Here is an 83,680-nt window from a genome sequence, read left to right on the forward strand (position 1 = left end):
CCGGATCGCGGATCACGATGACAACGGGCAAAGACCCCATCCTGAGACGATCACACGATCCGGTGCGGGGCCCCGGGTGGCCACCCGGGGCCCCGCAACCCGGCATCTCCACAATGCCACAAATCAAACAGACAATCCTGAGGGAGCCCCCGCGACCATCGTTCCGATGGTCGCGCTCCTTTGCGGCGACGCGAAGCGTCGCCGGGGGCGACCGAAGGACCTCGAGAGGTGGGTTCGACCCCATCCGTGTCACAGAACGGTCATCCGGGTTCGGAGCCCTGGGCGGGCGCGGTCGATTGTTGCGAACCCGACAACCGACGCGTAGGCTCGGGGCCCGTTCCCCGCGCACCGCGAGATCGCCCATGCCCCCGTCAGACGACGCCCCGACCGCCGCCATCGGCCGCACGGAAACCACCGAGGACCGCGTCACGGCGGTCCCCGTCAAGGCGCTTCAGGCCACCCTGAACGACGCCCGCGTCCGCCCGGCCGAGGGCGACCCGATGCCGCCCCTATGGCACTGGCTGTTCTTCCTGCCCGACGCGCCCATGTCCGAGGTCGGCGCCGACGGTCACCCGAAGCGCGGCGGCTTCCTGCCCGCCGTGGCGCTGGAACGGCGCATGTGGGCCGGCGGCCGCCTGACCTTCACCGAGGACACCCCCCGCATCGGCGAGGTGATCCGGCGCGAGTCCGAGATCCTGGACGTGCAGGAAAAAAGCGGCAACGCCGGCGACATGGTGTTCGTGACCGTGCGCCACCGCATCCACACGCCGCGCGGCCTCGCCGTCGAGGAAGAGCAGGACATCGTCTACATCGCGATGCCGACGGCGTTCCGCCCACCGGCCCCCAAGCCCGCGCCGCCGGACCCGACGTGGGTCGATCCCCTGCCCGTGGATCCGGTGCTGCTGTTCCGGTACTCGGCGCTGACCTTCAACGGCCACCGCATCCACTACGACCGCCCCTATGCCATGGAAACCGAGAAGTATCCCGGGCTGGTGGTCCACGGCCCGCTGCAGGCCATGGCCCTGATGGAGTCCGCGCGCCGGCATGTGCCCGACCGGCACCCGGCCACGTTCTCGTTCCGGGGCATGCGGCCGCTGTTCGATTTCGATACCGTCGCCCGCCACGGCTACACGCGGGAGGACGGCGGCCATGACCTGATGACCGTCAACGGCGAGGGCGCCATCGGCATGACCGCGCGGGTCTCCTGGCACGCCTGACTCACGGGCCCCGGACTCCTGGTCCCCCTGACAAGTGGACCCCGCCCCCCCATATCCTGGACTTTGAAGAGGGAGAGAACCTTGGCGAACCTGTTGGAGGGATTGAGGGTGGTCGAAGGGACCTCCTTCGTGGCCGCACCACTGGCCGGCATGACGCTGGCCCAGTTGGGGGCAGAGGTGATTCGGTTCGACCGCCTTCGCGGCGGCCTCGACCATTACCGCTGGCCGGTGACGGAGGACAATCGGTCCATGTTCTGGGCCGGTCTGAACAAGGGCAAGCGGTCCATCGCCGTGGACATGACCACGCCCGAGGGCCGCGAGATCATCACCAACCTGATCTGCGCGCCGGGGCCCGGCAACGGCATCTTCCTGACCAACCTGCGGGTCCGGGGCTGGATGGACTACGACTCCCTCAAGCAGCACCGCGAAGACCTCATCATGATGTCCATCCTGGGCACGCGCGACGGCGGGCCGCAGGTGGACTACACGGTCAATCCGGCCGTCGGCTTCCCGTCGGCCACCGGCCCGGAGGGCTCGACCGAGCCCGTCGCCCACGTGCTGCCCGCGTGGGACTGCATCACCGGGCAGAAGGCGGCCCTCGGCCTGCTGGCGGCGGAGCGTCACCGGCGCATGACCGGCGAGGGCCAGCTCGTGGAACTGGCGCTCAAGGACGTGGCCCTCGCCATGCTCGGCAACCTGGGCATCCTGGGCGAGGTCATGGTCAACGGCGTGGACCGGCCCAAGTACGGCAACGCGCTGTACGGGGCCTATGGTCAGGACTTCCTGACCGCCGACGGCCAGCGCATCATGCTGGTGGCGCTGACGGACCGCCAGTGGCGCGGGCTGGGCAAGGCGACCGGGCTGACGGACGAGTTCAACGCCCTGGGCGAGCGCCTGGGGGTGGACCTGAACCAGGAAGGCCAGCGCTTCGTGCATCGTCACGCCATCACCGACATCCTGAAGCCCTGGTTCTCGGCCCGGCGGACGGAGGACTTCGCCACGCTGTTCACCGAGAACAACGTCACCTGGTCGGTGTTCCGCACATTCAAGGAAGCGGTGGACACCGACCCGGACCTGTCCACGGCGCACCCCATGTTCTCAATGCTCGATCAGCCGGGCATCGGCGAATACCTGGTGCCGGGCAGCCCGCTGGAGTTCAGCGCGGCCCCGCGCGAGGCCCCGGTGCGGGCCGCCACCCTGGGCGAGCACACCGAAGACATCCTGTCCGGCGTTCTGGGCCTGGACGACCACAACATCTCGGCCCTGTTCGACAAGGGCATCGTCGGCGGCCCCCGCAAGGGGTGATCCTGATCGGCGCGGACCTTGCGGGACCGGCCTCGGGCCGGTTCCGCCCTACCCCGCCGACGACCCGTCCGCCCCATGTTTGGCGGCGTACTTGTTGAGCACGCCTTCCAGTTGGTCGAGCAGCGGCGCGATTTCCGCGCGCATGGCGTCCCGGTCCTTCTCGCTAAACTCGTTGGCCAGCCGGTGGTTCAGCCCCAGGAACCGATTCTGGAAGTCCATGAACTTGGCGTACTGCTGAACCTGACCCTCATTCGCCTTCCGCAGGCGGTCGATCAGCAGGAAGATCAGCGAGCGGATCACCGGGTCGCTCAACTGCGACAGCTTCTTCTTCAACTCGTTCTCGGAAATGACCGTGACGGTCGTATCCTCGACCGCCTGGACGGTGGCGGTGCGCGGCTGGCTGGACAACAACGCCATCTCGCCGAAGACCTCGCCGGCCCCCAGTTCCGAGACGACGACCCGGTGCGCCCCGGATTTCACGCTCACCTCGACCCGACCCTTTTCGATGTAATAGGCGTAGTCGCCCCGCGCGCCCTCCTCGAACACGACCTTGCCCCGGAAAAAGATCTCCCGCGTCCGCAGACGAGGTCGCCCGGACGGGTCCATTTCCTTGCGCGGGTCCAGGTACTCTCTTTCCGACATGGTCCGGCTCCAGCAGCGATATCCCGCCCCCAGCATAGAGGGTTCGGCCGCCCGTGTTCTCTCGAAATTTTGCCGAACGGCCGCCGGCCGGAGCGTACCAGAGTCGCAGACCACATGCTGCCCGGGAACCACCTCGCCTTCCGGCCAAAAACGAAAAAGGGGTCATCGCGAACATCGGGGTTGCGGGGTTTCCGGATCGCGGCAGTCAACCGGGAAAACCCTTCTCCCCCCATTCCATGGCTCCCCGAGTCACACTTTCTCAATGGTCGAACGGACAGGCTTTCTGCCTGCCGGACGGGGCTTGCAGCCCCGTCCGGACCGTTTTGCCCAATGTATGGGGATGAGAACGCTCCGGGCGGGAGTGCAACTCCCGCCCGGCGTCATGGCTTGAAGCCCCCCAGTCCAAGGCGGAAAACGCCTTGAACGCCGAGGCAGACTCCGAGTCCGAACGCGCCCCCTGCGGCGGCAAAGATGTGTGAACGTGATAGTTCATGGGGGAGGTCGGGAGGGGGTTATGGCGGAACGCGCGCCGGGCGCATGCCCATGCGCGAGATCCTTCACGCCCTTCGGGCGATCAGGATGACGATCCTGTTTTTCCGATCTCCCGTGACACCGCATAGAAAAACGCCCGGACCGACGGGCGGTCCGGGCGCATTTCGTCATCAAGCGGCGGGAGGGCTACTCCACCAGTTCGGGGGTCTTGCCGGTGCCCGAGTCCTGGCCGCCGTCGCCGTCGGACCGGCCGCCCTTGCGGCCGCCCCGGTCGCGGTCAGTGTCGATCTCGAAGACGGGCTTGTTGTCCTCGATCTTCACCCGGACCAGACCGCCCTTGGTCAGGCGGCCGAACAGCAGTTCCTCGGCCAGCGGCTTCTTGATGCTCTCCTGGATGATGCGGCCCAGCGGGCGCGCCCCCATGAGCTTGTCGTAGCCCTTCTTGGCCAGCCACTTGCGGGCGTCTTCGGACAGCTCGATGACCACGTCGCGGTCGGCGAGCTGGGCTTCCAACTGCATGATGAACTTGTCCACGACCTTGCCGACCACATCGCCGGACAGCCCCGCGAACGGGATGACGGCATCGAGACGGTTGCGGAACTCGGGCGAGAACATGCGCTCGATTTCCTCCCGGTCCTCGCCGGAGCGGTCCTCGCGATTGAACCCGATCGCCGCCTTGGCGAGCTGCTGCGCGCCGGCGTTGGTGGTCATGATGAGGATCGTGTTGCGGAAATCGACCGTCTTGCCCGAATGGTCCGTCAGCTTGCCGTGGTCCATGACCTGCAACAGGATGTTGAACAGGTCCGGATGGGCCTTCTCGATCTCGTCGAGCAGAAGGACCGAGTACGGATGCTGATCGACCGCGTCGGTCAGCAGGCCGCCCTGGTCGAAGCCCACATAGCCCGGCGGCGCGCCGATCAGGCGGGAGACCGAGTGCCGCTCCATGTACTCGCTCATGTCGAAGCGGACCAGTTCCACGCCCAGCGTCATGGAGAGCTGACGCGCCACCTCGGTCTTGCCCACGCCGGTCGGACCGGAGAACAGATAGCAGCCGATCGGCTTCTCCGGCTCGCGCAGGCCGGCGCGGGCCAGCTTGATGGCGCTGGACAGGGCGTCGATGGCGCCGTCCTGGCCGAACACCATGGTCTTCAGGTCGCGTTCCAGGTTCGCCAGCGCCGTCTGGTCGTTGCGCGACACCGTCTTGGGCGGGATGCGGGCGATCTTGGCGATGATGTCCTCGATGTCCTTGACGGTCACCGTCTTGCGCCGCTTGCTTTCCGGCACCAGCATCCGGGCGGCGCCCACCTCGTCGATCACATCGATCGCCTTGTCCGGCAACTTGCGGTCGTTGATGTACTTCGAAGACAGGGTCACCGCCGCGCGCACCGCCTCGTTGGTGTACTTCACGTGGTGGTGATCCTCGTAGTACGGCTTCAGGCCGGTGACGATCTTGATGGCGTCATCCACGCTGGGCTCGTTCACGTCGATTTTCTGGAACCGGCGCACCAAGGCCCGATCCTTCTCGAAGTGATTGCGGAACTCCTTGTACGTGGTCGAGCCGATGCACCGCAGCGAGCCGGCGGCCAGCGCGGGCTTCAGCAGGTTCGACGCGTCCATGGACCCGCCCGAGGTGGCCCCGGCGCCGATCACGGTGTGGATCTCGTCGATGAACAGGATCGCGCCGTCGAAGGCTTCCAGTTCCTTGATGACCGCCTTCAGGCGCTCCTCGAAATCGCCGCGATAGCGCGTGCCCGCCAGCAGCGCCCCCATGTCGAGGGCGAAGATGGTGGCCTCGCGCAGGACCGTCGGCACCTGATCCTCGATGATGCGCTTGGCCAGACCCTCGGCGATGGCCGTCTTGCCCACGCCCGGATCGCCCACCAGCAACGGATTGTTCTTGGTGCGGCGGCACAGGATCTGGATGGTGCGCTCCACCTCCAGGTCGCGACCGATCAGTGGATCGATGCGCCCGTCGGCGGCCTTGCGGTTGAGGTTGACGCAGTAGGTGTCGAGAGCCTCCTGTCCTTTTTTCACGACCTCTTCCTCCCGCGTCCCCTCTGCCGTGCCCTGGGGGGCCCGGGCTTCGCCCTTGTCCGTGGCCTTGGCGATGCCGTGAGAGATGTAGTTGACCGCATCCAGGCGGGTCATGTCCTGCATCTGGAGGAAGTAGACCGCGTGCGACTCCCGCTCGGCGAAAATGGCGACCAGGATGTTGGCGCCGGTCACCTGTTCGCGGCCGGAACTCTGCACGTGGATGGCCGCGCGCTGCACGACGCGCTGGAAGCCGGCGGTCGGTTTCGGGTCGCCGTCGAGGCGATCCACGACCAGACCGTTCAGCTCGGTGTCCACGAAGGCCGTGAGCTGTTCCCGCAGCTTTTCCGTCTCGACGGAGCAGGCCTTCAGAACCGCCACGGCGTCCTGGTCATCGACCAGCGACAGCAGAAGATGTTCGAGTGTTGCGTATTCGTGGTTGCGCTCGGCAGCCAGGGCGAGCGCCCGGTGAAGGCTCAACTCCAGATTGCGGGAAAGCATGGGCCGCTATTCCTTCTCCAGGGTACACTGCAACGGATGCTGGTTGCGGCGCGCCAGATCCATGACCTGGGTCACCTTGGTTTCCGCCACTTCGTACGTGTAGACGCCACAGATGCCGACCCCCCGCTGATGAACGTGAAGCATGATTCGGGTCGCTTCCTCGTTCGACTTGCCGAAGAACCGCTCGAGCACCATCACCACGAATTCCATGGGGGTGTAGTCGTCGTTCAGCATCAAGACCTTGTACATGGCCGGCTTTTTGGTCTTGGGCCGGGTCTTGATGACAACGCCCGTATTGGGGCCGCCACCGGCCTTGCCATCGTCGCTGTCCGAACACCGCATTGGAACAGTCATCGGTTCTATCTGCTCCCGAAGTCCTTCGCTTGTTTCCGGTTGCGGACGGGGCACGCCCCGGTCAGGGCGCGCCACGGGTCCGAACCAATCCAACAGGCCCCCAATACGACGGAGGGTCCGGGGGGCAGTCACCCCCTGACGGCTCGACCACGGGTCCGCGACGATCCACAGTGTACGGTGCCGCAACGGAGGCGATAAAGACCCATCGCGCATCCCGGAGCGGCCCGCCGCAAAACCCGCCAACTCCGTCGATATGGGGGCGTGGCGACGGTCATACAACAGGGCCTTCAAGGCGCTGGCCGGTCTGGCGCGAGGCCGACGGCGCGCCGCCGAGTCGCGATCCGCCACGGACCGACCTCCGGCGGGATCATGACAGCGCCCGGTCCACCACCCGGGTGAGCCCCTCGATCATCTCCGCGCCCGCCGGCCCGCCGTCGCCGCTCATGCGGCGGGAGACGATCACCTGCAGGCTCTCCACATGCAGGCGGACCGCCTGAAGCTGTTCCGGCGTGGGGCGGTCGCCGATCCGCTCCAGGAACCGGCACAAGCCGTTCCCGACCCGCGTGACCAGATCATAGCCGAAACTGCCGCCCTGCCCCTTCATGTCGTGCGCGATGCGAAACACCTCGCGCTTGGCGGCGGCGGGATCGGCGGGATCGCCCTCCATGGTCGCCAGGGCCAGGACGAGGGCCGACACGTCCTTGTCCACCCAGGCCAGATACTGGTCGTGCATCCCGGCCAGCATGGCTTCGGCCCGGGCCAGGGCCGCGGCATCCACGCCGGTCTGCGTCACCTGGACCTTGCGGGACAGCGGATCGGGCGGCGCGATGAACGTGGCGTCCTCCGCGTCCCGTCCGGCGCCGTCCAAGTCCTTGCGGTGCATCATCGCCATGGGCTCCCGACCTCGGGCGGGGACGGACGCCGGTCAGCGGGCCGACGCCATCATCCAGCGCAGGCGCTCATTTCACCATGGATCGCAAAGCCACGAAACCCTTCTGATGTCACAAGAACCGGGTAACGGGCTCGGGCTGACGGGATTCCGCCTGCAGATCTTTCCCGCCACGGCCGGGACATCCGCGCTCGAGGTCCTTCAGCCGCTTCGCGGCTTCAGGATGACATCCTATATTTTTTTGGGGTGTCATCCCGAGTGAGCGAAGCGAGACGAGGGATCTCGAGAGGCCTGCTCCGACCGCGCAGTAAGTGCCATCATATCAAGCTGAGCCCGTTACTTTGGTCACAAGAACCGGCCTTTTCAGGGCCGTCGGCTCAGCAGGGCGTCCAGATCACGCCGGGACAGACCGCCCGTTCCGGCCGCCCTGGCCTTGGCCTCGCGCAGGGCCCGGCGCCGCTCAGGGCCGCGCCAGTCGATGGTGTGCCGGCGTCGGTCCGGGCCGAAGTACGTGGCCGTCCGCACAAACGGGCGCGGTCGGTCGATGATCGCCTTGATGCGCGCGAACAGCGACGTGGCCGAGATGGGCTTGGACAGGAATTCGTGCACCCCGGCGTCGCGCGCCTCCATCACCCGGCTCAGTTCCGTGTGTCCGGTCAGCATGATGATGGGGACGAAAGGGTTGGGGCTTTCGGGGGACGTGCGCACCATCCGGACAAACGCCACGCCGTCCACCGGCGCCATGATCCAGTCGCAGATCACCAGGTCGGCGGGAAAGTTCGAAAGCTCGACGAAGGCGGCATCGCCGTTGCCGGCCTCCTGGATGCGGCGCACGCCGAACGCCCCCAGGATCGTGCGGACGATGGCCCGGGTATGCGCATTGTCGTCCACGACCAGGACGGTGAGCTGTTCGAGAGAGTATCCCGCCATCGCAGCCCCTCGACCCGTGCCGCACAACGATGCGTCGCGCACGCGCTAGGTCGGCGTCTCCGCGCCCGAAACCATCCGCTCCAGACGGTCCATCAGGGCTTCGGCCCGTCGCAGCACGTCGGCGATCATCCGCAGCCGACCCTGCGCCCGGTCCCGCACCGCCGGCTCGAAGGTCTCGTCCGGGCCGTCCATGGGATGCTCGAAGAAGAAGTCGTGCACCAGTTCGGTCCGCACCCGCCGCATCTCGCTCAGCAGCGCCCGGTCCGCGTCGGTCAGGCCGTCGCGCAGGCGGCGGGCCGCCGCCGACAGCGGCGCGCCCCCCAGCAGCGAGTCCACGGCGGCATGGAAGTCCGCCACGTCCTCGATGCTCTCTTCCACGTTGGCGGCCAGGTACTCGACCCGACGGGCGACGGCCTGCGCGTGGCGGACGCACAGGGCGAACGAGACCAGGACCTGCGCGGATGCGGCCGGACCGTCGTTGATCGGAACGTCTGTCATGGGGCCCCCGTGTCTCCGGTCTCGAACGAGAGCAGGGCGGCGCCGTCATCGACCTGATCGCCGGCCTGGAAGTGCACCGCCGTCACCGTCCCGTCGGTGGGCGCGGCGATGGTGTGTTCCATCTTCATGGCTTCCAATACCATCAAAGGTGCGCCCTTTTCCAACGTTTGCCCGGCCTCGACGAGGACCTGGCTCACTTTTCCAGGCATCGGCGCGACCAGACCGCCCTCGCCAGGGTCGCGCTCGCCCGCGCGGGCGGCCGGATCGTCCAGGGTCAGGCGGTGCTGACGGCCCCGATCCAGGATCACCAGATCGTGACCATGGCGGACCACCGTCACCCGGCGGCGGAAGCCGTCGATGTCGCTGACCAGATTGCCGTCGGCGTCGATCTCGCCGCGCGCCGTGACCGAGCCGCCGGGCAGATCGAGACGGTAGCCCTCCGGCCGGTAGTGGACCGTGACGGCGCGCGCCTCCTCGCCATCCAGGAACGTCATGCGCTGGTAGTTGTCGTCGTTGAGCCGCCAGCCGCTGGGCGCATGCCAGGGCGAATACGGGTCGCCCGACCGGGCCGCCGCCGCGGCCGCCTGGGTCTGACGATGCAGCAGCACATCCAGCGCGGCCAGGGCCAGCACGGTGTCGTCGGCGGGAACGGCCGCCGGGAACAGGTCGGCCTCGTGCGCCTCGATGAAGCGGGTCCCGACCGCGCCGGCCCCGAACGCGGGATGCGCCGCCACGCCGCCCAGGAACTCCAGGTTGGTGGTCACCCCGACGACCTGATAGGCCTCCAGCGCCGCCCGCAGCCGCCGCAGCGCGGCCGGGCGGTCGGCGTCCCACACCGCCAGCTTGGCGATCATGGGGTCGTAGTGCATGGACACCCGGTCGTCCTGGCGCACGCCGGTATCGACGCGCACGTGCGGCCCCTCGACCGGCGGGCGCAGGTGCCGCAGCCGCCCGATGGAGGGGAGGAAGTCGTTGGCCGGGTCCTCGGCATAGACGCGCGCCTCGATGGCGTGGCCGGTCACGGCAAGGTCCGCCTGAGCCAGCGGCAGCGTGCCGCCGGCCGCCACCCGAAGCTGCCACTCCACCAGATCCTGCCCGGTAATCAGCTCCGTCACCGGGTGTTCCACCTGCAGGCGGGTGTTCATCTCGATGAAGTAGAACCCGCCGTCCTGATAGAGGAACTCCACCGTCCCCGCGCCCACATAGCCGATGGCCTGCGCCGCCGCGACACCGGCCGCGCCCATGGCGGCGCGCGTCTCGGCCGGCAGGTCGGGGGCCGGGGCCTCCTCGATCACCTTCTGGTGCCGGCGCTGGATGGAGCAGTCACGCTCGAACAGGTGCACGACGTGGCCGTGCGTGTCGCCGAAGACCTGGATCTCGACGTGCCGGGGCGCGTCCAGATACTTCTCGACCAGCAGCAAGTCGTCTCCAAAGGCGTTGGCGGCCTCGCGCTTCGCGCCCTCGACGGCGGCCTGAAGCGCGTCGGCGGCGCGGACCACCCGCATGCCCTTGCCGCCGCCCCCGGCCGAGGCCTTGACCAGCACCGGATAGCCGATGTCGTCGGCGGCCGCCCGCAGCGCCGCTAGGGACTGATCCGCCCCATGATACCCTGGCACCAGCGGCACCCCGGCCTTTTCCATCAGGCGTTTGGACTCCGACTTGGAGCCCATGGCGTCGATGGCCTCGGGTGTCGGGCCGATGAACACCACGCCGGCGTCGGCGCAGGCGCGGGCGAAGGCCGCGTTCTCCGACAGGAACCCATAGCCCGGATGGATCGCCTCGGCCCCTGTGCGCCGGGCGGCCTCCAGGATGGCGTCGCCGAGCAGATAGGACTCGCGGGCCGGCGGTGGTCCCAGCCGCCAGGCCTCGTCGCACAGGTCCACGTGCATGGCGTCGGCGTCGGCATCGGAATAGACCGCGACCGTGGCCACACCCAGGCGGCGGCAGGTGCGGGCGACGCGGCAGGCGATCTCGCCCCGGTTCGCGATCAGGATCTTGCTGAACATCGCCCGGTCACTCCCCTCCGGTCCAGGACGGCTTGCGTTTCTCCAGGAAGGCGCCCAGGCCCTCCTGCCCCTCGGCCGACGCGCGGATGTCGGCGATGCGCCCGGCGGTCTCGTCCATGACCGCATCGGGGGCCCGGAACGAGACCGCGCGGATCAGGTCCTTGGCGGCCGTCTGCGCGGCCGGTCCGGCCTGCAGCAGCGCGCGGATCATCAGTTCGCCCGCGCCCGTCAGTTCCTCCGAGCCCACCACGTCGTGCAGCAGGCCGATGCGGTGCGCCTCCTCGGCGTCGAAGCGTTCGCCGGTCAGCATGTAGCGCCGGGCCGCGCGCGGACCGATGGCGTTCAGAACGTAGGGGCTGATGACGGCCGGGATGATGCCCAGCTTGACCTCGGACAGCGCGAAGGTGGCGCCCGCCGTGCCGATGGCGATGTCGCAGGCGGCCACCAGCCCGACGCCGCCGCCGTAGGCCGCGCCCTGCACCAGGGCGATGGTCGGCTTGGGGCAGCGGTCCAGGGTTTCCAGCATGGTCGCCAGCGCCTTGGCGTCGGCCAGGTTCTCGTCCCGGGAATACCCGGCCATGCGCTTCATCCAGGTGAGGTCCGCCCCGGCGGAGAAGCTCTTGCCGTCGGCGGCCAGAACGACGATGCGCACCGACGGATCGGCGCCCAGCCGCGCAAACGTGTCGGTCAGCCGCGCGATGAGTCCGTCGTCGAAGGCGTTGTGGACGGCGGCCCGGGCCATGGTGACGGTGGCCACGCCGCGGTCGTCACGCTCCAGGCGAAGGGCGTCCTGAATGTCGGTCATCACTCACAGTCCTTGAGTCGGGTCACGGTGGAACGGCATCGACATCCGATCCAGATCCTTCGGCCGCGTCGCGGCCTCAGGATGACATGTCTCTTTTTTCTTCATCGTCATCCTGAGCGGCCGGAGGACGCGAAGGATCTCGGGCGGCCCGGCCCCCCCATCACATCCGGAACACGCCGTACCGGGTCTCGCCGATGGGGGCGTTCAGCGATGCGGAGAGGCCGAGCGCCAGCGTCATGCGGGTCTCGGCGGGGTCGATGATGCCGTCATCCCACAGCCGGGCGGAGGCATAGTAGGGGTGCCCCTGGGTCTCGTACTGATCGCGGATGGGGGCCTTGAAGGTTTCCTCGTCCTCGGCGGACCACGTCTGGCCGCGGGCCTCCAGGCCATCGCGGCGGACCTGGGCCAGCACGTTCGCCGCCTGATCCCCGCCCATGACCGAGATGCGTCCGTTCGGCCACATCCACATCAGTCGCGGCGCATAGGCCCGGCCGCACATGCCGTAGTTCCCCGCGCCGAAACTGCCGCCGATGATGACGGTGAACTTGGGCACCTGGGCGCAAGAGACGGCGGTCACCATCTTGGCCCCGTCGCGGGCGATGCCGCCGCTTTCGTACTTCCGACCGACCATGAAGCCCGTGATGTTCTGCAGGAACACCAGCGGAATGCCGCGCTGGTTGCACAGCTCGATGAAATGCGCCCCCTTCAGGGCGCTTTCCGAGAACAGGATGCCGTTGTTGGCCACGATGCCGACGGGATAGCCCATGATTCGGGCGAAGCCGGTGATGAGGGTGGGGCCGTACAGCGCCTTGAACTCGTCGAAGCGCGAGCCGTCCACGACACGGGCGATGACCTCGCGCACGTCATAGGGCTTGCGGGTGTCCTTGGGGATGATGCCGTAGATCTCGGCCGGATCGTACAGCGGCGCCTCGGGGGCGCGCACATCCAGCCCGACCCGCTTGACCCGGTTCAGGTTGGCCACCACCCGGCGCGCCATATGCAGCGCATGGCCGTCGTCCTGGGCGTAGTGGTCGGTCACGCCAGAGGTGCGGCAATGGACGTCCGCGCCGCCCAGATCCTCGGCCGTGACCACCTCGCCGGTGGCCGCCTTCACCAGCGGCGGCCCGCCGAGGAAAATGGTGCCCTGGTTCTTCACGATGATGCTCTCGTCGCACATCGCCGGAACATAGGCGCCGCCGGCCGTGCAACTGCCCATGACCACCGCGATCTGCGGGATTCCCTGCGCGGACATGTTGGCCTGGTTGAAGAAGATGCGGCCGAAATCGTCCTTGTCCGGGAACACCTCGTCCTGACGCGGCAGGAACGCCCCGCCCGAGTCCACCAGATACACGCAGGGCAGTCGGTTCTCGCGCGCGATCTCCTGCGCGCGCAGGTGCTTCTTGACCGTGAGCGGGTAGTACGTGCCGCCCTTCACCGTGGCGTCGTTGGCGACCACCACGCATTCCACGCCCTCGATCTGGCCGATCCCGGTGATGACGCCGGCGGCCGGCACCTCGTCCTCGTAGACCTTCCAGGCGGCGAACTGCGAGAACTCCAGGAACGGCGAGCCCACGTCCAGCAGGGTGCGCACCCGCTCGCGCGGCAGCAGCTTGCCGCGCTCCAGGTGTTTGGCGCGGGCGCGCTCGCCGCCGCCCTGCTTGATGCCCGCGACCTTGTCGCGCAGGTCCTGGACCTGGGCGCGCATGTGATCCGCGTTTTCGCGGAACTCGGCCGAGCGGGTGTTGAGAGAGCTTTTCAGGACGGTCATGGCCGGCGCCTCTGGTTCCTGGTTCGGGTCGAAAACGGGTCTTGTGCGAGACGTCGGTTCACCATCCCCCCCGCGCCATCCACTCGTCCATCAGGGGCAGGCGATCCACGCCCCAGAACGGCTCCTCGTCCACCAGGAAAAACGGCGAGCCGAACACGCCCAGCTTGATGGCGTGTTCGACCGCCGCCTTGGTGCGGGCCTTCAGGTCGGGGTCCTGCAGGGCCTGGCCGAGCGCCTCGGCGTCGAGCCCCTCGTCCGCCGCCACTTGAAGCGCCACGGCGGCGTCACCGATGTTGCGGCCCTCGGCGAAATAGGCGCGGTAGACCGCCTTGGCGTAGCGCACGGCCTCGTCCGGATCCTTGTCCCACAGCCAATAGACGGCCCGCGCGGGGGCCACCGTGCCGATGGGGAACGGCTCGGGCCACGCGAAGGGAATGCCGTACCGCCGACACAGCCGGGGCACGTCGTGGCGCATGTAGTCGCCCTTCAGGGGCTGATCGCCCAACGGGCGATTGCCCGACACCTGGAACGCCGGCCCCAGCAGCGTGGGCCGCCAGCGCACCGCCCGGATGTGACGCTGCGCCAGCGGCTCGATCAGGTGCGCCGCGACGTAGCCGTACGGCGACGAGAAATCGAAGTAGAAATCAATCGGCTCCGGCATCGCGGCGTCCCCCCCCCCGTTTCAACGGTTCACCCACCCCGTCACCAGGGAATGGGCGCACCGTCATAGCTGCGGAACGTGCCGGTGTCGGCCATCGAGGCCCCGGCGATGACCTCGCGCAGGCCGGTGGCGCTCTGCTGGGTGGTGATGAGCGCGTTCGGGCCGCCCATGTCGGTCTTCACCCAGCCCGGATGCAGCGCCAGGCAGATCACCCCGCGCGCTTCCAGTTCCAGCGACAGGCCCTTGATGACCATGTTCACGCCGGTCTTGGAGGAGCGGTAGACCACCGACCCGGGCGAGGACGCATCGGCGATGCTGCCCATCTTGGACGAGATGGTGGCCAGCACCGGCCGCTGGGCCTTCTCCAGGTTGCCGATGAAGGTCTCGGCCACCTTCCACGGCGCGATCACGTTGGTGCGCAGGGCCTCCATCCACGGCTCCACCGGGATGTCGCCGAACGCGCCCTGCGGCCCCTTCAGCGGATAGATGCCGGCGTTGTTGATGAGCACGTCTATGGTCCGGCCCGCGAGAGTGCGGCCCAGGGCGGCCAGCGCGGCGTCGTCGGTCACATCCAGGGCGTGGACCTCGGCCCCGCTGCCCTGCAGGTCGGGGGCGGCGTCCGGATCGCGGCAGGTGGCGATGACCTCCCAGTCGTCGGCGCGGTACTGGCGCACCAGTTCCAGGCCGATCCCGCGACTGGCGCCGGTGATGAGAACGGTGGGCATGAAAAGCCTCCCTTGGTTGGGGCGTCGTTGGAGCGTCGTCGGACCGGCGCGCGGCGCGCCTCAGGCCATCCGCTCGATCGCCATGGCCGTCGCCTCGCCGCCGCCGATGCACAGGCAGGCAACGCCCCGCGTGCGGCCGTGTTCCGTCAGCGCGGTCAGCAGCGTGACCAGGATCCGCGCCCCCGACGCGCCGATGGGATGGCCGAGCGCACAGGCGCCGCCGTGCACGTTCATGATGTCGTGCGGAATGCCCAGGTCGCTCATGGCGGCCATGGTGACGACGGCGAAGGCCTCGTTGACCTCCCACAGGTCCACGTCGCCGACCGTCCAGCCGGTGCGGGCCATCAGGGTTTCGACGGCCCCGATGGGCGCGGTGGTGAACCAGTGCGGCGCCCGCGCGTGCGTGGCGTGACCGGCGATGCGGGCGAGCGGCGTCCAGCCCTTCGCCTCGGCCACCGAGGCGCGGGTGAGCACCAGCGCGGCCGCGCCATCGGAGATGCTGGAGCTGTTGGCGGCGGTCACGGTGCCGTCCTTGCGGAAGGCGGGCTTGAGCGTCGGGATCTTGTCGATGCGGGCAAGGCGCGGGTTCTGGTCGGTGTCGATGACAATCTCGCCCTGGCCCTTGCCGCCGGGCAGGGTCAGGGGCGCGATCTCCTTGGCGAACACCCCGTCCCTGGTCGCCGTCTGGGCGCGCTGCAGCGAGCAGATCGCGAAGGCGTCCTGATCCTCGCGCGAGAACTGGTAGTGCTGGGCGCAGTCCTCGGCGAAGGTGCCCATCAGCCGCCCCGGCTCGTAGGCGTCCTCCAGCCCGTCCAGGAACATGTGGTCGCGCACCTGCCCATGGCCCAGACGGTAGCCGCCGCGCGCCTTGTCGAGCAGGTAGGGCGCGTTGGTCATGCTCTCCATGCCGCCGGCGACCATCACATCGGCGGAGCCGGCGGCGATCTCGTCATGGGCGATCATGGCCGCCCGCATGGCCGAGCCGCAGACCTTGCTGATCGTGGTGCAGCCGACGGACCACGGCAGACCGGCCCCATGCGCGGCCTGACGCGCGGGGGCCTGACCCAGCGCGGCCGGCAGCACACAGCCCATATGGACGCCGTCCACGTCGTCGGCCGCGACCCCGCCCCGGTCCATGGCCGCCCGGATGGCGTGGGCGCCCAGGTCCGGCGCCGCCGCGGCGGACAACTCGCCCTGGAAGCCGCCCATGGGCGTGCGCGCGGCCGCGACGATCACGATAGGGTCGGTCGTCATGACGCTCCCTCTCCTCCCTGCGCGGGTGTTGGTGTTTCCGTGGCGCGGTCCGGTCCCGCTCCGGCCGCCGGTCCGCCATTGTTGTGCAACAGGTGGGCCCGGTAAAGGGCATCCGCCGCCGCCGGGTCCGGCGCGCCCTCGGGCAGGGCGGCGCAACGGTCGGCGGCGGTGTCCAGTTCGTCGTTGATCCAGCGGAACAGGGCCGGATGCCGCGCGACGGGCGCCTGGCGGACGGCGTGCAGCTCCGCCCGCACGTCGTCGGGCAGGTCGAGGCCGTCCATGAGCGCGTCCAGCGCCAGCGGCGGCAGGTCCCCGCCCCGTTCCAGCCAACGCACCGCCAGCAGGCAGCGGGCCGCCTTCAGCGACTTGGTGGCCGTCATGGCCTCGCCCCGGTCGAGGAAGGCCGTGAGCGACTTGCGCGCCTCGCCCCACAGGGCATGACCCAGCGCGCGGCGGGAGTATCCCTCATGCGCCAGCCTGCGCAGATCGTCGCCCAGCCCGCTCGGGTCGTGGAGCACATCGGGGCTGGCCAGCCACGACCAGACCATGGGGTTGGAGCGCAACAGCAGCCGCAGCCCCTTGCGCAGATCCCAGCCCCAGGAGTCCGCGTCCGGGCCCTCCCCTGGGCCATCGAGCGTGTCCGCCCCCTCGGCGAGGGTCAGATACCAGTCGGCCGGCCGCACGTACACGAACCGCACACCCGGCGGGGCCGGGGTGTTGGGCGCGGCCACGGTGCCTTCGACCGCCTCGCCGACGCGGACAGCGAACAGCAGACGGGCGCCTTTTTGGGCGACATACGCGGCAAGATCGGATGCGGTCATGGCGGCCTACGCCGTCTCGGCGAACAGTTCGCGGCCGATCAGCATGCGGCGGATTTCGCTGGTCCCCGCACCGATCTCGTACAGCTTGGCATCCCGGAGCAGACGGCCGGTGGGATACTCGTTGATGTAGCCGTTGCCGCCCAGGCACTGGATCGCCTCCAGCGCCATCCAGGTCGCCTTTTCGGCCGCGTACAGGATCGCGCCGGCGGCGTCCTTGCGGCTGGTCTGGCCCCGGTCGCAGGCCTTGCCGACGGTGTACACATACGCCTTGCAGGCGTTCCAGGTGGAGTACATGTCCGCCAGCTTGCCCTGCATGAGCTGGAACTCGCCGATGGGCTGGCCGAACTGCTTGCGCTCGTGGACGTAGGGCAGCACCACATCCATGCAGGCGTCCATGATGCCGATGGGGCCGGCGGCGAGGATGGCGCGCTCGTAGTCCAGGCCGCTCATCAGCACGCGCACGCCCTTGTCCACCTGACCGAGCACGTTCTCTTCGGGCACCTCGCAATCCTCGAACACCAGTTCGCAGGTGTTGGAGCCGCGCATGCCCAGCTTGTCCAGCTTCTGGGCGGTGGAGAAGCCCTTGAAGTCCTTCTCGATGATGAAGGTGGTGATGCCCTTCGGCCCGGCCTCCGGGTTGGTCTTGGCATAGACCACCAGCACGTCGGCATCCGGGCCGTTGGTGATCCACATCTTGCTGCCGTTCAGCACATAGCGGTCGCCCTTCTTCTCGGCGCGGGTGCGCATGCCCACCACGTCGGAGCCGGCCCCCGGCTCGCTCATGGCCAGCGCGCCCACGTGCTCGCCCGAGATCAGCTTGGGCAGATAGCGCGCCTTCTGCTCGGCGGTGCCGTTGCGGCGGAGCTGGTTGACGCACAGGTTGGAGTGCGCGCCGTAGGACAGCCCGACCGAGGCCGAGGCGCGGCTGATCTCCTCCACCGCGATCATGTGCTCCAGATAGCCCAGCCCGGAGCCGCCGTCGGCCTCGTCCACCGTGATGCCCAGCAGGCCCAGGTCCCCGAACTTGCGCCACAGGTCGTTGGGGAAGACGTTGTCGCGGTCGATGTCGGCGGCGCGCGGCGCGATCTCGTCGGCGGCGAAGGCGGCCACGGTGTCGCGGATCATCTCGGCGGTCTCGCCGAGGTCGAAATTCAGGGTGGGAAAGGACAACACGGCGGCGTCTCCTTGACCGGGCGGCGGGGCGCGCGGGCGGGGCGCACCCCCTACGGGGCTGCGGCGTTCCGGGGTGATCCGGGTTCCATGCGGTACCGTATAGTATACATTTTCCCGAACATCAACACCTTCCGCAAACGCGCGCCGAACCGGAACCAGTACGTGAACGAACGAGAAAAAGTGATTGTTTTAAAACTTGTTACTAGAACACCGCGGCGATACAATGCCGTTCAGCCGTCTCTTTCTGTGCTTTGATGCCGAAGGCAAGCGCCATCCATGGGTGAAAACGCTGACCGGATCACCATCGACCCGTCGCATGGCGACAGTTCGTGGGTCGGGACCATGCCGGGGTTCCTGCGCGGACCGGCGCGAAAGCTGGACAGCACGGGCGGCCGCAACCGGGACCGCCGCATGGTCCGTACGGTGCAGATGCTCTACCCCACCCTGTGCCGGGTGGAGCGCGAGAAACACGGCACGACGGCCGACGGCGCCCCGGCCCGCCTGCGCCTGGACGGCGTGCCCTTCGATCGGGCGGTCAACGACGCGCGCGCCATCGAGCGGGGCCTCGCGGTGTTCGACCAGGCCTGGACATCGGGGGCGATCGCCCTGCGCGCCGCCAACGGCAAGCTGATTCCGCCGACCAAGGGCAAGGCCGTGGTGCCGGCCTGCGGCTACTCCGTCGATCATGTGAAGCGCTACTTCATCGACCGCGCCGCGCGCATCATCCTGCGGCGGATGCCGGACATCTATGACCTGGTCGCGGGGGAACTCCAGGACCCGGCGCTGCTGCCGCGCCTGCGGCGCATCGCCTCCATCCCGCCGGCCGCGATCAGCGAGATCGTGCGCGGCTTCGACGGTCAGGTGCGCAAGGCGCTGCTGGACACGGACGACGCCACGCTGGAGGCCATGGCGCGCATTCATCCACGCGTGCTCAAGGCCCTTCGCACGGCGCTTGGCCCCGACTTCTCGCGCCTGATGGCCGCCGGGCCGGACTATCTCTCGGCCGTGGGCGAGGCGCTGACGGTGCCCGAACAGGCCAGCGACCTGGGCAAGTCCCTGCTGCTGCTGCAGACCCCCGAGGCGGTGCGCGCCATCGGCGCGTGGGACATCCACGACGTCACCGAGGAGGTCAACGCCGAACGCAAGAAGAAGGGCATGCCGGCGCTGCGGGTGCCGACCTACAAGACCGATATCCGCGCCCTTCAGGGGGTGCTGGGTCCGGAGTTCGATCACCTGCTGGAATTCCCGCCGGTGCTGCTGGATGTGTTCGGGCAAGGCGCGCGCGAACTGCGCGCCCTGGACGTGGCCCCGCGCACCGCCCGCGTCGAGCAGATGACGTTCTTCTGCCAGCGCTACATGAGCTACCTGAGCGAGGCGTCCGTCACCGCCCTGTTCCTGCTGAAGCCGCACGACCGCGCCAAGGTGCCCGACGGCCTGGAACCGAACATCGCCGAGGTGTTCTTCATCCTGGAAGGGCTGTGGGGCAAGAAGGGCTACGGCCGCAAGTTCTTCGAGGAGACCATCGGCACCGAGGAGGGGGCCAGGGCCATCGCCCTGATGATGCACGACTTCGTCGGGCTGAAGCAGCGCGGCTCGATCAAGACGGCCTCGGACCTGACCCAGATCGTGGGCAACTCCGACCTGCTGGACTCTCACATTCTGAAGTACATGGCGAAGAAATAGGCGGCTGGGCAGCGACAGCGGGCGGCTACAGAATAAACACCGCCGCCAAGCCCAGGAAGGCGAAGAACCCGACCACGTCCGTGACCGTCGTCAGAAACACCCCGGACGACACGGCCGGATCCACCTTCAGGCGGTCCAGGGCCAGCGGGATCGCGATGCCCGCAAGAGCGGCCGCCAGCATGTTGATGACCATCGCCGCCCCGATCACCAGCCCGATGGCAATGTTGCCGAACCAGACATAGGACACCGCGCCCGTCAGCACGGCGAAGACCAGGCCGTTGATGAGGCCGACCACCGTCTCCTTGCCCACGATGCGCATGGCGTTGGCGGGCGTCAGTTCCTTGGTCGCGAGCGCCCGCACGGCGATGGTCAGCGTCTGGGTGCCGGCGTTGCCGCCCATCGAGGCCACGATGGGCATCAGCACCGCCAGCGCCACCACGGCCTGCAGGGTCGATTCGAACACGCCGATCACCAGCGACGCCAGGATGGCCGTGCCCAGGTTCAGGACCAGCCAGGTGGAGCGCGCCTTGACGGTGTCCACCACGGCCGAGAACAGGTCGCGTTCCGACAGACCGGCGAGGCGGAACATGTCGTCCTCCGCCTCCTCGTCGATCACGTCCACCACGTCATCCACGGTGATGCGCCCGACCAGCCGACCCGAGGCGTCCACCACCGGGGCCGACAACAGGTCCTGCTGACGGAACAGGAAGGCGACTTCCTCCTGGTCCATGGTGATGGTGATCTCGGTCGTCTTGGGGTCCATGATCTGGTTGAGGCGAACGGGCCGGCGCGAGCGCAGCAGCGCGGACAGGCGCACGTTGCCCACGGGCCGGTGACGCGGATCGACGATGAAGATCTGATAGAACTCGTCGGGCAGACGCGCGCCGGAGCGCAGGTAGTCGATGGTCTCGCCCACCGTCCAGTAGCTGGGCACCGCGACCAGTTCGCGCTGCATCAGACGGCCGGCGCAATATTCCGGCAGCGCCAGCGCCTGTTCGATCACCGCGCGCATTTCGGCCGGCAGCTTGCCCAGCACCTCGGCGCGTTCCTCGTCGTCCTCGATCTGGCCGACCAGATAGACCGCGTCGTCCGACTCCACCTCCCGCAGGCAGGCGGCGAAATCCTCGAACCCCAGTTCCTCGATCACCTCCTCGCGGACGGCATCGTCCAGTTCGGGCAGCACCTCGGCGTTGAACACGCTCTTGGTGGCCCGCACGAACAGGGCGCGGTCCTCGCGGTCCAGGTTCTCGATCAGGTCGGCGATGTCGGCATAGTGCAGCGGCTCGACCAGTTCCAGAAGCTGTTCGGTGTCGCCCGCCTCCAGCGCCCCATGCACCTGGCCGACGAACTCCGGCAGGAGGCCGTAAGAGTCGTCGCTGCGGAGCACGTCGCTGTGGAGACGGTCGGGCATGGGCGAAATCCTGTGGCGTCAGAGAGGCGCGGAACAAGAGGGCCGGGAACAGTCTTCACGGGATATGGGGCCGGACGGCCCGGACCACTAGCGCCCGGTCAGCACGGCCAGCGCCTGGGCGTGCAGGGCGGCATCCCCGGCGGCCACCACCCAACCGTCGCCGGTCATGGACAACGGCGCGCCGCTGCGGTCGGAGATCACGCCGCCCGCCCCCTCGACCACGGGCACCAGCGCCATATAGTCATAGGGCTGCATGCCCGGATCCAGCACGAGGTCGATCCAGCCGGCGCTGAGCATGCCGTAAGCGAAACAGTCCGCGCTGAACCGGCGTTCCGCAACCCGTGCGGACAGCGCGTCGAAGCCGGGGCGGTCCGCGTCGGTGAACAGGTCGGGGCTGGAGGTGAACACGAACGCCTGCTCCAGGCCCGCGACCGCGCGAGTCCGGCAGGGCTGGCCATTGTGCGTGGTGGGCCGGCCGGCGCAGCCGATCCAGCGTTCGCCGGCGGCCGGGGCGTCGATCACGCCCAGCACCGGGCGTCCTTTCCAGCACAGGGCGATCAGCGTGCCCCACAGCGGACTGCCGGTGACGAAGGACCGCGTGCCGTCGATGGGGTCCAGCACCCACACGAACTCGCGATCCAGGCCGGAGCCCCCCTCCTCCTCGCCCAGAATGCCGTGATCCGGGCAGTGCGTCGCCAGCAGGGTCCGCATGACCGCCTCGGAGGCGCGGTCGGCGGCGGTGACGGGGGACAGATCGCCCTTGGTCTCCACGGCCAGCGCGGGCGAGCGGAAGCGCGCCAGCGTGGCCTCGCGGGCCGCGTCCGCCAACTGCTCGGCCAGCGGTTGCAGGGCCTGGATGTCCGCCAACGGCAGGTCGCTCGGCGTGGTCATGGCGGACTCCTTGTATTGAGGGCAGGGCGCGGACACATGCGGGGGAGAACGGAGCAACGGCAGCGGGTGGCGTTGCCGCACCTTGCTGGGAATCGGCGCGCCGATCAAGGCACGTTGCCGAGGCGGCCTTGTGTCGGGCATGCTCCGGACAACGGGGGACTGGCTCACGGGACGACAAGGGAACAGACGCCATGGCCGAGATCGTCAACCTGCGCCGCGCCCGCAAGCAGCAGGACCGCGCCGAGAAGGACCGCGCCGCCGCCGCCAACCGCGCGCGCTTCGGCCGCACGCGGGATGCCCGTGCCCGGGAAGAGGACACGCGAGAGCGCGCCGATCGCCAGCTTGACGGGCACCGGATCGAGCCCCCTGATACGCTGGACGATGCGTGAGCGCCGCCGGCCCGTTTCCCGCACACAGAGACCCTCATGACCGCACCCCTGTCGCCCCTGCCCACCCCTGACGACATCGTGGCCGCGCACGATCGCATCCGGCCGCATATCCATCGCACGCCGGTCCTGACCTGCGACACTCTGGACCGCAAGACCGGCGCCCGGCTGCTGTTCAAGTGCGAGAATGTCCAGAAGTCCGGCGCGTTCAAGGCGCGCGGCGCCAGCAACGCGGTGTTCGGCCTCGACGCGGACCGGGCGGCGCAGGGCGTGGCCACGCACTCGTCGGGCAACCACGGCGGCGCGCTCGCCTATGCCGCCGCCCGCCGGGGCCTTCCCTGCCATGTGGTGATGCCGCGCACCGCCCCCCGCGCCAAGCGGGACGCGGTGCTGGGGTACGGCGCCTCGGTGATCGACTGCGACCCGGGCGTGGTGGCGCGCGAGGCCGCCCTTGCCGAGGTGGTCGCCCGGACCGGCGCGGAACCCGTCCATCCGTTCAACGATGCCCGCGTGATCGCCGGGCAGGCCACCTGTGTCCTAGAACTGCTGGAGGACGCGGGGCCGCTGGACGCCGTGGTGGCCCCCATCGGCGGCGGCGGGCTGGTGTCGGGCACGTGTCTGGCGCTGGCTGCGATGGCCCCCGAAACGCGGGTGTACGCCGCCGAGCCGCGCAACGCCGACGACGCCCATCGCTCCCTCAAGGCGGGTCGCCTCATCACCGAGGATGCGCCGGACACCATCGCGGACGGCCTGCGGACCTCCATGAAGGATCTGACGTGGCAGGTGGTCTCGCGCCATGTGTCGGATGTGCTTCTGGCCTCGGAAGACGAGATCATCGCCGCCATGATGCTGATCTGGACGCGGATGAAGATCGTGGTGGAGCCCTCCAGCGCGGTCGCCCTCGCCGCCATCCTGAACGCGCCCGAGGTCCTCGCGGGCCAGCGCGTCGGGGTGATCCTGACCGGCGGCAACGTGGATCTGGACCGGCTGCCCTGGATGACCGCCCGCACGGGAGAGACCCGGTGACCCCGCCCCCCGCGACCGCCGCCCCGCCCGTCGTCGGCCTGACCGTGCCCGCCGCCGTGGGCATGACCCTGGACCAGATCGCCACCCCGGCGCTGATCGTGGACCTGGATGCCTTCGAACGGAACGTGGCCACCATGAAGGCCTTCGTCGAGGCCCGGGGTCTGCGCCTGCGCGCCCACGCCAAGACGCACAAGTCCGCCGACATCGCGCGCTATCAGATCGAGCATGGCGGCGCCTGCGGCATCTGCTGCCAGAAGGTGTCGGAGGCCGAAGCCCTGGTGGCGGGCGGGGTGCGGGACGTCCTCGTGTCCAATCAGGTGGTGGACCCGACCAAGATCGACCGCATGGCGGCGCTGGCGACCCGCGCCCGCGTACTGTGCTGCGTGGACGACGCGGGCAACGTGGCCGACCTGTCCGCGGCGGCGACCCGCCACGGCGTGACCCTGGAATGCCTCGTCGAGGTGGACGTGGGCGCCGGCCGCTGCGGCGTCGCCCCCGGCCCGGCCGCTGTGGATCTGGCCCGGGCCATCGCCGCCGCCCCGGGCCTCACGTTCGCGGGCCTGCAGGCCTATCAGGGCAACGCCCAGCACCTGTACGCCTTCGCCGAGCGCAAGGCGGCCGTCGCGGCCGCCGTGGCCCTGACGCGCGAGACCGTGGCCCTGCTGGAGGCCGCCGGCCTGCCCTGCCCCATCGTCGGCGGTGCGGGCACCGGGACCTATGTCTTCGAAGCCGCGTCGGGCGTCTACACCGAGCTTCAGTGCGGCTCCTACATCTTCATGGACGCCGACTACCGGCGGGTGCGCGACGCGGCGGACCGGCCCATGGGCGAGTTCGCGCCCAGTCTATTCCTGCTGACCGCGATCATGTCGCACGCCAAGCCGGATCAGGCCGTCTGCGACGCCGGCCTGAAGGTGCAGAGCGTGGATTCCGGTCTGCCGGTGGTCTTCGGGCGGGACGACGTGGAATACGTGGCCTGTTCCGACGAACACGGCGTGATCGCCGATCCCAAGGGCGTGCTGCGCCTGAACGAGCGGCTCAAGCTGATCCCCGGCCATTGCGACCCGACGTGCAACATCCACGACTGGTACGTGGCGGTCCGGGGTGATCGCGTCGAGGCCCTGTGGCCCGTCACCGCGCGCGGCCTGGCTTTTTGAGTCTGATCGGTGGAGAAACGGCCGCGCCGCTTCATGGGCCGGGATGGCCCAGCCCAAACACGGCCCCGAATCCGGATGACGGGGAAGCCATGGTTCGTGCCTCCTCACGAGATCCTTCGCACCCTTCGGGCGCTCAGGATGACAATTTATATAAAAAGCAAGTCTTCCTGAGGAAGCCCCCGCGACCATCGTTCCGATGGTCGCACTCCTTTGCGGCGGCGCGACGCGTCGCCGGGGGCGACCGAAGGACCTCGGGAGGCGGTTTGCCACCCATCCGTATCACAGACCGGCGCTCCGGGTTCGGCGCCACGCCAGCCCAAGCCCCACCGTGGACACGGAGCAGCGGTTGGAGGAAAGTGGGCCCCGTATCCTCCACCGTCCTCCAACCGATCCCGGTCCGCCATGCTCAATCCCGTGCTCGACGCCCTGCCGGACAGCCCGTTCACCCGCATGAACGCGCTGATCGCCGACGTGACCCCGCCGGCCGACCCGCCGCCGCTGCTGATGTCCGTGGGCGAGCCCCAGAACGCCTACCCCGCCTACGTGGCCGAAACCCTGACTGAGAACGCTCACCTGTGGGGCAAGTACGTCAGCCCGCGCGGCACCGACGCGCTGAACGCCGCGATGATCGGCTGGCTGGAGCGGCGCTTCGGCCTGCCCCCCGGCACCATCCGCGCCGGCGAGTCCATCGCCCCCCTGGCGGGCACCCGCGAGGGGCTGTACCTGCTGCCCGAGGTGGTCACGCCGCGCACGGTCGAGGGCTCGAACCGGCCGCCCGCCGTGCTGATCCCGAACCCGTTCTATCACACCTACGCCGGGGCGGCCCTGACGGCGGGCGCCGAGCCCGTGTTCCTGCACACCACGCGCGAGACCAACTATCTCCCGGACCTGGAGGCGGTCTCGCCCGAGATGTGGGCGCGGACCTCGCTGTTCTATCTGTGCTCGCCGTCCAACCCGGCGGGCTCGGTGGCGGACCTGGACTACCTGAAGCGGGCGATCACGCTGGCGCGAGAGTACGACTTCTGCCTGGTCGTGGACGAGTGCTATGCCGAACTCTATTACGGCGCGCCGCCGCCCAGCGCCCTGAACGCCGCGCTGGCGCTGGACGGCACGCTGGACAACGTGGTCGTGTTCCACTCGCTGTCCAAGCGGTCCAGCCTCGCCGGGTTGAGGGCCGGGTTCTGCGCCGGTGATCCGCGCATTCTGCAGCCGTTCATGAAGCTGCGGGACTACGGCGCGGTGTTCATCCCCCTGCCCTCGCAGGCCGCCGCCGCCCGGTTGTGGGCCGACGACGACCACGTGGCGGTCAATCGGGCCTACTACCGACGGAACTTCGAGATCGCCGAAACGTATCTGGGAGACCTGCCGGGCTTCGCCTGGCCCGAGGCCGGGTTCTTCCTGTGGCTGGAGGTGGGCGCCGACGCGGCCGAGCCGCTGGCGAAACGCCTGTGGGCCGAGGCCGGGGTGAAGGTGGTGCCGGGGGCCTATTTCGGGCGCGCCGACGCGGGCGGGTTCAACCCGGGGGCGCCCTATCTGCGGCTCGCCATGGTCCACGACGCGGCCACGACCGAGGCCGCCATGGCGCGCATCCGGCCGGTGTTGTCCGGGGCGGCCGAGGCGCGCTAGACTGCCCCGTCCCGACCAGCGCGGAGACCCATCCGGTGGCCACGCCCCCCTCTCGCAAGCCCGAACCGGGCGTTCTCATCCCGCCGCCCAAGCGCGCTGGCCTGCGGTCGCGCGCCGGGCGGCCGGCGGCCTCCGGATCGGGCGAGCAGCACCGCCCGCCCAACACGGTCTGCCAGCGCTGCGGGGCCGAGTTCGGGTGGGACCGGGCCGACAAGCCCGGCAGCCGGTCCGTGGAATGGTCGGCGCGGCTCATCAAGGGCTCGGAAAAATGCGACTGCGGCTATGGCGAACGCATGACCGGCCGCCCACGTGGTCCTCACCCCTAGGCTCCGGCCCATGGAGTCTCCCCACCTTCCTGTCCGCCTGACGGAGATCGTCTTCATGTCCACAGGATGCCCCGGCGGTCGGCGCCGGCGCCCCCTGCGCTGCGCCGCCCTTCTGCTGAGCCTCGCCGCCGTCGCGCCCGCCGTGCCGGTGGCGGCCGAGACACCCCCCGCGGCGGCCCCGCTGGCGCTGACCATCACCAACGTGTCCAGCGCCGAGGGCACGGTCTACGTGGCCGTCTACGACACCCCGGACGCCTTTCTGGACGCCGACCGCAAGCGCCTGGGCGCCAAGGCCCCGGCCGAAGCGGGCACGGTCCGGCTGTTGGTCGAAGGGCTGCCGCCGGGCCGGTATGCCATCGCCGTCTTTCACGACGAGAACGGCAACGGCGAGTTCGATACCGGCCTGTTCGGCGTCCCGCTGGAGGGCTTCGGCTTCACCCGCGACCCGTCCGTGGTGCCCTCGCTGCCCGATTTCGAGGATGCCGCGATCTCGCTGGAGCCACCGGAGGCGCAGGCGACCCTCCGCATGCGCTACACCTTCTAATGAAGGCGTTATGATCGGTTTCATGGCATAATTCGGCCAATTTAATTCACTGGATTACTCAGAAAGAAACCCTCATTGTCTGGGGCAACGGTGGGGCGGCGAACAGCCGGCCCCGGGACGACACCACAGACAGGAGGATTTCCCATGACGACCCAGACCCAGACCGCGCCCATCAGCATCGGCCTCGACGACAACGCTCGCGCCGGCATTGCGCAGGGCCTGGCCGCGGTGCTGGCGGGCACCTACACGCTCGCGCTGAAGACCCAGAACTACCACTGGAACGTGACCGGCCCCCGGTTCAACAGCCTGCATGCTCTGTTCGAGACCCAGTACACGGACCTGCAGGCCGCCAGTGACGATCTGGCCGAGCGGATCCGCGCCCTGGGCGTCTTCGCGCCGGGCAGCCTCGCCCGCTTCGCCGAGTTGAGCCCGATCGAGGATGCCCCGGACGCCCCGCGCGGCGCGGATGCCATGGTCACCGATCTGGCGGCCGATCACGACACCATGGCGCGCAGCCTGCGGGCGCTGATCGTCGAGGCCGCCGACGTGGGCGACGAGGCCACCGCCGACCTGCTCACCGGCCGGCTGGCGACCCACGAAAAGACCGCGTGGATGCTGCGCAGCAGCGCCGGCTGATGTGACCCGCCCCGCTCTCGGCTCCGCAGACCGCCCCGGCTCCCACGGCCGGGGCGGTTGTCGTTTGCAACGGGCCCATGGCAACGGGCAGGACAATCGGGTGAAGGCACGTTTGGCGACCTGCGAGACCTCGTACGGCGGGTTCGCGCCGACGGCGCAACCCGCCGTATTGCGGCGGTGGGGCGGATTGCCTCCGCCGCATTTCCCTTTGGGAAAGGGGCGGCGGCGTGTCCGCCCTACGCGACGGCGACGAGGCCACACGCCCTTTCACCCGATTGCCCTGGGGCAACGGGTTCAGGTTAACATGACGGCCTGTTCCGAGCTGTCGGAGCGGGCCTCTCGAGATCCCTCGTCTCGCTTCGCTCACTCGGGATGACACACTAATACCAACGGCATCTGATGATGACCGTTGAAGTCCGTGGCCGGCCCGCTCCCCCACCCGGCCACCCACGAGAGTATCCTTGGGGTGGCCGGGTGGGGGAGCGGGCCGGTGCCGCTCGGCGGGTGAGTCACACTCACCCGCCGCTGGTATAAAACTATAGGATGTCATCCTGAAGCCGCGAAGCGGCTGAGGGACCTCGAGCGCAGGTCTCCGACCCCCTGCAAAGACCTGGAAGAGCGATCCCGTTAACCTGAGCCCGTCACCGTGGGGGCAACGGGCCAAGGGGTTTGAGTTCCAGAGGGGGCCGTGACATGGTCGAGCCTCCCCTGTTCCCTCCTGTCAGTTCCGGACACCCCCATGCCCATGCCCCTGCACCTGAAAGGCCTTCTTCTGTCCGCCGCCGGCATGCTGGTCATCAGCCCCGACGGCATGCTCGTCAAGATGGTGCAGGACGCCGATTCGCTCCAGGTCGTGTTCTGGCGCAGCCTGCTGCTCGGTCTGGTGCTGTGCGCCGTGGTTGCCCTGCACCGGGGCCGGGGCGCCGTGGCGCATGTGCGCGCGATGGGCCCGCTCGGCCTGCTGGCGGGACTCATGATGGCGGTGACCAACATTTCCTTCGTGGTCGCCATGATGCTGACCACGGTCGCCAACACGCTGGTGGTGATCGCCACCATCCCCATGTTCAGCGCCCTGTTCGGGCTGGTCCTGATCCGCGAGCGGGTCCGGACCCGCACATGGATCGCCATGTCGGTGTCGTTCCTGGGCGTGGTCATCATCATGAGCGGATCGGTGGGCCTGGGCGGCGGCACGCTCATCGGCGACCTTGTGGCGCTGTCGATCCCCGTCGCCCTGGGCCTGGCCCTGGTGCTGATGCGCAAGGCCGGCGACCGGGACACCATTCCGCCGGTGGCCCTGGGCGGTCTGCTCAGCGCCCTGGCCGTGCTGCCGTTCTGCAACCCGTTCGGCATCACGGCACACGACATGATCGTGATCGGCATCATGGGGGCCGTGGTGTCGCCGCTGGCCCTGTCGCTGTACACCAGCGGCGCGCGCTACATCCCGGCGGCCGAGGTCGCCCTGCTGGCGCTGATCGAGACCGCGTTGGGGCCGCTGTGGGCCTGGGTCGGGGTGGGCGAACAGCCGCCCTTGATGACTCTGGTCGGCGGGTCGCTGGTGATCGGCGCCATCGTGGTCAACAACACGCTGGCGCTGATGCGCCGCCGCCGCCGCCCGACGTGACGGGGGGTCACCACAGACAACAAACGGGCCGGCTGCCCAGAACAGCCGGCCCGTCCGGTCCCCCTGCCGGGGACTCTCGGCATCGATGCCCGCAGGCGCGTGCCTAGTTCTTGGCGGCCTCGCCGGCCCAGGGCGCGCTGCTCTGGGACCCGGAGTCGGCCTGCGCCGTGGTGATCGGCTTGGTCGGGGTTTCGGCGGACTTCCAGCCGCTGCAGGCCATCGCGGCGGACGAGGCGAACAGGGCGGCGGCGAAGGCCACGGTTGCAGTCTTCAGCATGATCGGCACTCCTCGTCAGGCTTGGATCGGTGGTGTGGAGGATCGGTGATGGTTCTGGTCCTAGGGGTCTGTACAGTATGTGGGGTGGTCGGGGCGCCAGACAACCCCTTTCGTTTCGTGGGCATATTCTCCCGCGCAAGACTGTTTCGCGGGCCCGGGCGCCGCTCCCGCCCTCGACGCACGCGGCGCGATCCGTCAGAATGGGTCGTCACTGGGAGGGGCCCCGTCCGGACTCGAAAGAGTCGCGGCACGAAAGCGTGGAGTATCAATGGACTGGTCCCGCTTTGACCGAGACAGATTCCGCAAGGTCCTGTCCATGGCCCTGCGCGCCGATGGCGCGGAGGCCCTGAACGCGCTCGACCGCGCGCGGGCCCAGCTTGAGGATGTGGGCGGTTCGATCGACGACATCCTGGGCGGCAGCCTGACGGTGACGGTCGCCCCCGGGCCCGAGCCCCGTCCGGGCCAGGGCGTGCCGGCCCGGCGCACCCTGGGCACGGAAGCCGCCGAGGTCTCCGATCCCCTGCGGCACGCCATGTACGCCAGCCGGATCGTCGCCCAGTTGCGCCACGAGAACCAGCGGCTGAACGAGTTGCTCGATCAGGCCTCCCGCTATATCGCCGAACTGGAAAGCGAGATCACCCGTGCCCGCAGAAGCAACCACGGCGACGCCGGCTGAGGCCGCCGGCGCGGCGGCGCCGTCAGCGGCACCGTCCCTGGCCGAAGCCCTGTCGCAAGCCCTTCAAACCGAGGACGGCACGCCCCGCCCGCTCGGCGATCCGCGCGAGCCCGACGTGATCCGCACCTGGGTGACCCTGGCCGTCGCCGTCCCGGACGACGCTCTGGACGAGGCCCTGGCCGCCGCCGTGACCGCCATCGGCGCGAACCGCGCCGGGCGCGACCGCCTGACCGCCGCCGGGCTGATCCCGGACATGCCCGTGCAGACGGCGCTGATCGCGGGCTACGTGCGGATGTTCCGCCGCATCAAGGCCATCGCCGCCAGCGGCGGCCTGGACGATGCCGCCCAGATGGCAGAGACGCGGCGCGACATGCGCGCGCTCAACCAGCGTCTCGCGGAGGCCCTGGGCGCGATCAAGGACCAGCGGGCCGCCATGGGGCGGATGAACCGCATCCTGATCGACCGCGAGCGGCGGCAGGCCCGCACCTCCGTCGAGCTGTCCCGCGCGCGCGAGGACCTGGAGGCGGTCCGCGCCGCCCTGGGCAGCGTGGAGGCGGAGCGCGACGAGGCGATTCGGGCTGCCGAGGCCGCCCGGGCGGACCGCGACGCGCTGCGCCGCGACCTCAACCGCACCCGCGCCGAGGTGGAGGACCTGAAGGCCAAGTACCTGGAGAAGTTCGCGCTCGCCCTCCACGATCTGAACCGGGCGCGGGAGACGCTGTACAACGACCCGGGCTCCGCCTTGCCCGCCATGAAGGCCAGCGTGGCCCAGGGCTATTACATGATCCTGGAGGACATGGGCGTCGGCCCGGAGGCGCGGAAGCTGATGGCCTCCATCACCGGCGGGGGGTTCTGAGGCGCGCCCCCGTCCGCACGGCATCCCATGAACGACGAAGGGCTCCGAACCGATGGTCCGGAGCCCTTGTGCTTTGGCGGCGCCGGCCGCCATCCATGGGCGGCGGCCGGGCGATCCATGCTGACTATTCGCGGTTGCCCAGGAAGTACAGCAGGAACTGAAGCAGGTTGATGAAGTTGATGTACAGCGACAGCGCGCCCATGGTGGCGCCCTTGGACAGCGTCTCGCTGTCCATGTTGACGTTGTACTCCTCCTTGATGCGCTGGGTGTCGTAGGCCGTCAGCCCCGAGAACACCAGCACACCGACGGCGCAGATGATGAACTGCATCATGCTGCTGGCGAGGAAGATATTCACCACCATCGCGATGAGCATGCCGAACACGCCCATGATGAGGAAGCTGCCCATGCCCGACAGGTCGCGCTTGGTGGTGTAGCCGAACAGGCTGAGGGACGCGAAGGCGGCGGCGGTGATGAAGAACACCCGCACCACGCTTTCGTCCGTGTAGACCTGGAGCAACATCGACAGGCCGATGCCCTGCAGGGCCACGAACAGCCAGTACATGCCCTGCACCATCGCGGCGCTGGCCGAGCGGATCATGAACATGGCCGCGAACAGCACGATCAGCGGCGCAAACATGCCGATCATGCCAAGCAAGTTCGGCGCCAGCCCCTCCGGGGTCTGCACGTAAAACAACGACCGGACGGCCGGCACGTAGGTGATGGTCATGGCCACGATGCCGGACAGCACCAGGCCGGACGCCATCAGGTTGTAAACCCGCAGCATGTACGAGCGCAGGCCGGTATCGATCTGAGCGGCCTCCGCCTGACTGCGAGTCATGGTACGGCGGTCGGTATTGAGAGCCATGGTTGCACCTCGGCTGGAGAAGAGGGAGACCTGTTCGGCTAGGAATATGGAGGAAACCCCGCGAAAATCAACGATCCCCGCACCGGCCTAACGGCGTTTTAATGTTTCGCGAACGGGGCCGTCCCTGGTCTACTCCTGGCCCCCCGCATCCCCCGCGCCGATCCGTCCGGTCCTCAACCCCAGGGAACCCACCGGCCATGCTCCGCCCCGTCCTGCTCCTCGCCCTCCTCTGCGCCCTGTTCAGCCCGCCGTCGGCGCTCGCCCAGACCGCCGCGCCGACCGCGGCCGCCGGTCCCCACAGCGAAACCGGCCGCCCGCGTATCGGCCTCGTGCTGGCCGGCGGCGGCGCCCTGGGAGCCGCGCACGTGGGCGTGATTCAGGTTCTGGAGCGCCTGGGCGTGCCCGTGGACATGGTCGCGGGCACGTCCATGGGCGCCCTGGTCGGCGGCCTGTACGCCACCGGCCGCAGCGGCGACGAGCTGGCCGAAACCCTGAAGGCCGTGGACTGGGCCGACGCGTTCCGGGACAGCCCGCCGCGCGCGGATCGGCCCTATTACAGGCGGCGCGAGGACCTGGACTATCTGGTGGACACCCGCCTTGCGGTGCGAGAGGACGGCGCGGTCGGCGGGCCCCTGGGACTGGTGCAGGGCCAGCGCATCGGCCTGATCCTGAAGCGGCTGACCCTGGGCGCCGCCCACGTCTCGGACTTCGACGCCCTGCCCCGACCGTTCCGCGCCGTGGCCGTGGATGTGGAGTCCGGGCACCCCGTCGTGCTGGGATCGGGCAGTCTGCCCGTGGCCATGCGCGCCAGCATGTCGGTGCCAGGCGTGTTTCCGCCGGTGGAGATCGACGGCCAGTGGCTGCTGGACGGCGGCGTGGTCAACAACCTGCCCGTGGACGTGGCGCGCGCCATGGGGGCGGATCGGCTGATCGTGGTCAATCTGCCGGCCAACCTGAGCCCGCGCGACGAGATGACCAGCCCGCTCGCCGTCCTGGGCCAGATGATCAGCGTCGCCATCGACACCAACGCCAATGCGCAGCTCGCCAATCTGCGGCCCGGAGACATCCTGATCGAGCCGGATCTGGGCGACATGACCGCCACCGACTTCGACCGGGTGGCGGACGCGGTGGGGCTGGGGGCCGAGGCGGCCGAGGCCCAGGCCCCCGCGCTGCGACGACTGGCGGAGACGCTGGCCCAGGCCGGGCCGCCGGCGCCCCGACCCGTGGCGGTGGACGCCACCGTCTCCGACGCCGACCCGGACACCTCGAACGTGATCGTGACGGACATCCGCTCGGACGGCGACGGCACGCTGAGCGACCGGGTCATTCTGGGCTATATCACCCAGACGGTGGGCGCCCCGCTGGACCTGGATCAGCTTGAGCGCGACCTGGCCACGCTGTACGGCCTGGACGTGTTCGAGCGCGTGGACTGGGGCCTGGAGCCCGCCGCCGACGGCCGCACCGGCACGCTGGTCATCATCTCCCGGGCGCGCGCCTGGGGGACCGACTCGATTCAGTTCGGGGCGCGCCTGTCGGACGATTTCCAGGGCAACGCCACCTACGGCCTGTCGGCCGCCTACACCTTCCGGCCCCTCAACGACCGGGGCGGATCGCTGCAACTGGGCGCCGAGATCGGCAACCGGCCGTCCCTCTCCGCCCGCCTGCTGCAGCCCCTGGACGACGGGCAGGACTGGATCCTGGGCGCGCGGCTGTCGGCCGAGCGGGGTGAGCGCCGCCTGTACACGGAAACGCGCGGCCGTCAGGCCGGCGTGTACGATCTGGCGCTGATCCAGGGCGAGGCCTCGATGGCCCGCACCCTGGGAGACTGGGGCGCGGCCCGGGGCGGTCTGCGGCTGGCGACGGGGTGGATCGAGCCGACGTTCTCGGGCGGCGCCAGCGGGGGCACGCGGCTGCAGGGCGCGTTCGTCTTCGGCGGCGTGAGCGTGGATACGCTCGATAGCGTGACCTGGCCCCGGTCCGGGTCGCTGGTGCAGGCCGAGGTCCGCCGGTCCCTGCCGGCGCTGGGGGCCGACGCGTCGTACAGCCAGATCGACCTGGAGGCCTGGACCGCCCTGTCCTGGGGCCCCAACACCCTGGTGCCGCGCCTTGCGGCGGGCTACACCCTGGACGGCGAAGCGCCCGTGCCGGCCCTGTTCGGCCTGGGCGGATTCCTGTCGCTGTCGGGCTACGGCGAGACCCGGTTCCTGGGGCAGAACCGCCTGCTCGGCGCTCTGACCTACATGCGGCGGCTGACCGACGGCACGTTCAGCCCGCTGGATGTCCCGTTGTACGCCGGAACGTCCATCGAGGCCGGGAACGTCTGGGGGAACCGCGGTCTGCTGCCGGACGACCTGCGCTACTCGGGCAGCCTGTTCGCGGGCGCTGACACCCCGTTCGGCCCGGCGTTTCTGGGCGTGGGCCTGGCGGCGCTGGACTCTCACTCGGTGTTCCTGCGCCTGGGCCGGCCGTTCTGAGGGTCTGATACGAGCGGCACCGGCCCTCTCCCCCACCCGGCACCCACGACAGGATCCTGATGGGTGGCCGGGTGGGGGCGAGGGCCAGGGCGACGGGCTCAGGTTAACGAGATCGCTCTTCCCGGTCCTTGCAGGGGGTCGGAGACCCGCGCTCGAGGTCCTTCAGCCGCTTCGCGGCTTCAGGATGACATCCTATAATTTTAGTGGGTCATCCCGAGTGAGCTTAGCGAGACGAGGGATCTCGAGAGGCCTGCTCAGGCGGCGCTGAACAGGCCGTCATGTTGGGTTGACCGCTAAAACCCGTCCTCGTCCGCCTCGGACTCGATGGCCTCCATGTCGTCGTCGGAAAAGCCGAAGTGGTGGCCGATCTCGTGGATCAGCACGTGCCGGACCACGTGGGTCAGGTCCTCGCCCGTTTCACACCAGTAGTCCAGGATGGGCCCCCGGTAGAGAATCACCCGGTCGAGATCGTCCGGGGCGTCGGCGACGCTTTTGAACGGCAGCGCAACGCCCTGATACAGGCCGAGCAGGTCGAACGGGCTGTCCAGCGCCATGTCGGCGCAGACCTCCTCGTCGGGGAAGTCCTCGATGCGGATGGCGAGCCCCGCCGTCATGCGGCGCATGGGCCCGGGGATGGAGGCCAAGGCCTCCTGCGCCATGGCCTCCAGATCGGCCAGGGACGGGGGCGTGGTGAACCGCGCGGGGGTCTCGGTCATGACAGACGGGCCGGGCTGCGGGGGTTGATGGACGGGCCGAGGCGGCCAACGTGAAGCCTCATCGTCTTTCACGGACGGCACCGGACTCCAACGGACATCGTCCGTGGCCGTTGGCATACCACGAGGAGGCTTTCATGTCCGCACCCCTGAGCGACCTCGAACGCGCCGAATCCCTCGCCACCCTGGTCGGCTGGGATCAGGTCGAGGACCGCGACGCGATCCACAAGACCTACTCCTTCAAGGACTTCAGCGAGGCCTTCGGCTTCATGGCCCGGGCCGCCCTGGAGGCCGAGAAGGCCGACCACCACCCGGAATGGTTCAACGTTTACAAGACCGTCGCCGTCACCCTGTCCACGCACGACGCGGGCGGCGTGACGGACAAGGACATCGCGCTCGCCCGCGCCATGGACGCCATCGCGGGCGCCTGACCCGCCCGCCCCGCAGCGTCCGGGGCACCGGGCGCCCGGTCGCGCCGCCCGGCCGCCGGTCGATGCGCCGCCGGATCAGTGCCACCAACTCTTCATGCAGGACAGGCCCGGCCCCCGGTTGAAATCAGGGGACCGGGCCACAATGTGCCCAACGCCCGTTCGGGGCACAGATAGGCGCGAGCGGCCGCGCACGCGCCCTGCCGCCGCCAAGGACAGCGTTTCATGCAGCCCCCTTGACCCTGCCGGCTCCGCACATGGGGTGGGCGAACGATGGAGAGACAAGGTCATGGACATGAACACCGCCGGCGCGGGCGCGGCCCGCGTCCGCTTCCCGGTGCCGCCCCATGTGGCGGCCATCGTCGAGGCCGCCCCCAGCGTCTACGTCGCGGAAAGCCGTGAAGAACTGCTGGAGAAGGCCTGCGGCGGTCCGGCATGCGATTTCTTTGAAGTCGGCTACGACACGCCGGGCAAGGGCTGGGTCCTTGAGGCGACGGTGTCCCGCGGCAAGAACGGCGCCGCCGTGAACTACGTGGACACCTACATGCGCCGCCGCGATCCCGACAGCATGGTGGTGGCCGACGACGGCCCGTCCGACAAGCCCCGCTTCAAGGACCGCTTCGGCGTGCCGTTCACCGACGCGCGGCAGGAGATTCTGGACTGGCTGGCGGGTCAGGACCTCATCCTGGTGCCGTTCCGCTCCGGCCACGCCGAGCACGGCTACGACAGTCTGTTCATCGGGCCGGCGAATGCCGGCTTTTTCGCGGGCGGTCTGGCGGACCTGCAAGGCCACGTGGCCGGCAGCGCGGCCGGCGCGGATTTCAAGCCGCAGGCGTTCATCTTCCTGGCGCCGCCGTTCCGGCACACGCTGTGCGACGGCAAGCAGGTGGTGGTTCACAACCGAACCGAGGACATGCACGAGATCTTCTCGCTCAACCTCTATCCGGGACCGAGCGCGAAGAAGGGCGTCTATGGCATCCTGCTGAATATCGGCGAGGCCGAGGGGTGGGTGACCAACCATGCCTCCACGGTTCAGGTGGTCACGCCGTACGACTACACCTTTACCATCATGCACGAGGGGGCGTCCGGCGGCGGCAAGAGCGAAATGCTCGAATACCCGCACCGCGAACATGACGGCCGCCTGCGCCTGGGTCACAACCTGGTGACCGATGAAACGCGGCATCTGGTGCTGTCGCAGACCTGCCGCCTGCATCCCGTGACCGACGACATGGCGCAGTCCCATCCCCACCTGCAGCGCCCGGGCGGCAAGCTGGTCACCATGGACGCCGAGAACGCCTGGTTCGTCCGGGTCGATCACATCACCGGCTACGGCACCGACCCGCAGTTGGAGCGGATCTGCGCCGCGCCCTCCAAGCCGCTGATCTTCATCAACGTGCAGGGGGTGCCGCACGCGACCACGCTGATCTGGGAACACACCGAGGACGCGCCCGGCAAACCCTGCCCCAACCCGCGGGTCATCCTGCCGCGCGACGAGGTGCCGAACATCCAGGACGAGCCGGTCGAGGTGGATATCCGCACCCTGGGCATCCGCACCCCGCCGTGTACCCGCGACAATCCCACCTACGGCATCTTCGGCATGATGCACATCCTGCCGCCGGCGCTCGGCTGGATGTGGCGGCTTGCCGCGCCGCGCGGGCACGCCAACCCCAGCATCGTCGATACCGCCGGCCTGCAGAGCGAGGGCGTGGGCTCCTTCTGGCCCTTCGCCACCGGCCGCGTGGTGGACTTCGCCAACATCCTGCTGAAGCAGGTGCGCGAGACCCCGGAAACCGACTTCGCCATCTTCCCGAACAGTCACATCGGCGCCTGGCATGTGGGCTTCATGCCGCAGTGGATCGGCCGCGAGTATCTGGCCCGGCGCGGCGGCGCCCGCTTCCGGCGCGGTCAGTTGCGCCGGGCGGACACGCCGCTGCTGGGCTATGTGCTCCTCCAGATGCATGTGGAGGGCGCCAACGTGCCCGACTTCTTCCTCCAGGTGAACCTTCAGCCCGAGGTGGGCGACGAGGCGTACCGGGAGGGGGCCGAGCAGCTCAAGGCGTTCTTCCGGCGCGAGCTGGAGCCCCTGCGCCAGGACCCGCGGCTTGATCCGCTCGGCAAGCGGATCATCGAGGTGTTCTACGACGGCGGCAGCCAGGGGCAGTTCAAGAATGTCTGGGAGGCCGCCTGATCCCGCACCGGGCGGGGCGCCAGGATCCGCACAGGGCTCCGAACTCGGATGACAGGGGTGTATGGTTCGTGCCTGATCACGAGATCCTCCACGCCCTTCGGGCGCTCAGGATGACATTCTCTATTAAAGGTGTGTCATCCTGAGGGAGCCCCCGCGACCATCGTTCCGATGGTCGCGCTCCTTTGCGGCGACGCGAAGCGTCGCCGGGGGCGACTGAAGGACCTCTTGAGGCGGGTTCCCCCCATCCGTGTCACAGAACGGCAATCCCGGGGCGGGGCCCTGCGGGGCACGCACTTGCCGCTTGACGAGGGACGCGGGCTTGGACAAGTTTGCGTCCCTCCGGGCGATGCCAGACACCGCCCGGCCCGGATGGGGCGTAGCCAAGCGGTAAGGCAGCGGGTTTTGGTCCCGCGATCCCAGGTTCGAATCCTGGCGCCCCAGCCACCATGACGTTTTCCGCCGCTGCGATCGCCCCCCGGCGGCCGGCAGCCCGCACGATGGGAAAAACCGAAAGGCCCCGGGTCGGTTCGACCGATCCGGGGCCTTCTTCCTGTCTGGCCTGCCGTTCCGTGACCTGTCCCGTTGGCCTACAGGGTGGCGTATTGGGATATGGCGGCCATGACCAGATAGACGATATAGATATACCGGCCGATTTCTGTTTCCGCGAACATGACTGCCTCCCCCATCCTGCCATCCTTCAACACCTTTACTGTACCACTTCAGCGGTCGCCGCGGCACAAGACAGGGGGCTCTCTCGGTTTTTATTAAGACGGACTGTGATATGCCCTACACAGAAACAACAGGCTTTTATAAAAGACTATGGTTAATGCCGCGCGTCAGACGATCCGCGCACGCCACGGCAACGCCTTTTACGAGCGGTCCGATTCTAATGCCCGCTTTGCGATGAGCTCCCTTGGCCGACTCCACCGCCCCGGCGTCCCGGTTTAGCCCCCTCTTGCCCGGAGCCCCGGTGTCCTGTACACGAGCGCCACCGCCGGGCCGGGCCCGGCCCGCCCCATGCCAGAGGAGGGATGCCGCATGGGTGTCGAGCGACTGTTCGGCAACAATGCCCGCTGGGTCGAGCGCAAGACCGCGGGTGATCCGGATTTCTTTCACCGCCTGGCCACCCAGCAGACACCGGAGTTCCTGTGGATCGGCTGTTCCGACAGCCGGGTGCCCGCCAACGAGATCGTCGGACTGGATCCGGGCGAACTGTTCGTCCACCGCAACGTCGCCAACATGGTGATCGCGTCGGACCTGAACCTTTTGACGGTCCTCCAGTACGCCGTTGATATTCTGAGGGTCCGGCACGTGATCGTCGGGGGCCACTACGGCTGTGGCGGCGTCAAGGCGGCGCTGAGTCATCAGGCGTTCGGGCTCATCGACAACTGGTTGCGCCCGATCAAGAAGATCATCGCCGCGCATGCCGCCGACCTGGCCGGACTGAGCGACGACGCCCAGGTGGACCGCCTGTGCGAATTGAACGTGATCGCCCAGGCCAGCAATGTGGCCGCCACCACCATCGTCCAGGACGCCTGGGCGCGCGGCCAGGACCTCCAGGTGCACGGCTGGATCTACGCGCTGGAGGACGGCCACCTTCGGGATCTGAAGTGTTCGCTGTCCGGTCCCGAGGACCTTGACGAGGTCATGCGGCTGATCCCGCGGCGCTGACTGACGGCCGGGCTCAGTCCCGGCCGCGCCGCTTCACCACGGCGCGCTTGGCCCGGCGGATGCCGTACCAGACCAGCCCGGCCACCACGGGCACCGACAGCGCGGTGGCGATGCCCACGTTGACCGGCAGGCCGGCGTCCTTCAGGCCCTTGAACAGATAGCCCACCAGGCCGACGGCGTAATAACTGATGGCCACGACGGACAGGCCCTCCACCGTCTCCTGCAGCTTGAGCTGGATGCGGGACCGCTCGTTCATGCTGTTGAGCAGGTCGCTGTTCTGGCGCTCCAGCCCCACCTCGACCCGCGCGCGCAGAAGGCTGCCGATGCGGGAGGCCCGCTGGGCCAGGGATTCCTGGCGCTCGGCCGCCGATTCGCACGTGGACATGGCCGGCCCCATGCGGCGCTCCAGGAAGCCGTCGATGGTCAGATAGCCTTCCAGGCGGTCGGTGCGCAGGTCCCGCAGGCGCTGGCGCACCAGTCCGTAATAAGCCCGGGTCGCCCCGAACCGATAGCTCGTGCGCGCCGCCAGACTCTCGATGTCGGCGGACAACTGGGACAGGCGGCCCAGCAGTTCCGCATCCGTGGTCTGGTCCGCCGCATCGGCCATGCGCGTGCTGACGATGGCCAGGCTCTCGTCGATCACCCGCAGCCGGGGAATGGTGTCCTGGGCCAGCGGCAGCGACAGCAGGGCGAGCGCCCGATAGGTGTTCATCTCGATGAGCCGCTGAACCGTGCGCCCGGCGTGGCGGGCGTCCAGGCCGCAGTCCTGCAGCAGCATGCGCGTGAAGCCGTCCGCATGCAGCCGGAAATCCGCCCAGACGCGGCCCTTGCCGCCGGCGACGGTATTGGCCACCAGCGGGTTGCCGTTGAAATAGCGCAGCGAGATTTCCTCGGCGCCCGGGATCTCCGCGTCGCACGGCAGCATGGCCAGATGCAGCGCCGACAGCACCTCGCCCGGCAGATCGGCCAGCCATTCGTGCGGCAGTTCGTCGATCACCGTCTTGTCGAACGGATCGGAAACGTGCGCCCGGCGATAAAAGGTGAACGAACTGAACTCGGTGTGGCGCTCCCACTTGGCCGTCAGGCCGCCGAAGTCGGCGATGTGCTGTTTCGCCCCGGCCGCCGGGGCGGAGCCCCCCTTGCGGGCGCACAGCGCCGAAAAGTGGGCATGGTCGGTCTCGGCCCCGTGCTCGCCCGACAGGACGGTGAACTGCGAGACCCGGAGCGGCGCGCGCAGCGGATCGGAGGGGCGCGCGTGCAACTCTCCGATGAGCTGCTCCCGCTGCGGGTGCTGGCGAAAGGGGGCGGCTTTCATCGGCGGGGGCTCCCCTCGGTGGCGCGCACGGCGGCGCAGAAGCGGTCGATCAGCGCCGGGTCCTTGATCCCCTTGCTCCGCTCCACGCCGGAGGACACGTCCACCCCCGGCGCGCCGGTGGCCCGGATGGCCTCGGCCACGGTCTCGGGCGTCAGGCCGCCCGCCAGCATCCACGGCAGCGGCGCCCGCCAGCCGGCCAGGATGGACCAGTCGAAGGGGACGGCATGGCCGCCGGGGCGATCGGCGCCGGCCGGGGGCTTGGCGTCCAGCAACAGGCGGTCGGCGTGGTCCACATAGGCCCGCGCGGCCTCGAGATCGGCGGCCGTGGAGACCCCCAGCACCTTCATGACCGGCAGCCCGAAGTCCAGGCGGATGGAATCGATGCGCTCCGGAGTCTCCCGGCCGTGCACCTGGATCAGGTCGAGCCGCACATGATGAAGCACGTGGTCCAGCAGGGCGTCGTCCGGGTCCACGAACAGACCGACGGTCCCCACGGTCTCCGGCAGGGCGTCGAACAGCTCGGCGGCGTCCTCGGCCGTGACGGCGCGGGGCGACGGCGGAAAGAACACGGCGCCCAGCCAGTCCGCGCCGGCGGCGACGGCGGCGTCCACCGCATCCACATCGGTCAGGCCGCAGATCTTGATCTCGACGCGCTTGGGCGGCATTCGCGGGTCCTCCGTCACGCCGCCAGATCGTCGAGCACGCGCCGGGCCGCCGCGCCCGGATCGGGCGCGCCGGTCACCGGGCGGCCCACCACCAGATGGCTGGCCCCGGCGGCGCGGGCATCGGCGGGCGTCATGATGCGCTTCTGGTCGCCCGCCGCGGCGGCCCAGGCGGGGCGCACGCCGGGTGTCACCAGCAGCGGGTCGGGCCCCAGATCGGCGCGCAGCACGGCGGCCTCGTGCGCCGAGCACACTACGCCGTCCAGGCCGGACTCGACCGTCAGCGCGGCGAGGCGGCGCACCTGATCGGCGGCCGCGCCGGTCACCCCGGTGGCGGCAAGGTCCGCGTCGTCCAGGCTGGTCAGCACCGTCACGGCGATGACGCGCGGACGCGGCTGGCCCAGGCGGTGGGCGGCGTCGCCGGCGGCGTCGAGGGCCGCCCGCATCATGGCCGCGCCGCCGGCCGCGTGCACATTCACGATCGCCGGGGCCAGCGGCGCCACCGCGCGCACGGCCCCGGCCACGGTGTTGGGGATGTCGTGGAACTTCAGGTCCAGGAACAGCGCCGGGTCCGCGCCGGCCGCCGCCGCCGCGTCCGTCACCGTCCGCACGCCGTCGGGGCCGTGGGCGCAGAAGGCCTCAAGACCCAGCTTGAGGCCGCAGCCGGCCGCCGAGACGGCCCGCGCCCAGGCCTGCGCCTGGGACAGGTCGGCGGTATCCAGCGCGACAAGGACGGGCGGCACGGGGCGGACGGAGGACATGGCGGCACGCCGGATCAGGGGGGAGACGATCGCCGGCTTTTACACCATGCCCGCCTCGCCCGAAAGGGGTGTCCCCACCCCGTGTGGCGGTTTCACCCGGCCGAAACCACGCCCTTGTCGCGCCGGCTGACCCGCAAGGCGGCCAGGATCAGGCAGCCCACCACCCAGACCAGCACGACGGCGAACGACAGCAGATAGCCGCCCTGAGCGAACAGGGTCATCGGATCGGCGTAGAACGGCGCCCGCAGGATGGTCATCGCGTGGGTGACCGGATTGACCATCATGATGCCGTGCAGCCAGCCCGGCACGCCCTCGATCGGGAAGAAGGCCCCCGACAGCACCCACATGGGCATCATGATGACCATCATGATGGCATGGAACCCGGCGGTGGACTTCATGCCCCAGGCGAACAGGAACCCCAGCCCGGTGAACCCCAGCGAGATCAGCACCAGCGTCACCGCCAGCAGCACGGCCCCGCCCAGCCCCACCGTCATGCCGACAAAGGGTGCGGCGGCGAGCAGAATCGCGGTCTGGAACAGGGCCACCATGGAGGCGCCGCCCACCTTGCCCAGCACGATGCCCAGGCGCGGCACCGGCGCGACTAGCACACCCTGCAGGAAGCCCTGGTCGCGATCCTCGATGATGGTGATCGACGCGAACACCGACGCGAACAGGATCAGCATCATCAGAACACCGGGATAGAAATACTCCAGGTAGGTCATGCCCTCCAGGCCGGGGGCATTGAAGCTGGGGGTCAGGCCGGCGCCCAGCAGCAGCCAGAATATGAGCGGCTGGCCGATGGATCCGATCACCCGGTGCGGCTGGCGGATGAAGCGCGTGAACTCGCGCCGGGCCAGGGCCGCGCCCACGGACCACAGGGCGGCGCCGGCCGCTTCGGGCACCGCGCCGTCGTCGGAACGGGAAACGGCGGCGCCGGTCTCGGACGCGTGGGGCGTGTGGGCCTTGCCGGCGACGGTCATGCGGCGGTCTCCTGGGACTCCGGGGCGCCGACGCGACGAGCGGCGCGGGCCTCGGCGGTGACATGAATGAAGACGTCCTCAAGGGCCGGCTGCTTGACCGTGATCCCGCGCACGAGGTCACGGTAGCCGGCCAGCACCCGCTCCAGCAGCACCACGGCGTCGATGCCCGACGGGAACTCGTCCACCCGCAGCTCGTCGCCGTGGCGGATGGCGCCCAGCCCCATGTCGTCGCGCAGACGGGCGGCCAGCGTGTCCGGCTCCGGGCTGTCGATCACAAGGACGTCGCCGGACAGGCGGGCGCGCAGGGCCTGGGGCGTGTCGTAGGCCAGCAGGCGGCCCTCGGCCATGATGGCGACGCTGTCCACATCCTCGGCCTCGCTGAAGATATGGCTGGTCATCAGCACCGTCATCCCCCGTTCGCGCCGCAGGCGGGTCAGCGCGGACAGAAAACTGCGGCGGCTGGCCGGGTCGAGGCCCGTCGTGGGCTCGTCGAGCAGCAGCAGGCGCGGCCGCGTGAGCAGGCACTTGGCCAGCTCGACCTGACGCGCCAGACCGCCCGACAGCGTGTCCACCCGGTCGCCCAGGCGGCCCGTGAGGTCGGTCCAGGCCAGCGCCTCGTCCAGGCGCGCCCGGAAGGCACTGCCTTTGAGGCCGTACAGGGCCCCGTGGATCATCAGGTTTTCCTGCACGCTCAGGTGTTTGTCCACGGCCGGGCTCTGGAACACCACGCCCATGAGCGCGCGGGCCGAGGCCGGATCGGCCAACAGATCGCGGCCGCCGATCAGAACGCGCCCCCGGCTGGGACGCGCGAGCCCGCACAGGATGCGGAACAGGGTGCTCTTTCCGCTGCCGTTCGGGCCGGACAGGATGGTGAACCGGCCGTCCGGCACATGAAGGGTCAGATCGGATACCGCCGTGCGGGGCGACTGGCGCCGGCCGCCGGGATAGACGTGGGTCAGGTCCTCGATACGGATCATGGCATGATGGCCCTGCCCGTCGGGGCGGGGCGCGCTCCCTGCTGGCGCGCGCGGGCCGCGCGCGGCGTTCATGCGGCCGGCCCGGGCATGGCCTGGCAAGGTGTGCCCACGACCGGCGCAAGGGCCTTCTTTTAAGGCACCGCCCCGGGCGGGGTAAACCCCGAGCGAGTTGGGGACATGGCGCAAACGGGGCCCGGGACCGTATCCGACCCCACAGGTCGGTTTTTTGCCCACCCCCGTGATCCGCGATCAGAATGCGCCCGTAACGAGAAGCAACAATCGGTGACCGGAAAGCCAATCCGGCGCCACCCAGGGGATGTCTCCGGTCTTTGTTCCGTCAGGACCCGTCCAACCATCGTCGAAAGGACTCCCACCCCCATGACCAGCACGCTCTTCCCCCGCTCTCTTGTTGCCGCCGGCGCCCTCGCCACGGCGACCGTCTTCGGCGCCGGCGTCGCCCTGGCCGGCGGCTCCGGTTACGGCACCGCTGCCTCGGGGGCCCAGGTGGCGTCCGCCGCAAGCTCCATGGACATCGTGGATCGCGCCGTGGACGCCAAGGCCTTCACCACACTGGTGGCCGCCGTCTCCGAAGCCGGACTGGTCGAGACCCTGAAGGGCGAGGGTCCGTTCACCGTGTTCGCCCCCAACGACGCCGCGTTCGCCAAGCTGCCCGCCGGCACCGTCGAGGACCTGCTGAAGCCCGAGAACCGCGAAACCCTGACCACCATTCTCACCTATCATGTGGTGCCGGGCAAGGTGACCAGCGGCGACATCGCGGGCCAGGCCCTTGAGGCCGACACCGTCGCCGGCATTCCGCTGTCGATCGATGCCACCGGCTCCGGCGTCATGGTCGGCGGCGCCACCGTCACCACCGCCGACGTGATGGCCAGCAACGGCGTCATCCACGTCATCGACACCGTGCTGCTGCCGAACTGATCGCACGCGCGCTGTCCCCCTGATTGGGAGACGCGGCCCCTGCGTGCCGCGCCTCCCTTGGCTCCCCACCACGCTCCGCATGGAACCGACCCCCTCCAGTTCCTTGGGGCGTGGTCACTTGACCGGCCGGATCCGCTCCGGCCGGTCCTTTTTTTTGTCCGCAAACGGTCACGGCGTCGCCGGCCGGTCCGGGCCGGTAAAGGGTGGCAGCCGGCGACTCAGGAAGGTAGTCTCTGGGGAGGAGGGTCCCTCCTCCCGTGCGCCCGCCCTTCCGGACCAGGAGCCGTTGCCCTTGAGCCACGTTTCAGCCCTCGATGTTCTTGCCCTGCTGGCCGGCGCCGTCCTGTGCGTCACCATTTGCCAGCGTCTCGGCCTGGGATCGGTCCTCGGCTATCTGGTGGCCGGCCTGCTGATCGGCCCCTGGGGCCTGGGCATGTTCACCGAGGGCGAGGACCTGCTCCACTTCGCCGAACTGGGCGTGGTGTTCCTGCTGTTCGTGATCGGCATCGAGTTGAAGCCGGCCCGCCTGTGGGTCCTGCGCAAGGATGTGTTCGGGCTGGGCACCGCGCAGCTTGGGGGGACGGGCGTCCTGCTCGCCGCGCTGGCCTGGCTGTTCGGCCTGTCGGTTCCGGCGTCCATCGTGGTCGGGTTCGGCCTGGCCCTGTCCTCGACGGCGATCGGCCTGCAGATCCTGGCCGACCGGGGCGAATTCGGCCGCCGCCACGGCCGCGCCGCGTTCGGGATTCTGCTGTTCCAGGACTTGGCCGTGGTGCCGCTGCTGGTCCTGGTCTCCCTGCTGTCGCCCGGACCCGACGTGGAGAGCTGGCAGGACACCGCGCTGCAGGTGGGCATGGCGCTGGGCGCGATTGCCCTGGTGATCGTGGCCGGGCATTACCTGCTCAGCACGCTCTATCGGGCCGTGGCCGATGCCCGCAACCATGAGGTCTTCGCCGCCCTGAGCGTGCTGATCGTGCTGGGCGTGGCCTTCCTGATGCAGGAAGTCGGGCTGTCCATGGCCATGGGCGCCTTCCTGGCCGGCCTGCTGATGGCGGAATCCGAGTTCCGGCACCAGGTGATGGCCGACATCGAGCCGTTCCGGGGCTTCCTGCTCGGTCTGTTCTTCATGGCCGTCGGCATGAGCATCGACGTCGGCGCGGCCATGGACAACGGGCTGCTGGTGGCCGGACTGGTGGCCGGGCTGCTGGGTCTCAAGGGGGCGATCCTGCTCGGCCTGGGCTGGGGCATGGGGATCGGCCGCGACAACGCCATCCGCGTCGCCGTGCTGCTGTGCCAGGGCGGCGAGTTCGGCTTCGTGCTGTTCACCCTGGCGTCTCAGACCGGCCTGATCGATCTGGCCACCACCCAACTGCTGATCCTGGTCATCTCGCTGACCATGGCCCTGACCCCGCTGATGGTGAAGCTGCTGCCCCACCTGCTGCCCAGCAAGCCGGAACGGGCGCTGTCGGGCCTCGGCCCGCGCCCGGCGGAGCGCCAGCCCTCCAGCGGCGGCCACGTCATCATCGCCGGCTATGGCCGGGTCGGGCAGATCGTGGTCCGGATGCTGGAGGCGACCGGCACCCCCTATCGCGCGCTCGACCTGCACGCCCAGCGCGTCGCCCAGGCGCGGCGAACCGGCCAGGACGTCTACTACGGCGATGCCAGCCGGGCCGAGGTGCTGCGCGCCGCTGGTCTGGACGAAGCCCGCGCCGTCATCGTCACCCTGGATCAGGCCGAGACCGCCGAGCGCGCCGTGGATGCCGTGCGGCGCATGAACCCGGCCATCCCCGTTTTCGCCCGGGCCCGCGACCCGGCCCATGTGGCCGATCTGGTGCGGCACGGCGTGACCGGCAGTGTGGCCGAGGCGCTGGAATCGAGCCTCCAGCTCGGGGCGATGTATCTGCGCGACACCCGCGAGCACAGCGCGGACCGGGTGCAGCGGCTGGTGGAATCCCTGCGCGACGATTGCGCGGCGACCGGGCAGAACATTCCCACGCCCCCCACCACGGTGGACGATCCGGGCGCGGGCAGCGCCGCCCGCCCGGCCGTGCCCGTTCCGGGCGCCGCCGCCGGAACCGACACGGCCGCGCCGCCCCGCGCCGCCTATCCCCCGCCGCAGCACCAGCCGCGCCCGACCCACACGGGTCCGGACGTGGCCTGACGCCGGCCCGCCCGGGGTATCGTTCCATCGCCCCCCAACCGCCGCAAAGCCGCCACGGTTGCGGGTATCCTGACCCGCATCCCTCCGACCAGACCAGCGAGGACCGCACACCATGCCGCCCCTGCATCGCGTCCCGTTCGCCCGCGCCGCCCGCATGGCCGCCCTTCCGGCCGTGCTCGCGCTCGGCGTCGCCCTGGCGGGCCCGTTCTCCGCGTCCGCCCGCGCCGCCGTGGCCATCGAGGGCACCTTCACCGCCCGCGCCGAGTGCCCCGGCTATCAGAGCTTCAACGCCGGCACCAATCCGGGGATGGTCGTCCTGACGCCGGGCACGGTGTACGGGGCCTTCGAGATCAACAGGCCAGACGGCGCGTGGATTCGCCTGCGCGTGCCCGGAGCCGAGCCGCTGGAACGCTGGGTCGCGCGCGAATGCGGCCGTCTGCAGCTTTACGACCGGGGCCCCGAGACCTCTGACACCACCGCGCCCGTGGACCCGGGCGCCGACCCTGCCTCCGGCGACCTGCAGGTGACGCCCCTGCCCGCGCCCGGCGAGACGGCCGACCTGGACGCCACGCCGGAGGCCGCGCCGGCGGCCCGCCCCGGCGATCCGCCGCCCGACCTGCTCACGACGCTGACCACCGGCACGCTGATCTCGCGGTCCTCGACCGCCTATCCCTGGTACTTCGACCGCATCGACCGGGGCGCGGACGACCCGACCCCGCCGCCGCCCATGCTGGGCGAGGTGGACGCGGACGTGCTTGAGCTGTGCGGCGACTGGGGCGCCCCCGTCGCCCGCGGCGCCTTCGAAGGCTTTCTGGAGGCGCGGCCGGGCCTGCGGGCCTCGCTGCTGGCCACGCTGCAGACGGATGACGTGACGAAGCTTGTGGACGCCTGGTTCGCCGAGGGCGGCTTCCGCCACATCTTCTGCGGCGAGCCGGACCAGCGCGACGGCTCCCGCTGGAAGCTGGGCGGCATGCACTACATGGGCCGCTATGCCCAGGCGCAGTTGAACGGCTGGGCCGGCCGACTGGAAGGCGGCTGCGCCATCGAGGAGACCGCGCCACCCATCTACACCGCCGGCACTCAGTTCCGCGCGCCGGACGGCAGCACCGGCATCAAGTGCATCAACGGCTATGCCCTGGGCCTGACCGCGTCGGACATCCTGTTCGAGGTCACCAAGGCCTATCGGGACTCGCGGACCACGCTGTCGTCGGGAACCGGAGCCTGCCGGGCGCGCATCCTGGACAACGGCAACGCCTACGAGGCCGTGTTCGTGGTCCGCTCGGACGCCATCGTGACGTTCTACCCGGACGCCACGCCGGACGAGAGCCTGCGCTACTGCGCGGAGTGATACCGGCCGACGGAAAGGTTCATCCTTTTCGTCGGCTGGCCGGCCCGACTGGGCCGGCGCCCTCGGCGCCGCATCGCGGCGCCGTTCTACAGATGGCCGCCCAAGGGCGGCCGGGGGCGGCGGAGCCGCGCGCCCCGAAGGGGCGCTGCGGCGAACAAAACAAAGACTCATCCTGACGGGACGCCGCGGCGACCCTGTGTCGAAAGAGTCATCCGCATCGTTGTGCGGTATGACCCAGCACGGCCGCGCGGTAGGCCGCGCGGCAGGCCGCCTTGCCGGCCGTGGCCTCCACATAGGCGCGGCCGTTGCGGCCCAGCCGGGCGCGCTCCGCCGGAGCGTCGATCAGCGCCTGGACCGCATCGGCCAGCGCCGCCCCGTCCTCGGGCGGGCAGATCACGAACGCATCGGCGGCCTTGCGGATCCCGTCCATGGGCGAGCCCGCCACCGCCGTGCACACGAACGGCCGCCCCGCCGCCATGATCGCATAGATCTTGCTCGGCACGGCGAAGGCCGCGCCCGCCGGATCCTGCGGCACCAGATGGACATGCCCGGCGGCCATGCCCTCCGCCAACGCCTCGGGCGGACAGAAGGGCTCGAACCGCACCACGGCGTCCAGGCCGCGCGCCGTGGCGTGGTCCATCAGGGTGGCCTTGTAATTGCCGTCGCCGCGAATGACCACCTGGGCCGGAAGCGCCCGATCCCGGATGGCCTCGGCCATGCCCAGAAGCTGATCGAGCCCCTGTTTGCGGCCCACGTTGCCGCTGTAGAGCAGCGTGACAGGTCCGGCGGGCTCCGGCCGGGGCCGGATCCGATCGTCGTCGATGGTGGGCGGCACGATGCGCACCGGGGTGCGCACGCCCAGGTCCCGCAGGGTCTCGGTCATTGCGGGCGAGAGCGTGATGATCTCATCCATCCGGTTCAGCGCCGCCCGCTCCACCCGCCGCAGCAGCCAGAGCACGGCCCCGGACGACGCCAGCTTCAACGAGGCCGCCAGCCCCGATTGCACGTCGTGGACCACGGCGACCCGGCGGATCCGGCGCGGCAGGGCCGCCGCCACCGCGACCACCGTCAGGATGGACGGGCAGACGGCCACCACGGTCATGGCGTCGCGATGCGTGCTGCGGCGTCTCAAGCGGGCCCACAGGCGCGCCGCGAACAGCAGCTCCGGCCCCAGCCGGGCGCGGATACCCGCGCCCTTGGGCGGCGGCATGGGCAGGCGGCGGATGGTCACGCCGGTGTGGGTCTCGTCGTCCCGGCGACCGTCCCGCCAGTCCGCGAGGACCTCTCGGTGCGGATAGAACGGGCGCGCGCAGTGAACGGTGACGGACCCCACGGCGGGATCGGCGGCCAGGATCTCGGCCATCTGCTGCACCGGCGGCGCGCTGCCGGCCACCTCCGGCCAGTACCACTGCGACGCGATGAGAACGCCCCGCCGGCCGCCGGGGTGGTCGCCGTCAGTAGGCATTGTCGTCCCCCCGCACGATCTGGACCGCCGTCTTCAGAATAATCACCAAGTCCAGATAGAGGCTCCAGTTCTCCACGTAGTACAGGTCGTGCTCCACGCGGGCGATGATCTTGTCCTCGGTGTCCGTGTTGCCGCGCAGGCCGTGGCACTGCGCCCAGCCGGTGATGCCCGGCTTCACCTGGTGCCGGCTGGCGTAGGGGGCCACGACCTCTTCATACAACCGCCCGCCCGCCTTGGCTTCGACGGCATGGGGGCGCGGGCCGACCACGGACATGGTGCCCTGGATCACGTTGAAGAGCTGGGGCAGCTCATCGATGCTGGTGCGGCGGATGAAGGCCCCCACCCGGGTCACGCGGGCGTCGTTCACCTGCGTCAGGGTGGCGGCCCCGGGGTCGGTCTTGTCCTGATACATGGAGCGGAACTTGTAGACCGGGATCAGGTTGTTGCTGAAGCCGTAGCGCTTCTGCACGAACAGCACCGACCCCCGGGATTCCAGCCGGATCGCCAGCGCCGTCAGCGCCAGCAGCGGACTGAGCAGGATCAGGGCCGGGACGGCGATCGCCAGGTCCTCGGCCCGTTTGATGACCGCGTTCCAGTCGCTGATCGGCCGGTCCTTCAGGCTGAGCACGTGCATGCCGCCGATGCGGTAGACCGGACGGTCCGCAAAGCGCAGCCCCAGACAGTCCGGCGCCATGTAGATGTCCACCGGCCACATGGCAAAGGCCTGGACCAGGCCCGCGATCCGCTGATAGGCGCTCCAGGGCAAGGCCAGGATGATGAGGTCAATGGCCCCGGTGCGCACCAGATCCTCGATCCGCGAGGTATCCCCCAGCACCGGCAGCCCCCCGACCACCGGATCGGTCCGCTCCATGCGGTCGTCCAGGAACCCGATGACGTCGATGCCCTGGCTGCCGAACTTGCGGAAGTGGGCCAGCACATCGCGGCCGATCTCGCCGGCGCCCACGATGACAGCCTTGCGGGCGGCATAGCCGCGTCGCTCCGCGAAGCCGAAGTAACCCATCAGGACGGCGCGGCTGACCACGATGTAGGCCATGAACGACAGGACCCACGAGACCCCCCAGAGCCGGGAATAGTAGTTCGTCGTCTTGAGCGCGAAGGCGATCAGCAGCCCGGCGCCGAAGGCGAACAGCACGGCCCAGAACGTGGGCGCCATCCGCGCGGCGTTGAGGCGGAAGAAACGCCAGTCATAGAGCTTCAGCACCGTGGCCTGGGTCACGAAGGCTGCGGCCACGGCGAACACCATGCCCACGTAGTAGAGCAGGAACCCGTCAAAGATCCCGTAGACGTGATAGAGCCCCAGCCCGGCCCCGCACAGCACCACCAGGTCGGCACAGAACACGATAAAGTGCAGGGACCGCAGCATGCCGGGACGGGACCGGGCGGATCCGACGGGACGGGTCCCCGGTCCCGGGGCCCGATGGGAATCGGTCATCGTGCAACTTTCTGTCTTGTCCACGGCCAAAGGCACCATGAAGACGCCGGAGGCGCCGCCGCGTTTCTCCGCGCGACACTCTGGTCCTGATCGGCGATGACCCGGACGCATCCGTCTCATCGCCTTCGCGGTGCGAGTCCCAGCTTAAAGCCGCGCCGGTGCGGGGGCAATGCGATGGACCGCGCACCAAGTCCACGGGCCCAGGTTCCCATGACGGCTCTTCCCGCACTGCCTGCGCACGCCTCTCGAGATCCCTCGTCTCGCTTCGCTCACTCGGGATGACATCCTAAAATTATAGGATGTCATCCTGAAGCCGCGAAGCGGCTGAAGGACCTCGAGCGCAAGTCTCCAAACCGCTGCAAAGACCTGGAAGAGCGATCCCGGTAACCTGAGCCCGTCGCCCTGACCGCGCGCCATCAGCCCCCGGGCAGCATGCCCAGGCCGCGCCACAGCGGCAGCCGGTCGGGCCGCAGGCCCTGCAGGGCGCCCGAGAGGATCTCGCGGATGCGGGCCGGATCCTCGATGCGCTCGCCCCTGTGGATCAGGCTTTCTCTGTCCGCCTGGAAGGGCGCCCAGATGTGCTCCACCAGCGCGGCGGTGTCGTCGGGCGAGACGCCGGACCACAGGGCATCCAGCGTCATGGCCTCCAGCCCCGCCACCGGGATCTCGGTCCCGACGCGGGGCGCGGGCACGGTCGCCTGGGTGCCGAGCCCGGACTCCCGCACCGCGGCGGCGGCCAGCGCAACGCCCCGGCCGACCACCGCCATGATCTCCGGCCCGGGCGGCGGCAGGCAGGGCCAGGCGAGCCCGCCCGAGACCAGCAGCGCCCCCGCCTCCACCGGCGTTGCGCGCGTGCCGCCCATGGGTCCGGCCATCAGCGCCGATAGCGGCTGCGGGCCGTCGTGCCAGAGCGACAGCGCGGCCTGCCGGTAGGCCTCGGGCAGTTCGATATCCCCGGCCGGCGCGCGCAGCGACAGCCCGGCCTCGGTCGGATTGCACGCCGCACAGAACGTCTGCGCCGCCAGCGCCTGCGCGCGGTCCCGCTCGCTCAGGCGGACCAGGCCGCGCATGTACAGGTCCTTGCGCAGGATCCGGTTCAGGAACATGTCGCGCAGGGTCTCGCGCACGTGGGGCACGGCGACGTCGCCCAACGCCTCCGCCTGGGCCGGCGTCAGCATCAGGTCGGGGAAGTTCTCGTGCGGCATGGCGCTGCCGGCGTAGGTCAGGCCGATGGACATCATGTCCTGGGCCACCTCGCTGTGATACAGCGCCGACCAGGTCTCGTTCATGTACTCGTGGACCAGATAGGCGGGGTCGGCGTCGCGGATCTTCTGGAACAGGTCGTTCAACAGCCCCTCGCCGCTCAGATGCACCGCCCCGGCCGCACGCAGGGCCTCCACCCGGGCGATGGCGTCCTGAAGCCGCGCGTCGCTGCGGCCCACGGACAGGCGCGCGGCCTCCAGCAGCGCGCGTTGCAGCACGCCCATCTGGCCGGACCCCGGCATGGCGTTGTAGCTGAGGTAGATCAGGCCCCCGGCGCGCATTCCCGTGCGCAGCAGCTCGCGCATGGCGGCCTTCACCGGCGCGCCGACCCAGCCGTAGACCCCGTGGATCACGACCAGATCCGCCTGCGGCAGGGCATCGGGCGTGGCCGCCAGATCCACGACATCGGCGTCCAGCAGGTCGATGTTGCGCAGGCCCAGATCCGCGGCCCGCCGGCGGGCCCGCGCGATGTGGGCCGGGTTGTAGTCCACGCCGACGAAGCGGCAGTCCGGATGCGCGACGGCGGCCGAGATCACGCCGTTGCCGTAGCCGCAGCCCAGTTCCCAGACCACGGACCCCGACCCCAGCGGCGGACTGTCCACCCCCGCAATCAAGGCGGACAAACGCAGATTGATCGGGGACAGCGCGGGATAGGCCCCGGCCGTGTACGGAATATCCCTGACGTAACCGTCCTGATGCGTCGTCACGCGCCGTCCCCCTGCGTGGCCATGGTCGGTCCCGACGGAGGCAGCATCCCGAGCCCCCGCCACAATGGAAACCGGGTGTCCTGAAGCCCCGTCATGATCTCGGTCAGCAGGGCGCGACAGCGCCCCGGCTCCTGGATCCGCTCTCCCTTGTGCACCAGCGACTCGCCGGCGGCCTCCATGGGCGCCCAGACGTGCGCGGCGAGCGCCGACGCCTCCGCCTGCACGCCGCTCCAAAGGCCCTCCAGGACCCGCGCTTCCAGACCGCCGACGGGCACATCCGTACCGACGGCGGGGGCCGGGATCATGCCGTTGTGGTGCAGGCCGATCGCCCGCACCTCGGCCCCGAGCTCCAGCACCGCGCGTTTCATCGCCGCGAGCGTCTCCGGCGCGCGGTCCGGGCGACAGGGCCAGGCGATCCCGCTTGCGACGAGCAGGGCCGCCGCCTCGCGCGGCACCGGCTTGACCGGCGCCAGAGGCCCGGCCAGCAGGGCGCCCAGCGGGCGCGGTCCCTCCCGCCAGAGCACCCGCGCGGCCTCCCCATAGGCGTCCGGCAGGGTCACCGAACCCGCCGGCCAGGAGAGCGTGAGGGTGACCGCATCGGGGTGGACCCGGCTGCAGAACCAGGTGTCCCACAGCAATCGGTCGCGCTGCGCCTCGCCCAGTGGGCGCGGCCCCCGCACGAACAGGTCCCGGCGCAGGATGCGGCGCACGAACAGGTCCACGATGGTCTCGCGGACGGAGGACAGGGGCACATCCTCGATCATCTTCATCTGCGCCGGCGTCAGCAGCGAGGCCCGGAAGTTCTCGTGCGGGACGGCGCTGCCCACGTAGGTCAGGCGGGCGTCCTCCAGGTCGGCGGCCACCTGACTGTGGAACAGCGCCGCCCAGCCCTCGTTCAGATACTCGTGAACCAGTTCATGCCCGGCGCCGCGCTTCAGACGCTCGACCTGCCGGGCGATGTCGTCGGTGGCGTTCAGGTGGTGGGCGCCCGCGGTCTTCAGCCGGTCCAGGTGGTCGGCGGCCTCCTTGATCCGCAGATCGCTGCGGCCGACCGACAGCCGGGACAGTTCCAGGACCGTCCGCTGCGCCACGGCCATCGCGCCCGCCCCGGGCATGGAATTGTAGCTGACGTAGACCAGCCCGCCGGGGCGGACGCCCCAGGCCAGCAGGCGGCGCACGGCGGCCCGGATCGGCTCGCCGACCCAGCTATAAAGGCCGTGCAGGACAGCGACGTCGCACGACGGCAGGGACCCCGGCCGGTCGGCCAGGTCCACCAGATCCGCGTCGAGAAGCTCGATGTTGCGCAGGCCCAGGGTCTCGATGCGCTCGTGGCCGCCGGCGATGTGAGCCGGGTTGTAGTCCACGCCGACGAAGCGGCACGCCGGATGCGCCACGGCGGCGGCGATCAGCGAGTTGCCGTACCCGCAGCCCAGCTCCCACACCACGGACCCGGGGCGCAGCGGCGCGCCGTCCACCCCCGCCACCAGCGCCGCGAGCCGCAGGTTGACCGGGGCCAGGTCCGGAAACGCCTTGGCCGAGTACGCCACATCCGAGACGTACCCGTCGTCACCCCCCGTCATGATGCTCGAGCCCCGCTCCGTTGGTCCGCCCCGCGAACGGCGGCGCCACGTCCTCGTCGGTCCAGCCGCGGGCCGCCCAGGCCCCGTCGAAGAACGACACGGCGGCGGAGGGCCGGGGCCACCCCGTCACGCGCACAAGACCGGGTCCCACGTGCTCGGATCCCTCGGTCCACCACAGGCCGCCGTCGCCGTCCACCGGCAGGGGGACGCCTCGATCGAGCAGATCGGCGATGGCCGCCGCCGCCGCGCCCACGCCCTCGCCGCCCAGCGGCACCCAGGTGCCCGGCTGCCCCGGTCCGGGGGACGGTCGCGTTGCCACCGGGGGCCAGGCCCATTCCAGGTCGTGCAGGGCCTCTTCCAGGTCCTCGGCGGTCAGGGGCTGATCCGCCTCCAGCACGGCCAGGGCGAGGTCCTCCAGGGCGTCCAGGAGCGGGCGTCCGTCGCGCAGCACGGCGGCCAGCGAGGGCAGATCGTCCACGGGCGCGGCCAGCATCAAGGGAAAATAGCGCCCCACCCGGTCCACGCTGGGCACCACCACGCCCGTCTGCGCCCGCCCGGAGATGCCGGCCCCGAGCGCGAAGCGCCAGACCGGGCCCGTCAAATAGGTCTCCAGCCAGGTCTCCTCGCCCAGGTCGTCACGCAGCGCCGACATCAACCGACCCAACCAGGTGTCCCACGCTTCGGCCACCTGATGATCCAGCCCCCGGCGCACAAAGTCCCCATGCGCCGGCAGCTTGCCGTGAAACCCGATCGTTCCCATTCACAGACTGCCGGGACAGCGGAAGGCCTTCAGCTCCCGCAGGTTGAAGGGATTCATGACGCTGCCCGCGCGAATCTCGAATATGGCGGACAGCCCCCCGGTGGACCACTGCACCCGGAACCGATCGCCCGTGCCGCCGTCCAGCCGCTGGCCCTGGTCGAGCAGACGGAAGAACGCCCAGGGGCCGGCGAACCCGGAGATGGAGGGCAGACCCGGCGCGTTGCTCTGGAACGACACCCGGGTCTGGCTCCCGGTGCCCGGCCAGGTCAGACGCGAGGTCAGCACGGGCCCATGGGCGTAGTTGACCTGCTGGCCGTCGATCTCCAGCACCACGCTGTTGGCGTTGGCGTCCAGGGACACGGGCGTGACCTCGAACGGCACGTTCAACTGGGCGCCGCCGGTCGGGAAGAACGCGTCGCGGATGGCCGCCGCGCGCTCGAACTGGGCCAGCGCGCCGCGTGACAGACCAACGTCGATGCCGTTGTACCGGCGGCTGCGCCATGGCTTGCGGCCCATGTCCACATAGGGCAGCAGGTTCTGCCGGAAGAAGCCGTCGATCAGTCCGTTCGGCGAGAACAGCCGCACGAAGTCCGCCGTCGCCACGTCGGACCCGCTGCCCGAGGCGAACGGATAGCGGTTGTTCAGGGCCTGCTGACACAGGGGCAGGACGTCCGCCTTCCAGGCCGTATCGAGTCCGTCCTTGGTGCTGCTGACGGCGATGGACTGCCCGCCGGAGGCGATATGCTCCAGCCAGCCGGCCAGGGGCGCCGGCACCTGGGTCGCCTCGGTCCCCAGCCGCTGGACGGCATCCACACCGCCACCCCCGCCGCCACCGCCGCCCCCGCCGATGACGCCGGCCAGCCCGCCGCCGCCGTCGGAGACACGGCGCAACTCGTTGTAGGCCTCGCCAAGCTGGCGGATCAGGTTTTCGACGGGCGCGGTGCCGCCGTCCATGGCCAGAACATACTCGTGCAACTGCCGGAAGCGGTCGTTGACGAACTGGCCGGGCAAGGCGCGTTCGCTGGCGGCGCCGGTTCCGCCGGCGCCCCCGCCGCCGCCCGTAAAGCTGCTGTCCGAGAAGATGCCGGCCAGCCGCTCCACCACGGAGACGGTGTTGGTGCCGATGCCGAAGGTCTGGCCCACGTTCCGGACCTCGCCGGCCGCCGACTCGATGGTCTCGGCGTTCTGCTGGGCACTGCCGCCGGAGCCCAGGTTGGCCAGCGCGCCCCCCAGCCCGCCTTGCGCCTCGGGCCGGGCGAGCCGGGTCTGCTGCGCGGCCTCGTGCAGCAGGTTGCGCAGGGGCGAATTGGCCCCGGACAGCAGCGCCAGGACCTCGGTCGCATCGCTCGCGGCGTTGAACGGCACCAGTTCGATGTCGGACAGCAGGCCGTCCCACTGGGCCACATAGTCATCCATGTACAGCGCGGCGAGATCGCGCTCCAGCAACCGGATCTGGGCGTCGTCGAGGGTGGCGTTCTCGCCCAGCACCCAGCTTTCGGAGGCCACCTCGCGCGAGACGTCCACCAGCGAGGGCAGGAACACCTCGGTGAAGCCCTGATAGGTGTAGAAGCCGTCGATGCCTTCATCCAGGTCCACGCCGGAGCGCCGCACGAACACCCGGCGCGCCGTCGGCCCGGCGGCGTCCGTGATGCGCCATTCGGGCAGCGCCTTGGCGGCCCGGCTGTTCTTGATGAGGGCATAGGCGCGTTCGGCCAGCGGCTGGCGCTGCAGGATCTCGCGGGTGCGGGTGACCAGCGGCCCGTCGATGGGCATGGTGCGGAGCACGCCCTCGGTCAGCGCCACGATGTGGCCCTCCACCTCGTCGCGCAGCGGCTGGTTGCTCGCCCCCGGGTAGCGACGCGACAGGTCGAAGCGCGCCCACTCGCGGATCAGGGTGGCGTTCACCGGACCCTGGCCGCCGACCATCAGGTACATCTTGAGCAGGCCATACAGGGCCTCGGTCTCGCTGGCCTCGACCAGCATTTCGCGCAGGCGATAGGTCAGGCGGGGCAGCAGCAGGCCGTTCAGCGCCTCCTTGTAGGCGGAGCGGGCCTGCTGGGCCAGCTTGTCGCCCTGGTACAGACCGAAGCCGGACCCGACCGGCGGGTCCTGGTCCCGTTCGGCATAGCCCAGCGGCAGACCGCGCAGGGTGGCCAGCGGCGGCAGGATGGGCCGCAGGTCCGAGGACTCCACCAGCACGGTCTCGCCGTCCGCCGGCATGATCTGCGCCACCTGGGTGCGGTAGGTGTCGATGCCGTCCTGGGTGCGCGCAATCAGGTCGCGGTTGACCAGGGTGCTCCAGGTCCACAACCCCGCCCCGGTCATCAGCACGATCAGCGCGACCGCGATGGCCGTGCCCCGGATCAGCCGCTGCCGGCGCTCCACGGCGCGGTTGCGGCCGACCATGCCGGCTTCCTTGAACAGCACCTCGCGCAGCAGGCGGGTCAGGAAGTAGCTGCGCCCGTCGCCCCGGAACGCGCCGAAGCGGGCCGGGGGCACGCCGAAGCGCCCGGCGAGCCCCGCCATGACGCGGTCGATGGGGGTGCCTTCCTGCGTGCCGCTGGTGAAGTAGACGCCGCGCAGCAGCACGGGTTCCTCGTAGCGGCCGGCGCGGAAGGCTTCTTCCAGCACCTGCATGATGGAATCGCGCAGGGCCGCCACCTGCAACGGCAGGCCGGCCACCAGACCGGCGCGGGCGAAATCGTCTTCCTGGTGCAGCCGGTCGAGGCGACGCTGTTCCAGCCGCTCCAGCAGCAGGTCGAATTCCTCGGGGAACAGATCCAGCGGATCGGTGTCGTCGTCCTTCGCTCGGTCCAGGAAGGGGAAGGTCATGCCCCAGACCTGGGCGCGGTCGTCGCGCCGCATGTCGCCGAAGAACTCCATGAATCCGGCGATCAGATCGGCCTTGGTCAGCATGACATAGACCGGCAGCCGCAGGCCGAGCCGGTCGTACAGCTCCGAAATCCGCTTCTTGATGGACAGGGCGTGGTCGCGCCGCTCCTGCTCGGACGCGGTCATGATGTCGCCGATGCTGATCGCCACGATCAGACCGTTGACGGGCTGGCGCGGGCGCGCCTTGCGCAGGATGTCCAGGAAGCCCTGCCACGCGGCGGCGTCGATGGTGGCGTCGGAATCCTGGGTGGTGTAGCGGCCGGCGGTGTCCAGCAGCACGGCCTCGTCCGTAAACCACCAGTCGCAATTGCGCGTGCCGCCCGCGCCGGACACCTTGGCCTGCTTGGGATCGTTGCCCAGCGGGAAGCCGAGCCCGGAGTTGAGCAGCGCCGTGGTCTTGCCGCTGCCCGGCGGGCCGATGATCATGTACCAGGGCAGTTCGTAGAGATACTGGCGGCCGCTCTTGCCGTCCTTGCGGCGCATGCGCTGCAACTCGCCCAGCGCGCGTTCCAGGTTCTTGCGCAGGGCCTCCACCTCGGGACCGGCATCGCCCCCGGCGGCTGCGTTGCTGGCCACGCCGTCCACAAGCTCCGCCTGGCGCTTGCGCCGCCGCAGCAGGCCCCAGACCACGAACCCGGCCCAGATCATGAGCAGGATCAGCGCGATCAGCAGGCGGGCGGCGATGCCCTCCAGCGGCCGGGCGTCGCCGAAGCCGATCAGCGGCCCGAGGAACAAGACCAGCAGGATCAGGAACAGGGTCCCGATCAGGCCGATGAACCAGCCGCTCTTGAGGATGGAGACGATCTTGCTCACGGTCGGCGTCCGTTCTCAATGGGGGCGGGACGAGGCGCGGCCACGCGGAACGCGGCCGCTCACTGCCCCTGCTTGACCAGGATGATGTCGGTGCGGCGGTTGGCCTCGCGGCCCGCCGCGGTGGCGTTGTCGGCGATGGGTTCGGTGGCGGCCTTGCCCTCGACGGTCAGGCGCGACGGATCGTCCAGATACGGTTCGATCTTGGCCCGCACGGCCTCGGCCCGGGCCAGCGACAGATCGAAGTTGGAGGGGAACCGCACCGTCCGGATGGGAATGGAGTCGGTGTGCCCCTGGATCACCACCGTGCCCTGTTCATCGTTCAGGGCCTCGCCGACGCGCTGGATCACCGCGGTGAAACGGTCGCTGACGGTATCCGAGCCGGACTCGAACATGCCGCGCGCCCGCAGCCGGACGGTGATGGCCTGCGGGTCGTCCAGCACGGTCACCAGACCCTCGTCGATCTCGGGTTCCAGGAAGCCGGAGACGCGCTCGCCCTGGGTCACCACGTCTTCCGGCGGCGGCGGCGGGGGCGGCGGCGGCGGGGCCTCGTACTCGATCACGATGGCCCCCCGGGGCGGCAGCCCGGCATAGGACGCATACAACTCGTCACTGTCCGCGTTCAACCACCAGGCGAATCCGATGAACATCAGCACCAGCAGCGCGGCCGTGGCGCTGGCGATCACCCACACGGGGATGAGCGACGAAATGGGGCGGTAGCCCGCATCCTCGCCCTTCCAGTGCGGGGACAGTTCTTCCGGCACCTCGCCCCGGATGTCCGCCAACAGGCGGTACAGGCCGTCGCGGGTGCGCCGGTGCTCGCTGCGGCCCCGGTCGAGCACGCGCATCTTGCCCTCGAACCCGAGCGAGAGGCACAGGTAGAACAGTTCCAGCACCCGCCCGTTGCGGCCCGGGTTCTCGGTGATGCGCTTGAGCAGGTTGTAGAACCGCTCGCCGCCGTAGGCCTCGTTGTGGAGGCACACGGTCATGCCTTCGCGCGACCAGATGGAGCCCGACCCCCACGGCGTGTTCAGCACCACGTCGTCCATGGTCGCCGCCAGGGCGTAGCTTGCCGTGCGGTGCTGGTCCTCCGGCAGGTCGGTCTTCTTGAGACGCCGATTGAAGCCCGCGAACTCGTCCAGAACCCGGTCGCGCAGGGCATCCGGATCCCGGTGGGTGCCGCCCAGGCGCAGGCGGGCGATCAGGCTGAGCAGCGGCGCGGCGGCGGCCACGACCGGATTGTGGCGCGAGCGTTCGGCCAGGGTGGCGGAAATGTCGCCGACGCCGCCCCCGCCCACATCCGGCGCCTCGCGCCGGCCCCCCGATCCGCCCCGAGGGGCCGACGGCGCCGGGCGCTCGCGCTCCGACGAGCCGGAGGACGGCACATAGGTGGCCTCGCCGTCGTCGAACGGCGAGGGGCCGCCTCCTCCGCCGCCTCCGCCGCCTCCGCCGCTCGCGCCCCCGCGCTGGGGCCGCGCGGTCGGCGGCTGCGTGGTGCCGCGATTGCCGCCCCCGCCGCGCCGGCCCGGGGTCGGCCGGATCACCGTGCGGTCGATGTCGCCCGGTTCGCTGAACGGATCGAGGTTGTCGTCATCGGCCATCGCTGTCCGTCCCTCCCCTGTGCCCGCCGGATCGGGGCCCGCCTGTTACTGCCGGATCGCCCAGAGTTCCATGTCCACGTTCGGGAAGTCACCGCCGATGTGGATGCCCATGCCGCCCGAGTTGGAGAGCCGGCGCCAGAAGTCACCGCTCTTGTCCAGTTCGAAGTAGACGTAGTCGGCATGGTAGGGAATCTGGCGCGGGGCCACGGCCAGCGGGCGCGCGTCGATGCCGGGCAGCGCCGAGTTGACGAGTTGGCGGATGTCCTCCACCGGGCCGATCTTGACCTGATGGGGGAAGTGTCGGCGCAGCACCTCGGTGGAGACCTCGGCCCGCACGGCGAGCACGAAGACCGCCTGATGGAGAAGGCTGCGGTCGGTGATCGACCACACCAGCACCCCGGACTTGGTGGTCCGCAGTTCCAGTTGGGTCGCGGTCTGTTCCAGCACCGCGCTCAGCGACATGCGCAGGTCGGCGATCACGGGCGTGAAGGAGCCCTGAAGGTCGTCGTGCTGGTACGGCGGGAAGCGCGCCGGCCGCCGGGATTCGGCGGCGAACGTGGACAACTCGCCGGCCATCTCCAGGCACAGGGCGTAAAACCGCTCGGGATGGACATCGCCGCCCGTGGACCAGTGCGCCAGCAGGGGTTCATAGCGGTTGGTGGCCTGCAACAGCAGGAAGTCCGCGATCTCCGCGACCCCCTTGGTGCCCGACTGTCCCAGGCGCGCCGCCAGGGCCTCGCCCCGGTGATGCAGCAGGCCCTGCAGCTCGGTCAGGAACCCGAACAGCGGCCGGGCGGCGCGGCAGACCAGCGTCGGGGGGATGTAGGCCGGGTCCAGGCGAATGCGGCCGTTGGCATCCACCTCGACGATGCGGGCCAGGCCGAGGCTGGCATACCCGGCGCGGTCCTCGCCCTCCAGCTTGTACCGCAGGCGCTGGCGGGCCACCTGGACGTCGGCGGTGACATCGGACCCGGCGATGGTGTCCAGCGCCTCGTAGTCCGCCGCCATGTAGCGCGCGGTCGCCTCCCCCCGGCTGTCCATCGCCACCTCGGACAGGCCGGGACGGCGCAGCGGCAGGGTCAGGAACACCTCGGCGCCGCGCGCCCCCTCGGTCAGTTCCAGGGGCGGCGGCGCGTCCGCCTCGTCCGGGATGGCGAACGGCGTGCCGTCGGGCAGGACCCCCCGGCACTCGGTCACCGCGAACTTGCCCGTCTCCAGAAGCTCCGCGTCCACGGACAGCGCGCTGATGCCCCACGGATGGGGCGTCATGTCCATGGTGCGGTCGTGGATCAGGCTTTCGATCGCTCGGTCGGCCTGCTGGAAATGCTGCGCCCGCAGGAACATGCCCTCGGACCAGACGACCCTGTTACGCCATCCCATGCCTGAACCCCATCCTGCGCCCCCCTGCTGCTCCCTACCGCGCCGCCATGGCCGGAGCCGGCCCGGGCGCGGCCGCCGACGGGCCCTGCAGGCCCATGGTCACGCCATTGGCGCCCAGCATCACGTTGAAGCCTGTGGTCTGGTTGGGCGGAAAGCCCCCGACCGCGCGCCAGTTGACGCCGTCCAGCGATCGGTAGGCGGTCACCACCCCCACATGAGTCACGCCGGGGTCCGGGGACTTCATCACGGTCTGCTGCTGCATCGGGCGGAGGGTCACCACCTCGTGCTGCGCCAGTTCCGGCCCCAGGGCGGCCGACGGCTGCCCGGTCAGCGCGAAAAAGTCGGCGTTCTGGAAGTCCTGCGACCCCCGCAGCCAGTACACATGGATCTGGGCCGGAGACGCCCGCCCCGACGGATCGGGATTGATGCCGCCATCCGCCATGAGGGTCAGTTGAACCTGGGTCGGCGGCGGCGGGGGCGGCGGCGCGCAGGCGGCGATCCCTGCGACAAGACCGGCGGCCAGGGCGGCCGTGACGGCGCGGCGGGTGCAAGCGGGAACGGTCATGGCATGTCTCCAACCCAGTGGCGCGGTCGTTCTTGCGACCCCGGGAAACTGTACACGAACACCCCAGCGGGGCTACAGGTCTTTCACCAGCTTTTCGTAGGCCTTCCGGAACTCACGGTTGAACCGGCTGTCGAAGTCCTCGGCCGCTTCGTCCGCAAGCTCCCTGTAGTGACTTTCGTACAGCTCCCACAACTTTGCCTTGCGACCGCCGGACAGCAGGCCGCCGAGTCCACCCTGGCGCCCCTCCAGCCGGCTTTCCAGCGCGGCCGGATCGAACGCGGACAAGACCGCCCGGATGGCGGCGCTGGAGCCGGCCATGGTGGCGATCTCGTGGCCGCGCAGGTCCCGGAACGCCTCCTGAGCGGCGGCCTTGCCGTCCATGTAGGCGCCGGCGGGCGGGGCCAGCAGGCGCTCCAACGCCTCCTGCGCATTGACAGAGAACTTGAGCGCGTTGTTGCCCTTGGCGCGGATCATGGTCTGCTCGGCCCGCATCTCGCTCTTGAGCGTGGCCCGGGCCGCCAGCAGGTCGCGCACGCCGTCGGTCATCACGGCCAGCAGCGCGCCGGCGGTTTCGAACAGGGCCTCGGGGGACTGACCGTGTGGCAGCGCGGGAAGATCGGCGCCGCGCAAAAAGGCATCCACGAGGGCCTGGGCGCCGGCCGTGTCCACCGCCCCGGTGGCGGCGGACGCCGGGGCCGGCGGCTTCGGGGGGCTTTGCGGGGCGGTGGGGCGCGGCCCGGTGGGGGGCGGCGTGCCGGCCGCCTCCCCGGGGGGCGGCGTGGGCGGACTCGGCCGCAAGCCGCCGAACGGGCCGGCGGCCGTCCCCGGGTCGTCGCCATCGGCGAAGGGATCAGCGCCCGATGCCGGCGTGGCGGGCGTGGGACGCGCAGGGGGCGCAGAGGGCGCAGCGCGCGCCGGCGGGGCCTCGGCCTTGCCCGCATCGCGGTCTGGGCGCGCCGGCGGCGCATCCCCGCCCAACGGATCGGCGCCCAGCAGCGCGTCCAGATCGTCCGGGTCGTCCGGTGCCCCGCCGTTGGTCTCGGCGGGGGGCGGTTCGGCGGGAGGCGGCTCGGCGGGGGGAGGCGCCTGCGGGCGGCGCCCGAACGCCCCACCGCCGGAGTCGGCCGGGTCTCTGTCCGGCCCGGCCTTGCGTCCGGACCCGCCGCCCGGGGTCAGCGGCGCATCGCCGAGCAGGGCGTCCAGGTCGGCATCCCAGTCGTCGCCCAGCACCTTCGGCGCCGGCTGATGCTGCACCCGCTGGATGGGCATGCTGTCCCGCTCGGACGGAATGTGATCCGACGGCGTGGCCGGCGCCCGCGGCCGCCTGGCCGGCCGGATGGGATCGTCGTTCCAGTCCGACTGGTCGTCCAGGGGCGACAGGTCGTCGGTGTCGCTTCCGATGTCCCGGTCGGCGGTCGGATCATGGCCGTAATAGGTCTTGTCCTCGAACTCGGGCCAGGCCGAACGGTCGCGCTGATAATCCACCACGTCCGATCGCTCGACGTCGTCGTCGATGGTGGCCCGCAGTTCATAGGCCCCCAGGCGCAGCACGTCGCCCTGGTTCAGCACCACCGTGCTGCCACGTCCGATCGGCTGGTCGGCGCTGTTGACGAAGACCCCGTTGGTGCTGGTGTCCGTCACCACGAAAGCGTCGCCGGTGTAGGCGATCTCGCAGTGCTGTTTCGAAAGATGGCGCTCCGGATCGGCCAGGATCCAGTCGTTGTCCGGGCCGCGCCCGACGGTGAGCGCCCCGCTTTCCAGGGTCCGGGTCTCGCCGCGCGGCGTTCCGCCGGTCGGCGAGACGGCAAGAACAAGGGACAGCTTCGCTCCCATGGATGCTCCCGTTGCCTCCGTGCGCCGGGGGGTGTTGCGGGTCAGCGCCCCGGGGCCGGTGGTCCGGTCGCGCCGTCCTCCAGGGCCCCGGTTCCGCCCCGCGCGATGTCGCGGCCCTGCGCCAGATAGCGCCGGTACCGCTCGGGGGCCGTCACCGGATCACGCATGACGGCGGACAGCACCACGGCGTGACCCACCACGCTCGCCGTCAGGCTCTCTTCCGGCGGGACCGCCTGAACCTCGGCCGTCACCTCGGGCGGCACCAGCGTTCCACCGCTCCAGGCGGCGGCCAGCGCCGCCAGCGCCGCCGGACTGTCCGCGCGGACCCCCTGGGCTGCACGGTAACAGGCGATGCGCCGTTCCTCCACCGGCTTGTAGACCCAGGCTTCCGCCGCCTCCAGGCAGTCGGACGACCCGGCCGGCACGTCGGCGGGCGCGGCCAGCCCCGCGACCAGACCCATGGCGTGGCGGGCGGCGAGGCAGGCCCACCACACCGCCTCCCGCTTGGGCAGGGCGAAGGCGAGCAGGCGCACGGCCTCCACCGGCCGGTCCGCGCGGGCGAGGTCCTCGATCACGGATTCGGGCGGCGCCTCGGCCAACGAGTCGGCGGCCTCGCCCAGGATATCGGTGGCCGTGTCCGGCGGCATGCCGAGGTCCGCCACGCGGGTGGCCTTCACCTTGCGCCAGCGTGCCGGATCCGCCCCGTCGGCCTCAGTCTCGCCGGCCATCGCCGCTCCCCGCTCGTTGCCCCGTCATCGCACCGTCTTCACCCAGTCTGGGCCCCGGACCGCCCGGTCAGTTGATCATGATGATGCCGCCCTTCAGGGTCAGCATGGCATCGCCCTTGACCGTGGTCATCATGCCTTTGACCTCGGTCGTGATCTGGCCCTGAATGCTGATCTGCATGCCCTTGATGGTCACGCCCATCTGGGTGAGTTCCACCGAGCTTTGCCCGACCTTCAGCAGGATCTTCTGCATGGCCTCCAGCTCGCTCTTGCCGAGGCGCACGTCGGTCCGCTGGTTGCCCATCTTGACGTCGAGGGTCTCGTTGCCCATCCCGATGGTGACCTTGCGGTTGCCCTGATCGATGTCGATCGTCTCGTTGCCGGTCTTGACGGTTTCCGTGCGGTGACGCTCGATCTCGATGGTCTGGTCACGGCCCACTTCAAGCGTGTCGTCGTTCTCCACCACCCGGTCCATGTCCTTCTCGGCGTGGACATAGACCTGCTCCGAGCCCATCTTGTCCTCGAAGCGGATCTCGTTGAAGTTGTCGGCGCCGCCGCCCATTGAACTGCGGGTCTTGAACCCGCTCTGGGTCTTGTTGCCGGGCAGGCTGTACGGGACGGTGTTCTCGGCGTTGTAGACATAGCCCGTGATGATGGGCCGGTCGGCGTCGCCCTCGAAGAAATCGACGATCACTTCCATGCCGATGCGCGGAATGAAGATGCCGCCCCAGTTCTTGCCGGCCCAGGGCTGGGAGACGCGCACCCAGCACGAGCTTTTCTCGTCGTCCTGGCCCTCGCGGTCCCAATGGAACTGGATCTTCACGCGGCCGTATTCGTCGGTGTAGATCTCCTCGCCCGACGGCCCGACCACCACGGCGGTCTGCGGCCCGGCGATGACCGGCTTGTGGACCGGGCGATCCGGGCGGTAGACCACATCGGCGGGCACGCACAGAAAGCTGTTCTCGTACTCGGGCGGGTCGGCCTGCCCGGAAATGTGGGTGTAGTCGCGCGCCCGATGGATGACCCGGATCAGGGCGTGGGGCTCGTTCTTCTCGCCCTCCACCTCGTGTTCGGTCAGCGTGAACTTGGCGCCGGCATAGAAGCCCGGGCAGAAACTGTCGCCCTCGATCAGGCTGAAGTCGCGCTCCATCAACTCCATGCGCTTGCGGGTCAGGGCATCGCCGCGCCCCTTCTCGTAGTAGCGGCCCGGGTAATCGTAGACCTCCCACTTGTCCATCCCGGGAATATTCTTGATGGTGGTGGTCGTGGTCGTCAGATCCGTCGTGGGCTTGATGAAGTCGTAGTCGCGCTGCGTCCACTTGCCGGTGATGAAGTTGTCGACCGGCTCCCAGCGCGTGATGATGTCCACCATCGTCTTCTGGGCCCGGAACGCAATCGCGTCGTCGAAGGTGTCCCCATAGCCGTTGGCGCTGTCGCCCACGACCATGGTGTTGCCGCTCTCTTCATGCTTGAAATAATAATACAAGCCCTCCTCGGCCATGAGGCGGGTGACGAAGTCATAATCCGTTTCGCGGTATTGAACACAGTATTTGCGAGCCGGCGGAGAACTCTTGACGCCGCCGAAATCGAAATCGGTAAACCCGTGATCCTGGAAGATCGATTCGATGATCTGAATCGCGGTCTTGTCCTGGAACACGCGGCTGTCGCTGGTCAGGGTCAGGAACCACAGCCAGGGCCGGATCTCCAGGTTGTAGTAGCGATAATTGCGCGTGTACATCGGCCCGGCCCCGAAGCGGGTGACGAGCCCGGAGAAATAGCGCGGGGTTTCCGAATCGGGGCGCTGGACGATGCCGGTGACCCGCTTGCCCAGGATCTCCTTGGCCTCCACATCCACACGCGGCGAGAGCATCTCGAACTGGAAGCTGAACAGGTCGGAGACCCCCTCCTCGCCGTCCAGGCGGGTGAGGATCATGACATCCTTGCCCAGCGGCGTCCGCAGCCGCAGATACCGTTCGCCTTCGTCGATCCGTAGTTCGCTCATGCGCCTGTCCAGTGCCTCGGGTCCGATGCGCCCCCCACCCGGGGCAGCGCGTCAGGCGCCCCGGGCGGCAATCCGCCGGACATGACGTCCGGCGGTCCGCCCGGGGGCTCCGACATCAGCCGCCCTTGGTCGTGGCCATGTCGTACCAGGCGCTGGAGGGCGTGCCCTTGCCCTTCTCATCGTAGGCGATGTGCTTGTATTCCATCTTGGTGAAGTTGAACGACACCGACTCCACCGGACGATCGCCGCCGGTGGACATGCTGTAGGCGCTCACCAGCGTGTTGTAGAGCTTGTACTCGGCGTAGGTGCGGCCCGGCTTGCCGGTCGAGACCAGATGGATCAGGCAGTCCTTGCCCTCGTTGCCCGTGCAGGCGTCCTGGAACAGGGACACCGAGGCGACGTCCATGGTCTGCGTGATGGTGACTTCCGAAATCTGCGGCTCGGACGCTTCGCGGTTCTGAGCCGAGCCCGACGGCGTCGCGATCGCGCGGCCCACACCCCACTGCAGGCTGGCCACGTCGAGCCAGTCCTTGTGATCCTGTTGGGTAGCGTTGCCCTTGATGTTGCCCAGTTTCACGTAAATTGCCATGACCCAGCTCCCTGATGATGTTGTCGTAACCGAAGGGACTTTTAGGTGAGACGGAAAACCGCCTGGGTAGGAACCTTGCTCCCAACGCTGGAAGCACCCGCCGCCCCGATCCGCCGCCCGACCCCGGCGACGCCCCTTGCGGGGATGGTGCGGCCTGCCCGGCCGGGGACGCCCTCAGGCATCCACCGAACACAGGATCGTGTCGCCCTCTCCGGCGCGCAGGCTGGCGCGGGTGACCGGCTCGCCGTTCGCCATCCGGGTCAGGATGCGGGCGGCCAGATCGGGCAGAACATTGCGGGTCAGGATGCGGTCGATCACGCGGGCCCCGGACTCCACCTCCGTGGCGCGCTCGGCGATCAGGTCGATCACGGCGTCGTCCACCTCCAGTTCGGCCTTGTAGGCATCGCGCACGCGATCCTTCACCCGTCCCACCTGCAACCGCACGATCCCCTTGATGATCTCGGTCGGCAGCGGGAAGTAGGGTACCACGGTCAGACGGCCAAGGAAGGCCGGTTTGAACACCTTGAGCAACTCGGGCCGCAACGCGTCGTAGAGACCGTCCGCGTCGGGCATCGTCTCGGGATCGTCGCACAGGGCGTGGATGGTGTCGGTGCCCGCGTTCGAGGTCATGATGATGACCGTGTTCTTGAAGTCGATGTCGCGGCCTTCGCCGTCCTTCAGCATGCCCTTGTCGAACACCTGATAGAAGATGTCCTGCACGCCGGGGTGCGCCTTTTCCATCTCGTCGAGCAGCACGACCGAATAGGGCTTGCGGCGCACCGCCTCGGTCAGCACACCGCCCTCGCCGTAGCCCACGTAGCCCGGGGGCGAGCCCATCAGGAGCGAGACCTTGTGCTCCTCCTTGAACTCGGACATGTTGATGACGGTCATGTTCTGCTCGCCGCCGTAGAGCAACTCGGCCAGCGTGAGCGCGGTCTCGGTCTTGCCGACGCCGCTGGTGCCCACCAGCATGAACACCGCCAGGGGCTTGCGCGGATCGGACAGCCGGGCGCGGCCGGACATGACGGCCTCGGACACCACTTCCAGCGCCGTGTCCTGACCCAGGATGCGTTTGCCCATCTCCTCGCGCAGATTGAGGATGGTGTTGATCTCGTTGGAGACCATGCGCCCCACCGGAATGCCGGTCCAGGCGCCGACCACGGCCGCGATGGCCTGACCATCCACCACCGCCTGCAACAGGGGATCCTCGCCCTGCAGCGTCCGCAACTCGGCCGCCTTGGCGTCCAGTTCGGACCGCCAGCCGGCCACCTCCTCCGCGGAGGGCGGGGCCGCCGGTGTATCGCCGCCCGGCAGGACGGCCGGCTCGCTGTCCGGAGTGCTGCCCGCCCCCCCGGTCGCGCGAGCCGTGCCATGGGCGGCCTCAAGCTGGCCGCGCAGGGTGCGGATCTCGCCCACCAGCGTCAGTTCGGCCTGCCAGCGCTCTTCCAGCGCCGCCAGTTCCGCCGCGCAGGTTTCCCGCTCGGCTGTCATCTCGGCCGCATCGGTCGCGCGCCCGGCCTCGACCTGGGCCTCGCGCTCGGCGATCCCGATGGCGGTGTCCAGGCTCTCGATCCGACGGCGCAGGTCCTCCACCTGGGGCGGGGTGGCGTGCTGGCTGAGCGAGACCCGCGCGCAGGCGGTGTCCAGCAGGCTGACGGACTTGTCGGGCAGTTGACGACCGGAGATGTAGCGGTGCGACAGCCGGACCGACTCCACCACGGCCTCGTCCAGGATGCGGACGCCGTGGTGCTGCTCCAGCGTGGCCACCAGACCGCGCATCATCTGCACGGCGACGGGTTCGCTCGGCTCCTCGACCTTGACCACCTGGAACCGCCGGGCCAGCGCCGCGTCGCGCTCGAAGTACTTCTTGTATTCCGCCCAGGTCGTGGCCGCGATGGTCTTCAGCTCGCCACGCGCCAAGGCCGGTTTCAGCAGGTTGGCGGCGTCGCCCTGCCCCGCCGAGCCGCCCGCCCCGATCAGGGTGTGGGCCTCGTCGATGAACAGGATGATGGGCTGCGGCGAGGCGCGGACCTCCTCGATCACCGACTTCAGCCGGTTCTCGAACTCGCCCCGCATGCCGGCCCCGGCCTGCAAGAGCCCCAGGTCCAGCGTGCGGATCACGCACGGCTTGATCGACGGCGGTACATCGCCGGCCGCCACCCGCAGCGCGAAGCCCTCAACCACGGCCGTTTTGCCGACGCCGGCCTCGCCGGTCATGATCGGGTTGTTCTGGCGCCGCCGGGTCAGGATGTCGATGATCTGGCGGATTTCCTGGTCGCGGCCCAGCACCGGGTCGATGGCTCCGTCCCGGGCGCGCTGGGTCAGATCGATGGTGAACTGGTCGAGCGCGCCGCCCTTCTGGGCCCCACCGGCGCCCGTGGCGGCCGGCGCCCCCGCGCCGCCCCCACCGCCGGCCGCGCCCTGCTGATCCTCGCCGGTGCCGGCGATCACATCCGGCAGGGTGTTGGCCAGGGACTCCACCGAGACCTTGCGCAGCGGCGGCACCGAGCCCAGCACCGTGGCCGACAGGGTGTCGCGTTCCAGCACCGCCAGCAGCACGTGCCCGGTGCGCACCTGTGACGCGCCGTAGCGCAGCGAGGCCAGGTTCCAGGCCTCGCGCGCGGCCTCGATGATCTGCGGCGAGAGGCCCGGCGTGCGCGCGTTGCCCGTCTTCAGGCCATCCACAGCCTTGGTCAGCGCCGCCGACACCTCACCCGGTTCGATCTCGTACGTCCGCAGGATGGCGGCGATGTCGCCCCCCGGGTCCTCCGCCATCCGCTGGAGCCAGTGCTCGATTTCCACGTTGAAGTGGGTGCGGGACACGGCCGAGGCCACGGCCTCTTCAAGGGCGCGGCGCGCCTGCGGATGAAGCTTTGCGAGCAGGGCGTTCAGATCGACTGCCGACATGGCGCGGTCCCTCTTGTGGCTGACCGTGTGTGGCCGCGGGGTTGCATTTCCAGGCAAGCAGGACACGGGACGCCGCATGACTGCGGCCCAAGAGCCAGACCCGAGCGCGGCCCCCCAACCCTACTCGTGAACTCGGATATTCGCACAAACGGAACGGAACTTCGAGCAGAACTGTACAAACGATCTTTTCGACCCCAAGGCGAGCCCGGCCGATGGTCGGGATCCGGCCGCGCGCCCTACCCCCCGGACGCGGCCGGCAGCGGCCGGCAGCCATGACGCACGACACCCAGACCGGGCACGGGCGCCTCGATGACCACATCCCCGTCAGGCGGCAGAAGCTGCCAGACGGGCTCCAGAATGAACGGACAATGCAGCGCGAACCAGTCCGACCGGAGGCCCGACGCCATCCGCTCCAGATCCTTGGCCCATCGCGGATCGATCGTCAATCGCACAACGATGACCGGCGCCCGGTCCAGAACCTCGGCGATCTCCGCCACCGAACAGACCGGCGCGCCAGGTTCCAGATAGTGCGATCGGGCCCAGGCCAGGGCCGACGACGGCGACCCGCCGGACGCGCCCGGTTCGGCCGACGCCGCCCCGACGCCGAACAACACGGACAGCACGGACAGCACGGACAACAGGGCCAGACTCAGGCGGGCGACACCCGGACGACCGGACCCGACCGGGCGCGGCCACGGGGCAACGGGTGATGGATCCGGGATTGGCATGGCGTCCCCCCACGCAGGCCCCCGTTTGGGCCTCAGCGATCAGGGTAGCGGAGAGTCGCGCGTGTGGGGAGTCCGGTGAACCGGGTCGATCCGCTCAGCGATCGGCGCGGTAGGGTGTGAGGTCCAGGTTCGGCGTCCGCCCGGAGAGCAGGCCCGCCACCAGCCGCCCCGTGGCCGGCCCCGCCGTCAGGCCCACATGCTGATGCCCGTAGGCCGCGATGACCCGCCGGCTGCCCGGCAGCGCCCCGATCACCGGCAGGCTGTCGCTGGTGGTGGGGCGGGGCCCCATCCAGGGAGTCGCGGTCTCGTGGCGCAGGTCCGGGAACAGCTCGCAGACCCCCCGCGTGAGCACGCCCTCCGGCGCGCGTGACGGCGGCGCGTTCAGGTGCGCGAACTCGGCCAGCCCGGCCAGGCGGACCCGCCCCGCCATGGGGACCAGCACCATCATGCGTTCGGCATCCATCAGCGGATGACGCGGGCCGCCCTGGGCCTGGGCCAGATCCACGTGATAGCCGCGCTCCGCCGCCAGCGGCACCGTGGCCCCCAGCGGCGCGGCCAGCCGATGCGACCACGCGCCGGCCGCCAGCACCACATGCCCGGCGCGCAGATCCGCGCCCTCGGTGCGCAACGTCACCCCGGTGTCGTCCGGCACCAGCGCGGTGACAGCGGCCCGCTCCAGGCGGCCGCCGGCGGCGCGGAAGGCGTCGGCCAGCGCGGAAACATAGGCCCCCGGGTCGGCGATGACGGCGTGTCCAGGCATGGCGGCCCCGAACCGGCGGGCGTCGGACAGGCCGGGCTCGCGCGCGCGCAGCGCCTCGCCCTCCAGCTCGGTCCAGGCGATCCCCATGGCCCGCCGCGTGTCCCAGGTCAGGCGGTCGGCCAGAAAGGCGCGGCGGTCGCGGTAGAGGTAGAGATAGTCGGTGGGTCGGATGTACCGGGCGGCCGGCGTGTCCGCCGCCAGCGCCTGGTGCTGGTCCACGCTGTCCAGCAGCAGCGGCGCCAGGGCCCGCACCGCCGCCTCGACGCGGGCCGGCGCGGCACTCGCGATGAAGCGGCGCATCCAGGGCAACAGCCCCGGCAGGGACGCCGGCCGCAGGAACAGCGGTCCGTCGCGGGACAGCAGCATCCCCGGGGCGCCGCGCCACAAGCCCGGCTTCGCCACCGGCAGCAGGGCACAGCGGGCCAGGATCCCGCCGTTGCCGAACGAGGCCCCGGCCGCCGGTCCCTCCCGATCGATCAGGACCACGTCATGCCCCAGCCGTCGCAGATGCAGCGCGGCGGCGACCCCGACGATGCCCGCCCCGACGACGGCAATGGTCGCCGATGCGGGCGCCCCGGTCATGGGCAGGCGCTCGAAATGGCCGAATGCGCGTTGGTGAAGCCCATCAGGGAGTAGCTGTCCGTGGTCAGGGTGCCGCGCGACGAAGTCCCCTTCACCACCATCTGGCTGCCGGCCTTCATGGCGTCCACCAGCTTGGCGTCGTCCTCGTCATAGGCCCAGGCGGCGTCGCCATGGGTGAACAGCGTGAAGTCGCGCCGGCCATCGACGCTGACGCTGACCTCGCTGCCGTCCTTGAACTCGTAGCCCGCGATGAAGCTCACCACGTTGCGGGCCCCCTCCGCCGGCCGATGGCTGACGATCGCGAACACCTCGTCGCGCCGGGTGTAGTTGCCCTCTTCCTCGGTCGGGCGGGTGGCCACATAGCACACCGTGTTGCCCCCCTCGTCGTGGGTATAGGCGGTCCAGTCCCGGAACTTGCCGATCGTCTTGACCTCCTGCGCCTGTGCCGGCGGCATCACCATGGCCATGGCGATTCCCGCCAGCACCGCGAGGGCGGGCAGACCGCGCGTGGATACCATCATCGCTGTCGATCCTCCTGGATGGACGGCCCCGAAGCGGTCCGCCTGACCGGCGCAGGCGGCGCGCGAGGGGAGAAAAAGTTGAACACAACCACTCATATGGACGCGGAGGCACCGGCCGTCCGGCGCCGGTTCGGGGCACGCCTCGGCCCCGCGCCGCCGCCCCCCTAGCCAGCGCGCGGACAGACTGTGCCCCGAGGCACTGCCCGGATCAACCCTTGAACATGGCGTCCGGTGCTATGCCCCGCCGGCCCCGCCCCGGGTCCGGCCATCGGTCTCCAGCGCCTCCGTCTCGGCCAGCTCGGCCAGCGGCGGCGGCGCCCGGTGCGCCTGCATGGCGCGGAACGTGGGGCCGCCGTGCACATGCGCCGGTCGCGCCTCGCGCGGCCCCCCCTCGCCCACGGGCCGGGGGGCGAACTGCCCCCGGCTGATGAGGCGATCATACATCACCAGGGCGCCCGCAAGACCGAGGTTGAGCGAGAACCGCGTCGGAATTTTGACGATGTGGTCGCAGCGCGCCGCCATCTCCGGGGAGAGGCCGTGGCGCTCCGCCCCCAGAACATAGGCGGCGCGCACCGGATGGCGGAAGCTGGGCAGCTCGATGGAATCCTCGAACAGTTCGATCCCCACCAGCCGGCAGCCCTCGGGCAGCACCAGCGAGGCGGCGTCGGGAAAGGTGTAGAACGGCATCTGCCCCAGGCTGTCGGATGTATCGGTGGCGTGCGCCTGCCGCCGGGCATAGCTGGCGGCGACGGTGAACACGAACCCGGCCCCGAACGCATGGGCGGAGCGGAACACCGCGCCCACGTTGTAGGGCTTGCTGATCCGCTCGACGCCGATCCCGAAATAGCCACGCATCATCCCTGCTCCAAACGATCCCTTCTCTGACGGGGCGGTTCCGGGGGCGCTACAGGCCCGCGTTGACCAGCACGGCCACGCCGAACACCGCCAGCGCCACGCCCGACCCCTGGTTCAGCCAGCGCAGCCAGCGCGGCGAGAACCGATCCCGCACGGACCCGGTCACCGCCGACAGCAGCCCCCACCACGCGGCCGACCCCACGAACACGCCCAGGATGAGCAGACCGGCGTCCATCGACATCGGATTGCGCATCTGCACCGCCGTGATGGACGCGAACACCGCCATGAAGGCCAGGATGGTCGCCGGGTTGGTCAGGGTGATGAGGAACGTGGACACGAAGTCGCGCACCAGTCCGATATGGGTGTCCGGGGTCGGCAGCATCTCCGTCCGGGCCCGGAAGGTGGCCCAGCCCAGATACAGCAGAAACACGCCACCGACCACGCTCAGCGTGGTCTCATGATTGTTCAGGAAATCGGTGACGAGGGTCAGGCCCCACGCGGCCACGGCGCCATAGAACGTGTCCGCCACGGCCGCCCCCAGGCCGGCCACGAAGGCCGCCACCCGTCCGTCCGCCAGCGCCCGCCGGATGCACAGAACGCCCACGGGTCCCACTGGCGCGGCGATGGCGAAACCGATGATGATGCCCTTGATGAGCGGCGGAAAATCCATGGACCTGCGAAAATCGGGAGCGGGCAAACGGGCGGGGCGGGCCGCCATCATCGCCACCTTGGCCGACGGACGCAAGGTTGACGCTTGGGATCGATTGACGGGCGGTCGGCGTGGGCCTATCCTTGCGCGCGTTGCGGGTTTGGGCCCGCGCCCGCCGACCGGGGCCGAAACGGTGAAATACGATGCCCCGCGGCCTTTTCTTCTGGGACGGTTTTATGTTGGAGCGTGTTGCGCGCCACTGAGTCCCGCGCTGCGGCGTGGTGACTCCCGTTTGAACCGAGACCCCCGTGTCCGGGCCTGAGGGCTGGGCATGAACGGTCTTGTGTGTCTGGCGCACACTCCACGAGTCCCCGTCCATGAATATCTCGAAAGTCGAGCAGCGCGTCCTGCACGTGCTGGCTCAGGGCGGCTGCATCCGTCACGACCGCGACGACCGCGGCCGGATCATCGCCGTCACCTGTTTCACCCGCGACGGCTACGGGCTGGCCGACTGTGACCTGCCCGTGTTCAAGCGGCTGAAGGCCCGCCGCCTGATCCACTCCACGGCTGGCCGACCCTACCGCATCTCCCGCCTGGGCCGCGCCGCCGTGCGCAGCCAGCTCGATAACCGATGAGAGGCCCGGCGCCGGACCGATACGGCTTGGCCGGGCCGGCGCCCCCTCCCCTGCTCGAAAGACAACACCCATGATGCTGAGTTTTCGCGACACCACCGCCGACGACCTCGCCGTGGTGATGGACATCCACCGGGCGGCGTTTCCCAAGGATACGGAAGCGCGCCTGACGCGGGACCTGCTGGTCGATCCCACCGCCGCCCCTCGCCTGTCCCTGCTGGCGCTGGACGGCGACGACGCCGGGGCCACGGCCCTGGGCCACATCCTGTTCACGGCCACCCATGTGGCGGACGCGCCCGGGCCGCTGCGGGCCTGCGTGCTGGCGCCCCTGGGCGTGCGGCCGGAGGCCCAGGGCCGCGGCGTCGGCGGGGCGCTCATCCGCGCCGGACTGGACCGGCTGCGCGGCGACGGGCTCGATCTGGTCGTGCTGGCCGGCCACCCGGGATACTACCCGCGCTTCGGGTTCCGGCCGGCGTTTCCCCTGGGGCTCGTGCCCCCGATCGCCTTTCCGCCGGAATACGCGGACGCCTGGATGGTCTGCATCCTGCGCCCCGACCTGCCGGCGGAGGCGATACGCGGGCACGTGACCTGGGCGGAAACCTTCAGCCGGCCGGAATACGCGCCGGATCCGCCGCCCGTCGAGGCCTAACCGGGCATCCGGGGGCGGTTACGCGCCGCCCCCGGAACCGTCCGCCCGGTCGAGCCGATCCAGAACCGACCGGGCCGCCTCCAGATCCGCCCGCCCGGCCCGCGCCCGGAATCGACTCTCGGCGTCCCAGGCCAACAGGGCCTGCCGGCTCATGTCCTCAATCAGGGCATCCATGCTGGTCCCCTTGGTCCGCGCCAGGTCTTCCAGGCGGGCCGCCATGTCCTCGGGCAAGCGGATGGTCAGCGTTGTCATAGGGAAAGCCCTCGCATGAAGTCTGGCGGCGTCAGGATCATCAGGTCTGGCCAGGATACCTCGCCACCGACGAAATCCCGGACATTCCAGGTGACGACCTTCCCAATCCCTGCGGCCAGCGCGAGTTCAACAAGGTGGTTGTCGCCCTCGTCCCGGAGGTTTGGACGCCATGCAAAATATGGGCGGCACCACCGGCCCCGTGAAGCGAGGGCGGACAAAACAATCTCCCGATCGCGCGGTGTCGCGGACCATTCGATGTCGGCCCGCGAAAGAACGGCCTCGGACTCAAGCCAGCGCGTCGTTCCAATCACAAGCCCGAAGCGGCCGTCTATCGCCAGACGCAGAACATCACGGGAAACACCGCCGCCCGACCGAAGGCCGGCAACGAGGACACTTGTATCGAGAACAACCTCTTCCATTCCTAAGAACCATAAGAGCGGTCGAGGAAGAGGGGCAAGAAGCTTGGGGCGGGGTTCGCACCGATACGCGCACCCCGCCCTGCGTGGACCGTTCAAAGGCGGTTGGTCGCCGCCAGCCTCACGCGTCCGCCTTGCGGCTGGCCTTCTTGCGCTCGTGCGGATCCAGGATCTTCTTGCGCAGGCGGATGGACGACGGCGTGACCTCCACCAGTTCGTCGTCCTGGATGTAGGCCAGCGCGTCCTCCAGGGTCATCCGGCGCGGCGGCGGCAACAGGATGGCGTCGTCCTTGCCCGAGGCGCGGACGTTGGTCAGCTTCTTGGCCTTGAGCGGGTTGATCTCCAGGTCCTGGCCCCGGTTGTGCTCGCCAATGATCATGCCCTCGTAGACCGCCTGCCCCGGCTCGATGAACTGCGGTCCCCGGTCGAGCAGGTTGAACAGGGCGTAGGCCACGGCCTCGCCGCCGGCGTTGGCGATCAGCACGCCCTCGCGCCGACCCTCGATGGGGCCCTTCCACGGCGCATAGCCATGGTACAGCCGGTTCATGATGCCGGTGCCGCGCGTGTCGGTCAGGAACTCGCCGTGGTAGCCGATCAGGCCGCGCGACGGCGCGTGGAACACGACGCGGGTCTTGCCGCCGCCGGAGGGCCGCATCTCGACCAGATCGGCCTTGCGCGCGTTCATCTTCTCGACCACGGCGCCCGAATAGTCCTCGTCCACGTCAATGTAGACCTCCTCGATCGGCTCCATCTTCTGGCCGCTCTCGTCGGTCTGGATCAGCACGCGCGGGCGCGAGATGGCCAGCTCGAAGCCCTCGCGGCGCATGGTCTCGATCAGCACGCCGAGCTGCAGCTCGCCTCGGCCGGCGACCTCGAAGGCGTCCTTCTCGGCGGTCTCGGTCACGCGGATGGCCACGTTGCCCTCGGCCTCCCGCTCCAGGCGGGCGCCGATCACGCGGCTGGTCAGCTTGCTGCCCTCGCGCCCGGCCAGCGGCCCGTCGTTGACCGAGAACGTCATGGCCAGCGTGGGCGGGTCGATGGGCTGCGCCGGCAGGGCCTCGGTGACCTCCGTCGCGCACAGGGTATCGGCCACGGTGGCTTCGGTCAGGCCGGCGATGGCGATGATGTCGCCGGCCTCGGCCTCCTCCACCGCCACACGCTCCAGCCCCCGGAAGGCCAACAGCTTGGAGGCGCGGCCCTGCTCGATCAGATCACCCGTGCGCGACAGGGCCTTGATCGGCTGGTTCAGGCGGATCCGGCCGGTCTCGATGCGGCCGGTCAGGATGCGGCCCAGGTACGGATCGGCCTCCAGCGTCGTCGCCAGCATGGAGAACGGCGCGTCCAGCACCCGCTTGGGCGGCGGCACGTGGCCCAGGATCAGGTTGAACAGCGGCTCCAGGGTCAGACCATCGGTGCCGGTCTCCACGACCTCGGGGTTGGAGGCGCACCAGCCGTCCCGGCCCGACGCATACAGCGTGGGAAAATCCAACTGGTCGTCGTCGGCGTCCAGCGCGGCGAACAGGTCGAAGACCTCGTCATGCACCGCATGGGCGCGGGCGTCGGAGCGGTCCACCTTGTTGACCACGCAGATCGGACGCAGGCCCTTTTTCAGCGCCTTGGACAGCACGAACTTGGTCTGCGGCAGCGGCCCCTCGGCGGCGTCCACCAGCAGCACCACGCCGTCCACCATGGACAGGATCCGCTCCACCTCGCCGCCGAAGTCGGCGTGGCCCGGCGTGTCCACGATGTTGATGCGGGTGCCCTGCCAGGCGACCGAGGTGCACTTGGCCAGGATGGTGATGCCGCGCTCGCGCTCCAGGTCGTTGGAGTCCATGGCGCGCTCGGCCACCTTCTGGTGCTCACGGAAGGTCCCCGACTGCTTGAGCATGGCATCGACCAGGGTCGTTTTGCCGTGGTCCACGTGGGCGATGATGGCGATGTTACGCAAGTCCATGGGGTCGGGTCCTGTCGGGCCGGCTTTGGGGCGGGCGGTGTCTGGAGGGGAAACGGTCGAGCGAGGGCATACACCAGAACCGCGCGGGCGTCACGCAAGCGTTGGCGCGACGGCGGCGGGCGCGGTTCGGGTCGGCGGCGGCGATGCGGGAAAAATGGCGCGCCCGAAGGGATGGGCCGGACAAATCGCCTAAGTACTTGATTTTGCTTCACGAACTCAGCAAAATGTAGGTCACAGCAACCTGTTGGTCACTGTGACCCACTTATCAGGAACGCTCTGATTCGTCAACAGAATCGCCTTCAACCTTCTTTCAGCGGGTCTGTTGCCGCGCCCACAGGCACCTCCCGAAGAACACCAGGGCATCCCGGATCGCCTGACTCCGGGTCGGTGCTTCGGTGGTGTCGAGGATGTACTGGAGGACCGCCTTCGAGCCGGGATCCAGCTTCACGGTCACGCTCTCCGGGTCAACTGTGGTCCGCAAGCCTGACTGATGCGGCACAGGGATGTATCGCACATCTAAAAGATCAATAAGGTTCAATGAATACTCCTTAGATGGTTCGGGGTGCCCTGCAAGCCCGTGAAATCCGGCCCTTCCGGACGCCCCATAACCCATTGATATTCAATACAGTTTCAAGTTTCACCCCATATAGAGAGATGAAATACTGAAACTCTGGATCCTATGAGAAGGGTCTCAAGACCACCCTTCGAATGTCCCAAGCCGTCCCAACGGCCACTAAAAGTCCCCTGCATCCCAATCGTCTTCGCCAACGTCATCGTCTGCAAAGCCCTTGCGGTCCTCCCGCGCATCCGCAAAGAGCTCTTTGATCTTCTCGCGGTTTACCAATCCAACATCAACGGCTTCATTCCGTCTCCGCGAGACAGACGCGGGACTGATCTTCAGAGCCTTTGCGATTTCTTTGTCCGTCGCGTACTTTCTGGATTTGACTGCATTGACATACTCTCTGACCTCGGGCTTGATGGCCTGTTCGTGCTCCCATCGACCCTCGACAAGCTGCACCTTGCGTTCCGCCACCTCATCGGTTCTCTTGGAGCGGACCTTTTCCCAGACAATCGTGAAGGCCGCAGAGCCATCCAAGGGTCGCTCCTTCGGGGCATCCAGACGGATGATGTTGTTGAAGGTTACGGACAGCTTGGAGGACCCCCGGTAGGACCCATCGCCTCCATTGGTCTTCCGGGCGTGATGTACCAGCATGACCGCGCATCTGGCCCGCTGAAGGTTCCTCATGAGGTCAATGGTGGTGTCCATCGAACTTGCGGCATTCTCATCGAGCACTGACACGAGCGTGCTGAAGTTATCGAGAATGACCAGATCGAAGCGCCCTCGCCGTGCCTCCTTCTCGATGAACTCTCGGGACCGCTCCTCATCCAGATCGATGAACCACGAGCCCGGCTCTTGATCCCTGAAGGCCAACATCTGGAGGTTCTCAAAGGCCAACCCCTTGTCGATCCCTTCGATCCCATCGGCCAACATCTCGGCACGTTCGACCAACTCGTGGAGGTCCATTTCGCCATCCACGTACAGCACCTTGCGCGGTCTGTCGGCCTTCCAGCCCATCAGCGTGCCACCCCCGGCGATCACCAGGGCCATGGACATCGCAACGAATGACTTTCCGATGCCTGTGGGCGCGTACAACATCGTTTGGTTCGCTTCGTAGAACCACTCGCCCAACATCGGGACAGGCTTCGGACCCAAGGTACTCTTGATCTCTCCAAGGCTACGCACCTTGGGCTTTTTCTTTTCTGCAATATCACTCATACAAAAAAAACCGGGATTTCTCCCGGCGCCTCCTACTCATCATCTATTGTTCTGCTGCATTTATTCCCTTGGACCAGACAAGGGGCGCTTCTGGTGCCGTACTTGATACGCTCACCTGCCTCTCGTCTGGTCCTCTGGGCGTTTCACTCTTGGTTCACTGTCGGGTTATCGCCGTGGCGGCCCGACTGATCCACTCCAAGAGCCAGGGGCGACCGAGTGACGCGCGCGAGCAGCCCACTCGACTGCGCGCCTCTGCAATGCCGCACCTGTGGACGTTTGACCTGGCGCTTGGCTAGGGCACCAACCCAACGTCCGATCCCCATTGTCCCCCGGAATTATCATCAGGGGCGCGCGGGGACCTTATCGTGCGCTATGGGACATCTGATACTGATCCGCCAGGTGCTTGAAACCGACCGGGTCGCCCGCGAACAACCGTACACCGGCTCGGATAACATTCCCGCGTTCCTTGTTGTTGGCCCATTCCCAGAACCCTTTGAGGTCAGACACACCCTGGGCCATCACGTAGGACGATGCCTGACCATCAAAGGCGTGAATGATCCCGCCAATGATCCCTTGCATCTGATCGTTGGACAGCCCTTCAGCCCGCGCCAGCCGTTGCAGTCGCTGCGGGACGCATCCCTTACCGAAACTCGTTGTTCCATTGCATCTACTCCAATTATACGAGTTCAAAGTGTTTGTTGATGATGGTACGGACAATCTGCGCCCGCGAAAAGTCAATACCCTGGGCTTTCAGATAAACGATCTCTCGATCAATCGCCTTAACCTGCTTCCCATCGAGTGTCACAGTGATCTTTGCTCCCGGTTCACTGTTCCCCCGGCGGCTCTTTTTTGGCGTTCCCAGTGTCGGCATTAGATGTACCCCTTGGCGAACCGACTGGCAGCCTCAAGCACCTCGAGGGGTTCCGCGTCGGGGAACTGCCTACGCAGTCGGTCAACCGCGTCAATCTCGGTGTTGGCGGAACGGGTCATCAACAGCCAGTGGGCCATGAACTCGACCCGTCCGTCCTTACAGGGGAACCGCCTAATAAACCCGGCGTCGGTCCCTTTGACAGTAACCGTCTTGGTTCCCCGGTGAGCGGAACTGAACGGGGTAATCCGCGTCTTGACGTATTCGCCCGTATCCTCTGATAGGACTTCTGTTTCCCATTCGATGCCAGCGTCATCGATGGATCTAAACTTCTTCATGCTGGGTGTCTCCTGTGAATTTGATTACAAGTCGGTCCTGAAGCAGTCCCTCAGGACGGCTTGAGGTCGGACATGCGGATGCACTTCGCACCCTTTCGGCATCGGAACCAAAAAGCAGGGGTCGAGGAGTGTGCGTTGCTGTGTGTTGCAAAAATACCACATCATGAGCAAAAGAACGCCGGGAGCATCCGAAGACACTCCCGGCGTTCTCAACAGATGCAACAGAAAACAAGGCTGATATAGGATACTACCACCCCAGTACTCGCAAAAACGGACCAATAGCAATCCGTTCAATAGCTACATCCAAACGGGTGCAACATGCACCCGAGAGAGTCATGCGCCCTCATTGATCCGCAGAATGGTTGCCCGCGAGGTGCTGAACTCCCGCGCAACCATGGAGACCGACGCGCCTTCATTCAGTCTCCGCCGGATCTTCTCCGCTTGGATCCAAGGGCCGCCTTTCGGTCTGCCCAGTTGTTTGCCCTCCGCCTTGGCCCGCTGAAGGCCCGCTTGGGTCCGTTCGATCAGAATGTCTCGTTCGACCTCGGCAACGGCGGCCAGCGTGGCCAGGATGATCTTACCGGCTCCGTTGGTAAGGTCAGCGTCACCGAGTTGCAGGACACGCACTCCGCAGCCCACCTCCGCGAGCCGCTTGACGGTCCCCATGATGTCCTCAGCATTGCGCCCCAGGCGGTCCAGCTTGGTGACGATCAGCCGCTTGGGCGTCCGCGTCCTCTGGATGGTGTCGAGCATCTTCAGGAACTCAGGGCGCTCGTCTGCCTTAACGGACCCGCTGATGGTCTCTTCATAGACTGTGTCCGGCACATACCCGGCGGCCTTGATCTCATGAAGCTGGTTCTCGGTGGTCTGCCCTGCGGTGGACACCCTGGCGTAAACGAACGTCTGCATGTCTGCCTCTGAGTGGTCTGAAAGGGTGTTCGTATTCGGTGTCCAGATTATGAAGTGTCCAGAACCCCGTCAACCTAATTTGTGAACATGCGATATCGTGCCTTCTCAAGCCTGTTCATATACGATCGTATGTGGACACCCTCGGGACCACCCGATGCCCGCTCCGTCTGGCCACCTGGTCCCCTGAGTGCTCCCGGCGGGTCGGTCCAAGGGTGGGCCGTCGAGGCCCCCCACCGGGGGGAACCTGACGCGCGCCCACCAAGAAACAGGCAGAGAAATCGCTGGGGGTAATTTCAGCCGCTCTCGCCGTGCCCACGCTCACCATGCTGGCCGGGGAGATCAACGACGCCCACCAGGAGGTCCAGCGTCACGCCAAGGGGATGCTGCTGGAGGCCAAGCGAGCCGGTGAGGCCCTGCTCGCGGTCAAGAAAGAGATCCCCCACGGGCAGTTCAAGGCGTGGGTCGAGGCGAACTGCTCCGTCTCCTATGACACAGCGAAAGAGTACATGCGGGTCGCAAAAGGCTGTGTAACCTGATGTCTGGAAATTTTGCACGAGGGGGCGCACCTGCATGCCCATCCGTGGGGCGCGCCCCACG

At 69.2% G+C, this 83,680-nt stretch carries 73 protein-coding genes and 1 tRNA gene; 24 read left to right on the forward strand and 50 right to left on the reverse strand.

All coding sequences use genetic code 11. The features are described 5' to 3' along the window. Positions 1-362 precede the first annotated feature (362 nt). Positions 363-1,217, forward strand: a complete 855-nt coding sequence (locus tag GHC57_RS05065; RefSeq protein ID WP_153341838.1) for an HTD2 family dehydratase — start codon at positions 363-365, stop codon at positions 1,215-1,217. Positions 1,218-1,319: 102 nt separating this feature from the next. Continuing rightward, entirely contained in the window at positions 1,320-2,522 is a 1,203-nt protein-coding gene (locus GHC57_RS05070; RefSeq protein WP_281354696.1) for a CoA transferase, read from the forward strand. A 48-nt stretch (positions 2,523-2,570) separates the two neighbouring features. On the opposite strand, the gene GHC57_RS05075 is transcribed toward GHC57_RS05070, so the two are convergent. From GHC57_RS05075 to GHC57_RS05140, 14 genes are all read right to left on the reverse strand, one after another. Beyond that, on the reverse strand, positions 2,571-3,164 hold the full coding sequence (locus GHC57_RS05075; RefSeq protein ID WP_170294690.1) for a cyclic nucleotide-binding domain-containing protein: 594 nt from the start codon (positions 3,162-3,164) through the stop codon (positions 2,571-2,573). Positions 3,165-3,842: 678 nt separating this feature from the next. Next, positions 3,843-6,188 carry an ATP-dependent Clp protease ATP-binding subunit ClpA gene (gene clpA, locus GHC57_RS05080; RefSeq protein WP_153341844.1) on the reverse strand — a complete coding sequence of 782 codons (2,346 nt, stop codon included), beginning with the start codon at positions 6,186-6,188 and terminating at the stop codon, positions 3,843-3,845. Between the two features lie 6 nt (positions 6,189-6,194). After that, complete coding sequence (gene clpS, locus GHC57_RS05085; RefSeq protein ID WP_246152146.1) at positions 6,195-6,542, reverse strand: ATP-dependent Clp protease adapter ClpS; 348 nt, start codon at positions 6,540-6,542, stop codon at positions 6,195-6,197. Between the two features lie 367 nt (positions 6,543-6,909). Continuing rightward, complete coding sequence (locus GHC57_RS05090; protein ID WP_153341846.1) at positions 6,910-7,434, reverse strand: Hpt domain-containing protein; 525 nt, start codon at positions 7,432-7,434, stop codon at positions 6,910-6,912. 360 nt (positions 7,435-7,794) lie between these two features. Then, positions 7,795-8,361 (reverse strand): response regulator, encoded by a 567-nt coding sequence (locus GHC57_RS05095; RefSeq protein WP_153341849.1) that lies wholly within the window; start codon positions 8,359-8,361, stop codon positions 7,795-7,797. A 45-nt stretch (positions 8,362-8,406) separates the two neighbouring features. Beyond that, positions 8,407-8,859, reverse strand: coding sequence for a hypothetical protein (locus tag GHC57_RS05100; RefSeq protein ID WP_153341851.1), 453 nt, complete (start codon positions 8,857-8,859; stop codon positions 8,407-8,409). Next, complete coding sequence (locus tag GHC57_RS05105; RefSeq protein WP_153341853.1) at positions 8,856-10,865, reverse strand: acetyl/propionyl/methylcrotonyl-CoA carboxylase subunit alpha; 2,010 nt, start codon at positions 10,863-10,865, stop codon at positions 8,856-8,858. Before GHC57_RS05105 ends, GHC57_RS05100 begins: the two co-directional genes overlap by 4 nt. A 7-nt stretch (positions 10,866-10,872) precedes the next feature. Next, positions 10,873-11,670 carry an enoyl-CoA hydratase/isomerase family protein gene (locus tag GHC57_RS05110; RefSeq protein ID WP_153341855.1) on the reverse strand — a complete coding sequence of 266 codons (798 nt, stop codon included), beginning with the start codon at positions 11,668-11,670 and terminating at the stop codon, positions 10,873-10,875. Between the two features lie 160 nt (positions 11,671-11,830). Further along, a complete protein-coding gene (locus tag GHC57_RS05115; RefSeq protein WP_153341857.1) occupies positions 11,831-13,438 on the reverse strand; it encodes a carboxyl transferase domain-containing protein in 1,608 nt (535 codons plus the stop codon). Positions 13,439-13,496: 58 nt separating this feature from the next. Next, entirely contained in the window at positions 13,497-14,099 is a 603-nt protein-coding gene (locus GHC57_RS05120; protein WP_153341859.1) for a 2-hydroxychromene-2-carboxylate isomerase, read from the reverse strand. A 41-nt stretch (positions 14,100-14,140) separates the two neighbouring features. After that, entirely contained in the window at positions 14,141-14,824 is a 684-nt protein-coding gene (locus GHC57_RS05125) for an SDR family oxidoreductase (RefSeq protein ID WP_153341861.1), read from the reverse strand. A 60-nt stretch (positions 14,825-14,884) separates the two neighbouring features. Next, a complete protein-coding gene (locus GHC57_RS05130; protein ID WP_153341863.1) occupies positions 14,885-16,078 on the reverse strand; it encodes an acetyl-CoA C-acyltransferase in 1,194 nt (397 codons plus the stop codon). Next, positions 16,075-16,899, reverse strand: a complete 825-nt coding sequence (locus GHC57_RS05135; protein ID WP_153341865.1) for a DNA polymerase beta superfamily protein — start codon at positions 16,897-16,899, stop codon at positions 16,075-16,077. Before GHC57_RS05135 ends, GHC57_RS05130 begins: the two co-directional genes overlap by 4 nt. 6 nt (positions 16,900-16,905) lie before the next feature. Beyond that, positions 16,906-18,024 carry an isovaleryl-CoA dehydrogenase gene (locus tag GHC57_RS05140; protein ID WP_153341977.1) on the reverse strand — a complete coding sequence of 373 codons (1,119 nt, stop codon included), beginning with the start codon at positions 18,022-18,024 and terminating at the stop codon, positions 16,906-16,908. A gap of 324 nt (positions 18,025-18,348) precedes the next feature. On the opposite strand from GHC57_RS05140, the gene GHC57_RS05145 reads away from it, so the two are divergent. Next, on the forward strand, positions 18,349-19,755 hold the full coding sequence (locus tag GHC57_RS05145) for a hypothetical protein (RefSeq protein ID WP_153341867.1): 1,407 nt from the start codon (positions 18,349-18,351) through the stop codon (positions 19,753-19,755). Between the two features lie 25 nt (positions 19,756-19,780). Here GHC57_RS05145 and mgtE read toward each other — a convergent pair whose 3' ends face one another. Both mgtE and hisN read right to left on the reverse strand, forming a co-directional pair. Next, complete coding sequence (mgtE, locus tag GHC57_RS05150) at positions 19,781-21,166, reverse strand: magnesium transporter (RefSeq protein ID WP_153341869.1); 1,386 nt, start codon at positions 21,164-21,166, stop codon at positions 19,781-19,783. 87 nt (positions 21,167-21,253) lie between these two features. Then, positions 21,254-22,057, reverse strand: a complete 804-nt coding sequence (gene hisN / locus GHC57_RS05155) for a histidinol-phosphatase (protein WP_153341871.1) — start codon at positions 22,055-22,057, stop codon at positions 21,254-21,256. 191 nt (positions 22,058-22,248) lie between these two features. Here hisN and GHC57_RS05160 point away from each other — a divergent pair, with 191 nt between their 5' ends. The 8 genes from GHC57_RS05160 to GHC57_RS05195 all read left to right on the forward strand — a co-directional run bounded on the left by GHC57_RS05160 (position 22,249) and on the right by GHC57_RS05195 (position 29,376). Then, entirely contained in the window at positions 22,249-22,446 is a 198-nt protein-coding gene (locus GHC57_RS05160) for a DUF4169 family protein (RefSeq protein WP_153341873.1), read from the forward strand. A gap of 36 nt (positions 22,447-22,482) precedes the next feature. Beyond that, positions 22,483-23,469, forward strand: coding sequence for a beta-hydroxyaspartate dehydratase BhcB (bhcB, locus tag GHC57_RS05165; protein ID WP_153341875.1), 987 nt, complete (start codon positions 22,483-22,485; stop codon positions 23,467-23,469). Then, the gene (locus tag GHC57_RS05170) at positions 23,466-24,623 is read left to right on the forward strand and encodes a DSD1 family PLP-dependent enzyme (protein ID WP_343031114.1); all 1,158 of its coding nucleotides are present in this window, start codon (positions 23,466-23,468) and stop codon (positions 24,621-24,623) included. The genes bhcB and GHC57_RS05170 overlap by 4 nt, the downstream gene beginning before the upstream one ends. Positions 24,624-25,025: 402 nt before the next feature. Beyond that, entirely contained in the window at positions 25,026-26,249 is a 1,224-nt protein-coding gene (locus tag GHC57_RS05175) for an aminotransferase class I/II-fold pyridoxal phosphate-dependent enzyme (protein WP_153341877.1), read from the forward strand. A 35-nt stretch (positions 26,250-26,284) separates the two neighbouring features. Then, the gene (locus GHC57_RS05180; RefSeq protein WP_343031115.1) at positions 26,285-26,575 is read left to right on the forward strand and encodes a hypothetical protein; all 291 of its coding nucleotides are present in this window, start codon (positions 26,285-26,287) and stop codon (positions 26,573-26,575) included. 55 nt (positions 26,576-26,630) lie between these two features. Then, entirely contained in the window at positions 26,631-27,119 is a 489-nt protein-coding gene (locus GHC57_RS05185) for a DUF2141 domain-containing protein (protein ID WP_170294691.1), read from the forward strand. Positions 27,120-27,263: 144 nt separating this feature from the next. Continuing rightward, a complete protein-coding gene (locus tag GHC57_RS05190) occupies positions 27,264-27,755 on the forward strand; it encodes a Dps family protein (protein WP_153341881.1) in 492 nt (163 codons plus the stop codon). 739 nt (positions 27,756-28,494) lie between these two features. Beyond that, positions 28,495-29,376, forward strand: coding sequence for a DMT family transporter (locus tag GHC57_RS05195; RefSeq protein WP_153341883.1), 882 nt, complete (start codon positions 28,495-28,497; stop codon positions 29,374-29,376). Positions 29,377-29,479: 103 nt separating this feature from the next. On the opposite strand, the gene GHC57_RS05200 is transcribed toward GHC57_RS05195, so the two are convergent. Further along, positions 29,480-29,653, reverse strand: coding sequence for a hypothetical protein (locus GHC57_RS05200; RefSeq protein ID WP_153341885.1), 174 nt, complete (start codon positions 29,651-29,653; stop codon positions 29,480-29,482). A 316-nt stretch (positions 29,654-29,969) separates the two neighbouring features. On the opposite strand from GHC57_RS05200, the gene GHC57_RS05205 reads away from it, so the two are divergent. Beyond that, positions 29,970-30,329: a hypothetical protein gene (locus tag GHC57_RS05205; RefSeq protein ID WP_153341887.1), complete on the forward strand. Its 360-nt coding sequence runs from the start codon at positions 29,970-29,972 to the stop codon at positions 30,327-30,329. Next, positions 30,295-31,185: a hypothetical protein gene (locus GHC57_RS05210; RefSeq protein WP_153341889.1), complete on the forward strand. Its 891-nt coding sequence runs from the start codon at positions 30,295-30,297 to the stop codon at positions 31,183-31,185. Before GHC57_RS05205 ends, GHC57_RS05210 begins: the two co-directional genes overlap by 35 nt. A gap of 124 nt (positions 31,186-31,309) precedes the next feature. Here GHC57_RS05210 and GHC57_RS05215 read toward each other — a convergent pair whose 3' ends face one another. Next, positions 31,310-32,023, reverse strand: a complete 714-nt coding sequence (locus GHC57_RS05215) for a Bax inhibitor-1/YccA family protein (RefSeq protein WP_246152147.1) — start codon at positions 32,021-32,023, stop codon at positions 31,310-31,312. 224 nt (positions 32,024-32,247) lie between these two features. Between GHC57_RS05215 and GHC57_RS05220 the strand changes: the two genes are divergently transcribed. Beyond that, entirely contained in the window at positions 32,248-34,524 is a 2,277-nt protein-coding gene (locus GHC57_RS05220; RefSeq protein ID WP_153341894.1) for a patatin-like phospholipase family protein, read from the forward strand. A 293-nt stretch (positions 34,525-34,817) separates the two neighbouring features. Here the strand turns inward: GHC57_RS05220 and GHC57_RS05225 are convergent, their stop codons facing one another. Then, complete coding sequence (locus GHC57_RS05225; RefSeq protein ID WP_153341896.1) at positions 34,818-35,240, reverse strand: metallopeptidase family protein; 423 nt, start codon at positions 35,238-35,240, stop codon at positions 34,818-34,820. Between the two features lie 134 nt (positions 35,241-35,374). Between GHC57_RS05225 and GHC57_RS05230 the strand changes: the two genes are divergently transcribed. The 4 genes from GHC57_RS05230 to can all read left to right on the forward strand — a co-directional run bounded on the left by GHC57_RS05230 (position 35,375) and on the right by can (position 39,524). Continuing rightward, positions 35,375-35,668, forward strand: coding sequence for a 4a-hydroxytetrahydrobiopterin dehydratase (locus GHC57_RS05230; protein WP_153341898.1), 294 nt, complete (start codon positions 35,375-35,377; stop codon positions 35,666-35,668). 286 nt (positions 35,669-35,954) lie between these two features. After that, positions 35,955-37,853 (forward strand): DUF4914 family protein, encoded by a 1,899-nt coding sequence (locus GHC57_RS05235; protein WP_211369122.1) that lies wholly within the window; start codon positions 35,955-35,957, stop codon positions 37,851-37,853. 370 nt (positions 37,854-38,223) lie between these two features. Further along, positions 38,224-38,297: transfer RNA gene (locus tag GHC57_RS05240), tRNA-Gln, on the forward strand. Between the two features lie 594 nt (positions 38,298-38,891). Next, entirely contained in the window at positions 38,892-39,524 is a 633-nt protein-coding gene (gene can, locus GHC57_RS05245) for a carbonate dehydratase (RefSeq protein ID WP_153341900.1), read from the forward strand. A gap of 13 nt (positions 39,525-39,537) precedes the next feature. Here can and GHC57_RS05250 read toward each other — a convergent pair whose 3' ends face one another. The 5 genes from GHC57_RS05250 to GHC57_RS05270 all read right to left on the reverse strand — a co-directional run bounded on the left by GHC57_RS05250 (position 39,538) and on the right by GHC57_RS05270 (position 44,219). After that, positions 39,538-40,839, reverse strand: a complete 1,302-nt coding sequence (locus GHC57_RS05250) for a DUF3422 family protein (RefSeq protein ID WP_153341902.1) — start codon at positions 40,837-40,839, stop codon at positions 39,538-39,540. Further along, the gene (locus GHC57_RS05255; protein ID WP_153341904.1) at positions 40,836-41,504 is read right to left on the reverse strand and encodes a phosphoribosylanthranilate isomerase; all 669 of its coding nucleotides are present in this window, start codon (positions 41,502-41,504) and stop codon (positions 40,836-40,838) included. Before GHC57_RS05255 ends, GHC57_RS05250 begins: the two co-directional genes overlap by 4 nt. Before the next feature lie 14 nt (positions 41,505-41,518). Beyond that, positions 41,519-42,262: an orotidine-5'-phosphate decarboxylase gene (gene pyrF, locus GHC57_RS05260; RefSeq protein WP_153341906.1), complete on the reverse strand. Its 744-nt coding sequence runs from the start codon at positions 42,260-42,262 to the stop codon at positions 41,519-41,521. A 92-nt stretch (positions 42,263-42,354) separates the two neighbouring features. After that, positions 42,355-43,242 (reverse strand): ABC transporter permease, encoded by an 888-nt coding sequence (locus GHC57_RS05265; RefSeq protein ID WP_153341908.1) that lies wholly within the window; start codon positions 43,240-43,242, stop codon positions 42,355-42,357. Then, positions 43,239-44,219, reverse strand: coding sequence for an ABC transporter ATP-binding protein (locus tag GHC57_RS05270; protein ID WP_153341910.1), 981 nt, complete (start codon positions 44,217-44,219; stop codon positions 43,239-43,241). Before GHC57_RS05270 ends, GHC57_RS05265 begins: the two co-directional genes overlap by 4 nt. A 378-nt stretch (positions 44,220-44,597) precedes the next feature. On the opposite strand from GHC57_RS05270, the gene GHC57_RS05275 reads away from it, so the two are divergent. The 3 genes from GHC57_RS05275 (at position 44,598) to GHC57_RS05285 (ending at position 48,661) form a co-directional block, all read left to right on the forward strand. Then, on the forward strand, positions 44,598-45,155 hold the full coding sequence (locus GHC57_RS05275) for a fasciclin domain-containing protein (RefSeq protein ID WP_153341912.1): 558 nt from the start codon (positions 44,598-44,600) through the stop codon (positions 45,153-45,155). Positions 45,156-45,447: 292 nt separating this feature from the next. Next, positions 45,448-47,313: a monovalent cation:proton antiporter-2 (CPA2) family protein gene (locus GHC57_RS05280; protein ID WP_170294692.1), complete on the forward strand. Its 1,866-nt coding sequence runs from the start codon at positions 45,448-45,450 to the stop codon at positions 47,311-47,313. Between the two features lie 112 nt (positions 47,314-47,425). Further along, positions 47,426-48,661: an EndoU domain-containing protein gene (locus GHC57_RS05285; protein WP_153341916.1), complete on the forward strand. Its 1,236-nt coding sequence runs from the start codon at positions 47,426-47,428 to the stop codon at positions 48,659-48,661. 208 nt (positions 48,662-48,869) lie between these two features. On the opposite strand, the gene GHC57_RS05290 is transcribed toward GHC57_RS05285, so the two are convergent. The 19 genes from GHC57_RS05290 to GHC57_RS05380 all read right to left on the reverse strand — a co-directional run bounded on the left by GHC57_RS05290 (position 48,870) and on the right by GHC57_RS05380 (position 75,309). Further along, a complete protein-coding gene (locus GHC57_RS05290; RefSeq protein WP_153341918.1) occupies positions 48,870-50,126 on the reverse strand; it encodes a glycosyltransferase family 4 protein in 1,257 nt (418 codons plus the stop codon). Then, entirely contained in the window at positions 50,116-51,510 is a 1,395-nt protein-coding gene (locus GHC57_RS05295) for an undecaprenyl-phosphate glucose phosphotransferase (RefSeq protein WP_170294693.1), read from the reverse strand. The genes GHC57_RS05290 and GHC57_RS05295 overlap by 11 nt, the downstream gene beginning before the upstream one ends. A 485-nt stretch (positions 51,511-51,995) precedes the next feature. Next, positions 51,996-53,549 carry a methyltransferase regulatory domain-containing protein gene (locus tag GHC57_RS05300; RefSeq protein WP_170294694.1) on the reverse strand — a complete coding sequence of 518 codons (1,554 nt, stop codon included), beginning with the start codon at positions 53,547-53,549 and terminating at the stop codon, positions 51,996-51,998. Beyond that, positions 53,546-55,129 (reverse strand): class I SAM-dependent methyltransferase, encoded by a 1,584-nt coding sequence (locus GHC57_RS05305; protein ID WP_153341924.1) that lies wholly within the window; start codon positions 55,127-55,129, stop codon positions 53,546-53,548. Before GHC57_RS05305 ends, GHC57_RS05300 begins: the two co-directional genes overlap by 4 nt. Further along, positions 55,116-55,889, reverse strand: a complete 774-nt coding sequence (tagF, locus tag GHC57_RS05310) for a type VI secretion system-associated protein TagF (RefSeq protein WP_153341926.1) — start codon at positions 55,887-55,889, stop codon at positions 55,116-55,118. The genes GHC57_RS05305 and tagF overlap by 14 nt, the downstream gene beginning before the upstream one ends. Beyond that, positions 55,890-59,594 (reverse strand): type VI secretion system membrane subunit TssM, encoded by a 3,705-nt coding sequence (gene tssM, locus GHC57_RS05315; protein WP_153341928.1) that lies wholly within the window; start codon positions 59,592-59,594, stop codon positions 55,890-55,892. Positions 59,595-59,653: 59 nt separating this feature from the next. After that, on the reverse strand, positions 59,654-61,192 hold the full coding sequence (gene tssL / locus GHC57_RS05320) for a type VI secretion system protein TssL, long form (RefSeq protein ID WP_153341930.1): 1,539 nt from the start codon (positions 61,190-61,192) through the stop codon (positions 59,654-59,656). A 45-nt stretch (positions 61,193-61,237) separates the two neighbouring features. Further along, positions 61,238-62,572, reverse strand: a complete 1,335-nt coding sequence (tssK, locus tag GHC57_RS05325) for a type VI secretion system baseplate subunit TssK (RefSeq protein WP_153341932.1) — start codon at positions 62,570-62,572, stop codon at positions 61,238-61,240. Between the two features lie 34 nt (positions 62,573-62,606). Next, a complete protein-coding gene (gene tssJ / locus GHC57_RS05330; RefSeq protein ID WP_153341934.1) occupies positions 62,607-63,137 on the reverse strand; it encodes a type VI secretion system lipoprotein TssJ in 531 nt (176 codons plus the stop codon). A 72-nt stretch (positions 63,138-63,209) separates the two neighbouring features. After that, on the reverse strand, positions 63,210-64,970 hold the full coding sequence (gene tagH / locus GHC57_RS05335; protein WP_153341936.1) for a type VI secretion system-associated FHA domain protein TagH: 1,761 nt from the start codon (positions 64,968-64,970) through the stop codon (positions 63,210-63,212). 41 nt (positions 64,971-65,011) lie between these two features. Further along, positions 65,012-65,698, reverse strand: coding sequence for a DUF6931 family protein (locus tag GHC57_RS05340; RefSeq protein WP_153341938.1), 687 nt, complete (start codon positions 65,696-65,698; stop codon positions 65,012-65,014). Between the two features lie 67 nt (positions 65,699-65,765). Next, a complete protein-coding gene (locus tag GHC57_RS05345; RefSeq protein WP_153341940.1) occupies positions 65,766-67,697 on the reverse strand; it encodes a type VI secretion system Vgr family protein in 1,932 nt (643 codons plus the stop codon). A 115-nt stretch (positions 67,698-67,812) separates the two neighbouring features. Continuing rightward, a complete protein-coding gene (locus tag GHC57_RS05350; RefSeq protein ID WP_153341942.1) occupies positions 67,813-68,286 on the reverse strand; it encodes an Hcp family type VI secretion system effector in 474 nt (157 codons plus the stop codon). 174 nt (positions 68,287-68,460) lie between these two features. Beyond that, the gene (tssH, locus tag GHC57_RS05355) at positions 68,461-71,193 is read right to left on the reverse strand and encodes a type VI secretion system ATPase TssH (RefSeq protein ID WP_153341944.1); all 2,733 of its coding nucleotides are present in this window, start codon (positions 71,191-71,193) and stop codon (positions 68,461-68,463) included. Between the two features lie 236 nt (positions 71,194-71,429). After that, positions 71,430-71,921, reverse strand: coding sequence for a hypothetical protein (locus GHC57_RS05360; protein ID WP_153341947.1), 492 nt, complete (start codon positions 71,919-71,921; stop codon positions 71,430-71,432). A 94-nt stretch (positions 71,922-72,015) separates the two neighbouring features. After that, positions 72,016-73,263, reverse strand: a complete 1,248-nt coding sequence (locus tag GHC57_RS05365) for an NAD(P)/FAD-dependent oxidoreductase (RefSeq protein WP_153341949.1) — start codon at positions 73,261-73,263, stop codon at positions 72,016-72,018. Further along, positions 73,260-73,784, reverse strand: coding sequence for an invasion associated locus B family protein (locus GHC57_RS05370; protein ID WP_153341951.1), 525 nt, complete (start codon positions 73,782-73,784; stop codon positions 73,260-73,262). The genes GHC57_RS05365 and GHC57_RS05370 overlap by 4 nt, the downstream gene beginning before the upstream one ends. Before the next feature lie 234 nt (positions 73,785-74,018). After that, positions 74,019-74,639, reverse strand: coding sequence for an RNA methyltransferase (locus GHC57_RS05375; RefSeq protein WP_153341985.1), 621 nt, complete (start codon positions 74,637-74,639; stop codon positions 74,019-74,021). A 49-nt stretch (positions 74,640-74,688) separates the two neighbouring features. Next, on the reverse strand, positions 74,689-75,309 hold the full coding sequence (locus tag GHC57_RS05380) for a LysE family translocator (protein ID WP_153341953.1): 621 nt from the start codon (positions 75,307-75,309) through the stop codon (positions 74,689-74,691). Positions 75,310-75,665: 356 nt separating this feature from the next. On the opposite strand from GHC57_RS05380, the gene GHC57_RS05385 reads away from it, so the two are divergent. Then, on the forward strand, positions 75,666-75,923 hold the full coding sequence (locus GHC57_RS05385) for a YjhX family toxin (RefSeq protein ID WP_153341955.1): 258 nt from the start codon (positions 75,666-75,668) through the stop codon (positions 75,921-75,923). 70 nt (positions 75,924-75,993) lie between these two features. Then, positions 75,994-76,569 carry a GNAT family N-acetyltransferase gene (locus GHC57_RS05390; protein ID WP_153341957.1) on the forward strand — a complete coding sequence of 192 codons (576 nt, stop codon included), beginning with the start codon at positions 75,994-75,996 and terminating at the stop codon, positions 76,567-76,569. Between the two features lie 18 nt (positions 76,570-76,587). On the opposite strand, the gene GHC57_RS05395 is transcribed toward GHC57_RS05390, so the two are convergent. The 7 genes from GHC57_RS05395 to GHC57_RS05425 form a co-directional block, all read right to left on the reverse strand. Next, positions 76,588-76,821, reverse strand: a complete 234-nt coding sequence (locus GHC57_RS05395) for a ribbon-helix-helix domain-containing protein (protein WP_153341959.1) — start codon at positions 76,819-76,821, stop codon at positions 76,588-76,590. Then, complete coding sequence (locus GHC57_RS05400; protein ID WP_153341961.1) at positions 76,818-77,240, reverse strand: PIN domain-containing protein; 423 nt, start codon at positions 77,238-77,240, stop codon at positions 76,818-76,820. Before GHC57_RS05400 ends, GHC57_RS05395 begins: the two co-directional genes overlap by 4 nt. Before the next feature lie 118 nt (positions 77,241-77,358). Next, positions 77,359-79,191, reverse strand: coding sequence for a translational GTPase TypA (gene typA, locus GHC57_RS05405; RefSeq protein ID WP_153341963.1), 1,833 nt, complete (start codon positions 79,189-79,191; stop codon positions 77,359-77,361). A 310-nt stretch (positions 79,192-79,501) separates the two neighbouring features. Continuing rightward, positions 79,502-79,639 carry a hypothetical protein gene (locus tag GHC57_RS05410; protein WP_153341965.1) on the reverse strand — a complete coding sequence of 46 codons (138 nt, stop codon included), beginning with the start codon at positions 79,637-79,639 and terminating at the stop codon, positions 79,502-79,504. Positions 79,640-79,924: 285 nt separating this feature from the next. Next, positions 79,925-80,968 (reverse strand): ATP-binding protein, encoded by a 1,044-nt coding sequence (locus GHC57_RS05415; protein ID WP_153341967.1) that lies wholly within the window; start codon positions 80,966-80,968, stop codon positions 79,925-79,927. An 870-nt stretch (positions 80,969-81,838) separates the two neighbouring features. Continuing rightward, a complete protein-coding gene (locus GHC57_RS05420; RefSeq protein ID WP_153341969.1) occupies positions 81,839-82,174 on the reverse strand; it encodes a hypothetical protein in 336 nt (111 codons plus the stop codon). A 333-nt stretch (positions 82,175-82,507) separates the two neighbouring features. After that, the gene (locus GHC57_RS05425) at positions 82,508-83,083 is read right to left on the reverse strand and encodes a recombinase family protein (RefSeq protein WP_153341971.1); all 576 of its coding nucleotides are present in this window, start codon (positions 83,081-83,083) and stop codon (positions 82,508-82,510) included. A 308-nt stretch (positions 83,084-83,391) separates the two neighbouring features. Between GHC57_RS05425 and GHC57_RS05430 the strand changes: the two genes are divergently transcribed. Then, a complete protein-coding gene (locus GHC57_RS05430) occupies positions 83,392-83,619 on the forward strand; it encodes a DUF3102 domain-containing protein (RefSeq protein ID WP_153341973.1) in 228 nt (75 codons plus the stop codon). The last annotated feature ends 61 nt before the right edge of the window (positions 83,620-83,680 follow it).

This window comes from Roseospira navarrensis (assembly GCF_009601025.1).
GTDB classification, from domain to species: Bacteria; Pseudomonadota; Alphaproteobacteria; order Rhodospirillales; family Rhodospirillaceae; genus Rhodospira; species Rhodospira navarrensis.

What these genes read in the sequence shown, in the direction of transcription:
- GHC57_RS05230 (WP_153341898.1), top strand. Translation starts at nt 35,375, where the DNA reads ATGTCCGCACCCCTGAGCGACCTCGAACGCGCCGAATCCCTCGCCACC.
- GHC57_RS05145 (WP_153341867.1), top strand. Translation starts at nt 18,349, where the DNA reads ATGGGTGAAAACGCTGACCGGATCACCATCGACCCGTCGCATGGCGAC.
- tssK (WP_153341932.1), bottom strand. Translation starts at nt 62,572, where the DNA reads ATGGGATGGCGTAACAGGGTCGTCTGGTCCGAGGGCATGTTCCTGCGG.
- tagF (WP_153341926.1), bottom strand. Translation starts at nt 55,889, where the DNA reads ATGGGAACGATCGGGTTTCACGGCAAGCTGCCGGCGCATGGGGACTTT.
- GHC57_RS05185 (WP_170294691.1), top strand. Translation starts at nt 26,631, where the DNA reads ATGTCCACAGGATGCCCCGGCGGTCGGCGCCGGCGCCCCCTGCGCTGC.
- GHC57_RS05105 (WP_153341853.1), bottom strand. Translation starts at nt 10,865, where the DNA reads ATGTTCAGCAAGATCCTGATCGCGAACCGGGGCGAGATCGCCTGCCGC.
- GHC57_RS05385 (WP_153341955.1), top strand. Translation starts at nt 75,666, where the DNA reads ATGAATATCTCGAAAGTCGAGCAGCGCGTCCTGCACGTGCTGGCTCAG.
- GHC57_RS05195 (WP_153341883.1), top strand. Translation starts at nt 28,495, where the DNA reads ATGCCCATGCCCCTGCACCTGAAAGGCCTTCTTCTGTCCGCCGCCGGC.
- GHC57_RS05220 (WP_153341894.1), top strand. Translation starts at nt 32,248, where the DNA reads ATGCTCCGCCCCGTCCTGCTCCTCGCCCTCCTCTGCGCCCTGTTCAGC.
- GHC57_RS05100 (WP_153341851.1), bottom strand. Translation starts at nt 8,859, where the DNA reads ATGACAGACGTTCCGATCAACGACGGTCCGGCCGCATCCGCGCAGGTC.
- GHC57_RS05200 (WP_153341885.1), bottom strand. Translation starts at nt 29,653, where the DNA reads ATGCTGAAGACTGCAACCGTGGCCTTCGCCGCCGCCCTGTTCGCCTCG.
- GHC57_RS05400 (WP_153341961.1), bottom strand. Translation starts at nt 77,240, where the DNA reads ATGGAAGAGGTTGTTCTCGATACAAGTGTCCTCGTTGCCGGCCTTCGG.
- GHC57_RS05290 (WP_153341918.1), bottom strand. Translation starts at nt 50,126, where the DNA reads ATGCCTACTGACGGCGACCACCCCGGCGGCCGGCGGGGCGTTCTCATC.
- GHC57_RS05415 (WP_153341967.1), bottom strand. Translation starts at nt 80,968, where the DNA reads ATGAGTGATATTGCAGAAAAGAAAAAGCCCAAGGTGCGTAGCCTTGGA.
- GHC57_RS05305 (WP_153341924.1), bottom strand. Translation starts at nt 55,129, where the DNA reads ATGACGGGGGGTGACGACGGGTACGTCTCGGATGTGGCGTACTCGGCC.
- can (WP_153341900.1), top strand. Translation starts at nt 38,892, where the DNA reads ATGGGTGTCGAGCGACTGTTCGGCAACAATGCCCGCTGGGTCGAGCGC.
- GHC57_RS05370 (WP_153341951.1), bottom strand. Translation starts at nt 73,784, where the DNA reads ATGATGGTATCCACGCGCGGTCTGCCCGCCCTCGCGGTGCTGGCGGGA.
- GHC57_RS05135 (WP_153341865.1), bottom strand. Translation starts at nt 16,899, where the DNA reads ATGACCGCATCCGATCTTGCCGCGTATGTCGCCCAAAAAGGCGCCCGT.
- GHC57_RS05215 (WP_246152147.1), bottom strand. Translation starts at nt 32,023, where the DNA reads ATGACTCGCAGTCAGGCGGAGGCCGCTCAGATCGATACCGGCCTGCGC.
- GHC57_RS05110 (WP_153341855.1), bottom strand. Translation starts at nt 11,670, where the DNA reads ATGACCGACATTCAGGACGCCCTTCGCCTGGAGCGTGACGACCGCGGC.
- GHC57_RS05255 (WP_153341904.1), bottom strand. Translation starts at nt 41,504, where the DNA reads ATGCCGCCCAAGCGCGTCGAGATCAAGATCTGCGGCCTGACCGATGTG.
- GHC57_RS05380 (WP_153341953.1), bottom strand. Translation starts at nt 75,309, where the DNA reads ATGGATTTTCCGCCGCTCATCAAGGGCATCATCATCGGTTTCGCCATC.
- GHC57_RS05425 (WP_153341971.1), bottom strand. Translation starts at nt 83,083, where the DNA reads ATGCAGACGTTCGTTTACGCCAGGGTGTCCACCGCAGGGCAGACCACC.
- GHC57_RS05235 (WP_211369122.1), top strand. Translation starts at nt 35,955, where the DNA reads ATGGACATGAACACCGCCGGCGCGGGCGCGGCCCGCGTCCGCTTCCCG.
- GHC57_RS05160 (WP_153341873.1), top strand. Translation starts at nt 22,249, where the DNA reads ATGGCCGAGATCGTCAACCTGCGCCGCGCCCGCAAGCAGCAGGACCGC.
- pyrF (WP_153341906.1), bottom strand. Translation starts at nt 42,262, where the DNA reads ATGTCCTCCGTCCGCCCCGTGCCGCCCGTCCTTGTCGCGCTGGATACC.
- GHC57_RS05250 (WP_153341902.1), bottom strand. Translation starts at nt 40,839, where the DNA reads ATGAAAGCCGCCCCCTTTCGCCAGCACCCGCAGCGGGAGCAGCTCATC.
- hisN (WP_153341871.1), bottom strand. Translation starts at nt 22,057, where the DNA reads ATGACCACGCCGAGCGACCTGCCGTTGGCGGACATCCAGGCCCTGCAA.
- GHC57_RS05190 (WP_153341881.1), top strand. Translation starts at nt 27,264, where the DNA reads ATGACGACCCAGACCCAGACCGCGCCCATCAGCATCGGCCTCGACGAC.
- GHC57_RS05075 (WP_170294690.1), bottom strand. Translation starts at nt 3,164, where the DNA reads ATGTCGGAAAGAGAGTACCTGGACCCGCGCAAGGAAATGGACCCGTCC.
- GHC57_RS05390 (WP_153341957.1), top strand. Translation starts at nt 75,994, where the DNA reads ATGATGCTGAGTTTTCGCGACACCACCGCCGACGACCTCGCCGTGGTG.
- GHC57_RS05095 (WP_153341849.1), bottom strand. Translation starts at nt 8,361, where the DNA reads ATGGCGGGATACTCTCTCGAACAGCTCACCGTCCTGGTCGTGGACGAC.
- GHC57_RS05360 (WP_153341947.1), bottom strand. Translation starts at nt 71,921, where the DNA reads ATGCCAATCCCGGATCCATCACCCGTTGCCCCGTGGCCGCGCCCGGTC.
- GHC57_RS05295 (WP_170294693.1), bottom strand. Translation starts at nt 51,510, where the DNA reads ATGCTGCGGTCCCTGCACTTTATCGTGTTCTGTGCCGACCTGGTGGTG.
- tssL (WP_153341930.1), bottom strand. Translation starts at nt 61,192, where the DNA reads ATGGCCGATGACGACAACCTCGATCCGTTCAGCGAACCGGGCGACATC.
- GHC57_RS05420 (WP_153341969.1), bottom strand. Translation starts at nt 82,174, where the DNA reads ATGAAGAAGTTTAGATCCATCGATGACGCTGGCATCGAATGGGAAACA.
- GHC57_RS05205 (WP_153341887.1), top strand. Translation starts at nt 29,970, where the DNA reads ATGGCCCTGCGCGCCGATGGCGCGGAGGCCCTGAACGCGCTCGACCGC.
- mgtE (WP_153341869.1), bottom strand. Translation starts at nt 21,166, where the DNA reads ATGCCCGACCGTCTCCACAGCGACGTGCTCCGCAGCGACGACTCTTAC.
- GHC57_RS05395 (WP_153341959.1), bottom strand. Translation starts at nt 76,821, where the DNA reads ATGACAACGCTGACCATCCGCTTGCCCGAGGACATGGCGGCCCGCCTG.
- GHC57_RS05175 (WP_153341877.1), top strand. Translation starts at nt 25,026, where the DNA reads ATGCTCAATCCCGTGCTCGACGCCCTGCCGGACAGCCCGTTCACCCGC.
- typA (WP_153341963.1), bottom strand. Translation starts at nt 79,191, where the DNA reads ATGGACTTGCGTAACATCGCCATCATCGCCCACGTGGACCACGGCAAA.
- GHC57_RS05265 (WP_153341908.1), bottom strand. Translation starts at nt 43,242, where the DNA reads ATGACCGTCGCCGGCAAGGCCCACACGCCCCACGCGTCCGAGACCGGC.
- bhcB (WP_153341875.1), top strand. Translation starts at nt 22,483, where the DNA reads ATGACCGCACCCCTGTCGCCCCTGCCCACCCCTGACGACATCGTGGCC.
- clpA (WP_153341844.1), bottom strand. Translation starts at nt 6,188, where the DNA reads ATGCTTTCCCGCAATCTGGAGTTGAGCCTTCACCGGGCGCTCGCCCTG.
- GHC57_RS05140 (WP_153341977.1), bottom strand. Translation starts at nt 18,024, where the DNA reads ATGATCCGCGACACCGTGGCCGCCTTCGCCGCCGACGAGATCGCGCCG.
- GHC57_RS05065 (WP_153341838.1), top strand. Translation starts at nt 363, where the DNA reads ATGCCCCCGTCAGACGACGCCCCGACCGCCGCCATCGGCCGCACGGAA.
- GHC57_RS05340 (WP_153341938.1), bottom strand. Translation starts at nt 65,698, where the DNA reads ATGGCCGGCGAGACTGAGGCCGACGGGGCGGATCCGGCACGCTGGCGC.
- tssJ (WP_153341934.1), bottom strand. Translation starts at nt 63,137, where the DNA reads ATGACCGTTCCCGCTTGCACCCGCCGCGCCGTCACGGCCGCCCTGGCC.
- GHC57_RS05115 (WP_153341857.1), bottom strand. Translation starts at nt 13,438, where the DNA reads ATGACCGTCCTGAAAAGCTCTCTCAACACCCGCTCGGCCGAGTTCCGC.
- GHC57_RS05345 (WP_153341940.1), bottom strand. Translation starts at nt 67,697, where the DNA reads ATGAGCGAACTACGGATCGACGAAGGCGAACGGTATCTGCGGCTGCGG.
- tssH (WP_153341944.1), bottom strand. Translation starts at nt 71,193, where the DNA reads ATGTCGGCAGTCGATCTGAACGCCCTGCTCGCAAAGCTTCATCCGCAG.
- tagH (WP_153341936.1), bottom strand. Translation starts at nt 64,970, where the DNA reads ATGGGAGCGAAGCTGTCCCTTGTTCTTGCCGTCTCGCCGACCGGCGGA.
- GHC57_RS05365 (WP_153341949.1), bottom strand. Translation starts at nt 73,263, where the DNA reads ATGACCGGGGCGCCCGCATCGGCGACCATTGCCGTCGTCGGGGCGGGC.
- GHC57_RS05090 (WP_153341846.1), bottom strand. Translation starts at nt 7,434, where the DNA reads ATGGCGATGATGCACCGCAAGGACTTGGACGGCGCCGGACGGGACGCG.
- GHC57_RS05270 (WP_153341910.1), bottom strand. Translation starts at nt 44,219, where the DNA reads ATGATCCGTATCGAGGACCTGACCCACGTCTATCCCGGCGGCCGGCGC.
- GHC57_RS05120 (WP_153341859.1), bottom strand. Translation starts at nt 14,099, where the DNA reads ATGCCGGAGCCGATTGATTTCTACTTCGATTTCTCGTCGCCGTACGGC.
- GHC57_RS05350 (WP_153341942.1), bottom strand. Translation starts at nt 68,286, where the DNA reads ATGGCAATTTACGTGAAACTGGGCAACATCAAGGGCAACGCTACCCAA.
- GHC57_RS05125 (WP_153341861.1), bottom strand. Translation starts at nt 14,824, where the DNA reads ATGCCCACCGTTCTCATCACCGGCGCCAGTCGCGGGATCGGCCTGGAA.
- GHC57_RS05275 (WP_153341912.1), top strand. Translation starts at nt 44,598, where the DNA reads ATGACCAGCACGCTCTTCCCCCGCTCTCTTGTTGCCGCCGGCGCCCTC.
- GHC57_RS05375 (WP_153341985.1), bottom strand. Translation starts at nt 74,639, where the DNA reads ATGCGTGGCTATTTCGGGATCGGCGTCGAGCGGATCAGCAAGCCCTAC.
- GHC57_RS05130 (WP_153341863.1), bottom strand. Translation starts at nt 16,078, where the DNA reads ATGACGACCGACCCTATCGTGATCGTCGCGGCCGCGCGCACGCCCATG.
- GHC57_RS05225 (WP_153341896.1), bottom strand. Translation starts at nt 35,240, where the DNA reads ATGACCGAGACCCCCGCGCGGTTCACCACGCCCCCGTCCCTGGCCGAT.
- clpS (WP_246152146.1), bottom strand. Translation starts at nt 6,542, where the DNA reads ATGACTGTTCCAATGCGGTGTTCGGACAGCGACGATGGCAAGGCCGGT.
- GHC57_RS05285 (WP_153341916.1), top strand. Translation starts at nt 47,426, where the DNA reads ATGCCGCCCCTGCATCGCGTCCCGTTCGCCCGCGCCGCCCGCATGGCC.